The sequence below is a fragment of the Cellulophaga baltica genome, assembly GCF_900102165.1.
Taxonomy (GTDB): Bacteria; Bacteroidota; Bacteroidia; order Flavobacteriales; family Flavobacteriaceae; genus Cellulophaga; species Cellulophaga baltica.
Genome location: NZ_FNBD01000001.1, coordinates 459,368 through 574,710, shown reverse-complemented (window position 1 = coordinate 574,710; position 115,343 = coordinate 459,368). Strand labels below are relative to the sequence as shown.

Genomic DNA, 115,343 nt, shown 5'->3' with positions numbered 1-115,343 from the left:
AGAGGTTAAGGCTTTTGTGGTATATATCCGTTTAGGGATTACCGTGGTAGAATCTTGCGCATGCACAAACAGTTGAGCGCTAACGATTAGAAAAATACTGGTGATGGTGGCTTTCATGATTGATGATTATGTATGAAAGACTTATCGTATTTTTAATCGTTACAGCAATGTATTTATTTTAAGACATCTTTAACATTTAGATTGTTACTTATTTTGAAGATTCTTCTTTTGCCGTATACGTCTTTATGGCTTGGTTGGGTTCTATAATGTTGTAGCCTTTCCAAAACTCAGGGTCATAACGTGTTAAATATGTAGGCGTAATCTTATTGTCAAAATTTTTATTTTCAAAGGTGCTACTGCTAATTTCTTCAGTGTCGTAAATTACAATTTCATAGCTATTTATATTCGTAGCGGCAAAATCAAAATCTAGGGATAGTTCGTTTTGTCTATTCTTTCCTTTAACTACTTTGTTGAATTCAATTATTTTTAGAGGTCTTTTTGCACCGCCCATTCCGCCGTGTTCTTTTTCAATGTATCTTAAGTTATATTTATCGTTTGGCCCTTTATAAAAAATCATTTTGCCTTTATCTAGATAGTCATTCATAAATACCCCTAGTAGTTTAAATGATTTTAAAGATTTTACGTTTTCATAATCCACTCGTACTATAGCAAAATCATCGGCATTTACGTAGAGTGTTCCTTTATAATCTGCATTTCCGCTAGGAACAAAATCTAAAATATAGACAATATCTTGACCTAGATATGTGAGTTCACGAATGGAGAAATCATACTTGCGAGATTTTGACAAAAAATTAAGCTTAGAATCATCCATAAAAAACAGATCTTCATAAAGGGTCGATATTTTATTCGCTCTACCTGCCGCAAAATGTAACTTCTGTTCTTCTTTACGTTTTTTTTCTTCCTCTAATTTTTTATTTAATGCGGCTATGTCAGAAGAGTCTACTTGTGTTCTAAAAAGTTCTTCATTGTCAATTTTTGTTCCGAATATGCCTGATTTAATTTTCAAATAGGAGTCTGGCTTTACATTCTCTTTTAGAATTTTCTCCATGCGCTCTTCTAGCTGATCAAGGTTTATCTCGCTGTTTTTATCATACATTTTAGATGCCTTAATAACATCAATCTTCTGTTTTTCACTGTTATAATTGCCATATAGATCGCAAAGTACTTCTACATAATAATCATCACTACGGGGTATAGAGCTTATGATTTCATCAACAAAATTCTTATTGAAAGCATCAATGGTAGATTCAAAATTTGAATAATTAGTTCTGTTCAAATATTGGTGGTAGTGCTCTCTAAAAAAGAGTCTTTTTTTGCTAAATGATTTTGTGTAGTTTTTATCTACGTTATCTTTTATAAAATCAACAATCTCGTCTGCAGAATAGTTCTTATTAGAGACCACCACGTTCTTTAATTCAATATTCTGAGGACTTAGTGTTAGTATAGAATCTTTAAATTCTCCTAAGGTAGTTTTGTAGGTTTTGTAGCCCATACTAGAAACAAATAAAGAATCTGTTACCTTATTTTTAGTATTTAGAAGAATAGTAAAAGTGCCTTCCCCATTGGTGATTACGCCCATATCATCAGCAAATTGTATAGTTGCAAATGGTATTGGTTCTTGGGTAACAGAATCTATAACTTTAGCGCTAATAGTTTGCGCAAAGTTGTAGTTTACGGAAAGTAATAAAATAAAAAATAATCTAAGTGTAGTAGTTTTGATCATAGTGTTGTTTTAAGTGAGCCAAAACAAAACAAGGAATAGAAAAGCATTAAAGAAGCAACTTTTTGATTTTCTTGTGAGCTATTTAATACTTATTTAACTGTTTTATAGGCTAATGAAATGATCCTCGTATTTATGAGATCACCTTCTCTAAAACAATAGACGCAACTACGTTTAAAATAGTTGCCTAAAAGACTATTTATTTTTTAATTAGGATGTTAGTGGCAACCACAGTCGCTTGATCCGCAGCTTTTTGTAGCTTGTTTTTTAGAGGAAAATAATCTTTTAGGTAAGAAATATTTTTTCACAATATACCCTACTGCGATAAGTAAGGTTGCATACATTAATATGTTTTGTAATAGGTTCATACTACTTTAATATTTGATAAGCGATTAAGGAAACTATATAGGCAAACACACTCATGAAAATTAATTGTGCCATTGGCCATTTCCAAGTATTTGTTTCTTTTTTTACTACTGCTAAAGTACTTGCGCACTGCATAGCAAAGGCGTAGAATAACAATAATGAAATCCCAGAGGCTAGGTTAAACAAGGGCATTTGTGTTGCAGGATTTATCTCTGCAGCCATACGGTTTGTAATAGTTTCTTCTTCATCACTACCAACGCTGTAAATAGTTGCTAATGTTCCTACAAATACCTCACGTGCAGCAAATGAAGTTAATATGGCAATACCAATCTTCCAATCATAACCTAGAGGTTCTACAATAGGTGTAATGGCCTTACCCATATACCCCATATAGGAGTTTTCTAATTTAAAGCTAGATATTTCTTGCCTCTTAGCGTGCTCAAATAAATTTGCAGACTTGGCAGTAATAGAATCTGCTATGGCAAGTTGGTCAATGGTGTATACTTTTTCAATGATGCTATCATTTAAAGCTCTTTCGTAGCTAGCTAATTCTGAGGCAATAGCATGTTGGTTAAAGTCAGATAACCCAGAAATGTTTATTTTGTTTGTAACAATCTCTTCTGCATTCTTAAATTCATTAGAGATACCGTTTGATCCTAAAAACCATAGGATAATAGATATCGCTAGTATAATTTTACCGGCACCAAATACAAAACTTTTTGTCTTTTCCAAAACCGTATAAGCTACATTTTTTAGAAGCGGTAGCTTGTAGTTAGGCATTTCAATAACAAAAAACGATTTGCTTTTAATCTTCAATATTTTATTCAAGATCATGGCAGAAATAATGGCAGTAAAAAAACCTAATAGGTAAAGTAGCATTAGGGTTAATGCTTGATAACTGAGTCCAAAAAATCTGCCATCAGGAATTACGAGGGTAATTATAATAAGGTAAACAGGTAGTCTGGCAGAACAGGTGGTAAAGGGAGTTACTAATATGGTTATCAGGCGCTCTTTCCAGTTCTCAATGGTTCTAGTTGCCATAATTGCAGGTATGGCACATGCCGTTCCAGAGATAAGAGGTACAATACTCTTGCCGCTTAATCCAAATGGGCGCATCAGCCTATCCATTAGAAATACAACTCTACTCATGTAGCCAGTTTCTTCTAACAATGATATAAATAAAAACAGAAATGCAATTTGTGGTATGAATATTACAATACCACCAATGCCGGCTAAAATTCCCTCGGCAAGTAAATCTGTAAATACGCCCGGTGGTAGTGAGTTTTCTACCCATTCTGTAGCACTTGCAAAAGAATTTTCTATAAATTCCATCGGGTACGCACTCCAAACGTATATGGCTTGGAAAATGGTAAGTAAGATTAAGAAGAAAATAAGATACCCAAAAACTTTATGAGTAAGTAACTTATCTAGGCTAGCTCTAAGGCCTTTTGCAGCATTTAAGTCTACTTTATGCGCTTGTTTAAGAATACCATTTATAAATTGATATCTTAAAATAGTCTCTTTTTGTTGTAAGCGTTTTAGCTCAGGTTTAGATTTTGTGGCGAAAGAAGCTGCGTTTTGATAAAGTGTCTTTTCAATAGGCATAAAGTTAACGTCTTGCGTAATTACAAGCCATAACTTATAAATGTCTTCTTTAGGAAACGCACTGCGTAAGCGATCAAAATATTCTGGAGAAATAACTGTAGCATCTATATTTGGTTCTATAGATAGCGATTTGTAATCGGTTATAAGTTCGCGAAGTTTCTCAATTCCAATTTTCTTTCGGGTACTTACTAAAGCTATTTTGGTGTTTAATTTTTCTTCTAATAAGGGAATATCTATTGTAATTCCTTTCCTAGACATTCTATCAGCCATATTAATTACTAATATGGTCGGAATTTTTAAATCTTTTATTTGTGTGAAAAGAAGAAGGTTTCTTTTTAAGTTTTCAACGTCGGCTACTACCACAGCAACATCAGGAAAGTCTTTGTCGTTCTTGTTTAAAAGAAGTTCTACGGCAACACTCTCATCTAATGATGTTGTATTAAGGCTGTACGTTCCGGGTAAATCTATAATGTGTGCTTTAACACCACGAGGTAACTTACAAACCCCTTCTTTTTTTTCTACTGTAATTCCTGGGTAATTCCCTACTTTTTGGTTTAAGCCTGTTAATTGATTAAAAACAGAGGTTTTTCCTGTATTCGGGTTTCCAATTAATGCTACCTTAATTTGCTTACTCATTATAAAAAGGTAGTATTATCTATGATTTCTAAATCGATGAGTTCTGCCATTGCTCTGCGTATGGCTATGTGCGATCCGTTTACATTGATGTAGATAGGATCTTTTAGAGGGGCAACTTGCAATAGTTCAACTTCATTGCCTGGCAGGCAGCCAAGTTCAAGTAACTTGATAGGCAAGATGTCATCTGCAAATTCTTTGATGATGCCTCGTTCTCCGCGCTTTAATTGTGCTACCGTTTTGATCAATGTTTATTTAGATTGATTTTAATTAAGAACAAAAATAGGGAAAATCAATAAAATAGAGACCTTTGTAGTCATAAAAGAGTATTAATTTCATTTAGAAGCTTCTTTGTCTCTATACGAATCTTTTAAAACCTTTAAATCTTTCAGAAGTTTCTTTATTTCCTCAGGATTGGTACCGTCATAAGTGCCTCTTATTCTGCGTTCTTTATCAATCAACATGAAGTTTTCTGTATGAATCATGTCAAAAGGCCCCCCATCACCATCAGTCTTGACGGCCATATACGATTTTCTGGCTAGGTCGTAAATTTGTTTTTTATCGCCAGTAACTAAGTTCCATTTTCTATCGACAACACCTTTTTTAATAGCGTAAGCTTTTAGTTGTGCAACAGAATCAATTTCTGGAGTTACGGAATGAGAAAGCAACATCACCTCGTCGTCGTCTAAAATTTCTTGTTGTATCGTCCCCATATTGTCTGTCATAATTGGACAAATAGTAGGGCAGGTGGTAAAAAAGAAATCGGCTATATAAATTTTGTCTTTGTAGGCGTCATTAGTGATCAATGCTCCGTTTTGATTGGTCAGAGAAAAATCGGCTATAGTGTGGTATTTTTTTACGTGGAGTAATGACGTGTCTACCAATTCTGGATTAAAATCTGCAGGTTGGTAAATGGGAAGTATTTTTTTTGGTTGCAGGGCGTTATAAAACAAATACATGATTACGGCAGACAAGCAGAGAAAAACGATTCCGAATAACTTATATTTTGCAAAAAAAGAACGCATATTTTTTATGCAAAGATACTAACGTGGTCTTAACCATTCAAGACATTCCTTAGTTTTGCTGCTAAATATTTCTTAAAACATTTGAGCGGAATATACTTTACTTTTTTTAGACCTTCTAAAAGCTTACTTTTGGCGCACAAAAAAGTTAAAATTAGCACTAAATGGGCGTAGTTACACAGATACTTACCTTTATATTAATAATATCAATACTGGTTATTTTACACGAGTTGGGGCATTTTCTTCCCGCAAAATATTTTAAAGTTAAAGTTGAAAAATTCTACTTATTCTTTGATGTCAAGTTCTCTTTATTTAAAAAGAAAATAGGAGATACGGAATATGGTATTGGATGGTTGCCATTAGGAGGTTACGTAAAAATGGCGGGCATGATCGATGAAAGCATGGACACGGAACAAATGGAGAAAGAACCGCAACCATGGGAATTTCGTTCTAAACCAGCTTGGCAACGTTTAATCATAATGTTGGGCGGGGTAACCGTTAACTTTTTTCTAGCTTGGATTATTTATACCATGCTTATAGTGACCAATGGAGATAGTTACATTCCTGCAGATAATTTAAAATACGGAATTTTAGTAGATTCTATAGGAGAAGGTATTGGATTAAAAACGGGAGATAAAATCTTATCTATTGATGGTGTAAAATCTAAGAAGTTCACAGATGCTACTTTAGATATCTTATTAGGAGATGAGATTACCGTAGAGAGAGATGGGCAAAAAGTTACCTTTCCGGTTCCTGATGAAGGAATTAAGCAAGTATTATCTACACAAGGAAAAAACTTTTTAAGGTACAGACAAAAATCACTTATAGATAGTGTAGTGCCTAATTCCATAGCTGCTAAAGCAGGTATTGTTTCAGGAGACCAAATTATATCTATCAATAATACCCCTAGTGAATATTGGAACGATTTTACAACAGCAATTAGAAGTTCAAAAGGAAAATCTATTGCTTTAGCAGTTAATAGAGATGATCGTATAGAGAACTTAAACTTAGTAGTGCCAGAAGAAGGTATAATTGGTGTGTATTTAAATGCAGATGATTTAATAGTGACAGATGAGTATAGTTTTCTTGCAGCAATACCAGCAGGGTTTAATGAAACTATAAACGTGCTTACAAAGCAGATCAAACAATTTAAAATTATATTCAAACCTAAAACTGAAGCGTATAAATCTGTTAAAGGGCCTATTGGAATCGTAGAAATGATGCCTCCACAATGGAACTGGATGTTCTTCTGGAATTTTATGGCTATGTTCTCTGTTTGGTTGGCATTCGTAAATTTATTACCGATTCCTGCTTTAGATGGCGGACACGTAATGTTTTTACTTTATGAGATGATTTCTGGACGAGCTCCGAGTGAAAAAACATTAGAGCGTGGGCAAATAATTGGTTTTGTGATTATTATGGGCTTAATGGCAGTTATTTTTGGAAACGATATTTGGAATATTATCAAGCGTTTTTTCTAATGTTTTAGAGCAATTAAAAAAAAAATTAAAATTTCTATTTTTTTTGTTTGGCTAGTTTGAAAAAACAATTATATTTGCAGCCGCTAACGCGATAGAGTACACTCCTCCTTAGCTCAGCTGGTTAGAGCATCTGACTGTTAATCAGAGGGTCCTTGGTTCGAGCCCAAGAGGGGGAGCAGAGCGACAGAAAGCCTTTACAGAAATGTAGAGGCTTTTTTGGTTTTAGATATTGATCCTTTTTAGTCTCATTTCTGGCCCTTCTTATCTAGGGAGTAAAACGTTTTCATTGCTTAAATAAGCACCATTCTTATCAAAAGTAGCTATACCCTTAATCAATCGTTATAGTAGATTTATTCTGGTATTATTCTTAGAATACCGTCATGTTCTCTTGATAATAAATTATCTTAGTTTATACACTAAAAAATAAACTCAAAATTTAAATCATGAAAAAAGTAGCAATCTATACGGTTTTAGTATCGTTGACCGTATTTTTCACTTCTTGTAAGGAAGAAAAAAAAGTAGAAACTCCAGAAAGTACTCCGGAAGTTGTAGTCGAAAGTAATTTTGGCGGCCTAGCACTTTATACGGTTAGAGATGATATGGGAGTAGATGCCAAAGCTACCTTGAAAGCAGTTTCAGATGCAGGGTATAAAAATATTGAGGCAGCCGGATATAGCCAAGGTAAATTTTACAACATGTCTCCAATAGATTTTAAAGCATTATTAGATAGCTTAGAACTTGTTCCTATAAGTACGCACCATAGCGATGTAACATTAGAAAATGCTGATGCTATGATGGCTGATGTAAAAGCCGCAGGTTTTGAATATTTTGTGGTGCCAATTCCTCCAATGGGATTATTTCATTATGATGATGCCACAAGTACTATGAGTATGACGGGTGGAGCAGAAAGTTTAACAAAAATTATAAATACCTTGGGCGAAAAGGCCCATGCAGCGGGTCTTAAGCTGTTATACCATAATCACGATTTTGAATTTAAGAAAGATGCGGCCGGGATTGTGCCTATTGAATATATGTTGGAACATACAGATTCTAAATTTGTAAATTTTCAAATGGACCTTTTTTGGGTGACAAAGGCAGGAGCAGATCCATTAGCTTATTTTGAAAAATATCCAGGACGATTCAAAATCTGGCATGTAAAAGATATGGATGAGCAAGGCAGGTTTGCACCTGTCGGCACAGGGACAATAGATTTTGCTAAAATATTAGCAAAGAAAGACCTTTCGGGGATGGAATATTATATGGTAGAGCAAGATATGACATATGACGGAATGAAGCCATTAGAAGTTATTAAAACTAGTCATGAGGGCATCAAGAACTTCGGATTTAACTAACGAATAAGAAGTATTCAGATGTAAAGGCGCTAATTAACTTAAGCGTCTTTTTTCGTTTATAGATTTAGTATTTTTGCAATCTAAGGTGTTATCAATACCTATTTCCATTTTTAGAGCTACCATTAAATAATTTAATTGCAAAATGAAGGGTTATTACGGCATTATTTTATTCTTTTTATCATTTTCCAATGCACTTTTTGGACAAAAAGTATTGCCTCCAATTTACAATTATAAAATATTTGACTATCAAGCGGCTAGTCAGAATTGGGATGTAGCAGTAGATGATTCTGGTGCTCTTTATGCCGCAAATAATAAAGGCTTGCTTTATTACAATGGTGAAGAATGGATACTTAATAAATTACCCAATAATACCATTATTAGGTCTGTTAGTGTTTTGGATGATAAAATTTTCACGGGTTCTTATGAGGAATTTGGGTATTGGCAGAAGAATGAATTTGGACTTTTAGATTATACTTCATTAACCCACTTAATTAAAAATTACACCTTCACCAATGAGGAATTTTGGCAAATAATTTCATTTGATGATGCCATCTTTTTTAGATCTTTTTCTACTGTTTATAAGTATAAAGATGATAAGATCGAGGTGATTGATGTGGATGGAGTTGTTACAGATATGGCCGCATATAATAACCAACTCTATATTGCGGGCGGAGGAACAGGTATTTATAAATTTCATGAAAATAAGTTTATTTCTATCCCAAATCTAGAAGCACTTTTGGGTAAGACCATTATAGCCGTGGCGAGTATTGACCATAAGCTTTTTATCGGTACAAAACTTAATGGATGCTTTGTATTTGAAAATGGGATTCTACAAGAATGGGATCATCCTATAAATAGAGAGTTAAAAAAGCACCAACTTAATGATATTGTACCTTACCCAGAAAACAAGATAGCTTTTGGAACCATAAAGAAAGGAGTGTTTCTTTATGATAAAATACAAGACTCATACATCAATTTAGATAGAGAAACGGGATTGCAAAACAATACGGTATTGTCTATTTTTCATTTTGATAACCAATTATGGTTGGGCTTGGATAATGGTATAGATCGGATAAGAACAAATGCGCCAATTACCTATTATACAGATTTTTCGGGTGCTGTAGGTACTACCTATGATATTGCTTACGTAGATGATGTTTTGTACCTAGGGAGCAATACTGGAATTTATTTTTTTAAAGACGATGTGCTGCAATTCGTAGAAAATTCTCAAGGTCATGTATGGGATTTAAAGGTAATTGATAGCGAATTATTTGCAGGGCATAATACCGGAACCTTTAAGGTGTCTAAAAATACGCTAGAATTGGTTTCTTCGGTTTCCGGAGGGTATCAAATTGTAAAAGTTCCTGAAGAAGAGAACAGTTATCTACAAGGTACATATATAGGGATTTCTAAATTCTCCAAAAATACGGAAGGTACTTGGGAGGTTCAGCCTATTAATGGCGTACAATTTCCGGTAAAACAATTGTGTTTTGAGTCTAAAAATGTTGTTTGGGCAGCGCACCCTTATAAAGGTTTTTTTAGGCTGCGGCTCAATGATGCCTTAGATAGCGTAGAGGAAGTTCAAGAGTTTTCTCATGATGCCATCCCAAATAATTATAATGTTAAGGTATACAATGTGAAAAATCAGATTGTGTTATATGCAGATGGCATCTGGTATACCTATAATGCTATTCTAAATAAAATTGAAGTATTTGAAGACTTCACAAAGTATAAGGGCAATGAACTTATGTATAATGATGGCGATTACTTTTGGTTTATAGATAATGAGAATAGTAAAGAAATTTTTTATACAAACTTAAGAGAGGATAATCTTTCTATTGCGGAGAATGCATTAAAAAAACGTTTGGTACCTGATGCAGAGAATGTGGTGAGATTAAACGACTCTATTTTTATGCTTACCCTTAGTGATGGATTTGCTAAAATAAACTTGACCAAATTAAACAGTTACCTTAAAAATCTTGATGTTCCTAAACCGCAACTTAGTTATTTTAAAGACCAAAAGCATCGTTTTGCGCTAACGCAAGAAAATTTTGAGATTGATTACAAGAATTCTCAGCATATAAGCTTTCAAGTAGCTTCTCCTAACTTAACAAAGCCTAGATATTTTTATGAATTATCAGGGGCTAAGGAGCAAATTAATTATGTGGATACTGGTACGCTTCAATTTGAAAATTTACCAAACGGAGCTTATATGGTTAAGATTTCTACGGTGAGTATTGATGGTAAAATTTCAGAACCAAGGGTTATTTCTTTTACGATAGCTCCTCCATGGTATTTATCGGTAGTGAGTAAAGTGGTGTATGTATTCATTTTTCTGATGATAATTTTTCTAGTTAGACGCTACAATAGAAAGAAATTAGAACGTAAACAGAAGAACTTTGAAGAAAAAATGGACCGCAAGCAAGAGGAGCATTTAGCTACTATAGAAAAAGAAAAACTGGCCAAAGAAATAAAACTAAAGCAGCAAGAGTTAACAAGTACTACGTTAAATATTGCTAAAAAGAATGAAGTCATTTTAGAGTTAAAAAATATGGTAGTCATGAATAAGGATAAATTTCCAAGTTCATCACGTTACGGAGCATTTATAAAAAAGTTAGACAAATCGGTGAACGATTCTGAGGATTGGAAACGCTTTGAAGTCAACTTTAAAGAACTACATGAAGATTTCTTTGAGCGGTTACTTAAAGAGTTCCCCAAGCTAACACCTAAAGATCTAAAACTTTGTGCGTATCTTAAAATGAACTTGTCATCTAAGGAGATTGCGCCTTTGATGGGAATATCACTCCGTGGAGTAGAAATTCATAGGTATCGATTGCGAAAAAAACTACAAATAGATACATCAGAATACCTTTCTAGTTTTTTAATCACTTTTTAAAGATTGGGAGCCAAATACGAAATATAGGAGCTTTATATTAGCAATACCTCAATTATTATGGTGTAATAATTTATAAATAGCATATTTAAGCTTTAAATATGGCTTATTTGCATTTTTAAAGTTACATCATTACTACATCACTGTGTTAAAATTTTAACTTCAACAGTGCATCACGATACAGCAACTACCTAGTAAACACTGCATCTAACGCTGTAAATTAGTTTGATGTAGTTATTATGTATCTAGAAACAAACACTACAACAAGGCTTGTTTTATACTTTAGCATCATTCTAACTCAATTTAATATAGAACTATGAAAATAAGCAATGTAATATTGACGATTTCGTTTTTGCTGTTTCAATCGCTCTTATACAGTCAGGCTTCTGCTGTATCAGGAACAGTAACAGATAGTGATAATATACCCTTGCCAGGAGCATCGGTAGTATTAAAAGGTACCGCTACCGGAACTCAAACAGATTTTGATGGTAATTTTACTTTAGATAATGTTTCTGCTGATGGTGTTTTGGTCATTAGCTTTATCGGGTATACGTCGAAAGAGGTTGCTGTAAACAACCAGACTACGCTGACTATTTCATTGCAAGAAGATGCGCAAGCATTAGATGAAATTGTTGTGGTCGGGTATGGAACTCAAAAAAAATCAGATTTAACAGGATCTATCACTACGGTAAGCTCTGAAGATATTGCTAGGACACCATCTGGAGCTCCAATGCAATCGTTGCAAGGTAAAGTTGCGGGTTTACAAGTAGTAAGTAACGGTGCGCCTGGAAGTGCACCAACAATTAGAGTCCGTGGTCTAGGTTCCTACACTGGTGATGGGGCTTCTAATCCTTTATATGTTGTAGATGGTACTTTTTATGATGATATTGGTTTTTTAAATAACGAGGACATTGAAACAATTTCGGTTCTTAAAGATGCATCAGCTTCGGCAATATACGGAGTAAGGGCTGCTAATGGGGTAGTTCTAATCGAAACAAAATCAGGTAAAGTAAATCAGAAAGCACAAATCACCTATAGTGGTTACCAAGGAGTTCAAATAGCGCAAAATTTGGTCAAACTTTCAAATGCTGAGCAGTTTTCTACACTGGCTAGAGAATCTGGTTCTGCTGCAGAAGCTAGCTATATAGACAATGCAATGCAACGTTATGGCCGTAGCAGAATAAATCCTAATGTACCAGATGTCAATACAGATTGGTATGATTTAATATTGAGACATGCATTGATACAAAATCACAGTCTAGGAGTTACTGGGGGTACTGAAAGTGTTACATATTCTTTAGGAATTAGCCAGTTTGAGCAAGAGGGCATATTAAAAATGAAAAACGATTATGAACGTTTTAATATTCGCGCGAAGGTTGGTGTAGATATAAGTGATCGATTGAAGGCTGGTGTTTCTACTATTTTCAGCAATTCTACAACGTATCGTCCTGAAAATGCAGCATTTAGTTCGGCATATTTTGCTGTGCCAATAATGCCAGTTTTAGATGAATCAAAAACAGAGGCGTATCCAAGACCATATGCAAATGCTCAGGATTTAGGATATAGACAACCACAGAATCCTTTTCCTTTACTAGAAAATTCAGAATACAGAGATAAAATTAGAAACAACTTAGTAAATTTTAATTTAGAATATCAATTAATTCCAGATAAGCTGAACTTAAGAACAGCCTATTCTCACAATTTTGAGGCTAAAGAAATTAGAGAGGTTAGGCTTCCATATTTTTATGGTATTGGAGATGCTTTTAGGGAGAATGCAGAGTTAGTGAAGAAAAATGAAACTTTTTCTGAACAAACATGGGATAATACATTGACCTATAATGATGATTTTGGAAAGCATAATTTGACGGTATTAGCAGGTACTTCTTTCAGAAATAGATCTTTTGAGCAATTAGAAGTGAAAGGATTAAATTTTCCGAATGGTACAGGAATTGGTGATGAATCATATTATTTAGATTTAGCGAAGAGTATTGATTTGGATGGTGTTGGTGACGATGGAGTAAGTCAATACTTCTTCTCTTATTTTAGCCGTGTAGCGTATAATTTTGATAATAAATACCTTTTGTATGGTACTTTTCGTGCAGATGGTACGAGCAAGTATCAAGAGAAATGGGGTTACTTTCCAACTATAGGTGCAGGTTGGGTAATCTCAGAAGAGTCTTTTATGAAATCTAACGGTGTTTTTGATTTCTTAAAATTAAGAGCTAGCTGGGGTGAATTAGGAAATGCTAATGTAAACGCTAGTACAGGTGGTATAACATCTACAGAGGTAAATGGTGTTTTTGGAGACACGAGGTATCCTGGTTTAGTTACTAGTAGTGATTTTGAAGCCTTAAAGTGGGAGGTTACTGCAGAAACAAACGTGGGTTTAACGGCAAGGTTATTTGATAATAATTTATCAATTGAAACAGATTATTTTACAAGAGAAACTAGAGATGCTATTATTCCGGTATCAAGACTTTTAGTACCTGGAGAAACTAGGCAGAATGTTGGAGTTATTAAAAACTCAGGTATAGAGGTGGCCGTAAATTGGAGTAAGCAAGTTTCAGATGATTTTAGTTATTCTATTGGAGGTAATTTTTCAACCTTAAATAATGAAATTTTAGATTTAGCAGGGCAGGAGAATTTAACTTCTGGTGGTGATATCGAACAACGTTCTGTTGTTGGAGGAGCTATAAACTCATTTTTTGGATTAGATGTTGCAGGGGTTTATCAAACAGCTGAAGAAATAGCGGCAGATCCTGCGGCACAAGCGGCAATTGCAAGTTCTGGTATTCCTGATTACATACAACCAGGAGATTTCAAATTTGTTGATCATAATGGTGATATGGTGATAGATGCACAAGATAGAGTAGATCTTGGTTCTTATTTACCAACCTATAATTTTGGTTTCAATCTAGGTCTAAACTATAAAGCTTGGGACTTTTCATTAAATGTTATTGGTCAGGGGGGTAATGTTATTGCTAACTCAAAACGATTTGCAATACGTCAAACGCCGGATGCTAATATTGATAGCGATTTTGCAATAAATAGGTGGCATGGTGAGGGTACTACCAATAGCTATCCATCTGCAAGAGGTATACGTAATCCATGGAGCAATCAGTTTCTGAATAGCTTTTTTGTTGAAGACGGAGATTTTATTCGATTACAGAATATAACTGTAGGTTACACATTGCCAAGTTTAAAAGGAAAATTTAATCCTAATATTAGGTTTTACATGACAGCAGAAAGGCCATTGACATTCTTTAAATATAATGGCTTTACCCCAGAGGTGTCAAACGGTGTAGATGCCCAAACCTATCCTATTCCTGGAGTATATACATTAGGAGTTAATATTAAAATTTAAAAAAATCAGCTATGATGCATATAAAAACAAACAAAATACTTGGACTTTTTGCCCTATTAGCTATGGTGATTTCAAGTTGTTCAGATGAATTAGATCAACCACAACTTAATAATAATTTTGCTGGTGGAACAGATTTTTCTAAAACGGACGATATGATATTTTCCCTTATTGGAGTTTATCAATCCGTTGGAGACAGAGGTTGGGAACAACCGCTAGTAGTTTCTACAAGAGGTGATGATGTAAATGCTGCCGGAGATCAACAAGGCCTAAAAAACCAGGATCGTTACTCTTATGACAATTCATTCTTTGGTTCTAGGACTTTATGGGAAACCTACTATGGTGATATCATTGCAGCACATACAGGGATGGAGCAAATAGCAAGATATCAAGAATTTGCAGATGAAGATGGGGTAGATTTGGCGAACCAGTATATTGCTGAAGCCAAAGTTTTGCGTGCCATTTTACTTTTTCAATTATCGCAAGTATACGGATCTGTTTTTATTCCAGAGTCTTCTAATTTAAATGATTTTGCAGATGTCACGTCTGTACCTTCTAAAGACGAAGTGATGCAACATTTATCGGATCAGATGGATGAGGCTATTCCGTTCTTATTAAACCTTAGACCTAATGAAAGAACAGATTTGCCAGGTGGTGTAACTAAATATACAGCATTACAAATCAAAGCATTGGCAAATCAAGAATTGAAGAATTATCAAGTAGTAGCAGAGGCTACAGGTGAAATTATAAGTTCAGGAAAGTTTAATCTTATGGATGACTATTATGAGCTGTTTAAAACCCCTGGAAAATTAAGTAATGAAACCTTATATGAATTTCAATATTCAGATTTCAATAGCGGTACTGGCGAAAGAGTAGGTCATTTGTATGCTCCTTATGGTCCAAACGGTTGGACACCTAGCGTAGCTGGTGCGAGTGCTGGATGGGGCTTTTTTGAACCTAGTATGAAATATGTAAAATTTATGTTAGACAGAGGAGAAACAAACCGTTTAGAAACCACAGTTTTGTTTACTCAAAAAGGAATTGATAGTATTATTTCTACATCTACCTATACAGAAGCTACATTACCTTCATTTGTTTCATCTACTACAAGAGATGGTGATAATTTGACAGATAATGCGAGAGCTATTTTTGCGAGTGGAAAACACTACTTGCCAACAAATCAATTAATTCCTGGTCGTGTTGAGTACGGTAGTAATAAAAACTATATCGTTTATCGCTATGCAGAAACACTACTAATGTATGCTGAAGCTATAACGCAGGGAGCAAATCAAACTTCAATTTCTGCAGATGAAGCGTTTAATTTAGTACGTGCTCGTGCTAGTATGCCTCCATTGTCTGGTGTTACTCTTGATCAAATTGTAGATGAAAAGTATGCAGAATTGGCTATGGAATGGGGAAAGCGATTTTTTGACATGGTAAGGTTAGGTAGAAATGATGAATTGAGTTATGAAGGAAGAACTTTTACACCAGATAAGGCATTTGTCACATACCATCAAAATCAGATCGATGAATTTCCAATACTAGGTAACATATCCAACTAAAAACAAAAACCATGAAAAAATTAAGATACAGTCTATTGGCTTTGGTTGCAGTACTTTTTATCTATTCTTGTGATCAGGGTATAGACGGAATAACGCAAGTAGATCCCGGAGTAGATGCTACAGCTCCAGCTATAAAAATAAATTACCCAAAAGAGGGTATTGAAGTTAACGTATTAGCAACGTTGGCAGATATTACAATAGATTTTGAAGTTACAGATGATATTGAGGTAAAAGATATTACGGTTCTTTTAGACGATGTAGTAGTGGGTACGTTTACTTCTTTTAAAGATTATCGTCGGGTTTTAATTGATAATTTGGTGTATAGTGGATTAGAAGATGGGACTCACGTATTGACAATTTCTGCTACAGATATAGAAGGAAAAAATGCGACAAGTTCTGTGAGCTTCGAAAAAGTACCTGCTTACGTTAAAAAGTATGACGGAGAGGTATTCTATATGCCTTTTGATGGGGATTATGTAGATCTAATTAGCTTTCAAAAAGCAACAATAGTAGGTACACCGAGTTTCACTGACGATGCGTTAAATGGAACCAGTGCCTATGCAGGAGCAACAGATTCATATTTGACTTTTCCAGCAGAGGATTTAAAAGCACAAGAATTTAGTGCTGTCTTTTGGACAAAATTAAATGCTGTTCCAGATAGAGCAGGTTTGTTGGTTATGAGTCCGCCATTAGATGCTTCAGGAGGAAACGTATTAACTTCAGGATATCGTTTTTTCAGAGAGAATGCTGATGGTCTACAGCGATTTAAATTAAATGCAGGATCAGGAGCAGATAATACGTGGGTAGATGGTGGTGCGGCAGCAGACGTAGATCCTTCTGCTGGTAAATGGGTGAACATGGCATTTACCGTGTCAGGCACCGAGGCTAGTGCTTATATTGATGGGCAATTGGTGCAGCAAGTACCTTTCAACGGTATAGATTGGACCGATGTAGATGTGCTATCTATTATGTCTGGAGCTCCTAATTTTAGTGGTTGGGATCATAAATCAGATTTAGGTTTTATGGATGAACTTAGGATCTTTAATAAATCGCTTTCTCAAGCAGAAATTGAAACTATTATTCAAGATGATTCTGGTATAAGTCCAGATACATACACCGGTACTTTTGATGGGGAAATGTTTTACATGCCATTTGATGGTGATCATATAGATTTATTTAGTACTAATGAAGCTACAATAGTTGGTAACGCAGGTTTTGCAGGCGAGGCTAAAGTTGGTGACAACGCCTATGCGGGAGCAACAGATTCGTATTTGACAGTGCCAACAACAGGGCTTACTACTTCAGAATTTAGTGCCGCAATGTGGTATAAAGTAAATGATACTTTAGATAGAGCAGGTATTCTAACCGTAGGACCTCCGGATACAGAAAATGCCGGTTTTCCAGAGATTCAAAACTTGCGTACAAGCGGGTTTAGATTGTTAAGGGAGAATGCAGACGGCCTACAACGTATTAAACTTAATGTTGGAAATGGTGATGGAGAGGAATGGGCAGACGGAGGTACAGCAGCAGATATTGATCCAGCGGCGGGTGAATGGGTGCATTTAGCATTTACAATCTCCGAGACGACCACCGTGGTATATATTAACGGTGTAGCCGTTGCTAACGCAGAAACAGGAATTAGTTGGGCAAATTGTGATTTGGTATCCATAGGTTCTGGTGCACCAAGATTTACAGAGTGGGGTCATGGTGCAGATCTAAGCTATATGGATGAATTACGATTTTTTGATAAAGCCTTGACGCCAGAACAGGTAACCGCAGTGATGAATGCGAATTAAAATAAGTACCCTATAAAAGTAAGTTTAGAACGCTTTTGTTAAAGCGATAATAATATACGTTGATAGTACATATGAAGAATTTAGTAAAGTTGATAGTGAGTTTAGTGTTAGTGGCTATTGTATCTGTAGTTGAGGGATGCAATGGCCGCAAGACTAAAAATGAAAAAGAAATAAATACTTCAGAAAAAGAACAAGTTGTAATTTCTGATAATGAATTGCTAGACAAAATACAGCGACAAACTTTTGACTATTTCTGGGAAGGCGCAGAACCAACCTCTGGTTTGGCAAGAGAGCGTATTCATTTAGATAGTATTTATCCGTCTCATGATAGAAATATTATTACTATTGGAGGATCTGGTTTTGGCTTAATGGCTATTCTTGTGGGGGTAGAAAGAGGTTTTATAACTAGAGAACAAGCTATAGCGCGTTATGAAAAAATGCTAAGCTTTTTAGAGAAAGCAGATCGTTTTCATGGGGCTTGGCCTCATTGGTTGCAACCTTCAGGAAAAACAGCGCCTTTTAGTAATAAAGATGATGGAGGAGATTTGGTAGAAACGGCTTTCTTGATTCAGGGATTGCTGACGGCTAAAGAATATTTTAATTCATCTAATGATAAGGAATTAGCCATTAGAGAACGTATTCAAAAACTTTGGGAAGAAGTAGAGTTTGATTGGTATACTAAAGGTGAAAATGTATTGTACTGGCATTGGTCTCCAAACCATGGTTGGGATATGAATTTTCCGGTAGGTGGGTATAATGAAGCTTTAATCATGTATATTTTAGGGGCAGCATCACCCACACATCCTATCAAAAAAGAAGTGTACGATCAAGGTTGGGCTTTAAATGGGAATATAGCCAAGGATACAACCTATTATGGTTTAGAAACAGAATTAAATCATTATGAACATGACAAGTCTCCAGTAGGGCCTTTATTTTGGGCACACTATTCATATTTAGGTCTTAACCCAAAAGGATTATCAGATAAGTATGGAAATTATTGGAAACTGAATCAAAACCATGCTTTGATTCATTATAAGCATGCTGTTGCTAACCCAAATAAATTTAAAGGTTACGGTGAAAAAGCGTGGGGCTTTACCTCTAGTTATTCTATGAAAGGTTATGCGGGCCATCGACCAGATAATGATTTAGGGGTTATTTCGCCAACAGCAGCCTTATCTTCTATGCCATATACTCCAAAAGAGAGTTTAGCATTCTTAAGATATTTATACACAGAACAAGATAGTCTTATAGGTAAATATGGCCCTTATGATGCGTATAGCTTAACAGATAATTGGAGCTTACCTAGATATCTAGCCATAGACCAAGGACCAATTCCAGTGATGATAGAAAATTATAGAAGTGGCATGTTATGGTATTATTTCATGAAAAACCAAGATGTACATAGAGGCTTAAATGCGTTGGAGTTTACTTATGTAATGCCCAAAGAATAAGTATTAAATTTATAAGGTGCTCCAATGCTAACTATTATTTTTTTCTAAGACTTTTATTCCATCCAGATGAATAACATAAAGTATACCCTCTTATTTTCTTTTTTATTCCTTGTTTTCTCTTGTTCTAAAAGTGATTCTCAAGGCCCTACGGGGGTATCAGAATTACCGGAAACTCCAATAACTCCAGAAGAACCTGTTATTTCAATTACAGATGAAGAGTTATTAGATGTTACACAGGAGACTACGTTTAAATATTTTTGGGATTATGCACATCCAAGTTCTGGAGCCGCTAAAGAAAGATACCATCCTAGCAATCCAGATAATGATGCCAATACGGTAACTATTAGCGGTACTGGTTTTGGTTTAATGGCAATTTTAGTGGGTATTGAACGAAACTATGTATCAAGAGAAGAGGCGTTAAATCGCTTAACTAAAATTGTTACTTTTCTAGATACAGCAGATCGTTTTCATGGTGCTTGGCCGCATTGGGTAGATGGAAATACAGGAAAAGTAAAGCCATTTAGCGCCTTAGATGACGGTGGAGATTTAGTAGAAACGGCTTTCTTGGTACAAGGACTTATCTGTGTAAAAGAATACTTTAAAGATGGCTCTGAAGCAGAAAAAGCATTAGCGAATAAAGCAGAAGAACTTTGGAAAGGGGTAGAATGGAACTGGTACACACAAGGAGAAGATGCTTTGTTTTGGCATTGGAGTCCCGCGAACGGATTTGCCATTAACTTAGCTTTAAAAGGGTATAACGAAACCTTAATAACCTATGTATTAGCCGCAGCCTCTCCTGATTACAGCATATCAAAATCTGTGTATGATGGCGGATGGGCTTCCAACGGCACGTTTATATCTTCCAATAGTGCTTACGGATTCCCTTTATTGTTGAATCATGCTGGGGCGGAACAGTTCGGTGGTCCACTTTTTTTCTCACACTATTCCTTTTTAGGCTTAAACCCAAATGGCCTCGCAGATGCCTATGTGAATTATGGAGAGCTAAGTATAAACCATAGTAAAATTAATTATAATTATGCCATTGCCAATCCTAAGAATTATAAAGACTACGGTGAAGATTGTTGGGGTTTAACGGCGAGCTATTCTAGAAATACAGATGCTAGTTTAGGATATGCAGCTCATGCCCCTAATAATGATTTAGGCGTTATTTCTCCTACGGCTGCAATTAGTTCAATAGTGTATACCCCTGAGGAATCTTTACAAGCATTACATTACTTCTACGGAAAAAAAGAGGAGCTCTTAGGAACTGCTGGTTTTTATGATGCTTTTAGTCCGCAATACAATTGGGTAGCAGATGCCTATTTAGCGATAGATCAAGGGCCACAAATTATCATGATAGAAAATTATAGAACCGGTTTACTTTGGCAGTTATTCATGCAGAATGATGAGGTACAAGTCGGCTTAACTAAATTAGGATTCACATATGGAAATTAAAAAATTAGCTTGCGCGGTACTTTTTTTGTTTGTTGCTTTTTATGCACAAGCACAAAAGGAGAACTATCAAAAAGAAAGTTTTATTCAAGATGGAGATACTTTAAAGTATCGCATTATGTACCCCAAAGATTTCATAGATACCAATCAATACCCTATCGTGTTTTTTTTACATGGAGCAGGAGAGCGTGGTGCAGATAATGAAACGCAATTAGCACATGGTAGTGCATTGTTCGCTAGTGAAGAAAGTTTAGAAAACTACCCTGCAATTGTTGTTTTTCCACAATGCCCAAAAGAAGATTATTGGTCAAACGCTAAAGTGAATAGAAAATCAAGACCTGTTTCTTTAAAATTTAAATATCATAGAAAACCAACACAGGCCATGCATATGGTGATGGAATTGGTAGATGAGTTGGTAGGAAAACCTTTTGTGAAAGAAGATCAAATATATGTCATGGGCTTATCTATGGGCGGAATGGGTACCTATGAAATTTTGCATAGAAAGCCAGATACATTTGCGGCAGCAATTGCCATTTGTGGTGGTGGTGATGAGAAAGGTTCTGAAGAATTTGCAAAGAAAGTGCCTTTATGGATTTTCCATGGGGCTAAAGATGATGTCGTAGATCCGCAATTATCCCTAGAAATGGCTTCGAAAATCATAGCCTATGGAGGGCATCCTAATGTTACCATCTATAGTGAGGCTAATCATAATAGCTGGGATTCAACATTCGCAGAGCCAGAATTACTCCCTTGGTTATTTGCACAAAAAAAATAAGTCAGTTACAATTTTAAATAGCATAGTAAAAATGAAATTAAAAGTCTTACATATTTTAGCGCTAACGGCATTTTTTGCAGTTCCTTCAATACAAGCACAGCGTACAATTCCAGAGGTAGAAGCATTATTAAAAAAGATGACCATAGAGGAGAAAATTGGGCAGCTCAACCTCGTTACTCCAGGTGGGGGTATTGCTACAGGTTCTGTAGTGAGTTCTAATGTAGAGGAAAAAATTAAAGCCGGCCAAGTTGGAGGTTTATTCGGAATTTCTGGACCTGAGAAAATTAAGACAGCACAAGATTTTGCGGTAAAAAAAACACGTTTAGGAATCCCTCTTTTGTTTGGATCTGATATTATTCACGGCTATAAAACCACCTTTCCCATTCCTTTAGGATTAGCATCTTCTTGGGATATGGAACTAATGAAAAGAACAGCACAGATTGCGGCATTGGAAGCTACTGCTGACGGGATTAACTGGAATTTTTCTCCAATGGTTGATATTTCTCGCGATCCTCGTTGGGGAAGAATTTCTGAAGGCGCTGGGGAAGATCCTTACTTGGGTTCTCAGATTGCCAAAGCAATGGTGACGGGGTATCAAGGGGATGATCTTATGGCTAAGAATACCATGTTGGCTACGGTAAAACATTTTGCCCTTTATGGGGCTGCAGAAGCAGGTAGGGATTACAATTCTGTAGATATGAGTCGACTTAAAATGTTTAATGAGTACCTACCGCCATACAAAGCAGCTATAGATACGGGAGTAGGTAGTGTTATGAGTTCTTTTAATGATATTGACGGTATTCCTGCCTCTGGAAACAAATGGTTGTTAACAGATTTGCTGAGAGATGATTGGGAGTTCAACGGTTTTGTGGTTTCAGATTATACTTCGGTAAATGAAATGATTGCACATGGTTTGGGAGACTTACAAGCCGTCTCTGCTTTATCATTAAAAGCTGGTTTAGATATGGATATGGTGGGTGAAGGTTTTTTGACCACCTTAAAAAAATCCTTAGAAGAAGGAAAAGTTACAGAGGAAGAAATTACCACTGCTTGCCGAAGAATTTTAGAGGCTAAATTTAATTTAGGACTGTTTGATGATCCTTATAAATACATAGATAAAAAACGACCTGCTAAAGATATTCTGAAAGATGAAAATAGAGCTCTAGCAAGAGAGGCTGCAAAAAAATCATTCGTATTATTGAAAAACGGGCCTAAAAATTTACCACTTCAAAAAAATGCTACAATTGCATTGATAGGCGATTTAGCAAATAGTAAAGATAATATGTTAGGTACATGGGCGCCTACCGGAGACCCTCAACTCTCTGTTTCTATTCTTCAAGGATTTAAAAATGTAGCTCCTAATGCAATAATTTCTCATGCCAAGGGGGCTAATATCACGGATGATCCTGCACTTGCCAAGAAAATTAATGTATTTGGTGAACGCGTAACTATAGATAAGCGCAGTGCAGAAGTTATGCTTGCTGAGGCAGTAGCCTTGGCAAAAGAAGCAGATGTGGTGGTAGCTGTTGTGGGTGAGGCCACCGAGTTTACGGGAGAATCTTCTAGTAGAGCAGATATTTCTATTCCTCAAAGTCAGAAAAAATTAATACGAGCTTTAGCAGCTACAGGCAAACCTTTGGTGCTTGTTTTAATGAGTGGTAGGCCTTTGGTTTTAGAAGAAGAGCTTGCTTTACCAGCTAGTATTCTTCAAGTGTGGTTTCCTGGTGTAGAGGCAGGGAATGCCATTGCAGATGTGGTGTTTGGAGATTACAATCCGTCTGGTAAATTAACTGCTACTTGGCCTCGAAATGTTGGGCAGATTCCTATCTATCATAGTATAAAGAATACAGGTAGACCACAACCTACGGCCGAATTTGAAAAGTTTAAATCTAACTATTTAGACGCTCCGAATACTCCTTTATTGCCTTTTGGTTACGGACTAAGTTATACCGAATTTGAATATAGTAATTTGAAAGTTACTACTGCTCAAATAAACCAAAATGAGCCCCTGACCGTTACCGTAAGTGTTAAAAATACGGGCGATTTTGATGGGGAAGAAGTGGTGCAATTGTACCTCAAAGATGTAGTAAGAAGCATTACGCAACCGGTAAAACAGTTGAAGGGGTTTAAAAAAGTAATGCTTAAAAAAGGAGAAACCAAACAGGTAACCCTCACGCTAACTCCCGAAGATTTGAAATTCTATAATTCCAATTTAGAATTTGTTGCAGAGCCTGGAGATTTTGAGATCTATGTAGGAACAAATTCAGAGGCTACTTTAACCGCTAAGTTTAGCTTGAACTAAAAGTATTTTAATGAAATATCTGGTCTTTTCTTTTCTAGTTGTATGGTTGGCATCTTGTGCTGATATGGAAAAAATTAAAGAGAAGAAAAGGCCAAATATTATATTTATCATGGCAGATGATCATGCTATGCAGGCCATTAGCGCTTATGGTCATCCCATAGGTAAAATAGCACCCACTCCTAATATTGATAGGATTGCGGAGAATGGCGCGCTTTTCAAGCATAGTTATGTCACCAATTCTATTTGCGGCCCCAGTAGGGCAGTAATATTAACGGGGAAGCATAGTCATATGAACGGTTTCAGGCAAAACGGAGATCATTTTGATGGTAGTCAGCCTACCCTGCCAAAGATGATGCAACAAGCAGGGTATAAAACTGCTTTATTTGGTAAGTGGCACTTGCATGGATATCCAGAAGGTTTTGATGATTGGAAAATAATTGTGGATCAAGGCAACTACTACAATCCAGATTTTATTCAGAAAGGCGATACGACCCGTATTGAAGGATATGCCACAGATATAATTACCAATGATGCGTTACATTGGTTAAAGAACAGAGAACAGGACACCACACCATTTTTTATGATGGTACAGCATAAGGCTCCTCATAGGAATTGGATGCCTGCGCTTCGTCATGCCAATAAAAATGATAGTGTGCATTTTCCGCTACCTCATACGTATTTTCCAACTTTTGAGGATCAATTAGCAGGAGCGGCACAATGGCAAACCATTTATAAAGATATGTATGAGGGCCATGATTTAAAAATGACACAAGAATATGGGAATGCTTCTTTGGCGCACAACCCATGGCCAACAGATTTTGATCGGATGACTTTGTCGCAAAGAGAAGCTTGGGATGCGGCCTATCGCTCTAAAAATAATGCATTCCATACGGCAAACTTGCATGGAGAAGCTTTGGCACGATGGAAAGGACAGCGGTATCTCCAAGATTATATGGGGACGATTGCGGCTGTAGATGAAGGCGTAGGGCAGTTATTAGACTATCTAAAAGAAAATAAGCTAGAAGAGAATACTATAGTAGTTTATACCTCTGATCAAGGGTTTTATTTAGGAGAAAAAGGTTGGTTTGATAAACGGTTTATGTACGAAGAATCTTTTGGAACTCCATTGTTAATTCAGTATCCAGGAACGATAAAAGGCAATACCACTATTAACGCTATGGTACAGAATTTAGATTTTGCGCCAACATTTCTAGATTTTGCAGGGATATCAAAATACGCGTCAGAGATGCAAGGAGAATCATTTAGAGGTTTGCTAGACGGGAGTTTGAACGAAAATGATTTTAGACAGGTGGTTTACTATCACTATTATGATTATCCGGCCTTTCATATGGTGAAAAAGCATTACGGTGTCAGAACTCAAAAATACAAACTCATTCATTTTTTTGATGATATTGATGCATGGGAGCTCTATGACCTTGAAAATGACCCGAAAGAACTTCATAATTTAATTAATGATTTTAATTATAGGTATGTTCGTGCTATGATGCACAAAAAGTTAGATAGTGTTCAGAAAGTATATAAGGTCACAGATAGAGAATTTGAGAAAGCCTCACAAGAACAAATAGAGGAAGCTTATAAGCAATTTAAGCGTTTAAGAGGAACGCCCTTAGAGTAGTACGCACATTTATTGGTTGTTTGTAGTAATTGTTAACGCTAACTCTTTGCTTATGCGTTCATTATACATGTATTAGAGCACATTTTTTATTCGCTTCGGTTGTAATTTTACGTGGTATACTCGCAAGAGTAGTATGTAAAAAACTAATGAATTAAAAAATATATCTATGAAACTACAAGACAAAAAAGTAGCTATTCTAGCTACAGACGGATTCGAAAAATCTGAATTATTTGAGCCCCTAAATGCTTTAAAGAATGAAGGAGCATCTGTCGATATAATTTCAATCAAAGAGGGTGAAATAAAAAGTTGGGAAGATAAGAACTGGGGTGAAGCCATTTCAGTTACTAAACTTGTAAAAGATGCTAAAGAAGCAGATTACAATGCGTTAGTATTACCAGGTGGTGTTGCTAATCCAGATACCTTAAGAACAGATGAAAATTCTTTAGAATTTATTAGAAGTTTTTTTAAGAGTCACAAACCAGTAGCAGCTATTTGCCATGCTCCTTGGTTGTTAATTAGCGCAGGAGTTATAGAAAATAGAGAGGTAACTTCTTTTAAAAGCATTAAGGATGATGTTTTAAATGCAGGAGCAACTTGGTTGGATAAAGAGGTTGTGGTAGACAGCGGACTTGTAACCAGCAGAAATCCGGACGATTTACCAGCTTTTATCAGCAAAGTAATTGAAGAAATTGGAGAGGGCAAGCATGATAAGCAAGTTGCTAATGCTTAGGTATTAGATACTAACATATCGTACGTATTTAAGGATCGGTCTGGGAATTTTCTTGACCGATTTTTTTCTAACCAACATTATAAAAAAAAACAGCATGGCAATTTTAGGAGCAGTAATAAAAGGGATTATAGATTTAAAAGATATACTAACATCAGAGTCTAACCCAATAGAAGAACAAGAACAAGTATTGAAAGATTTGCTTGATACAGCAAAGGATACAGCGTTTGGAATTCATTATAAATTTGATGAGCTTTTAGCTTCTGAAAATACATCTAAGCAGTTTTCAGAAACTATTCCTTTCTTTGATTATAACAAAATGAATGCAGAATGGTGGCATAAACTTCATGAAGGTGGTGAAAATATTACGTGGCCAGGAAGACCAGATTATTATGCATTGAGTTCTGGTACTACGGGGAAATCTAGCAAGAAAATACCGGTAACAGATGACATGATTGCTGCTATAAAAAGTACAGGTATTGATCAAGTATCTGCGTTAGCGAATTTTGATTTGCCGGCAGAATTTTTTGAAAAAGGAATTTTAATGTTGGGGAGTTCTACAGATTTAACCGAAAAAGACACACATCTGGAAGGCGAAATAAGTGGAATAAGTGCAAGTAATATTCCGTTTTGGTTTAGAGATTACTATAAACCAGGGGAAGAAATTGCACAAATAGAGGATTGGGATGAGCGGGTTCAGAAAATATCTGATAATGCCAAAAATTGGGATATTGGTGCTTTAAGCGGTATACCTTCATGGATAGAATTAATGTTGGAAAAGGTCATAGCAGATCATAACTTAAAAAACATACATGAAATTTGGCCAAATTTACAAGTGTATACTTCTGGTGGAGTAGCTTTTGGGCCATACGAAAAAAGTTTTATGGCTTTAATGGGGAAACCTATGACGGTTATAGATACCTATTTGGCCTCAGAAGGTTTTATAGCTTTCCAATCTAGACCAGAAACCGATGCAATGAAATTAGCAACGAACAACGGAATCTATTTTGAGTTTGTGCCCTTTAAACCAGAATACATTAATCAAGACGGTTCCTTGACGAGTGATGCTCCTACCTTAAGATTATCGGAAGTAGCGAAAGATCAAGACTATGCTTTAATTATAAGTACCGTTTCGGGTACGTGGCGTTATCTTATTGGGGATACTATTGAATTTACGGACGTAGCGCGTGCAGAAATTAAAATTACGGGAAGAACTAAATTCTTTTTAAATACTGTTGGTTCTCAGTTGTCCGTAAATAAATTAGATGACGCTGTTAATCATATAGAAGAAGTGTTTAACGTAAAAATACCTGAATATACCTTGTGTGCTAAACGTTTTGAGGACGATTTTTACCATAGTTGGTATCTGGGGTGTGAAAGCAATTTGGTTACGGAAGAGGTTGTTGCAGCTTTAGATGAACATTTAAAAGAAGCTAATAAGAACTATAGGGTGGCCCGTTCTAAGGCATTAAAAGGAGTAAAAGTGGCCGTAGTGTCTCCTTCCGTTTTTCATGAGTGGAGTGGAGCCAAGAAGAAGAAAGGTGGGCAAGTAAAAATGGAGCGGGTAATGAATGAAGAGAAGTTTAAAACTTGGGAAGAATTTGTTGCAAAACAGTAGTTATACGTAACTATTGTTTTGCTTTGTCACGTTCTTCTACAAGAATCATAATCTCATCTGGAGATAAATAATATTTTCTAATTCGAGCTTTATAGATTTCTGATAAATTAGTGTTGTTTAATATAAAGTTTTTAGTGTCAAGAATATATCCGTCTAAATTTTTAGCAACTGCATGAGAATCTGCAGCTCTTTCTGCTTCTTTGATTGATGCGTCTATAAAGTAATACTTTATGCCAAACCAAATTAGATTTAAACTACTACGGTTTCTATAGTCCATGACGTGTCCTAGCTCGTGTCCTAACCATCCTATCATAACGTTTTCAGGAATATCTTTAGTAGCAAATTTCTGTCCTTCTATTTCAAAGTTTTCACTTATAAAAATATAGTAGCTTCGTTTCTTTTTAGGCCGTAATAAGCTTAGAAAAGAGGGTTGCGCTTGCATGATTGATTTTTTAATATCCTTTTTAAATTTAAATTCAATTCGGGTATTTTTTAATTCCGGATAATGAGATAAGGCAAACTCCGCTTCCTTACGAATTGTATCTGGGATAATATGTTCTGAATTTTTTTCTATCATATTTTCGTAGATTATAAGTGTGGCTAGTGCTAAAAGTAAAAAAGTGGCAAATTGCCACTTTTTATTTTTTATTCTCTTTTTCATGTATTTAAAATTGATATCTGATCCCTAAGGCGATATCTAAATCTAAATCATCAGAATAATTGTCATTGAATCCTAGTTCAGGACGCATATCTAAGGATAGTATCAAAGGGAAATCAAAATTATACTCGATACCTATATCACCTGCAATTAAAGCAAAAGTACCATCGTTTTCGCCAGCATCAAAAGATCCAATACCTGCACCAGCACCTACGAACCAATTAAAGTTTCCTTCAATAGGCATTACCCATTGGTATAAACCAACTAGTTTAAACGCGTCTACATTGTTAGAATCTCTCCATCCTAAATCAAACTCTAAACGGTTGTTTTCCTTTAAATATCTTTGGTATGATATCTCACCGCCAAATCCGTCATTGTCTCCTAATCTAAGACCTAAAGCATTTTTAGAGATACTTTGTGCCTGTGCAGAAATGCTGGCAAGTAGAATGATTGCAAATACACCTAATATTTTTTTCATTGTTGTTTGTTTAAAAATTATTCGAGACAAATATATAGGAAACTTGCATAGGCTATTGCTCAGTTCAACGAATATATTAACTCTTATGCATTTTTTACATTTAGAGTAGCGGACTGAAAAATTTAGCGATTCCTTCTATAAAACGCTGATAAAATGGACGGTTTTTAAAGGTTTCGTAATCTAAGCTTTTATTAATTTCACAATATTCTGTAAATTCTTTACAAATAGCCTCGGTAATCTTTTTATCATAAATAACGGCATTGGCTTCAAAATTATGTTCGAAGCTGCGATAGTCAAAATTCCCAGATCCTACAGACGCAACTTCATTATCAATCAGTATAACTTTACTGTGCGAGAAGTCTTCTCGTAAATAGATGTTTACGCCAATAGCGAGGAGCTCTTCAAACCTGGAAAACATAGAGTGTTTTGCCATTAGCGAATCTGATTTATTAGGAATTAAGAGACTTACTTCAATTCCACTTAGGGCAGCAATTTTGATAGCTTGTAATACAGTGGTACCGGGAATAAAATAAGGATTGGCAATATAGATTGATGATGTAGCGCTATTAATCATAGAAATATACTGTTGCATTACGGCAGGCTGTCTGGAGTCTGGCCCACTAGCCACTATTTGTACCGTACTTTCCCCTATAGGCTTAAGATTAGGCAAGTATTTTTCATTGATAAGCATCTCTTTACTGCTCGCAAAGTGATAATCTTTGATAAAAACACGGTGCAAGCTGTTAACTACAGGGCCTTCTAATCGTACATGTAAATCTTTCCAGATGCCAAGAGGGGAACTTTTTTTTATGTACTTGTCAGATACATTTACACCTCCCGTAAACCCTATACAACCATCGATAATCAGAATTTTTCTATGGTTTCTATAATTTAAGGTAAAGAGCAAGCTACCAAAACGAAGGGGCATCATAGGGTAAGCTTGTACTCCAATATCTTTAAAGCGTTTTATTGTTTTGCCTCTAAAGGAAAAACTTCCAACAGAATCATAAATTAAACGTACTTCTACCCCTTCTTTAATTTTCGCTTTAAACAATTCATAAAATCGTTCTGTTAATTCGCCTTCTTCAAAAATATAATATTGTAGGTGTACAAAAGATTTTGCATTTTTTATGGCTTCAAAAATGGCATCAAAGGTTTCTTCTCCATCATTAAGAATTGTGACATTATTGCCTTTGTAAGAAGGGAAGAATGTGTTTTTCTTATTTAAATTAGATAGCTTTTCGTATTTGTTTTCATGAACATGAATGTCGTCTTCTGTGGTTGATAGGCTTTTGTAGGTCTCATCATATAAACGCCTTCTCTCCGTTTGTCTAAGTCTAAAAAAACGAAATTTTCTTCTATTGACGCCAAAGAGATAATAGAGTATGGGGCCACCAAAAGGTATGGCTATAATGGTTAATAACCAACTTAACGATTTAGTAGGTCTTGAACCGTGAAGAACAATGCTTCCAAATGCCCACAATGTCAATATAAGGTAACCAATTAAAAGTATTGTTTTGATCATGTAGTGGTTGGAGTTTTAAATTCTAAATCAAAGTACTTAATTTCATAGGACATTTAGCGCTATTGCTGTTATTACAGTTAATTATTAAATGGATTGGGATGCGGATTAACTTATAAATTAAAGAAGTTTACATCCTTAAACAAAACTAAATTTCCATTGAAACCAATTTTACGTAAGAATCATATTTTCTGGACACTTGGTACAATAACACTATTTGTAGTACTCTATAGCGCGGTACATTTTTACGTAAAAAGCAAAATTGCTCAAGCGTTAAAAATAGAACTTGCGTCTACGCTGCACGTGGAGTATGAAGAACTGAGTTTAAATTTACTTTCTAGTCGCCTTAGTCTAGAGAACATCACCTTAGCGCATCAATCGTTGTTGAACACTGCAAAAATTAGCAATCTAAGCCTAGACGGTTTTGGATATGTAGCGTATTTCAGGCATGGTACTATTTCCATCGACCATATAAAACTAGACGGAGTAACTGCGGCATTTCAAACAAAGGACACCACCACTACTGAGAAACCTACGCCATCAAATTTTAAAGAAAAAATAGCAATTCAGAATTTTCAATTAGTACATGCAGACTTGAAGTTGGTAGATAGAAAAACCGATAGTTTGCTGTTTTCTGCGGAAGCGATAGCTATTGGTGTGAACGATATTAAGCTATCTTCTAATACCCTACAGGACAAAATTCCTTTTACATATTCTTCTTATACTTTAGCGGCAACTGCAATTAAAACAGCTTTAGGGCCGTATGAAAATTTGCATATTGATACTCTTAAATCTGATGGTGCAATAGTGCTTAATGGGGTAGAGTTAAAGACAAAGTATACCAAAGTGGCGTTGCAAAAGCATATTGCAAAAGAGCGCGATTGGATCTGTCTGAAAATACCCGAGGTGACTCTTTCTAAGTTCGATTTTAAGATAGAACAAGACTCTCTTGATGTGAAAATACCCTCTGTTGTAATTAAAGGATTGGCCTTAGAAATGTATAGGAATAAGCTAATGCCAGATGACTATACTCTAACAGATATGTTTGGAAAAACAATCAGAAACTTGCCTTTCGGTTTAACTATTCCTTGTTTGTTGGTAGAAAACGGAAGCGTATCTTATTCAGAGTTAGTTTCGCCAACTACCAAACCAGGAGAATTAATTTTTACAGAGGTGACCTCTGTGATGAAAAATATTTCTAGTGTGGGCTCAAAACCACTTACGATTAAGAATAAGGCCAAAATTATGGGAGCAGCCCCTATTGAATTAGATTGGTCTTTCTATGAGGAAAATGGCAAGCATCTATTTAAAGCTTCTGGGGTTATTTCTAATTTTAACACCGAAGAATTAGATGCATTCTTAAGACCTAACTTAAGAGCAGAGGCAAAGGGCACTATAGATGCTTTATATTTTACCATTAGCGGAGATGAATATGTATCTTCTGGAGATATAAAAATGAATTACTCTGATTTTAGTTTTGTTGTCTTGAAAAAAGACCGTCTAGGGGTGAATAAATTTTTAACCACAGTGGTAAACATCTTTACAAATGATGGCTCTAATACGGATGAACATGGATTTAGACATGGGCAAATAGAAGTGGAAAGAGATCCCACAAAATCGTTCTTCAATTATTTATGGATTAATGTAAAGGATGGAATCTTGCATACCATGGTAGGAAACGGTAAAAAAGAATAGATGTAATCGGATTAATAATAAAATGAAATAAGATACTACTGGTCAGGGTTCTAAGATATCTTTACTCAAAATACTAGACATGGAAGATATGGGAGTCATTTCAACAAATAAAAATAAAATCACGCTGTTTTACAATTCAGAAAATAGTATAGGAAAACAATGTTATGGCTATGTACAAGCTTCTGATAAAGAAGTTTTAGGAATAGATATTTCTAAAACAAATATTACAGGAACGCAGTGGGCAGAGCTGGCCGAGAAACTAGAAATCCCTGTAAAGCAACTCATAGATACAGAGCATCCAGACTTTGTAAAATTATATGGTGATAAAGCTATTGATATGGAAGCTCATGATTGGATTAAAATTTTAGATAAGAATCCAAAATTGGTGCAATTTCCTGTATTAGTATTTGGTGAGAACTACTATCAGCTTACCTCTGGTGCTGAATTTAAAAAATACCTTGAAGCGAATAGTGCAGGAATAGAAAAAAAGTAAACAACTTATTTTGAATCAGAAAAAACACAGGAAAGTATATAAAAAGAAAAGGTATATAGTACCAATAGTTATAATCGCCATATTGATTATTGCTAGGTTACTTCTGCCAGTTTTCGTAAAGAAATATGTAAATAATGTTCTTGCTGATATCCCCGGATATTACGGGCATGTAGAGGGAATAGATATTTCCTTGATTCGAGGAGCCTACGTAATTCATGATCTTTATTTGAATAAAGTAAATGCAGGATCAGAGGTGCCTTTTTTAAACTTCGAAAAAACAGATATCTCTATAGAATGGAAATCGCTTTTAAAAGGTAAAGTGGTGAGTGAAATTACGATGACGCGCCCTGAGGTTATTTATGTTTTTGAAGACCAAAAAGAAGGAGCTTCAGAAGATCCAGATATTGATGACTGGACAAAGGCTTTGACAGATTTAGTGCCTATTGATATTAATAATTTAGAGATTGTAGGAGGAAAGGTAGCCTTTGTTGAGGTTACTGCAGAACCAACAATAGACCTGCATATGAACGAGGTAAACCTCCAAGCAACTAATCTCAGAAATATTGTACAAGAAGACAGAACGCTACCCTCAGATTTGCATGCCACAGCAGTCTCCATAGGAAACGGAAAATTTACCCTTAATGGAAAGATGAATTTAGTAAAGCCTATCCCAGATGTGGATATCGGTTTTTCATTAGAAGATGCTTCTATTACGGCATTAAATGATTTTACGAACCATTATGCAGGAATAGATTTTGCTTCTGGGAATTTCAATATTTTTAGTGAAATTGCTATTGCAGATGGTTACTTAAAAGGATATGTAAAACCATTATTAAAGGATTCAAAGCTAATTAGTAAAGAACAAGATAAATTTTTTGACACCCTTTGGGAGGGCTTTGTAGGTTTCTTCAAGTTTGTGTTAAAGAATAAAGGAAATAATACTTTGGCAACAAAAGTGCCTATGGAGGGCGATTTAAATAGTGTGAAGTCTAAAGTATGGCCCACGTTCACCAATATTATAAAAAATGGTTGGATCAAAGCATTTAAAGGTACTGTAGATGATGAGATTACTTTTGAAGATGCAGAGCAAGAGGCCGATAAAAGCTCTAAGAAAGAGAAGAAGAAAGATAAAAATTAAAAAATATAATTGTTAGCTGTTTGGAAAAGGGAGAAATTACACGTGTAATTCTCCCTTTTTTTTAGATTATCCATTAGAAGAAAAGCCTGGGTAACAGGTCATTCCACCGTCTACAAAAATAGTAGTACCATTTACGTATTCAGATTCATCTGATGCCAACCAGCTGGCTACGCTACCAATATCTTCTGGAAGTCCCATGCGGTCATAGGGGATAAGTTTTAAGATGTTTTCTAAGCCTTCCCTAGTTTCCCAAACTTCTTTATTAATGTCTGTTTTTATAGCTCCTGGTGCAATAGAATTGCAACGTACTTTTTTGGGAGCATACTCTTGACAGATGCTTTCCATTAACATTTTTAAGCCTCCTTTGGTGGTGGCGTAATTGGCATGACCTGCCCATGGAATAATTTCATGTACAGAACTTATGTGGATGATTTTACCAAGAGAATTAGAAACATCTGGGCGCATACCGCGTCTCATAAATTCATTAAGTGCTTCTTTCGCGCATAAAAATTGTCCGGTTAAATTGGTGTCTATAACTTGTTGCCAAGCGCTTAAGGGCATTTCATGCAGAGCATAATCTTGTTGAATTCCAGAATTGGCTACGCATATATCTACCGTACCAAATTTTGAGATAGCTTGCTTGAATAAGTTTTTTACATCAGCTTCCTTTCCTACATCGCATTGAACAACGATGGCGTTTCCACAATTAGAGTTTTCCTCAATCCAATGAGCCACCTCTTCGGCTTCTTCCTTACTACTGTGATAGTTGACTACCATATTGGCACCTTCCATTGCAATTGATTTGGCTATAGCCGCACCAATTCCAGAACTAGATCCGGATACAATACAGGTTTGATTTTCAAGTCTATTATTAGGTTTTTGCATGTCTTCGTTTTTTATCCCTCAAAATACAATTAAAAGCAGATTATCAAGTGTTTATACTTTTTTTGAGCCAATTATTTTAGCTTTTGAAGTAATTCTGGCAATAGGTAGGAATGGTTCTGCTTTTGGAGTAATTATTCATTGATTACCATTAATGAAAGTTGGGGTAAACCCTTAATTTAGTGGTAGATAATAATTAAAACATATATATAATGAAATCAGAAACAGCAGAAATCGGAATTAAAAAATCAAACAGAAAAGCAGTAGTTGAAATGTTAGAGCAACTATTAGCAGATGAATTTTTAATGTATACAAAATATAGAAATGCACATTGGAATGTTGAAGGGCATGACTTTCACACCAAGCACGTGTATTTTGAAGAGGAGTATGGCAAATTAGAAACTATTTTAGATGCCGTAGCAGAACGTATCCGTATGTTAGGATTCTACTCTCCAGGATCAATGAAGCGTTTTATTGAGTTATCTCAATTAGACGAAAATGGCCCAGAGCAAAATGATAGTATCAGTTTTATGGAAATATTATTGGAAGACCATCAAAAAGTAATTGCTTTTATCAGAAAAAGTATTGGTGAAAATGCAGAAGAGCATAATGACGAAGGTACCGCAGATTTTATCACTGGAATCATGCAACAACATGAGGAAATGGCTTGGATGTTAAGAGCATCAGTGAAGAAGTTCTAAGAGCTTAAAAAAAATAGTAAAAAGCGTTAAGATGATAGTCTTAACGCTTTTTTTGTGACCACAATGTTTCTTCTCGCCAATTTGAAGTATAATCCATTGCTTTTAGATCAATATTGGGATACTTATCAAATAATTCATCTAAGTTCTCTTTAAAATTATTCTTCGGATTTATAATATTTAGTAGGTACTGTACAATGCATATGGTAAAATAAGTTTTATTTTTTATGCTATTTTTAGAATGATTCCTACTATCTGTTATCTCTGTATTAACAATCCAATTTCCTTTAAAATTTTTTGGTATTTCTGGTTTAATTGCAAGTTTTTTATTCCACAACCTACTGTGGTGAGCGCAAATATTTCTTATGTAAACTAAGGAATGCAACCAAGTCTCAAATACTTTCTCATTTAAACCGTATTTTCTCGAAATTTCTCTTTTTGTCTTACCTGGTTTAATTATACGATATACCCATGATAAGCTACCTATGGAACATACTTCCAAAGTAATCCAACTTGGCGGAAGCTTTTCTAAATATTTTTTGTCATACTCTTGTAAAAATAATTCTTTGCTCCTGTCAATTTCCTTCGATATCTTTAATATTGTATTCTTGTGTTCACTATCGTTTTTAAAATTATTTTTATCAGATAACCAAAAAGCACCCCAACTATGTGAGCATTCATATGCTATAGTTGCACGTACAGAAACTTCAATTTTTTCTATTTGATTTAGAATTAATTGTCTTAATTCTCTATCAAAACAATAAAGATCAAAAGCTTGATCGAATGTAGCATCTATCTTAAATCGATGATTTTTCTTAGGATGGTCAAGTAGAGTATACCAGTAACCTGATAGTCTATAGTAGCTCAAGTGCTGAAGTAGGTGAAGAGCTTTAGGTGTATTATTTATAATTAATCCCCTACTTTTTAATTTGATTATTTGTTCTGTATAAAGGAGTGCGGGTTTAGTATACGATTTCTTACTCATGTTTAATTAACTTTTAAGCAAAAAAAAACTTACCCTGAGCGCGCTGATCCAACGAGAAGCGGGGTAAGTATGTTGCCGTGAAGATACAAGAAATAAAGAATTTATCAATATTATCTAAATGTTTATTTCTATTTTAAAATAAAAGCCAGCTTATAAGCTGGCTTTTACTATTCTATGTGTGTTAGATTATGCAGTAACACCTAATCTATGTTGATTGTCTTGGTAGTATTTTGGACTACAGTCATACTTTTCTTTGAAAATTTTAGAGAAGTAACTTCTACTAGTTAATCCTACAGTGTAAACAATCTCCGAAATATTCAAATCTGTGGTTTTGATTAAGTTTTCAGCAGTTTCTACACGTACGTTTCTAATAAAATCAGTCACCGTTCTATCATGTAATAATTTAAAACCTTCTTGTAATTTTGAAGGAGATAAACCAGACTTTTTGCTTAAGTATTTTAAGCTATATTGAATCTCTGGGTAGTTTTTAATGAAGCTAGAGATTTCCTTAATATCTTCCATTTCACTTCTGGTTAATGAACCGAAGTTATTTTTAAGATTCTTTAAGTCTTCTTTATGTTGTTGAATTTCTAAAGCTAAAATTACGTGTACGGTACCGTTTATTAATAAATTACGTACTATACCTTTTTGGCTAATTGCATCTATTTGTTGAATTTTCTCAGCAATTTTTAAGTTGTAAGAACCAACATACGTATACATTTCTTCACCATTTTTAGGCATGAAGTTTTTTATCAACTGATTTTTTAATAAATCAATACTTTCATCATCAGACACCTGTAATGCATCAACTTTTATGTTGGTAAATTTCACAGCTTGGTCTTTTCTGAAGAATAAAATAGAATCTCTATTTGGGTCGCTTGAGAAAATACCTGTTTGAAACTGATTTAATGATTTTTTTATAGAAGTTTCACTAAACCCGTATGATAATTGTCCGTTAGAACAATACATAAAGTTAATTGGGTTAGTAGCGCTTGTTGTGCTTTTTATGATGGTATCTTGCTTAAAAGTAACATCATATTTCATAAATGTAATATCGTTCTTAAAAGTGATCCCTGAGATAGAACCGATAGCTAAATCGCTATTCAATTCTAATTTAAATTCTTGACTTGTTTTATTTAATTTCCCACCTAATTCATTCTGTAGGTCATTAAACATTTGAGATATTGTATTTGTTTTTAGTTGTATCGTTTTCATAATGCTGTTTTTACGTTAATAATTGTTCTCTTTTAAAACACTAATAATAAGAAGCACTGCTGCCATTATTAATACTAGATGAATTAATAGGCCGAAATCAAAAAAGAAAAACCCTATGGCCCACAGCGCTAATAATATTGCTGCTAGAATTTTAAAGTATCTGAGCATGCTAATCTGTTTGTTCTATATTCTTGTCTACAACACTATTTCCAATGTTGTTAGAGATGTAGTCGTTTAAAGATTCAATAGTAGTTCCTATGGCACTTCTTATATTTCCAACTCTGGAATTTGTCTGATATTTATAGTTATTCTGATTCATAGTAGTTGTTTTTCTGATTGAGTTAACAATTGTGGTACATGGTTGTTTTGTACATGACAAATTTCGGAAAACAGGGAGCCTTGTTTGTTACACAATTATTTGATAGTGTTATATAATTATTGGAAAGCGCTATTTTCTAAATAGAAAAACCCCTGTTTATAGCTATAAACAGGGGTTTTTGAAATAATGTACTATTTACATCATTATAGGATTGTTATTTCTCTCAGCACTTTAGGCAGGTAAAAAAACGCAAAAAGTAGAACCTTTTCCTAGTGCGCTTTCGGCTAATATATGTCCGCCATGGTTTTGAGCAATCTTTTTACAGATGGCTAAACCGATACCGGTGCCAGAATATTCTGTTTTTTGATGAAGACGTTGAAAAAGTTCAAAAATCTTATCAGCATGTTCTTGTTCAAAACCAATACCATTATCTATAATAGATATGCGGTAATAGGATTTGTGTTTTTTTATAAAATTATTAGGAATCTCATTCCGTTTTAATTTTTTACAATCAATGATGATTTTAGGGTCTTCTTTGCCACCGTATTTAATAGCGTTAGAAATAATATTATTAAATAATTGTTCCATCTGAAAGGGAACCGCATTAAGGGTAGGTAGGTTATCTACGATAATCTCTACGCCCGACTCCTTTATACGTGCTTCTAAATCTTCCTGTACTTTATCTATGATCTCTACTAGACTAACAGAAGTAAACTCGCTTTTTGTTTTGTTTATACGAGAATAAGACAATAGGTATTTGATAAGCATTCTCATACGTTCAGAAGAGGAACTAATCTTGGTAAAAAACTCTTTCCCTTTCTCTGACAAATTCTCATAATCACTATCTTCTATTCTAGAGATAAACATTTGAATTTTCCGTATAGGCTCTTGTAAGTCATGGCTGGCAACGCGGTTAAAGGATTCTAACTCCTCGTTAGATCTTTTGAGCTCCTGATTTTTCTCTTTTAATTTGAGTGCATCTTTTATTTGAGTAGAAATATCTTGTATTACCCCAATTAAGGCATTGTCTTGAAAGTGACCTGTAGTTCTAAAGTGTTTTATTTTTCTTGACTTATTAATAATGCGATAAGAAAAATCTACAGACTTCTTTTTATCAATAGCCTCCTTAAGATTTTTCTTGTACCCCGCAAGGTCTTCTGGATGTATAAATTTCTTATAATTTTCATGCGTCGGTAAAAATTCTTGAGGCTCGCAGTCTAAGAGACTGTATAGGTTATCTGATATTTCAGAATTATCTTCATCATCACTTAAAATATCCCAGCGGTAGCTCCCTATTTTTGCCAATGTTTTAGCATCTCTTAGAATAGCATTTTGTATTTTCAGCTGGTCGTTCACCTCTAAAATTTTCTGCTCATCTTGCTTCTGTTTCGAAATGTTCTTAGACGTAACACAGACCCCATCACCAGTTTTAATGGCATAGGTGTCAAACCACATATGAACGCCATTAAAGATGTAATCTCTTTCAAATTCCACAGGTTTACCAGTTAAAATCGCCTCTACAAAGAATTCAAAAACCCCATTTTCCATTAGAAATGGGTAGGCTTCCGAGATCTTCTTTTGTACTAATTCATCGGGAGATTGACCCGTTGTATTTTTAATTTCTTCATTGGTGTATAGGATAGAGAAATCTATAATAGTACCTTCCTTATCTAGTATTGGTTCAAAGTAACTAATAACATTATTGGTACTTCTAATGACATTTTGTAAGAACTCATCAGTTTCTTTTATCTCTTCATATTGCTCCTGCAGTTCTAAATTTAAGGTGTTAAGTTTTGCAACAGACTCTTTTTCATGAGTGGTGTTCTTAGCAATAACCAACAAACCATCATTCAAAGGCCTAATTAAAGATTCTAACCATATTTTTTTCCCATTTAAAAGTACTTGCCGACTTAGAATACCTTCTTTTTTATCTATAAAAGATTGCGCTAAAACGTCATATTCCCCATTCAGAACAGTAAATGGGAATATTTTTGAAATCGGTTGGCCAACAATAACTTCAGGATCTAGACCAAAATCAATTTTATTACGTTCATTGGCGTAGACTAATTTAAAATCAATTACCTCCCCATCTTCGTTTAAGATAGGTTCGTAAAAGTTTACAATATTTTCGGTTTTAGCCATTACATTAGCAAGGAATGCTTCTGCTCTAGACCTGCTTTTACGTTCGTTATTTATTTTTATAAAGGATAGAACAAATACAAACATGGCAAATGCTCCAAGGACTAAAATCATGAAAGGCGATAGGAAAGCATAAGAATTAAACTCTTCTTTACGTTCTTTTAAAAGTTTTTCTTCTTTAATTAACATAAAATTTTTACGTTGATTAAGCTCTGCCATAATGTGAGAGACTTCGTCTAGTTTGTTGCGTTCATTTGCAGAATATTTTAGTCGTACTTTAGGAGAAATGGCAATTGCTTTTAACGCGGTTACCAAGTTATTTTGTAATTCTCCAACGCGTGTTAAATGAGTGTGTTGTATGGGTTTGTCTAGGACTAACTCATTCAACCTGTTAAAGGTTCCCTTAGACTCATCAATATACTTTTGAAAAGAAATGGAAGTAACCAAAGTATCTTTCCGCAACAAATTGGTCAACTGTGCAGATTCCATTTGCGAATAAATAGCAAAAAGATTATTTATTTCTGTCTCTACTTCAAGGGTGTGTGTTACAGAATTGGCAGCTTGTTTAAACTCCGATATTTGTTTGTAGCTTATACTACCAATAAAGGTGAGTAAAGCCGCTGCAATAATTAGTAATACTACATAGAGTTTTGGGGATAATATTAGCTTTTTAGCCACGATGTTGTTCTTAAATTCTTAATAAAAAATTCTCTCTATTTAAGGCAGATGTTTGGTATTGCCAATTAAGCTGTAAAACTTTATCAATCACAGTTTTTAGTTCTCCAAAGCTATTAGGCTTATTGATATAGACATTAGCACCATTAATAAAGGTGTCTTCTATATCTCCCTCCGAAGAGGATGTGGAGTATATAGCAACTGATAAGTCACTGAGCTTAGGATTTTCTCTAATCTCTTTTAGGCATTGCATCCCATTTTTAATAGGCATATTTAAATCCAAAAAAATAACTTCTGGTAGTATTACATTGGGCAATACTAGGTAATCCATAAGTTCTTTACCATTGGTAAATAATGATAATTTTGTCTTTATTTTTATTTCTTCGATAGCATCTTTAAACAAAAGTCTATCGTCTTCATCATCATCTGCTAATGCAATGTTCAGTGTTTGGAATGCCATGGATAATTTATTAGTCTCTATCTATTGCCTTTTCTTTTCTCTTTTTGATAATTTTTTGAAAAGAAGAAGGAGTTAGTCCAGTTGTTTTTTTAAACTGTGTTGATAAATGAGCAACACTACTGTAATTTAACTTATACGCAATTTCAGTAAGGGTTAGATTATTCTCAATAATTAAAGTTTTGGCTACATCAATCTTTTTCAAAATAACAAAATTCTCAATGGAAGTATGAGTTATTTCAGAAAATAGATTTGAAAGATAGGCATAGGAATAGTCTAGCTTTTCTGACAAATAAGTAGATACATTATATTTTTGAGCTTCTTCATCGCCATTGACAACAAGAGTAACAGCATCTTTTATGCGCTGTACTAATGCTGTTTGTTGGTTGCTGATGATTTCTATACCGTATGCTGAAAGTTTTTCTGATAGAACTAACATTTGAGCACTACTAGGAGTTTGCTTAAAATCTATTTCTCCAGTACCTAGTAAAGTATAGGTGAACCCCATAGCGTCTAATTGCTCACAGAGCACTTTTCTGCATAAGGTGTTATATTCAAACTTTACATTTATTGTCATAAAAGCAACTTTACTAAGGCCAAAGGTGAGTTTTACAAATATCGTATATTTTTGAATGTACCCTTTCTTTGTTTAAGTTTTATTTAACCACTAAAAATGAGTTTGCTAATTAGTTATGCTCAAAATTGGATTTAGGAATTTCCTTAAAAAATTCTGCCATGACCGTATCACTAGACGGACTATAATTTGCTAGAACGGTTCCTTTAGCACCATCATTGGTTTCAATGATATATAAGATAGACATATCTGATGGATTGCTCATCCCTTCAAAACGAAATTCTTTTTTAATAAAAATGTCTTTTGGGGTATAGTTCTTTTTAGTTTCAAGATTTATGAGTGAGTTGTCTTGAGCTCTAAAATTGTGTGTGTACCCTTGTTCCTGATATTCTTTGATGTATTCTTTTTCACTTTTTGCATATTCCATAATGTAGCTTTTTAAACGTTTAAAAAAAGGACAAAATCAATAAATTGAGTTCTGTCCTTTTTAAATAATTAGTGTTTCAGATGCTCGTCATTAATTGTCATCTGTATGATCGTCAATTTCATCTCCTACTTCTTCAACGCCTTCTTCAATATCGTCTCCAACTTGTTCAATCTTGTCTTCTGTAGTTTTTTCCTCATCTCTACAACTTGAAACGGTTAAAAAAGAAGCTCCAAGAAATAAAATTAATAGGGTATGTATTACTGGCTTTTTCATTGTTTTAATTTTAAGTTAATACTTGTATTTAGTGCTTAGACTTTTTTTCTTCCAGTTAATAGGGAGATAATAAAAAGTACTAAGAATATAAAGAAAAGAATTTTAGCGATGCTTGCTGCACCTGCTGCGATTCCTCCGAAGCCGAATACTGCGGCTATTATTGCTAATATTATAAATGTGATTGTCCAACGTAACATAGTGTTTGTTTTTAGGTTAAATAGAAGTTAGCTCCTTGCCAACTCTCTGATACAAAGATGCAACCGTTTTAGAGTTTTGATTAACGTAATCGGTTAATTTGTTGCTCCATAAACAATTGATATTCTTTAGGATATAGCGCATAAAAAAAGGAATACTTTAAGGTATTCCTTTTTAGGTAAAATTTTGATGCTTAAAGAATTAGCTGATGTTCTCCATCACTTTTTCTTTTGCTAGATCTAATTCAATTTGATTCATTTGCTGTGTAAGCAACGTAACGGTACTAGACGGTAAGTTAGTTTCCGATAGTACATCTTTGTATTCATCAATGGCAGCCTTTTCACCTCTAATTGCTTCTTCTAGCATAGACTCTGCACTGTTAGAAGATACAAATGCTTTTACATCCATCCAAGTTCTGTGTGCCGCTGCAGCTATACTTCCGCCTTTATCAATGTTTTGTCCAAAACTATTGATTTCTGTTTTTAGATTGTGGCCAAAATCGTAGCGTTGCTGGCTTTTTCTAGTGAAGAAAGATTTTAAAACCACATTATCTGTGTTCTCTGCTGCTTTCTTATATCCTTTTTCTGCATCATAAGTTTTCTCTAGTAATGCATTTAATTTATTTCCTACTTCATCTGTATATGTACTCATAGTTATTGTATTAATGTGATGGGGTTATGTAATGCTACCCCTTTAGCATATCTCAAAGTTACTTTCATAACTTCATTGTGATTAATGCATTAGAAGTTTAGATTGCCGCTAAAAGATTTGTTTCGTTAAAAAAATGTTAGGCTTCATTTTGCTCCTTGGTGAACTTAAAATTTTCTGGAAAATCTAAAGTTCTAATAGGGAATGGGATATTTATATTATTTTCGTCAAATGCTTTTTTAATATAAATCATGGCTTCTGTCTTTGCTTTTGCTACCTCTAGAGCTGATGTAGAATCTATCCAAAATCTAGTTTCAAAATTAATAGAGCTGTCTCCAAATTCGGAATACAAAAAGATAACATCATCTTTATTTTCTACAGGATCAAAATTGGAGCTAATGGTTTCTTTAACTAAATCTCTTACAAATTCTAAATCTGATGAGTAACCAACGCCGCATGTTAAGATAACTCTAGACTGTGCAGTTGATGAGAAGTTTTTTATTGGATTTTCTAATACTAATTTATTAGGTAAATACACCAAGTTATTATCAGGCTGCCGTATGGTTACGGCGCGTAAATCTATATCTACCACTTCACCTTCAAAATCATTGCTTTCTATCCAATCTCCGAATTTTATCTGCTTAATATAGGATAATACAATTCCGGAAAATGTATTTGATAATGCTCCTTGCAAGGCTAAACCAACTGCTAATCCGGCAACTCCGGCTCCTGCCAAGATGGTATTTAGTGTTTTACTTAAATCTAAGATTCCTAAGACCAAGAATAAACCGGCTAGAATTACTAAAACAGAAATCAATTTTGCAATTACATTCTTCATTGATTTTTGAAGGCTGCTTTTGCTAAGAAGTTTTAAGGTTAATCTACTGATGTATTTTGAAAGAAAAATAACAATGGTGAATACTATTATGGCAATTATGATATTGGGTAAATTAATAATGATATTATTTAACCATGATTCTAATCTACTGGCCATCTTGTTCCAGGCATCTGCTAATTCAATTTTCATATATTTTTCTTTGAATGCACTAATTAGTGGTGCATTTTATGTGAAACTACTTAGTTTAGTTTGGTTGATGTGAAACGGAGAAAAAGAAAAACATGGCTTCAACTTTTAGGATCATTGAAACCATGCTTCATCAACCAACATTATAAAATGTACTCAAAGATACTTTGGTAATATGGTATGCACGTGCTATATCCATCGTATCATTAACGGTTATGAAATTTCACGATAGTGCTAATAATAAATGTATTGCGTATCTTAAAAGTTTAGAGAAAAGGGGAGCTTTGCATACTTAAAATTTTGAACGATGATAAAATCTATAATAAAAAAATTAAGAGCTTGGTATTATAAAGTTCTTTACAGTATTGCATTTTACCCTGTTTTATTAAGTGTATTGTTTTTAATTGTGGCGGCAATCACCAACCGTGTAGAGAGTTTAGATTTCATCATAAAGATTAAAGAGAAGGTACCGTATCTCTTCATATCGGACTATGATACTTCTAGAGCAATTTTAAATACATTGGTTGCCGGAATTTTATCGTTAACCGTGTTTAGTTTTTCCATGGTGATGGTGGTACTCAACCAAGCCTCTTCTAACTTTTCTCCTAGAGTATTACCTAGTTTAATATCTAATAAAAAACACCAATTAATTTTGGGCTTTTATATTGGAACTTTATTGTATTGTATTTTCTCTTTAATTACATTAGGCGCAAAAGGTGTAGACTCTAATGCTATAGGTTTTTCTACGATGCTTGCAGCGGTATTTAGTGTAGTTTGTATTGTGCTTTTTGTTGATTTTATTCACAACATATCAACCTCTATTCAAATAAATACTATTGTAGAACGTATTTATACTTCCAGTTCAAAATCTTTACAAAAGGCGTATGATGAACAGCACCAAAAAACAACATTGAGTGTTTTAGAGACCGATGATTTTAAACCTTTAATGGTTAAGGAGACGGGTTATTATTTAAGTTTTGATGTTTCGTTATTATCAGATTCTTATAAAGATGAAGAGTTACAGATAAATGTACTGCCTTATTTAAATCAACATTTGTGGGAAGGAGATGTGATAGCTACGGTCTCAAAGAATTTATCCGATCAACAGGTAGATGATTTATTATTCGGTTTTAGTTTATCTACTAACAGACATTCTGGAGACGAAGGTGTTGGAGGTATGATAAAACTAATGGAAATAGCGGTAAAAGCAATGTCTCCGGGGATTAATGATCCTGGTACTGCCATTGAAGCCATAACAAAATTAGGTAAGCTTTTGTATCAAGCTGTAGCATTTGCCAATGCAACCTCAGAAAATATAGCAGATACCAAATGGATTGTGGTATCCCATAATATAGCCATTGAAGAATTGATGCGTATTGTGGTACAGCCAATTCGCTTCTATGCAAAAGAAGATTGTACGGTGTTGTATCAATTAATAAAAGCTTTAAAATACTGTTTAACAAATCCAAATATCTCTGAAGACAATAAGGAAAGTATCGTTTCAGAACTCATGCTTATCAAAACTACTGTGGCTAAGCATATAGATAGCGCAGCGGATAAGGAAGTGTTATTAAAGTTGTTCTGATGCCAAAAAAAAGCCACAACATTAATTGTTGTGGCTTTTAGAGGAGAATTAATTCTCTTTATTTAAATAACTTTTTCACCAGCAGTAAGGTACTAAACTTACTAGCCATTTTAAATCCGGTTTGCACCCAATTTAATGGTGATAAATCTTCCTGAACTTTGTGCTTTAGACCTTTTAACTCCTCAATAGCAATTTTTCGTTCTAAGCTCAAAAGCTTCAAGTCAAGCTCAATTTCTTCGAATGAAGTATAATTTTTATTTCTCATGAGTCAAAATACGTTTTAGATAATTTCTGAATAATGATTCTATCAATGCGTTTTCTAACTAAATAGATAAGCAATACCAATAGAAAGAAGATTCCTCCAACAATTAAGTACCCTAAAGCCATACTGTCAAAATAGGCTCCAAGAGCGGCGGCTCCTGCAACAGCTATAAAAATTAGACCTAAAACGCATAAGCTTCCAAAAAGAACAATTTTCAACAAGTATGAAGACAATGTAGTCAACTGTTGAAATACTTTTAATTCAAAGTATTTCTTAGTAGATTTTACATATGCTTCCCCTGCTTCGGCTGCGCTGTTTGTAGTATCGTCTAAAGACTTTAAAATGCTCATGTTATGATTTCTGTAATTTCTTATTCTTTGCTTTTAACTCAGATAGCTTGCTTTCTAATGTATTGATTACATCTTCTGTTTTATGACTAACATCAGAAACTATGTGCTCTATTTGTGTATCTAAAGATTCTCTTTTAGAAGCAACTGAATGTGCTGCTCTATCTCTTAAATCTAAAGCCGTTTCCGCAAGTGTGTCTCTAGTAGACGCTGCTTGATCTGCTATTTTTTGTCTTGTATTTGCGCCTCTATCTGGTGCAAATAAAATTCCTAAGGTCGCTCCTATTGCGGTACCTGCTAATATCCCTAATAATGTATTACTGTTATTATTCATTTTACATGTTTTTAAATTAATAAGACAATTGTATCTCAATCATCTATATCAAAGTTAGGTAATAAGTATGATTAAAGTTGTCTTAATTACGTATTTGATTGACTGTAATGCTATGTTTTTAAAAGCGTTAAGAATAGAATGGATTGCAGCAAGTAGCGCTTAATTTTGAGCGTATATTGTGGGTAATAACAACTAAAAAAATATAAAATGGATATCAAGGAAAATGACGCAAAGACAAAATTTATAAAAGAATCTGACGAGGATACGGAACACTACGTACTTCAGAAAAATAAAAAGACAAAATTAGGCACAGGAATCATCATCGCATTTTTGCTTGTGCTAATCGTAGGAATTGTAGTTTCTGGAATTTTATTCGATTCCTAAAATAGATGTAAGCTTATACTATTAAAAAAGGGTCGCAAATTGCGACCCTTTTTTATAGATTAATTTTCATCATGTCTTATGTTTTTCCAACGATCCATAAACGCAAACTGACTTTGATCGATTCGTTGTCGTTCTTTTAATTCTGCCTCTTGCAGTTCAGGAGATAATTTATCTAATTCCCCGCCATAGTATCCAAGGGCTATTGCAGAAGTAATATGATAGTCTTCTGGCACTTCAAATAATTTTTCCGCTTTCTCATGATCTACACCGGCCATTTGGTGCATGGCTATTCCCATGTATTGTGCCTGTGTGGTCATGCTACCAACAGCAAGACCTAAATCATGCAAGGCGTGGAAATTATCTTTATCATCTTGAGTCTTTTTGTAATACGCTGTAAGCATCAGTAGTGGTGCATTGGTAGCCCATTCTTTGTTAAAATCGCTTAAACAAGATAGTATATCTTGATATGCATCAGAATTACGTTCTGCATAGATAAATCTCCAAGGTTGTATGTTGTTACTACTAGGAGACCATCGCACAGCTTCAAATAGCTGATTTAAATGTTGTTTTTTAACTCTTACATCTTTAAATGTTCTAGGGCTATAGCGTTGCTTTAAAAGTGCAAATATTTCATAATCACTGTCTGCAATATTTTCTAACTGTATTTGTTCCGGTGATGTCATAACTTTCTTTTTTTAACTTTCTTTTTCACTATCAAAATTACAAAAACAGCCATTTTTCTCTTGACGCTAATCCGTAATACATTGATTCTTTTGAAAATCAAGATGTTAAAAAAAGCGACTATAATTGCTCTTTATTGTGTACTTCTTGTCCGTACTCTTCTTTATAAATACGAAGTACAATTAGGAAGAGGCTAATTAGTAGCGGGCCAAAAATTAAACCTATAAATCCAAAGAGAGGAACTCCTACTATGACTCCGAGAAGAGTGATTAATGGGTGTACGTTATCTATTTTTTTTAAAATAAATAAACGCAGTAAGTTATCTGTAGACCCTATAATTACAATACCATAAATTAAGATTCCCCAAGCCTGGAAATCATTTCCTGAAGATAGGGTAAGAATAAACACGGGTAAAGTTCCTATAAAAGTTCCTACAAACGGAATCATAGACCCAATAAATACAACAATAGACCAAAAGAAAGGTTGTTCTATATTAAAAATTAGGAAACCAATTAAGGCTACAATTCCTTGCGCCAAGGCAACCAATGGGATGCCTAATGCGTTTGATCGCACCATAGTTTGTACATCTTTACCAATGACCTTCAAATTATCATTTCCTATTGGGATATACTCATAAAGAGATTCTCTTAATTGCCTACGGTTGGTAAGCATGTAGTATAACATAAAATACATTAAGCCTAAGGCAATTAGAATATTAAAAGTGCCACCGGCAAATGACTGTAGGTTTTCTGACAACCAATTAGAAAAAGCAGAAGCATCAATTTTAGAGGTTATATCATATCCTATTTTATCTTCCCAGGTTCCTAATTGTTCTTTACTCGCTTTAATAGCTTCTTCAGAATGGGCAACTGTATTTTCTATTTTGCTAGCTAACATCATCGCGATTCCTCCGACGGGAATGAGAATACCTATCACTGAGGCAATCAATAATAAACTCACGGCTAAATCTGGATTCCAACCGCGTTTCACTAATTTACTCATAGGCTTGCGCAGCAATACATAAAAAGTAATGGCTCCCAGAACGCCAGATAAATAGGGCAGCATTTCTTTAAAGATTAAGGATGACATTAATAAGATGAGCAGGATAATAAATAACTGCCTAATTACTTTGGGGTTTATAGCATTCATGGTATTAAGGTTTAGATTGTTGTTCAGAATTTGTGTCGTTGTTGTCTAATGCGAAGTAGCTTGGGGTAATCTTGTGACCGTATCTTTTAGCATAGATATAAGTAAACTCTGCCCCGAAAAATAAGATGAGACAGGAGTAAGAAACCCATAAAAGAATTAAGACTATTGTGCCTGCTGCGCCATAGGTAGATCCAGGATTGGCCTCGCCAAAGTAAAATCCTAAAAGCGATTTACCGATGACGAATAAGACGGCCGTAATGAGTGCGCCTATCCAAACAGTTTTCCATCTGATCTTAGCGTCTGGCATATACCGAAACATAAGAGCAAATAAGACAGTAATTATACTTACGGATACCGTAAAATCTAAGAAGTACGCAATGTAGATTAGGATATCCGGTAAAACTCTACGTATGTATTCATTTAAGGCAGAAATCCCTGCGGTAACTATAAAACTTACCAGTAATAAAAAGCCTATAACTAAAATGAACGCAAAACTTCTGGCCCTATCGGTAACCAATTTCCAAAAATTGGCATCCGGATTTGGTTTAATCTGCCAAATCTCATTTAAGGATAATTTTAATTGATAAAATACTCCAGTGGCTCCAAAAAGAAGAGTTCCTATGCCGACAATCGTAGAAATTAAGTTTTCCTCCTTGTTTTGAGTTCCAGCGATGATGGTTTCTATAGATTCTGCAGCATTACTGCCCAAAGCCGTAGAAATTTCAGAGGTTAGTCGGCCTTGAACAATATCCGTGCCCCAAATAGAGCCTACTATATTTATGATAATAATAAGCAAAGCGGGGAGCGACAATACAGCGTAATAGGCCACAACAGCACTTAGGCGCCATGGGTTTGCTTTGTCCCAAGCCTTATAAGTATCTACGATTAAAGACGGTAAATCTTTAAGTTTAAATTTTCTCTCGTTATTTTCTGCCATAGGTACTGAGCATTAGTAATTGTGGCGAAATGTACTCTTGAAATTTTAATAAGCTTAACTGTATCAAATAATATATTTCTTCAATAAATGAGGGACTGTTCTTAAAAGGTGATAATGGTCATTGATGGTTTATCCCGGGAAGTGTATTTTTGTAAGGCCATCCTTAAATACGGATGCTTTTTTAAAGCGTAAGAAATATGAAAAAAATACTCCTGTTTGTAGTTTTGCTTGCACTGGCTAGTTGTAAAACTACGAAGTTAGTAGATGAATATAAGAATCCTGAAAATGTAGTTTTTACAGCATATAAAGTTCTTTTGGTAGGAATGACGCCAAATGAGGAAAGTAGAGTTGCCTTTGAAAATCGATTAAAAGAAGAGTTTGATAAACGCAAAATAGAATCTATGCGTAGTATAGATCTTTTTGATGTGAATTTTACAGCTTCCGCTAAAACAGAAGAGGAGTTAAAAGCAGTAGAAAGACAATTGCTAGACAAAGATTTTGATGCCGTTTTATTTGCTAAGGTTCTGGGGTCCGAAAGTAAGCAAACACTTCGTAAAAAGATTTCTGATTGGGGGAACTATACAGGTAGATTCAGAGATGACTATTTTCAGCACCAAGATATTTATAATAATGACTGGAGTTATGATCAATTTAAAGTGTATCATACAGAGACCACTTTGTATTGTATTTGCGAAGGTAAAGAGCAATCTATGGTTTGGCGCGGCAGTATAGATTTAACAGACCCTAAAAATATAGATAAGTCTATAGACGAATATGTGAATCTTGTGGTAGCCGCTATGGAAGCACAAGATGTTTTATTTCATAAATAAGTGCTAAAGGCATCGCTTACCTGCAGAGTACAAGTCCAGCGAAGTAACTACATACCACTACTATAATAAAGAATAAAATAGTTACAACTATACTAATTCCTAATCTTTTAAGGTCTACTGATCCGTGTTTTTGTGTGTTCATATCTTTTTTCATTAGTACTTGTTCAAGGTTCTGATTGTAAAGGTATTCTTACGCTGTAAAATATTTTGTAGTCCTTAGGTGAAAAGACATTTACTGTCGACGAAAATCATATTTAAGTAGACTAGCTATATCAAAAAAATGGGATGCATGCACTTCAAGGTTTAAATTTTTCAGCACCTACATATTATAAAATGACGCTTTCTTTTTCTTGTTTATTTAAACTCCGTTTAAATAGCGCTTTCCTTATAAATTGATGTCAAATTAATTTAAGGTTAAATTAATTTTAAAGCGTTGTATTTCAAATAGTTGTTGTGTATTTTTGATTGCTAATTTTTTAACGTTCAATTTTTAAATTATTTCTTGTTTTTTCATTTTTTTTGTTTTCATTTGTCATCTCAAACCAATATAAAATAAGCGGTTTGGCAACTAAGCTTTTAGCTACATATAATGCGTATTAATTTTATGTTCGAGGTATTGGAAAATGGGAAGGCGAATCCAATGCCAGTTTTGAAAAAAGGCAATCGAATACTACTAGTTTCTTCCTTAGTACCTAGAATCGTGAGAAGTCAGCACGATTACTTTTTTATTCCAACTACCCAACGTCAAATCATTATCTAGGGATTGTGTCAATTTATTTGGTGAAAACAGCAATGTTTTTAATTCAGTTTATTAGTTTTAACAGATACAATCCATTTTAATGAATACAAAATATATCAATTTAATAGATCAAACGTATTATTTCCCTCAAGAAGAATTTACTTTGGAGGGAGAGAACCTTAACTTTCACGGCATTCCTTTAATGGATTTGGTCGAGAAGTATGGCAGTCCAATGAAATTTACGTACCTACCAAAAATCTCTGAAAACATAAACAGAGCAAAAGATTGGTTTAAGATCGCCATGGAAAAAAATAACTATAAGGGTAAATACCATTATTGTTACTGTACAAAAAGCTCACATTTTCAACCCGTTTTAAATGAGGTATTAAATAATGATGTGCATATTGAAACCTCTTCAGCATATGATATCAATATTGTAGAAAAACTTAAGAAGAAGGGTAAGATTAAAGACGATACTTATGTTATTTGTAATGGTTTCAAAAGAGACGAATACATAGATAATATTGGTAGATTAATAAATGAAGGACACCGCAATTGTATTCCTATAATTGACAACTACGAAGAAATAGATTTGTTATCGGAAGTTATTGATGATACGTTTAAAGTAGGTATTCGTATCGCTTCAGAAGAAGAGCCTAAATTTGAATTTTACACGTCTAGATTAGGAATAGGATATAAGAATATTGTTCCTTTTTATGAGAATCAAATAAAAGATAACGAAAAAGTAGAGCTTAAAATGCTTCACTTTTTTATCAATACAGGTATTCGTGATAATGCTTACTATTGGAATGAGTTGGTCAAGTGTTTAAAGGTATACATCAGACTTAAAAAAATGTGTCCGTCTTTAGATAGTTTAAACATTGGTGGTGGTTTCCCTATAAAAAACTCTTTAGCCTTTGAGTATGATTATCAATATATGATTGATGAGATTATCAATCAAATCAATATTGCATGTCAAGAAGCTGAAGTACCAGTGCCTCATATTTTTACCGAGTTTGGTAGCTTTACTGTAGGGGAGAGTGGTGGAGCTATTTATGAAATATTGTACCAAAAACAACAAAACGACCGTGAGAAATGGAACATGATAGATTCATCTTTCATTACCACTTTGCCAGATACTTGGGCAATTAACAAGCGTTTTGTGATGTTGCCAATTAACCGTTGGCAAGATGAGTATGAGCGTGTTCTTTTAGGAGGTTTAACATGCGATAGTGATGATTATTACAATAGCGAACAAAATATGAACGCTATTTATTTGCCAAAATATAGAAGAGATAAACCCTTGTTTATCGGCTTTTTTAATACGGGAGCTTATCAAGAATCTATAGGAGGTTACGGAGGTTTGCAGCATTGTTTGATACCGCAGCCAAAGCATATTCTTATAGACAGAGATGAAAACGGAACAATAACAACTAAACTATTTAACGAACAACAAAAAGCAGCAGACCTGCTAAAAATTTTAGGCTATGATGACAACTAACAATTACGCGGGAATACCTGATAAGTATGCGCAATTGGAAACGGCAAAGGTGGTTTTAATACCTGTGCCATATGACGGAACAAGTACATGGGGAAAAGGGGCAGATAAAGGGCCAGAAGCCTTTTTGAAAGCCTCTGAAAACATGGAGCTTTACGACATTGAAACAGCTACTGAAGTATATCAACAAGGTGTGTATTTGGCAGATGCTGTAACAGAAAATGCTTCTCCAGAAAGTATGGTAGATGCAGTTCATGCAGTAACTAAAGACTACATCAAGAGAAATAAATTTGTAACTCTTTTTGGTGGAGAGCACTCTATTTCTATAGGTACTATTAGAGCGTTCAATGAGTGTTTTAATAACCTAACGGTATTACATATAGATGCGCATGCAGATTTACGTGAGTCTTACGATGGAACTACGTGTAACCACGCATGTGCTGTTCATGAAGCTAGCCAAACTACTAATCTTATTCAAGTAGGAATCCGTAGTATGGATGCTATTGAAAAAACCTTCATGGATGAGGAGAAAACATTTTTTGCTCACGATATGGTTAATGATGAATATTGGATGGATAATGTTATTGAATTGATGACAGACAATGTATTAATCACATTTGATTTAGATGCATTAGATCCAAGTATATTATCATCAACAGGTACGCCAGAGCCAGGAGGTTTATTTTGGTATGAGACTTTAGAATTTTTAAAGAGAGTTTTTGCTGAGAAGAACGTTGTTGGTTTTGATATTGTTGAACTTTGTCCTAATGAGGTTGATAAATCATCAGATTTCTTAGCGGCCAAGTTGTATTATAAAATGTTAAGCTATAAATTTATGGGTGAAGCTGCGGATGATGCATACGATAATACGTATGATGTAGATTTCAAAGCTGGCTCCACTAATAATTCAAAATTCGAAGATGACGAAGACTAAAGGACCAATTTCTAATTTTATTGAAAAGTATTACTTACACTTTAACTCAGCCGCTTTGGTTGATGCAGCTAAAGGGTATGAAGACCAATTAAACAACGGTGCCAAAATGTTGGTTTCTCTTGCAGGAGCCATGAGTACCGCAGAAATTGGTAAAATATTTGCTGAGGTTATTCGTCAAGATAAGGTTCAGATTATTTCTTGTACTGGCGCAAACCTTGAAGAAGATATCATGAATTTGGTGGCGCACTCTCATTACAAGCGTGTACCTAACTATCGTGATTTAACTCCGCAAGATGAGTGGGATTTATTAGAAAAAGGATTAAACCGTGTAACAGATACTTGTATTCCTGAGGAAGAAGCTTTTAGAAGATTGCAAGAGCATATTTTCAAAATTTGGAAAGATGCAGAAGAGGCTGGAGAGCGTTATTTGCCGCATGAATATATGTACAAAATGTTGCTTTCAGGGGTTCTTGAGGAGTACTATGAAATAGACTTGAAAGATTCTTGGATGTATGCAGCAGCAGAGAAAAATTTACCTATTATCTGCCCAGGCTGGGAAGATAGCACTATGGGTAACATCTTTGCATCTTATGTATTGAAAGGTGAGTTGAAAGCGAGTACCATGAAATCTGGTATAGAGTACATGACCTTTTTAGCAGATTGGTATACAGAAAATTCTGAAAACGGAATTGGTTTCTTTCAAATAGGCGGAGGTATCGCAGGAGATTTCCCAATTTGTGTGGTACCAATGTTATACCAAGATATGGAACGTACAGGTACTCCGTTTTGGAGCTACTTCTGCCAAATTAGTGATTCTACAACAAGTTATGGTTCGTATTCTGGTGCTGTACCAAATGAGAAAATAACTTGGGGAAAACTAGATATAAATACCCCAAAATTTATAATTGAGAGTGATGCTACAATTGTGGCGCCATTAATTTTCGCATACCTATTAGACCAGTAATTATATGGACAATTTAAAAAGAGTTATCGTTGATTTTAAAAAGCTTACGCCAGAAGTATTAAAGCTTTTGGTAGAGAAGTATCCTGATGGTTATGATGATTTAAACATTATTACGTTTAAGAATGCACAAGGAGAACGTATTGAAGCTGTAGAAGTGACTACAGAAGATACGAAATATTTGGTAAAAATTAGTGCCAAATTAGAAACTACCATGGCTAATTACGATGAGGATGATTATGAAGACTTTGAAGATGACGATCCAGATGCAGTAGTAGATCCAGATATTATTCCGGAAGAAGGAGATTTGGATGATGAGGATTAAGAATAATTCTTTTAGATAATAACAGGACCAATCTGTAAAAGATTGGTCTTTGTATTGAATGTAGATTTAATTGGAAATAATATTAATTTGGAAGATTTAAAAATAGTTGGTAGTGAAGAGTGGTGTGTTTTTGAAGGTCTAGGGATACCCGCCATTAAAGCTAGAGTAGATTCTGGCGCCAAAACCTCGTCTATACAAGCTACGAACATGAAAGTGTTTATTAGAGGAGCTCAGGAATGGGTGAAATTTGAAGTAAACCCAATTCAAGATAACAGAAGTATCACGATAGAGTGTGAGGCAAAGTTAATAGACCGAAGAACTGTAAAGAGTTCTTCAGGAATATCAGAAGAGCGCTTCGTGATTAAAACACCCATGACACTTGGTGAAGATTCTTTTGAAGTAGAATTAACTCTAGCTAGTAGAGATACGATGGAGTTTAGAATGCTTTTAGGAAGAGAAGCTCTAAACAATAGGTATGTGGTAAACCCTGCGAAGAATTTTATTATTCAAGAATTTACAACAGCAGAAGTTACCAGCAAATATTCTAATTATTTCAAGGAAAAAACAGGTCTAAAAATTGCTATTTTAGCTAGTAATCCAGAACTGTATAGCAATAAAAGATTAGTAGAAGCAGGAGAAGCACGTGGTCATGAAATGGTATTCTTAAATGTGGAACATGCGTATATGAAACTAGATGCCCATTCTCCGCAAATTCGCTACCGTGGTGGAAATATTTTGAATGAATTTGATGCTATTATTCCTAGAATAAAACCAGCAGTTACCTTTTATGCCTGTGCACTTATTCGCCAGTTTGACAATTTGGGAGTCTACTGTTTAAACTCAGCAGAGGCTATTACGCAATCGCGCGATAAACTTTTTGCTTCTCAATTATTTTCTAAGAACGATATTCATATTCCAATTACCGGATTTGCAAAATCGCCTATGGACACAAAAGATCTAATCAAAATGGTTAATGGGGCGCCTTTAATCATTAAATTATTAGAGAGTACACAAGGTAAGGGTGTTGTGCTAGCAGAAACCAACAAAGCAGCAGAGAGTGTTATTAATGCGTTTAAGAGCGTTCAAACAAACATTTTGGTACAAGAGTTTATTAAAGAAGCAAACGGTCAGGATATCCGCTGTTTCGTAGTTAATGGCAAAGTTATTGCCTCTATGCAGCGCCAAGCAGAAAAAGGAGAATTTAGAGCTAACATTCATCAGGGTGGTAAGGCATCTATTATAAAAATTACGCAAGAAGAGAAAAAACTAGCAATTAAAGCGGCTAAAGTGATGAACTTAGCAGTTGCAGGGGTTGATATTATCCGTTCTAATAAAGGGCCACTTTTACTTGAAGTTAATTCTTCCCCAGGATTAGAAGGTATTGAAAATGCAACAGGAAAAGATATTGCGAATAGTATGATTATGGCTATAGAATCTAAGCTGAAAGTTACTATTAAATAGGTGATAACCTCCGTTAATACTAAAGCCCTTAACAATTTTGTTAAGGGCTTTTTACATACATTTATTTTAAATTTTTCAACATTTCGTGTGTTGTTTTTTCTAAATCAAAGGCTGGTTTCCAACCCCAATCTTCTTGGGCTTTGGTATCATTAATGCTAGAAGGCCAAGAATCTGCAATTTGTTGTCTAAAGTCTGGCGCGTAGCTTATTTTAAATTCAGGAATATGCTGTTGAATACTTTTCGCAATTTCTGAAGGATTAAAGCTCATTGCTGCTAAATTATAGCTAGATCTTATTTTGATTTTTTCGGCAGGGGTTTCCATAATATCTATGGTTGCTCTAATGGCATCGTCCATAAACATCATTGGTAATAAAGTATTTTCCTTCAAGAAACAAGAATATTGTTTTTCTTCTAAAGCTTTATGATAAATTTCTACCGCATAATCAGTGGTGCCGCCACCCGGTAATGTTTTCCAACTTATTAAGCCTGGGTAACGCACGCTACGTACATCTACACCAAATTTGTTAAAGTAATATTCACACCAACGTTCTCCAGATTGCTTACTGATCCCGTATACGGTACTAGGCTCCATAATCGTATTTTGCGCCGTATTGTCTTTTGGCGTATTAGGACCAAAAACAGCAATAGAAGAGGGCCAAAATAATTTACTAATTTTTTTCTCTTTAGCTAAGTTTAAAACATTGAAAAGCGAATTCATATTCAAATTCCAAGCGCGCATCGGAAATTTTTCAGCGGTAGCGCTAAGCATAGCTGCCATAAGATATACTTCTTCAATTTCGTAATGCATCACCACATTTTCAATGGCTTCATAATTAGTAGCATCTAAAATTTCGAAAGGTCCTGAAGCCATTAAATCGGCATTGCCTTCACGTATATCACTGGCAATTACATTTTCATTTCCATGTTTTTCCCGTAGTGCAAAGGTAAGCTCTGTTCCTATTTGCCCACACGCACCAATAATTAAAATAGACTTCTGCATTTAATACATCTTAAAAGTTATAGTTTGCCTAATTCTATACAGAAAATAGGTCTGCAAAAATCGTTAGAAATTTTAATATTTATGCAGCTCTATTAAATTATTTTTAATCCAATAGGCATTTTTTTAAAGGAATCATAAATCGGATTAAAAAATCGCCATCTCTTTTGAATGATTCTTAGTTTATAGTAAAACGGACTTATCATTTCTCATAGTTATATAGCTTCAATCTAGCGGCTAAATAAATGGATTTTATTTGGCTTGTAGAAAAGTAGCCTTTTTCCTTTAGAATAAAAATAGAATCGTTGTAAATACCTAAAATTTGTACCTTAGCTTTATGAACAAATCATTTTTAATTGTCCTTGTTTTTTTGGGATGTATTGCTTGTGGAGAAAAAAAGACAGAGGATGTCAAAGAAGATCCTGCTGCGGGACTGGTAGCACTTAAAAAGCTTCCAAAGAAAGTGAATGCAAGTTTTGGTGCTACTGAAATTTTAAAAGACTGGACCGAGTACAATGCATTGAATGCTGCGGTCAATGCAGTTTATACTATAGATACCAAAGAGGATTTAATTGTAGTACTAGAAGATTTAGTAGAAAAGCAAAAATTGCTAGAAGCATCTGCCTACCCTGAAGTATTTGATAGGGCAGATATAAAAAGTAGACAGAAAGTATTTAAGACCAAAGTGCTACAGGTTAAGTTTGATTTGGAGTATGATAAAGATCCAAGAAAAACGGTGATTGAATTAGTCAAAGCTTACAATGCTTTTAATAATCAATTTTCGGTAGTGATAAAGAGTACGTTAAAACCTGAAATTTTATTTGATGAATAAGTTACTTTTCCTTTTCATATTCGTATTCTCCTTTAGTTTTGGACAGCAAATTGATGCAAAGAAAGAGGTGAATAAAGTAATGGACGCATGGCATAAAGCTGCGGCTGAAGCAGACTTTGATGCTTACTTTAATTTGATGACAACCGATGGAGTTTTCATTGGTACAGATGCTACTGAAAATTGGCAAAACGATGCTTTTAAGGAATTTTCAAAACCTTATTTTGACAAAGGGAAAGCTTGGAGCTTTTCGGCTTTAGAACGTAATGTATATGTGAACAGTACGGAAGATTTTGCTTGGTTTGATGAGTTGCTAGATACGCAAATGAAAATTTGCCGGGGTTCTGGGGTCCTAAAGAAGATTAATGGCGAATGGAAAATAGCGCATTATGTATTGTCTATAGCCGTGCCTAATGATAAGGTAGATGCCTTGATTGCCTTAAAAAAGGAATCGGACAGTCTACTTACTAAAAAGTTGAAAGCGCACTAAATTAGAATGATATAAAAAAAGCGAGCCTGGACTCGCTTTTTTTATGCAATAGCCGTAAATACTACTGTTTATTCTTTTTGCCTTTCTTTTCAGAAACTACTGGAGCAGGTTCTGCTACTGGAGGATTTTTCTTATTCTCCAAAGCTTGTTTGCTTAAGCTAGCTAAATTAAAGTTAGGGTCTAATTGTAATGCCTCGTTAATAAAAACTAAAGCCCCGTCCACGTCTTCTCTGTTTAAATTGAAAGTTACTAAACCTTTTAAATGTAAGAAAGCAGCTTTTAAAGGTACTTCGTAAGGCTGTTGGCGCTCATAAAAAGCATATTTCATTTCGTCTTTTGCATTGGCAATACCATATTCAATATTTCCCATGGCGCCATTAGGGTCTCCAATTTGTATTTTTAAATCGGCTAATTCATACGCTAAAAACGGATTAGGATTTCTTTTAAATAGAACTTCAAATTGCTCAATAGCACGTTTTGGCTGGTTTAAAGCTTTTAAAGAAATTGCCTTTACTTGAACAGCTAAATCAGAATCAGCATCATTCTTTTCAATACCAATAGTATTTAAAGCTTGCATATGCTTATTGTCATTAGCATAAATATATGCTAGGGTGTCATTTCTTTGTTGTGAAGGATTAAGAACGTTTAAATGAGTTAAAGCATTAATGATGCCCTCAACATCTCCTTGCAAACGCATCTGCTTATAGAATGCCTCATAATGTTTTTGTAATTCAGATTTGGTTTGTGCAGTTCCTGCGAAGCAAAAACCAATTAATAAAGCAACTAATATTTTTTTCATTTTTCTCTTTCTCTTAAATTTTAGGAACGCTAATCTATAAAAATTATTCATAGCGTGCTGTTAAGGAAAGCTTTAAAACAGAAAAGATACCTATTAGGCATCTTTTCTGTTTTTGTTTAAGTAGTTTTAAACGACCAATAATTCTCTTTCTTCTTTAGAGAACATTCGGAGTAGGCTTGCATAAAAGGCAAGACTTCTTACATCTTGTTCTAGGCATTTTTTTAAAAAATATTTTAAACTGATAAAGTGTATATCTGCGCGGAATGTGGGCAAATATGTGTTTACTATATTAGGATTATAAGCAGTGTCGTCAATAACAATATTTAAGGTTATCCTTCTTCGGAAATAGTCAATAGAAACATCATAAGCATTGTAGTACCTTTTTAATAGTGCAACGTGTAGGTCTTTTTGTTTTTTTTGAATTTTTTGATTTGGGCAACTTTGAGTAATAAGGCTTTCCAATTCGGAAATAATCCTCATTTTTAAACTTGAATTTACCATGTTAACCGATTTAAGATTATATCGTAAATGTATAGTTTAAATGATAAAATCGACAGGTTATTAACAGTTTGCCTTATTTTTTGTTGTCAAAACACTTAAAGTTGTTGTAAGTTATTTCTTTATTGAGGTAAGAAATTTGAAATTTTTAACATTTAAGAGATAATCAGCGGTAATAATCTTCCCTTTTTTTGTTTTATCACCCTCATAATCAGGTACATTTAATCCTCTTTGTAGTGCTGCGTCAGTATAAAATTCTTTTTTGGTAGGATGTTCAGGGTATACTCCATTAATAATTACAGCACCCCAATTCTCATCTATAACTCTTTCAATAATACGGATGCAATCATCTCTGTGGATTAAATTAACAGGCATTTCCCCATTCTTTAGACCTTCCTTTTTCACCAGCATTGTAACGGGGTGCCGATCTTCGCTGAGTAATCCTCCAAAACGAATAATGATAGTTTTGAACGAAGAATAGTTTTTAAAGATATTTTCGGAAGCCAAAAGCTGAATGCCCGATTCTGTAGCAGGTGCTGGTAAAGTCTGTTCAGTAACTATACCATCAACTTCGCCATATACGGCTGTGCTACTGACAAAAATAATATGCTGAACAGCAGAGGCTTCAATTTTCTGTACCAAATGTTCCATTTTTGCTACGTAATTTTCTTTAGTTGTTCCACGTAATTTTGGAGGCACATTTATAATAAGTGTTTCAATATTTTCTAAAAAACCTTCTATAGGACCTGTTATTCCTTTTTCAGCTAAGACAATTTGAGAAGCCTCAATACCAAGCTCAGCTAAGCGCTTTAATTTAGCCTCAGAAGTGGTCGTTCCTTTTACAGGGTAGTTGTTTGCTATAAGTGATTTAGCTAAGGGTAGGCCAAGCCAGCCACATCCTAGAATTCCAATTGTCTTATTCAATATGTATCGTTTTTGTTACCAATATAGCATCATTAAGAACAAAGGGTTTCGGAATCGCAGTTTTTGGTCGTGCGGGTATCGTAAAAAGAGCATTATTTAGTAAATCGTTGGACGCTTCATAAATTTCGAATTCAAATTTTTCTCCTACCGGCAGCGTTAAACTTAACTCTGTATAGGTATTGTTACTTATATAATGGGTAACTAATTTACCTGCAGTTCTTTCTTTTAGAAAATAGTCTGATAAGGGAACTGAATTTACACTGGCTTTTATAATATTGGTTTGTGGTGTAAAGATATCCAACCTATTTACATTTCGTTGGGGGGTGATGCAAATTTTAACCAAGCGTTTATTCCCAACAATAGTATCTCTAGTCTTTTCAATTTTAGGGCCTAAGATGTTTTTTGTAGGAGCTTTTGCAACATAAGAAAAGGCTGTTCTGTACTTGCTGCTAATAGTATTTTTATCTAGCGTGGAAGCATCTTCTTTGTCTGCTCCTATAAATTGTGCTGTCCAATCAGATAAAACATAATCGTATGTGGCCCACTGTGCTGTTTTTTTGTCACTGTTATAGACATAGACCAAGCTTGTAGGGTTTGCATTTTCTTCTGAAAAACCAGAATTAATATGAGCAGAAACCATGGCTATAATAAACAGTAAACTCATAACGAGCGCTATTCTGTTTTTATGCTTGTAGAAAGAAAATAAGGGTAAACCTAATGCAAAAACTAATGTAGTTAAGAGTGTAGAGGCCACCATCATTTTTAATCCAAGACCTACAGGAAACATTTTAATAAAGGGAGTGAAAATCCACAAAGCCGGAATAATTAAGAAGACTAATAATAAAGCATTGGGTTTTTCTTGATGTATGATGATAAGATATGCTGCTAGGAGTGCGTACACCGGAATAATGAAAAAATTAGCTCCAGGTAAGTATGCTGTTAAGCCTGCACATAAGGCAAGCCAAAATACTAATGGACCAACCAAAATAGCCGCGGTATTAATTTTTCTAAATTTATGGTATACAAAAAAGCATACGGCTAATGAGAAAAGAACAAATGCCGTAATGTAAGTGTACCCGTTGTAAGTAAACCCGTGTAGTATATCTTGATATTGAGGGTAGATGCTTTTTAGAACCGTCCAACTAAAATACCCGACGATACCATTTATGAGTATAGTAATTAATAAAGGAACAAAACTTAAGAAACTATTTTTTAGGTCTAGAGATTTTTTCTTAAAACCATAAATAGTTAAGACTATAAATAATAATAATGCGACAAAGAAAAGCGGCCAAACCCAATCAAAAGGGTAGGATACGAGTTTAAAAAACGGAACATTAAAATAATTGTAATCGCTTAGACTTTTTAAGTTAGTCAAGTTGGCTTCACTAAAATGATGCAACAACGGCATTAGGTAACTTCCTTGGTGGGCTAGTGTTTTTTTATCTAAGCGTTCGTAAGTGTCCTTCGCAGTATGGTAATCATAATGATCATCTATAAATGCAAAATTTAAACCTTCAATATCACCATCTTCTCTAAAAATAGTTAAATCTGTATCATTCGGGAGCATCTTATAAATACTATATACTAAAGAGTTTGCAACAGGGTAATCCGGATTTGCTTTGGTAAATTCTTTGATTAAAGTGCTATTCCCTCTATTGGTTTCTATCAGCATATAGGATGGGCCACCACTACCTCTGGCTTCAAAATTTAAAACTAACCCTACATCTTTGCTCCATGGGTGGTTGTTTACAAATAAATCGGCGCCATTTAGTCCTAATTCCTCTGCATCAGATAGTAAAATTATGATGTCATTTTTTGGTTTTTTATTTTCGGATAAAAAGGCACGTACACCTTCTAAGATTGTAGCCACACCACTACCAGCATCACTTGCGCCAAAGGAAGAATGTGGGTTACTGTCATAATGTGATAAAAGTAATAATGCTTTGCCTTTTTCAGTACCCTCTATTTTGGCTACAATATTTTCTGCCTTACTTAGGTTTGCCCAATCTCCTGTCGTGTAGCCCTCTTGTAAGCTTGTTTTTAAACCTAATTTTTTTAATTCTCTACGGATGTAATTTTGAACTTCTTTATGAGCTGGAAAACCAACAGCATGTGGTTTGCTCGCCATTTTTTCTACATGACCCAAAGCGCGTTCTGTATCAAATTGGTTCGTATTTACTGCTTCAGAGATAGCATCACTTGGCATGGAGGATTTAAATCCAAAATATATTATGAAGCCTATTAAAATAAGAGTTAGGGTAGAAGTGCTTGTTTTCATTCGGTAGTAATTGTGTTGCTATCTTATGGATTTTGTAAATGTATAAAAATATAGTGGGATGTTCAGAACGACGGTCGCTAAGGTTTAGAATCCTAATTTGGCAAGCTATTTCTTAAAATTATGATTATTTAATCGATTATATGTCAAGTAGTTATTGTTTTATTAAGAATAAGTGTTATATTTAAGATCAACCTAAAAATACTACATATGGGAATCAAAAGTTTTCAAGGCATTCGTAAAGTCATTAAAAAAGAATTTGATGCACCCATTTTGGTCGAAGATTACATGACCAGAAAGCTAGTCTCTTTTTCCCCAGAACAATCTATTTTAGAAGTAATGGAATTATTTACTAAGCATAATATTTCAGGTGGGCCTGTTCTAGATTCTAATGGGTTTCTGGTTGGGATTATCTCTGAAGCTGATTGTATGAAAACCATTTCTGAAAGTCGCTACTTTAATCAACCTATATTAGATAAAAGAGTAGATAATTACATGACTAAAAATGTTGAAACCATCAGTAATGATATCAGTATTTTTGATGCGGCAGGAATCTTTCATAAGAATAATAGACGTAGGTTGCCTGTACTCAAAAATGGGTTGTTAGTAGGTCAAATTAGTAGAAAAGATATCGTTATAGCTGCACTTAAATTAAGTGGACAAAATTGGTAATTAAAAAATGTAGTAACCATTAGCAATAACCTCACGCTTCTTGTGAGGTTTTTTTATTCCCTTTTTACAATCATATAGTAATCATTGTCTAAAGGCAAATAGCCTAGGTCATAAATAAAATAGTATATCGTTCCTTTTTTTGTAGTGTAGATACTCGTGAAAATTTCAAAGTCAAAACCTTTGTCTAAGAGCTTGTAGCGCGTGGTTTTTGTTTTGCCGTCTTTTAATGAAAAACTTTCTAGGATACGATGGTTTTTTCGCAATCTATTATTAATGTTGCGTATCAGGTTTTTAGAATCTTTGTTCAACTTATTGTTAAAAGAGTTTCGGCAATAGTCAGAGCAGAATTTTTTATCTACCCGACCAATGATTTTTTCTCCACATTCAGGACAAAGCTTCTCCAAATTATTGTTTTTTAAACGTAAATTTTAGTTCCTGTGTGCTGCCATCTTCTTCCTCTGTAAGTACATAAGCTATCATTTCCTGGTCGCTAATTCTTTCATAGGTAAGACCATCAAAATACAGTTTGTTTTTTTCCTTTTTTACTAAAGGAAAATCTTGAAATTCATCTTTGGCTTCCCAGCCATCAAGATCTCCTGAAAAATGCTTTAATTGTAAATGAATGGTTTCTCCTTCTTCAATAATATGGCCCAGTTCGTAAAAATCTACTTTGCCTTCAATAACTAAGCGAAATGAGAACATCATAGAATCTCCTTCTGCTTTGGTCCAGATTTCTTCACTAATACCTCCAAAGGCTTCACCCACCCAGTGGCCCGTCATAAAGCTAGCATCTTCAAGCGTAGCTTTTAGTGCCGTTTCGTCTTCTCCTAAAGAAAATGTGTTTTGTGCCGTACAGAAACTTGTAACGAGTAATAGAAGGTAGAATGGTTTCATAAGTGTGTTATTTACAAAGATCTAATATACAATTTATTTGACATGTTGAATATCAATGAATTGAAATACGGTATTTTGTGAGTAAGCCCGCAAGATTATCTTTGGAGAACATTGCATTTTTTAGAACATTAGCTTCGGGGTCTGTAGAAAAATTGAGGGCAGAAGAAAAATCTGCTTTTTGTAAATTGGTATTGCTGAAGATAGCAGCACTCAAATCGCATTGATCAAAAATGGCTTCACTAGCTTCTGAATTTGTAAAATCTACCTGACTCATCTTACAGTTAGTAAACCGTGTTTTTCTAATTTTTAAGCTGTAAAAAGATGCGAAGTCTAAGTTGCAATTTTCAAAGCTGAAGGATAAAATAAAGGTATTGCAGTATTGAAAGTTGACACCCAATAATTTACAGTCTTTAAAAAGCGTCTCTTTTAAAGTTACTTCCGCAAGAGTAGCATTGCTAATATCACAGTCTATAAATTCACATTCAGAAAAGGTGCTATTACTTAAGTTTGCCTTGGAGAAATTGCAATTTTCAAAGATACAATTCTCATATTCTGCTTTGGGCAATCTAGTAATGCTGTAGTTTTCTCCTTTAAAAGTAGTATCAAGAACTAAATCTGTCATGGTTGTATCGTGAGGATGCTATTGTTTAAACAATACTACAAAAAATAGTTAGTAACTACAGATTAGGCTTTATTTTTCTTTACAGTTATAGTGTGATGTATGGTAAATTTTATAATGTCGCGGTTATAGAAATCTACGCCAGATTTCTGCTGTTGAAATAGATTAAAATAGCCTATTTCAAAACCTAGATGATCAAGAGGCATAAACTGGATACTAGTACCTATCCTATTTTGATCAAATATATTGTTTACAATAGAACTACCTGCGTTTATAAAGAGTTCATCAAAGGCTTTTAGGCTCACTTTTTTTAGGGGTATATATTTTAATTCAAGTTTATAGCGTAATCTAGCGTTTGCATAGGTATAAGAGTCAGGTTCTGTTTCTAAAAATCGAAATTCTGACCAAAATCGATGATGCACTAGAAACTTTTCAGATAGTATTTGTTTGTAGGCAAGTTCTATCTGTGGTCTGATTTCTTTTTGAGTGTAATAATCCTTCACTTCAGGGTTGTTGGGTAGTGCTTGCAGTACACCTGTGATACCAACGGCGGTTGTCCAGCCGTTACCTAATTGATATTCTAGATTTGTTCTAGAAAGCACTTGTTGTTGGCGCCAAGGATTATGATAGTTTCGCTGGTCTAATTCTTGCCTAATTTGATAGTTGTCATTCAACTTAAGTTTTAAAGAATAGCTAGTCCATAGTGCATCTTGATTAATAATATGCTTCTGTCCTAATGCACAAGAGGTATTGAGATAGCTGAATAGCACGATGGGTAGTGCACGTACTCCTATTTTCATCGATTTTAAATATAGGAACAAATGTATAAAAAATAGTATTCCTATAGTTTAAGTAGAATAAAATAATTAGCGTCTAATTAAAGGAGTGTTGAAACATGTAACCGTGTTACTTTTTTGATTTTAGGGGGCAACTTGAAAAGCCTAATAAAGGGTATAAAGGGCAAAAACTAACCAGACTTGTGATGACAAAAACACCGGCAAGAACTAGTAGGATGATGCCAAGTGTACCAGTAATTACATTGGTAATATAGAGTACAGCAATTAAAGCTGCAAGAAGTACTCTGATTGTTTTGTCTGTAGTTCCCATATTTTTTTTCATGATATATTATTTAGTAGATTGCATTACTATCAAAGATCATGAATGAATATGTTTTATAAAGTGACTAAAGTCACATAAGGCTATAAAGATGTCTTTTTATTTTACTAAATTAAAGAAGCCGCAATTTTTACAAGCCTTGCCACCAGTTTGAGGTTGTATTGATGCTATCCTTTACCTTAATTTCGGCTCCTAATTCCGGGGTAAGTATAGGTAAGTTTAATTTGTCTGCGGCAACTTTCAGACGCGTTACAGGGTCTGTCCAGTCATGTAAAGCCAGTTTAAATCCTGCCCAATGTATAGGCATTATTTTTCTAGCTTTTATATCTATTCCTGCTTGTGCCGTTTCTTCAGGCATCATATGTATATCTGGCCACATTTTGTCGTATTGTCCGCATTCCATTAATGCAATATCAAAAGGGCCATATTTTTCACCTATTTCTTTAAAATGTGAAGCATAACCACTATCGCCACTAAAATAAATATTTTCATCTTCTGATTGTATCACCCAAGAACTCCAAAGCGTACTCTGGGTAGTATTAAATTTACGTCCAGAAAAATGTTGCGCTGGCGTGCAGACAAGAGTCAGTTCTTCCAAGTGGGTTTCTTGCCACCAATCTAATTCGGTTATGCGATCTTTTGAAACGCCCCATGCTTCTAAATGCACTCCTAAACCTAGGGGAACATAGAACTGTTTGGTTTTATCTTTTATCTTTAAAATAGTTTCATAATCTAAATGATCATAATGATCGTGTGAAAAAAGAACCGCATCAATAGTTCCTAATTTTTCTACGGCTAACGGAAAATCTTTATTAAACCGATCTTCTCCTAATAATGGGTGAGGGGCTGCAACTTTACCTAGCATAGGATCTAAAAGAATAGTTTTTCCTTGTAGTTGTAATAGGAATGAGGAGTGCCCGTACCACACTAAACGCGCCTCTTTCGCATAATCAGCAACTGCTGCCGGATCTAGTTTGTGAACTTTTAAATCTTTCTTAGGTCTGCCGTTAGGCACTTTTGTAGTTAAAAACGTATAGCTAAGCTTCAGTGTTTCAGAAAAATTTAAATCTTTAGGAACTGCTTTATGATTATTAAATATTCCTTTTTTAAATTGGGGTGACTTTTGATAGACCAGTTTACGCGCCTTAGAAACTTCACCGCCAAAACTTGGGTAAAAGTTCGTGAATAAAAAATAGAATACGATTGCGAAGCCGATGATGGCTAGAACGATGATGATTATTTTTTTTAAAATTTGTTTCACCATGGGATGTATAAGACTAAGGTCTTATTGTTTTATTGAAAACTGAAATTCTGAAGCAGTTTAGAGGTGCTAAATGATTATTTAGCGATTTAAGCGCTCTTTTTTTTCTTTAAAATAGGCTTTGTCAGCAATGTAAATTGTCTTCGCCACTTCACAAAAAGTGATCGTATTTTCTTTGTCCGTCAAGGCGGTATGTTTCACAATTTCTATTTCGTTATTAGCTTTAACTCGCTTTTTAATTTCTGCTACTTCGGCTAAAGTATAATTGAAGTCCGCATATAAATTTTCTTTTGCTGGTTTTTTAAATTTTATTTCTGCGGCTTTATCCCAAACTACATAATCATCTCCAATTAAGTTCATTAATTGAACCATAGGAATAGGGTCTACAGCAGCAAACATACTCCCGCCAAAGATAGAACTTACATAGTTTTTGTTCTTGTAACTAATTGGGAGTTTGATACGGATATGCAGCAAGTCTTTAGAAATTAAAACAATTCTCGCCGTAGTTCTTCGGTACATAGGAGAGAAATTAAAGCCATATTTAAATAGAGTGGCGGTTTCTATGTACTTACTACCTATGTCAGCGATCTTTTTATAAATAGACATGCAAAAAAATGATATTACTAAATTAATGCCAAAGTTAGGTAAAATAGCTCCTCACTTATTTTTAAAAGAGCCCTAAAAACTTCTTTTTAACAATAGTATTTGGCCGGTTAATTTGAAGTACATCGGTAAGTCCAAATTTGTCAAAACCATCAAAAAGTGCGTCTACTCCTTTGGCCATTTTTAAGGCAACTTCCTCATCATACAAAGGGATAAGAGTATAAAAAATGATTGTTTTATTTTCCAGTTCAAGGATAGGGAACTTATCGCCAAACAGTATGGACGGCAATAAAATCATAGTATTTAGCTTTGTGTTTTCGGCAAAGGCTTCGGGTGGGTTTCCATTAGGTATGGTATGCCCGTAACTAAGCCATGTGTTGTATTCGTGCGGAAACCTAGCAAGATATTTTAAAAACCTAATGGGCCAATAATTGTTCTCATCTTTAAAATCTTCTTCTGATATTTTCCACTCTTCTGGCAAGCAAATACTCAATTCTGCATAATCGCATCCTTCTACACCTTCGGGGGTATTCATTGGTTTATCACTCATTCCAGAAGTAATTAAAGTATGAAAAGGGTGTTCTTTTGTAGGTTTAACCCAGTGCACATCTATATGTACTTGTTCTGATACTATTTCATGAAATACCATATGTATTTCACCTATATGAGCTTCAATATGATCAGATATTTCTTCCATTGAAGAATCGCCACCGGCTCCTTTAAATTCGTTTTTATCTTCGTTTGTATACCTATAGATAGGAGATCCAGATTCAGATTTTTCCATGGTAATTTATGTTTTTAGTTACGTTTTCTTTTTAATTGTACCCAGATATAATCATCGAGAATTACACCGTTTTTGATTACAGCGTCTTTTTTAATGGATTCAAGGTAAAAACCATTTTTTTCTAGTACTCGCATTGATGCTTTGTTAAATGAAAATACTCCGGCTTCGATTCTTATAATTTCAAAGGTTTTAAAACTATAATCAACCATCAATTTTATTGCTTCAGAAGCAATACCATGGCCCCAAAAAGGCGCTGCAATAAAATAGCCCATTTCAGCACTTAATCTAAATACATCCGTATTGATCGTTATCCCAATTTCACCTACAAATTGATCTTTCCAATAAATTAATTTCCGTTCGGGTATCGCTTTATCAGTTTGTAGGTTTATAAAATCTTCAGCGTCTTTTAAGGTAAACGGATTAGGTACTTTATCATACCCATTATCAAAAATGATTTTGTTATTTCTATAAGAGGCGTAAGCTTCTACAACGTCTAAAGTGTATTCTCGTAATGCTACCATAATTTGAGTGTCTTAATTCTTTCACTACGAACCCATCAAGTTTTCATAGGCAATTATAGAAACTGTAAAAATGGACATTGATGTTTGCTTTACATCACTTTACTAGCCAAGTATTTCTGTACTTCATAAACATCAATACTCTTATTAAATTTTTTACTTACAGACGGAATGTCTTCACTAGAAATCCAAATTTTTAATTCGGCATCTAAATCAAAAGTTCCTGCAGTCTCTAAAGAGAATCTAGATATACTTTTATAAGGATAAGATTGATACTGTACTTTACTACCCGTTAATCCTTGTACGTCTATGAGAATTAAACGTTTGTTAGTAAACATGAACGTATCACGGAAGAGTTTAAACCCTAATTCTACCGCTTCATTGTCTAATAGTAGTCGACCATATTTTTCTTGAAGTTTGTCTATCGAAACTTCGCTTGCATTACCTAATATTTTATTGAGTAGTCCCATGTGTTATTTTATTGAGTTTGTTCTAATTATTTATTTCGGCATAAACCTGTTAGGGTCTTCTTTGGTTTTTTGAACTTCAGAATTTAAATAAGACTCTTTTACTGGTTCAGATAATTCTGCGGCATTAATAAGGGATTCTTTTTTAGAAAAAGTACGGATTAGAATATAGGGTGTAATTACTAGAAAAATCATTAAAGCAACGATTAATCCAAGTGTTGAAGAAATTAAAGCTCTAAAACTGAAACTACTTTTAAAAAACATAGGCCAATAGTTACTAACAGAATTTTGTTCTAAACAATATGAGACTATTTTAAATATATTGTTTGAGCTAATTGCGAAGTTTATCACTAAGGCTAAGATAATTCCTCCTAGTATTAAGTAAGCTGCTATGTTCATAGTTATGGTTTTTAATAGTTTTTGTTTACACTCTAAAGTATAAAAAGTTCCTTACTTCCAGAACTCCCACCATTTTTTTTCGGTTGCTGGTGTCTTTATAGGATTGGGGGCTTGCTTTTTTGTTTTTATTGATCCTTGGTCACTTTCACTTTCATAAGTGATTTTCCCGTCTTTTGGAACTGTTATTTCTGATTTCGTAGATTTTGCTTCTTTTTTTAATTGGGGTTTTGAAATGCTAAAAATGTATCGGGTGGCTTTAGCATCGGGTGCAATATCCCAAAAAGGTTTGCCGAGTACTACTCCCATTTGGTTCCAAATTATTTCTGAAGGATCTTCAGAGGTAGATTCTACAGCTAATTTCTCTCCTTCATCATGCATTCTATGATCTTCAACCTGCATGATAGATCTTTTTTCGATGCAGTTCTCCGTGTAAATAATATTAAATGCCATGGAAGTTTCAGAGAGCGCAAAGGTTAATACATTCTGGTTTTCAATAGAAAAAGATCCCGTACATCGATCCATACTAATGAATAATAAAGTACCCTGTTCAGAAAAATACACATCACAGATTCCTTCATCTTTCCAATTGGAAGATGCAATTTCAAAGTCAATTTCAGATTGTTTTTCTAGATTCCATCCAAGTTTTTCTTGTAGGTAATCAAAATCAGCCTCAAAATTTTTATTAATTGCAATACCAGATAAGTTGAATCCCATTTTAAAAAGTCTATTTATATATTACTTAAACATAGAACAAATCCTTTATTATTTTATTGCATATCGTGGATCAGTGAGAGATAAAAAGTAGGGTTTTTTGCATTTCAATTGTTTTAGAAGCAGAACAGGAAATTTAAACCATTTCTTAATTTAAATAACTAAAGCATGAAAAAAATACACCTACTACCTTTTTTAGCGGTATTCGCAACTTTAGGGTTACAAGCACAAACAGAAGAAAAAATAGCTGCTAAAACTTATTATAAGCAACGGGCATTGGAAGATGCTAAATACGAACAAGAGTTTACGGCAGACGATAAAATTACTGAAGAAGAATTTTGGGATGAGCAACAAGCTTATGAGAAAGATTTAAAGAAGCGTGATAGAAAGGCATACCGCGCCTATATGAAAGGCAAACGTGATGCGTATGCAGAACATTATAACCATTGTGATGATCATTGCCATCATAGCACACATTATTACAGCCATGCTACCTATTACTATTATGGCTACAATCGAAATTATTACCGTCCTTCGAATAGGACAACCATAAGAACTAGCGTACGAGTGCCATCTGTACGTGTAGGAGTTGGAATTTTATAATTAATTTCAGGAATGAAAAAGCGGTCTATTAAGACCGCTTTTTTTATATCCAATAGTTATTCAATTTTGCCACCATCGCGTTCTGGAGAACGTGGTTCTGGCCAAGTGCGTTGCTCTCCCGATCTTGGGTTTATAGGTAAAACCGATTTCTCGCGGGAAGTTTTTTCAGGATCTTCACTTGCCTTGTACGCCATTATTGCAGTTAATATGGCATTATTTCGTACATCATCAAAAACAATTTTATCATAGGTGTCTAAATTGGTGTGCCATGTGTAATTCCAATAGCTCCAGCTTAAAGAGCTCAAAGAAAAAGCAGGGACACCCGCAGAAACAAAAGAGGCATAATCGGAGCCACCAGTACTAGGAACGCCAGGAAAAGTAGTCTCAATTTGTTTCGTGATATCTTTTGGAGCAGCTTCTAACCATTTTCCAATATAATCGTAGGCATGCAAGAAACCTTGTCCAGAAATTTTCACCACTCTCCCTGTTCCGTTATCTTGATTAAATACTGCTTGTACATTTGCAATAATTTCTGGATGATCTTCTACAAAAGCACGAGAGCCGTTTAAACCTTGCTCTTCACTTCCCCAAAGTCCGATTAAGATAGTTCTTTTTGGGTTTGGATAGAATTTTTTTAGCAAGCGAGCGGCTTCCATCATCGTGATGGTTCCTGTACCATTATCAGTGGCTCCAGTAGCACCATCCCAAGAGTCAAAATGCGCAGACAAAATCACATATTCCTCAGGAAATTCTGTTCCCTTTATTTCTGCTAGTGTATTAAAAGTAGGGACAGTTCCTAGTTCTTTAGATTCGGCAACAACTTTTAATTTTGGTTGATCTCCATTTTCAGTCATTCTATAAATTAGCCCATAATCTTCAAGGGACAAATCTACAACTGGGATTTTTTTGGTATTGGCACTGAAAATTTTGTTTGCACCAAATCCGTTAGACCATCTGGACTGAATGATACCTAGAGCTCCAGCTTTTTCTAATTCTTGATTGATGGTTCTAGACGTAAATCCTGTTTTACGCATACGCTCACGCCAAGAATCTTCTAATGCGTCGCGATCTTTTTTCATTTTATCAAAAGATTCCGGAGTTGCAAATTCTTCCCAGTTGTAATCAGGTCTACCAGTAGGTTGGTTCATGGATACCAAAACAATTTTACCTTTTACATTCGGTAACCACTTCTGAAAGGCAATAGAATCTGCTACTTCTGGTATCGTAATTAAATTCGCCGTAATTCCTTTCTTTCCGGTACTAGGACTCCAGGCTAATTGCATACCGCTTAAGCTTACCACGCGAGGAGCAATTAAATCTACATGTGTAATACCACGTTCCCAACCGCGCCATTTGCCGTATTCTTCCATACGGGCATCTATACCCCATTTTTTGTAAGTGGCAATAGCCCAGTCACTTGCTTTTTTCATTTGTGGGGTTCCTACCAGTCGTGGACCCACTACATCCATAAGTTCATGGGCCAATACCTCTAATTGAGAATTGTCATTGGCTTCCGTAACCATTTTTTCTACAATTGCATCTGTAGTTTGTGCCGTACTCGCTGTAAAAGAAAAGAGTAACAGGAGTACGGTAAATAAGTTGTTTGTTTTCATAATGTTCCCGTTAATTAGTTCGGAAACTAAGATACTTCTTTTGATTGCGTGCGGGAGCTTTTGAAATCTAAAGAGAATGTTAAAAAAAGATGCGTTGTGCCATTCTAAACGTATTAGCATGTGCTTCAATTATGATTTTTATATCTGGAGAATAGCCACCACCCATGCTACATTGAACAGGAATTTTGTGATCAAAACAGGCTTGGAGTACAATTTCATCCCGTTTTTTGCAGGCCTCTAAACTCAAAGCTAAAGTGCCTAATTTATCACTGGCTAACACGTCTACTCCAGATAAGTAAAAAATGAAATTAGGTTGTACTTTTTCAATAAGTTCTGGCAAGGTTTTTTTTAAGAGGGCTAAATAGGTTTCATCTTGAGTGCCTGTTTCTAATGCAATGTCTAAATCAGAGACCTCTTTTTTAAAAGGGTAATTACTCTTGCCATGCATGGAAAATGTAAACACAGAAGTATCGTTTTGAAAAATTTCTGCGGTACCATTACCTTGATGCACATCTAAATCAACAATCAATATTTGCATAGCTAATTTTTTTGCCTGTAAATATCTGGCGCCAATGGCTTGATCATTCAGCATGCAAAAAGCTTCCCCATGATCAGAATAGGCATGGTGAGTGCCGCCCGCTATATTCATAGCAACTCCATTTATTAATGCATAATCGCATGCTTTCATAGTGCCATCTGCAATAATTCGTTCACGCTCCACCAAATCTTCGGAAAGCGGAAAACCAATTTTTCGTGCCGCTTTAGGATCTATTTTAATATTCAATAAATCATAATAATACTCCGCATCATGAACGGCTAGAATATACTTATCATTGGGGATTTCTGGTTCAAAGAAATTTTCTTTTTGGCAAGTACCTTCATACAGTAATTGTTGTGGCAACAAATCATACTTCGCCATGGGGAACCGGTGTCCGTCTGGCAAATGATGTTTGTATATCGGGTGACAAGCAATTTTAAGCATGTACTGTTATTTCTGTAGGGCTAGCTGAATGCGTTTACGAGCCACATCAACCTCCATCACTTTTACAATTATTTGTTGTTGTAAGCTTACATGTTCATTTACATCTTTTACAAAAGTATCAGATAGGTTTGAAATATGAATAAGACCACTTTCCTTTATTCCGATATCTACGAAACACCCGAAATTGGTGATATTGTTTACAATACCAGGAAGTACAAGTCCTTCATGTAAATCGGTAATCGATTTTATTTGTTGATCAAAAGTGAATACTTTAGCTTTTTCGCGGGTATCTAAACCTGGCTTCTCCAATTCTTTTATAATATCTTTTAACGTAGGTAAACCAATATCTTCGCTACAATAGGCATTGAGATTTATGCTTTCTAAGACACTTTTATTTCCTATAATTTCTTTGATAGAAATACCCTTGTCTTTTGCCATGCTTTTAATCAAATCATAACGTTCTGGGTGTACGGCAGAATCATCTAACGGATTTTTGGCATCTTTAATTCTTAAAAATGCAGCCCCTTGTTCAAAAGCTTTTCCGCCTAGGCGTGGTACTTTTTTAATTGCTGTTCTGCTGGTAAAAGCCCCATTTTCATTTCTATAGGCAACAATATTTTCTGCAAGTTTTGGCCCAATTCCTGAAACATAACTCAGCAAAGGCACGCTTGCTGTATTAATATTTACACCAACGGCATTTACGCAACTTTCTACAACGGTGTCCAAAGATGTTTTTAGTTTAGACTGATCTACATCATGCTGGTATTGACCAACCCCAATAGATTTTGGATCTATTTTTACCAATTCTGCCAATGGGTCTGCTAGTCTTCTTCCGATAGAAACAGATCCGCGGACGGTAACATCATAATTAGGAAACTCATCACGTGCTATTTTAGAGGCCGAGTAGATAGAGGCTCCTGCTTCACTAACCACATAAACTTCTATTGGGTTTTTAAAAATGATGCGTTTCACCAATTGTTCGGTCTCTCTAGATGCGGTGCCATTCCCAATAGCAATAGCTTCAATTTTATAAGCATCTACTAAACTACTTATTTTCTTTATAGCGCCTGTACTATCATTTTGTGGGGCATGCGGATAGATATTCTCATTATGAACTAAATCGCCTTGAGAGCTTAGGCAAACTACTTTACAACCACTTCTAAAGCCTGGATCTATAGCGAGAATACGTTTTTCTCCCAAAGGAGCGCCTAATAAGAGTTGTTTTAAGTTTTTAGAAAAGACTTCTATAGCCTCTGCGTCTGCTTTTTCTTTAGCCAGTTTTAAGGTTTCATTAGATAGGGAAGGGTATAAAAGACGTTTGTAGGCATCCTCTATAGCTGCTTTTATATACGTAGTACTAGAACTTCGATTTTTTATAATTCGGTCTTCTATTTTTTCTATCGTACGTTCGTCTTCAATTACAACTTTTACACGAATAAATTTTTCATTCTCTGCCCGTAAAATAGCAAGTAATCTATGGGAAGGACAGCGATTTAAAGACTCGCTCCAATCAAAATAATCACGGAATTTCTGAGCTTTTTCATCGTCTTTTTTGGTACCAACAACCTTCGTAGTAATCTGCGCAAATTTTTCTAATTGATGACGAATTTGATTTCTAACATCGGTGCGCTCATTAATCCATTCTGCAATAATATGCTGGGCACCTTCAATAGCATCATCTTCATTGACTACGGCATCATTCAAATACTGCGATGCGATGTAATCAATATCATCATTTTTCTGTGCCATGATGATTTTAGCCAAAGGTTCTAAGCCATTTTTAATGGCTACCTCAGATTTTGTATTTCTCTTTTTCTTAAAAGGTAAATACAAATCTTCTAAGCTGGTTAAATCAGCCGCATCTTCAAATTTCTTTTTTAGTTCTGGGGTAAGAGCTTCTTGTTCATCAACAGCTTTAATGATTGCCAATTTTCGCTTTTCTAAAGCTTCATATAATTCTTTGTACTTTACGATTTCACCAATTTGAACCTCATCCAAGTCGCCAGTTTTTTCTTTTCGGTATCTAGAAATAAAAGGTACGGTACAGTCCTGATCTAGAAGTTCTACCGTATTGGCTATATTTTTCTCTAAGAGTTGGGTATGCTTTAATAAGTAGGGAATAAGTTGCATAAAGTCTATAAATTAAAAAACCTATGCAAGATAGAAAACTGCATAGGTTTTAAGTGAATTTTATAAATAGATTAAGCAACTTTTTTCATCAAATCAAAACAAGGGCATTTTTTACAACGCTTGCTTTCTGACTTTTTATATTTAGAACAGCACTTACTTTTAACTTTATCGGTTTTGACCTTAGTCATTTTCGATAATTTCTTCAATGCCTTTTCTTCTTTCTTTTTCTGCTTTTTTTTGCCCACAACAAACGTGATAAGTATTGCGGGACAAAGCTAACTTATTTTTACTTAATCTAAATAAGATTAAATGTTAAATTATTGAGGTGTATCTGTTGAGGCAGAGGTAATTGTAAGTTGTTGTATATCTCTGTCAAATAAATAAAGTCCGCCTTTATCATCACCAATTAGATTTATTTTGTCTAAAATAGTCCGGGCCATCGCCTCTTCTTCTATTTGTTCTGCAACGTACCACTGTAAAAAGTTGTGCGTAGCATAGTCTTTTTCTTGAAGGCTAATATGTACTAATTCATTGATGCTTCCTGAAACGAAAACTTCATGTTCAAATAATTTTTCGAACATTTCTTTAAAGGAATTGAAAGTTACATTTGGGGCGCTCAATTCTGATATTTGTGCATGACCACCACGTTCGTTAACAAACTTTACCAGTTTTAGCATATGGTCTCTTTCTTCTTGAGATTGATCATACATAAAACCAGCAACACCTTCAAGACCTTTAACCTCAGCCCAACAAGCCATAGCTAAATATATCTGAGAAGATTCTGCCTCTATTTTTATTTGATGATTTAATGCGTTCTCTATAGTTTTTGATAACATGTTTTTCTTTTTTTTAAAGTTACTAATTAATTTATGGTTTCTCCATTACCAACACCTTCAGTATCAGGATTAACAAAAACTAATTTACCATCTGCATTTTCGGTCATTAAAATCATTCCTTCACTATCTACACCACGTAAGGCTCTTGGCGCAAGGTTAACCAATACGGTAACTTTTTTACCTATAATCTCTTCTGCGGTGAAGCTTTCTGCAATCCCGGAAACGATGGTACGTACATCAATACCTGTGTCTACTTTTAAAACTAATAGTTTTTTTGCTTTTGGCATTTTCTCCGCTTCAATAATGGTACCTACACGCATGTCTAATTTTGAAAAATCTTCAAAAGTGATGGTTTCTTTTTGTGGCATAACTTCTTTGTTTGCGTTTTCGTTCGCTTTTTTCGTCGCTTCTAGTTTGTCTAACTGTGCTTGTATGGCGTCATCTTCTACTTTAGAGAATAATAATTCTGCTTGTCCTATTTGATGTCCTGCAGGAATTAAGACCTCTTTTGTAGTTACATCATTCCAAGTAGTACCATTTACGGCATCGCCAGAACTCGTATTTAATATATTTTTTAATTTGGTAGAGGTGAAAGGTAAGAATGGCTCACTTAATACAGCTAATGCAGAAGCAATTTGTAGGGCTACAAACATGATGGTTTTTACGCGCTCTTCATCTTGCTTGATAACTTTCCATGGCTCTTCATCAGCTAAATATTTATTCCCTAAACGCGCTAAAGTCATTAGTTCTTGGCCAGCTTCTCTAAAACGATACCGTTCTATAGAGCTAGCTATAATCTCTGGATATTTTTTTACTTCCGCTAAAGTTTCTAAATCAATTTTAGAAAATGCTCCAGGGGCAGGGATAACCCCTTGGTAGTATTTATTGCTTAAGACCACTACGCGGTTTATAAAATTACCAAAGATAGCCACCAACTCATTGTTGTTTCTAGCTTGAAAATCTTTCCAGGTAAAGTCATTATCTTTTGTTTCCGGAGCGTTAGCGGTTAACGTATAACGTAGCACATCTTGCATGTTTGGAAAATCTTCCAAATATTCATGCAGCCATACGGCCCAATTTTTAGAAGTAGACAATTTGTTGCCTTCTAAATTTAAAAACTCGTTAGCAGGCACATTATCTGGTAAGATATATCCCCCATGTGCTTTTAAAATGCTAGGGAAAATAATACAGTGAAAAACAATATTGTCTTTACCTATAAAATGAACCAATTTGGTATTTTCATCTTTCCAATATGGTTCCCAATCTTTTCCTTCTCTGGCTGCCCATTCTTTGGTAGAAGAAATGTATCCAATTGGTGCATCAAACCATACATATAATACTTTGCCTTCGCCACCGGGAACAGGAACAGGAATTCCCCAATCTAAATCACGGGTCACTGCTCTTGGTTTAAGTCCGTCATCAATCCAAGATTTACATTGGCCATAAACATTAGGCTTCCAATCATTTTTATGTCCGTCTAAAATCCATTCTTTTAAAAATGCCTCGTGACGATCTAGAGGTAAAAACCAGTGTTTGGTTTCTTTAACCGTAGGAACAGCACCAGAAATAGTAGATTTTGGATTGATTAGATCGGTAGCATTCAACGTAGAACCACAATTCTCACATTGATCTCCATAGGCTTCTTCATTGCCACACTTAGGGCAAGTACCTACAACAAAACGGTCTGCTAAAAATTGTTTTGCTTCTGGATCGTATAATTGTTCGGTTGTTTCTTCAATAAAATCTCCTTGATCATACATTGTTTTGAAAAACTCAGAAGCAGTTTCATGATGTATTTCTGCAGATGTTCTAGAGTAATTATCAAAAGTGATTCCGAAATCAGCGAAAGACTTTTTGATGATTGCATTGTATTTATCAATCACCTCTTTAGGGGAAATACCTTCTTTTTTTGCCTTCATAGAAATAGCAACACCATGCTCATCACTACCAGATATAAAAGCGACATCTTTACCAATAAGGCGTAAATATCTACTATAAATATCTGCAGGGACGTACACCCCTGCTAAATGACCTATGTGTATTGGACCATTTGTATAAGGTAAAGCTGCGGTAATCGTATATCTAGAAGGGTTTTTCTGATTCTCGGACATTATTTCTGTAATTAGCTCACAAAAATAAAGATTTTTAATGGAGAGGTATGCTTTGTTTTTAAAAACTACAAGAGTTTATAGCTACAAATGTACGTATCATCACAATTATAGGTTTTTTCTTACGTTACTTTACTAAAGACAATCTTATGAGTAATCAAAAACCTTTCAAGAAAATGACCTTAGACACTTCTAATGCTCAAAAGCCAGAAGAAACCACAAAAGAAGAAGTTACGCGGGTTTATAAAGATCAAAACTATGAAACCAAAAAGGCTTTGGCGTTCAAAACTGATGCAGATAAGCCTAAACTTGCTTAATTAAAATAAAAAACCATTTCATCTGTTAAAAACGGATGAAATGGATGCCATAGTAAGTAGGTGTTAATGGGGTGTGTAATATGGCATTAAGCAACCATTACGGATTTGCTCATTTTTTTATTTTGCACTCTAATTCTGTATATATATTTTCCAGAGGCGATGAAATTACTCATGCGCTCCCGTATGTTTATTTCTAAAGAACCCTCGGTCATTATTTCATTGTAAACCGTACCCACATTTTGTCCCATAATATTGTATAATTGAATATCTACATGGGCCGTAAATGGCATCTCTAAATAGATATGTGGGGTTTTATCTGTTGGGTAATAAGGTTTATGAATAATAGCCTCTAATAATTCTGGAGTAGGAATTTCTGCTACAGGATCTTCGGGTCTTGGGTCTAGTGGTGTTGGTGGAGTAGGTTCTCCATCACTGTAAACAATTTCATCAAAAACTTCACCACTACAATTAAAACCAAGATTAACAGCTTTGTAAGGGTGTCCTAATAAATGTTGTTCAACCAAAGTTCTATCTACACACAACCATTCTGCCAGAACAGTTCCGTAAAGATCTCTAAAGTCCATAGTATACTCTAAGTTACCACGCTCATTAGGATCTTCTAATGAAGGGTGTTCACCAACAAAAGCACTACCATTTAAACCAGAACCAAAGAATAATGTTGGAGCCGCCTTACCATGATCTGTACCGTTAGAACCGTTTTCAAATATACGTCTACCAAATTCTGAATAGGTCATACTTAAAACCTTATCATCTTGATTGGTACACTTTAAATCTTCGTAAAAATCATTAATAGCAATAGATAAATTAGACATTAGGCGTTCGTGCACTAAAGGCTGATTTCCGTGAGTGTCAAAACCACCCATGGAGATCATGTATACTTTCGTACCTAAATTTCCTTTGATTAAGCGAGCTAATATTTCTAATTGTTTGGCAAAACTATTGTCTTGGTATTCTACACATTGTAAATCTTTTCCACGTTCGTGTGCTTCGTGGATGGTGCCTGAATATTCATATGTGGTATTGGCAACACCTCGTAAAAAACGCAATTGATCTCCATACATACAATCACCAAATATGGTATTTGTAGGATCTGAAATTGCATATTGTTCTCCTGTTTCTGCAATTTTTTCTAACTGATCTATATTACTAGTTACGAATGCATAGTTGGTCTCGTTTCCTTGAAAAACCAAACTTCCATATTGTCCTATTTGGATGGCAGCAGGAGATGCAGGCGGACTTATTAAATAATCTTCATAAATATCTTCAAAATGTCTTCCCATCCAACCGGTACGTTCTCCTGAAAATCCAGAAGTCGTTAGATCTGTATTTGAAAAAATATCATCACCGGTAAAGTGAGATAAACTTTGGTTTCCGTACCCTACGCCATGTACCGCTTTGAACTGGCCTTCACCCCACATGGATTCTAAAGATTTCATGTAAGTAGGAACGCCAAAATCATCGGTTAGACGTAATATTTTGCTTTCAGGAATATATATGTTAGGTCTTGCATTGGCATACAAATCATATTGCTCTATAGGAATAACAGTACTTAAACCATCATTACCACCAGCCAATCGTATTAAAATTACAATTTTATCAGTCTCCGTGTCTGCTATAGCATTGGCTAAGGGCGAAGGAGCTGAAGCACTTACAAGATTACTTCCTAGTAAAATAGAACCAGAACCAGCTAATCCCATAGCTTGTAAAAAGGAACGTCTGCTCCAAGCTTTATGCTCTAGATCATGACCTTCATGCTCTAGTCCTTTATGGGGAGTTTTATTATGAGTATCACACATAGTGGTAGGTTTTTATTTTAATTGAAATTCTGGTTGTCTAATGATATGGAGTAGTAAAAAGTACAGTTGTTGTTTTGCTGAATCTGCATAATTATAAACAGACCAACTACCATCGCCATCTGGCGCATAATACTGTTCTAGTGATGCATCTCTAAATACATCTAAGGCGTTTTGTAACTGATCTTCTGCAATACCTTTTGGAAATAATTTTGCTAAAAGCGCATTGGTGATATCATCTGGATTATTTACAGACACTGCGTTTGGAACCAGCGAAACAGCCAAATTAAAAAATTGCTCTGAATCAGCGGTATAGAACAATTCTAAAAACATTTCACAAGATAACCAACGGCCAATCATAAAATTATTATTAATCCACTGTCTGTTTCTGTACCAACCTTCTACACCAGGTTGGTTAAAAACCTCTTGCCCTAGTAGTTCACTTGTGCTATACATATTAGCGATAATACTATCAGTATAGCTAAAACTTGTTTCATTAATTAAACTCAAGAATAAATCAAAAGGACTTTTGATGATTACGCCTATAGCTTCGTCATCAAAAAAGTGTTGACTTTTAAATAATTGTGATAGTACCGGAGCAATTTCAAAATCATTTGCTCGAAAGGTAGCAGCCAGCCCATCTATAATAGCCTGAGCATTTCCTGCTTGGTCTGTAGAATCTGGATGCACAAAAAACTCATATAATTTTTTACAGATAAAGTAGCTTATTTCATTTGGTCTTTGCGTAAACAAATTATCTATGACGCCATCGTAATCAAAGTTAGCCGTCTGTCCAAAGATCGTTTTTGGCGTATCATCAAATTTTGTTGGGTCAAAATTTACCGGAGACCAAGCTATATCTGGTCGGTCTACGTAACCCGTAAGTGCACGTGCCGTTTCTATAATGTCTTCTTCTGTATAGTTGTTTCCTTCTCCTAGGGTAAATAACTCGTAAAGCTCACGACCATAATTTTCATTAGGGTTGTTTCCATTATTATAAACACCGTCTAAATAATACAGCATGGCGTTGTCAAGACCAATCTCACTTGTGAATGTTCTAAAATTCCCTAGAGCATTACGCTGTAGACAATTTGTATAATGGTATAAATAGGTAGGAGCATCGTATTTTCTTAATTCGGTAACAAAATGATTGCTCCAAAAAAAGCTTAATCGATCTCTTAAATTATTAGATAAAATTGCCCTAGTATATGTTTGTCGCCATTCCTCATATTGCGCGTTTACAATAGGGTTACGTGTTTCACTGTCTTCAGGATAATCTGCTCGTGTCCAATCTGCCCATATGGGAGCGGCACTTTCTGGCATAGAAGTAGCTTCATTAATAATCGCATTTACTAAAGACTCTGCTGTTTGGCCTACTGCACTTTCAATAGTAGCTACTGAGGCACTAAGTCCTATTCTTCGGTAAAAATGTTCTGCTCTTTGCTTGTCCAATGGCGTTGTGTAGGGACTAAGCGGAGCGGTATTACAATTTATAAAGTATTCCATACTGAAGTTCTAAAATTGGTTATTTTGGGGGAATTCATATATGTAAAATGTTATGTATATTACATATAACTCAACAATAGCAATAAAATTACGTAGCACTAGGTGTTTTGGACGTCTAAGTACCTATATTTTCGATGAAGTGCGTAATTATTGAAATAAAGTGATAAAATTTATGGCAATTCATAACGATTTTGGCAAATTAGGGGAAGAACAAGCGGTAAAACACCTTGAGAAAAATGGATATACGGTATTGGAAAAAAATTATCGCTACCTAAAAGCTGAAGTTGATATTATTGCGAGAAGTAAAGATATTTTGGTGATTGTAGAAGTGAAATCTAGAAATACCGGCTTTATTGCCGACCTATCTGATTTAATACATCAAAAAAAAATAAACCTGCTTATTGCTGCAGCACATCAATATGTCACTTTCCATGATTTAGATGTAGAGGTACGCTTTGATATTATTACCGTTGTACAACAAAAAGGAGGCTTGGAAATCAATCACATAGAAGATGCTTTTTATCATTTCTAAATATTTGTTTTATTTATAACAATTTGTTATATTTGCATCTCACAACCGGAATCATGAAAACAATATCTTCTGTCGTAGAACATTACATTAAGAAAAAACCCTTTTTACAAAGTGCATTAGCACAAGGAATTATTAACCTTACCTCATTATCTAGGATTGTTAAGCCAGAGATTGAAGCCGAATTGGGGAAAGACATTCGGAATGGCGCCATTGTAATGGCGTTAAAAAGGTTATCGGATGACTTAGAGTTTAGGGCAACTCACAAAATTATCAAAGTACTTAAAAATATTGGTGAGATTACAGTACGTTCTTCCTTAACTGATTTTACTTTTTTATTATCGGATAGTCTTTTAGAAAATCAGCGCTTGTTGCTGAAAGAAGTAAATAAAGACAAGGATGTTTTTTATACTTCTTCAAGGGGTGTAAATGAATTGAACATTGTAGTGAGCAATAGTTTAGATAAAACTGTTGAAGCATTATTTGAAGGAGAGCGCTGTACTCAAAAAGCAGAAAACTTGTCTTCGATTACAGTGAAGTTACCCTCGGAAAACGTTACAGTTCCTGGAATTTACTATTTTATTTTCCAGCGCTTGGCATGGGAAGGGATTGTACTTTATGAAGTAATCTCTACTACCAATGAGTTCACCATCTTAGTAGATGATGAACATGTAGATATTGCTTTTAAAACCATTAAAGATTTAAAAACATTATAATACGGTAATGCCGTATAGCTATTAAAAGCAGTTAGTAGATTTTCTTTAGAAATTCTACGGCTGCTTTATCATCTTCAGGCTTGGCGATAATTCTTTTTTCGCTGTCCAATATGTAATAGGTTGGTGTAGCATGTACATCGTACAATTCAGCATATTCACTGTCCCATTTTCCTAAAGAAATGGCATGTTTGAAATTAGGCAATTTTGCAGCTTCAATTTCCCAATTTTCCACTTCATCTTCTAATCCTACGGCTAAAACGGTAAGATCTGTTTTGTTTTTAAACTCTTTATGCAGTGCAGGCAATTCTTTTAAACAATGCCCACAGGTACTACTCCAGAAAATTAAAACGTAGTTTTTTGCAGGAGCTAAACCGCTAAGTTTATTAAGCTCTTTTCCTGTCTTCCAAGTAATTTCTGGTGCTACTTCTCCAATTCGGAGCCTATTATGTGCTTCAATAGTATTCTTTGCCTCTACGTTTTCTGTGGCAATAGCTAAGTCTTTTAAGTAATTAGTATAGATATAGTCTGATACAGTATTATAATCATAGGCTACTGCCGTATTCCATAATTCATAATATGTATAAAACTTAAAATCATCCGTTAAGCTCCCTAAAGGAGTAGAAATATTATCTACATTTTTGATTACCTCCTGCTCTAATTCATCCGTACCGCTAAGGGTAAGTGGTAATGCTGTAAAAACATAATTCGTTAATTTATCGGTCAAGAAAACAGAACTTTGTAAGACAGGGTTACTGAAATCTATTGCCTTGAAATAATTTTCTTTCTTACCAGCAACATAGGCCTCAGCAGTACTATAAGCCTCAGGAATATAAGGAGCGTTAGCTGTAATAAAATGATTGGCTATTAAACCTTCAGATTTAGTTTCGTAGTTTTTTTGAATACTAGTAAGAGATTTTAGAAGCGAATTAAATTCCTTTTTATTGGTTTTTTGCTTGCTATAAAAGGTAATAATATCCTGCTCCACAGCGCTAATTTCTGCTAGATAGTCACTTAAGGTACTATTCTCTATAGAGTTGGTGTAAGCTGCACCATCATCTGAATTAAAGGTAAAGACAATATCTTCTTTTCCGTTATAGATGACATCAAAGTTATATTCCTCCTGTGGTACGGCATATACTAATCGATACATGCCCGGTTCTGCATTTTCTGGCATATCTAAAGTAGCTTTTCCAAATTGGATGGCTGTATCTGCGGTATATGCTTGTGTTCCAGGTTTTATGCGGTATGCAATAAGCCATGTATAATCTTCAGCAGGCGTAAATGTCCCGGATATGGTATGTTGTGCGTTTGCGCTTAAAGCAACGAACGCTGATAATAGTAAAAGAATCTTTTTCATATTTTGTATTTTACAAAAATCACTCCAATAATTAATTTGAAGCTAATTTATTTTCTTTTTCAAAAGGTTGCATGGCTAAATATGCTTTGTCTATAGATCTTATGTTTTCAAAAACTAATAGCAATCGGAGTCCGTTTCTAGTTTGCTTTTCTTTAATCTTACATAATTTAGGATGCGCTTGTACAAATTGTAAAACGCTAGTAAAATTAGCGCTTTGATAGAATGCAGATTGTTGGTCAGCAATAAAATAGCCTATCATTTTTCCTTGCTTCATGACAATTTTTTCCAAACCAATAGCATTGGCTATCCATTTTATACGAACAGAATTTAATAAGTCCTCTGCTTCAATTGGCAACTCGCCAAAACGGTCTATTAAGTCCAATTCAAATTTCTTTAAGCCTTCTTCATCGGTAATTTGATTTAGTGCGGTATATAAATTTAAACGCTCTGTAATATTATTGATATAGTCATCAGGGAATAGCAATTCAAAATCAGCATCAATCTGAGTTTCTTTTACGAAGACCTTTTCATGTTCGTGCCCATCAATTTCCTCATATAGATCTTTGAACTCATTTTCTTTTAGTTCATCAACAGCTTCTGCTAATATTTTTTGATAGGCATCAAAACCAATATCATTTATAAATCCGCTTTGTTCGCCACCAAGAATATCTCCTGCACCGCGAATTTCTAGATCTTTCATGGCGATATTAAATCCGCTACCTAATTCTGTAAATTGCTCTAAGGCTTCAATACGTTTGCGGGCATCAGAGGTCATGACCTCATAAGGCGGAGTGATAAAGTAACAGAACGCCTTTTTGTTACTACGCCCAACTCTACCACGCATTTGATGCAAATCGCTCAATCCAAAATTATTGGCATTATTTATAAAAATGGTATTGGCATTAGAAACATCTAATCCGCTTTCTATAATGGTTGTAGACACTAAGACATCAAACTCTCCATTGATAAAAGCAAGCATTAGGCTCTCTAACTTTTTACCATCCATTTGGCCGTGACCAATACCAATTTTGGCATCAGGCACTAAACGCTGTAATAAACCAGCAACTTCCTTGATGTTTTCTACACGGTTATGGATGAAAAATACTTGTCCTCCACGTTGAATTTCATAACTAACCGCATCCCGAATGGTTTCTTCAGAAAAGCGAATAACATCACTCTGAATAGGATATCTGTTTGGTGGTGCTGTATTTATAACCGATAAATCACGAGCGGCCATTAAACTAAATTGTAACGTTCTCGGGATAGGAGTGGCCGTTAAGGTTAAGACATCTACATTCTCCTTAATAGACTTTAGTTTATCTTTTACGGCAACGCCAAACTTCTGCTCTTCATCAACAATTAATAAGCCTAAGTCTTTAAATCTCACGTTTTTATTCACCAGTTGGTGGGTACCTATAATGATATCAACTTTACCGTCAGCTAATTTTTCAAGTGTTTCTTTTTTCTCTTTAGCAGTTCTAAATCTGTTTAAATAATCTACCGTTACTGGCATATCTTTTAACCGTTCACTAAATGTTCTGCTATGCTGAAATGCAAGAATAGTGGTGGGTACTAAAACGGCTACCTGTTTGCCATTTGCTACCGCTTTAAAGGCAGCTCTAATAGCCACCTCTGTTTTTCCAAAACCTACATCCCCACAAATTAAACGATCCATTGGTCGTTCACTTTCCATATCGCGCTTAATGTCTTCAGTAGCTTTACTCTGGTCTGGCGTGTCTTCGTAGATGAAAGAAGCTTCTAATTCATGTTGTAAGTAGCCATCGGGAGCATATTGAAATCCTTTTTCTGACCTACGTTTGGCATAGACTTGAATTAAATCAAAAGCAATTTTCTTAACTCTAGACTTCGCTTTTTCTTTTACTTTTTTCCAAGCACCAGAACCAAGTTTGTATATTTTGGGAGGCGTACCATCTTTACCAGCGAACTTAGATATTTTATGCAGCGAATGAATGCTGACATACAAAATATCACGCTCGCCATACACTAATTTTATGGCCTCTTGCTTTTTACCTTCGACATCTATTTTTTGTAAGCCTCCAAATTTTCCAACACCATGATCCATGTGGGTTACATAGTCGCCAATATCTAAACGAGTAAGTTCTTTAAGCGTAATGGCTTGTTTCTTAGAGTAGCCATTTTTCACATGAAATTTATGGTAGCGCTCAAAAATTTGATGATCTGTAAAACAGGTTATTTTTAAATCGACATCTATAAAACCTTGAAAAAGAGAATAGACTACTGTTTTGTAATGTACTTTTTTTCCAACTTCATCAAAAATATCATGAAAGCGTTGCGCTTGTTGCTCTGTGGAACAAAAAATATAATTAGTAAACCCAGCTTTTTCTTGTTCGTTTAAACTATCAATAAGTAAATCGAACTTTTTATTGAAAGAAGGCTGAGGTCTTGTGTTGAATTGAATTTCTTCTTCGATACTTTTTTGCGAAGGGTTGCCGCCAATAATTAAACTAAAAGCCTCTAATTCTTTTTTAAATAAGGTAGAATCTACAAAAAGGGCGTTAGGTTCTGCATGTTTAATTTCTGTTGAGAGCTTGCTGAAAGCTTCCGTGGCTTTCTCGAAAAAAGAATCTAAGCGGTCTAGTAAAATATCAATATCACTGTTAAAAATTAAAGTGTTTGATGCGATATATTGAAGAAAACTCTCTCTAGATTCATCTAAAAATTTGTTTTCTACATTGGGAATAATGGTAATCTTGTTTAATTTTTCAAGCGAAAGTTGTGTTTCTACATCAAAGGTTCTGATGCTTTCTACTTCATCACCAAAAAATTCTAAACGATAGGGTTCATCATTAGAAAAAGAGAATACATCTACGATACCCCCACGAACAGAAAATTCTCCTGGCTCTGTGACAAAATCTACTCGTTTAAATTTATATTCGAAGAGCACTTCGTTTAAAAAATCGAGCGATAAAGAATCTTCAATTTTTATTTTTAACGTGTTTTTATCTAACTCTTTTCTGGTGACTACTTTTTCAAAGAGAGCATCTGGATACGTGACAATAACTGCGGGTTTCTTACGCGAATTAATTCGGTTTAAAACTTCGGCCCGTAGTAAAACATTTGCATTGTCTGTTTCTTCAATTTGATAGGGTCTACGGTAGCTTCCTGGATAGAATAGCACATCTTTTTCGCCTATCATCTGTTCCAGATCGTTCAAATGATACGCCGCTTCTTCTTTGTCATTAAAAATTAAAAGAAAAGGCTGCTTTGCGGTCTTAAAAGCATCGGTTAACACAAACGATAAGGAAGATCCTATGAGACCTTTTATGTTGATAGTACCTTTTGTATGTTCAAAATTGGAAATAGCAGTGCGCAGTTTCTGCAATTGCGGAGACTGTTCGTAGAGTTGTTGAATGATTTTTTGGCTCAACTTAAAACTTTTGTGCAAATATAAACATACCTCGTAAATGCATTGCGTTCATTTTTAATCAATATGAATCACTTTTTGTTTCAAAAAGTGCAGAACTTGGTAGTTCTATAAAATTAAGAAGATGGCAAACAAGAAATTTGATGTATTTGTAATAGGAGGTGGTAGTGCAGGGCAAGCTGTAGCAAAGTCATGTGCGGAAGCAGGAATGAGTGTGGCAATCACAGAACGCCGTGATTATGGCGGTACTTGCCCATTGCGTGGTTGTGATCCCAAAAAAGCACTTTTAGCATCGACAGAAGTTTTAGAATTTGCTAGACATATGAATGGAAATGGGATTGTAAAATTACCCAAACTACTTTGGAGTGATATGCAAAAATTTAAAAAGATCTTTACCAAACCCATTCCAAAGGCTTCAAAAGACAGCTTAAAAGAGTTGGGCATTACAGTTTTTTCTGGTGCAGCTTCTTTTTTATCAGAAACAACAATTGCGGTAGGCGACGAAATTATTGAGGCCGATAAATTTGTTATAGCTACAGGTCTGAAGCCTATTGAATTACCAATTGAAGGCGCTGCCTTACTGAAGACCAGTGAAGACTTTCTTAATTTAAAAAAGCTTCCAGAACATTTAGTATTTGTGGGTGGGGGGTATATAGGAATGGAATTTGCTCATATGGCGGCAAGGGCAGGAGCAAAGGTGACTGTTATTCACTCTCATGAAAGACCATTGCAAGGTTTTGATCCTGACTTAGTAGATACCTTGGTTGCTTATTCTAAAAAAATAGGGGTTAAATTTTTATTTAATGCGAAAGTGAATAAAGTAAAAGAGGGAAAAAATAAGTTAAAAGTGTATTATGAGCATGAGGATACAACCAAACACATTAAGGCGAATATTGTGTTTAATACCGCTGGGCGTGTACCAGCAATTGACCAACTTGATTTAGAAAAGGCAAAGGTTTCTTTTAGCGAAAATGGAATTGCTGTAAATGAATACCTTCAAAACGCTGGAAATATGAATATCTACGCGTGCGGGGATGTTACAGACCATGGATTACCATTAACTTCTATGACGGGGCCAGAAGCAAATACCGTTTCGGCAAATATTATTAAAGGAAACAAAGTAAAGGTACATACCCCCGTGATTCCTTCGGTAGTCTATACCTTACCTAATCTAGCTAGTGTGGGTTTGAGTGAAGAAGAAGCAAAGAAAAGATATAAAAACGTACTCGTAAATCATGAGTCTGCCGCAGATTGGTTTAACGCAAGGCGAATAAACGCACCGATATATGCTTATAAAATTTTAATCAACGAACGTACAAAAGCAATTGTCGGTGCGCATATTATTGGACCGCATGCAGGAGAAACTATTAACTTATTTTCATTGGCCATCCGGAAAGAGATGACCGTAGATGATATGAAGGCTATCGTATTTACGTATCCTTCTTGGGGTTATGATGCAAATAGAATGTTATAAAATTAACTATGTAAACGTTCCTTCAATTTGATAGCAGGGCCAGTGGCCCTGTTTTTGTAGGCGTGATAAAAAGTAGATGCGAATAGTATAACACTGGCCACTACGGCTGTATATGCTATTTCAGGATAGTCTTCAATTTGACGAACGTAGATAGCGATAAATGCCCAAACAGCCACAAGTGCAAATTCTCTCATGTTTCGTTTATAGGTCATCAAAAGATTTATCACTGTAGCAATACCAATCATAAGTATGGCCCAAGTAGCTTCTGATAAAAACCCACCAGACCAGCCAAGTTTCGCTAGATAGGCGGTGATATTTGCAATGGTCGCCACTGTAATCCAACCGCTATATAAACAAATAGGCCACCATACAAAGGCAATAATTTCTATCGGAGCATCCCAACGTTCCATATTGGTATTTAGGATGATCTTTATTAAAGAAAACAAGATCCCAAACATAATTAAAACAGATAGCCCTGTATAATCATATACGAAGGCAAAGACCCATAACCCATTCAGAAAATTAGTGATAGCAAACCAATATCCCGTTTGTAAGATAAAATCGGTTTTCTTGACACTAAAAAAAGCTCTTCGCACTTGAAAAATAGCATATCCTATTAAAGACAAAAAAATTAGGCCCCAAATGGCAAATGCATAACCTGCTGGCGTAAACAAATTGTCGTATTGTTTACTTATTTGGCCTATAGTGGTATTGTTAAATTTTAATGCTTGTGATACATAGTTAACGATAATCACGAAGAGTACAGAGGCCGAGTTTACTAGTGCTAATTTCTTTTCCATAGGATAAAATTAAGTGCCTTGAAATTTAATTGTTGATGGTATCCAATTTAAAAAGAACTTAGATAACGGAAGAAGCAATATCTATTTTAAATATTTCGTCTTTTGTAATAACAAACACCTCGTGTTCTCTAGTAGGTTGTAATAAAAATGTTCCTGTAAATTCGCCAAACGCAGGCAATATCATTTGGTGGTCTGATTTATAAAAGCAGGCTAATTTTAATATCTGTCTCCCGCTACCTTTTAATTTTATAGCGGGGTGAATATGTCCTGCGAAATTAAATAATCCTTTACGTTCTTCAGGGTGATGTGTAAATAGAAACCCTTGCGTTACAATTTCTTGAATCACTTCAATATTTAAAGCTTCATATTTTAAGGGCGATATAATATCGTGATTTCCGGCAACTAAAACTAGTTTTGCAGTTGTTTTCGCTACCCAATCTTCAAACAAATTCCATTCTGTATTCATAGAGGAATGAAATAAATCACCCAAAAAACAAATACTTTTAGGTTTAAATTGAGTAACAATAGCCTCTAAAAGCATAAAATTTTTCTGTATGGCTTTTTGCGGAACGGCAGCACCGTGTTTTCTAAAATGCGATATTTTTCCAAAGTGAATATCGCTAACAATAAGTGTGCTTTTTTCTTCCCAAAAAAGCGCACCCGAACAATGCATGGTAAATGTCTGATTGTTTACTTGTATAGATTCTGTCATTCATGACAAAAATAAGAAAAAGCGAAGTGCTTTTTACTTTTGGGTAAGAATAGCGGTCATACGTTTGATACGGTCTGCTAATTTTTCACTAGATAATTTTTCTCGTAATCTATCTGTAATTATAGGGAATGAAAATGGTGTTGGTTTCTGGCATGCTTTCCAGACAATTTCTTGTTGTGAAATACGCTCTAGTGCCAGTCGTAAACGCCCTTCTTCTAATTGATGTTCAAATGTTTCCGTAAAGGCTTGTTGAAAAAGTAAATTGTCAGCTTCATAGTCTCTAAAGACATCAAAAAGGAGTTGTGAGCTGCTTTGTAAATGCTTCATTTTTACGCCCTTATTTGGATATCCTGTAAACACCATTCCACTGATTACGGCAATGTCACGAAATTTTCTACGCGCCATCTCCGTGGCATTTAAACTCTTCTGTAAGTCACTCAGCATAAAGTCTGTGGAAAATAAATCATTATCTAGAACCTGTTGTATGTCTATCTCTTGATCTGAGAGCAATTCAAATCCGTAGTCATTAAACGCCAGCGAAAAAGTTATCGGTGAAAGCAAACTTATGCGGTAGCCTAAAAGGCTTCCCATGGCTTCATGCACAAACCTACCTTCAAAGGGATAAAAAATATGGTGGTAACCATCGCGAGTTTTAAATGTTTCAATTAAGAATTCATTGGGTTTTGGAACAATACTTTCGTTACGTTGTTGGGTAAATACAGGCTCTAGTGCGATTAGCTCTGGGCCTATTTCTTTTTTGGTTAAATGGTTTGCCGATGCTTTGTATAATTCTTCACGTAGCAATTCAGACATTTGAGCAGAAAAAGTGAGACGCCCACCCATCCAACTTGGTATTTTGTTTGTTTTTTTAGTAGAATTCCGCACATGTACTTGCATGTCTTTTATCCGAATAAACTCTAGATTTCTTCCAGCAAATGTAAAGATATCTCCAGGAGATAATTTGGAAACGAAGAACTCTTCAATAGATCCAATAAAACCTCCTTTTTGATAGCGTACCGTTAAATTTGCATCGCTAACAATAGTTCCTATCTGAAAGCGATGCCGCATGGCAATACCTTTATTATTGACTTTAAATTTACCATCTTCCTCAAGGTCTACTTTTTTGTATTCATCATAGGTCTGCAAGCTTTGGCTTCCTAAGACTAAAAAGTTGAGTAGCCATTGCCATTGCTCTTTGGAGAGTGCTTGGTAGCAGAAGGTTTTAATTACTTCTTGGTAAATTTCATCCGGATAAAAGCCATCGGAAATAGCGAGCGTGGTGAGGTATTGCAGTAGCACATCATAACTATTCAAATACGGAATCCGGTCTTCTACTACGGTATGTTTTACCGCTTCTTGCAAAGCTGAAGCTTCAATAAGTTCTATAGCGTGAGTGGGTAAAAAATAAATGACGCTCTCTTTTCCTGGTCGGTGGCCACTGCGACCAGCACGTTGTAAAAAACGTGCCACCCCTTTGGGACCTCCAATTTGTATTACCGTTTCTACGGGAGCAAAATCTACGCCTAAATCTAAACTAGACGTGCAAACAACGGCCTTTAAGTTTGCATTACGGATGGCTTGTTCTACCCAAAGTCGGGTTTCTTTATTAATACTTCCATGGTGCATGGCAATTTCGCCAGCATACTCAGGATGTTTTTCTAAAATTTTTTGAAACCAGATTTCGCACTGACTTCTGGTATTGGTAAATAGTAAGGTGGTTTTACTATTGTTAATTATAGGGATAATCTCTTCTAATAAATGCAAGCCTAAATGTCCGCGCCACGGAAAGGTCTCCATTTTTTTAGGGATGATGCTTTTTACCGTTATTTTCTTATTCAGTTTAGCTTTTAGTAGAACTGAATTTTCAAGTGCCTTAGAATCGGTGCCCAATAGCACTTCTCGGGCCTGGTCTAGGTTGCCTATCGTTGCAGAGATTCCCCATATTCGAAGTTCTTTAGAAACTGTTTTTAGACGAGAAAGAGCCAGTTCCATTTGTACCCCTCTTTTGGTGCCTAACAGTTCATGCCATTCATCTACGACGATGGCGGTACACCCTTTAAACAGTTTGTCGTAGCCTTTAGAAGCCAAGAGTAACTGTAAACTTTCGGGAGTGGTGATTAATAAGTCGGGCATTTGCTTTTTCTGAGCAGTCCGCTCTTTTGTGCTGGTGTCTCCAGTCCTAATCCCTACCGTCATCTGTGTGCCTAAATCAGCAGCAACTCTTTCTGCAGATTGTCTAATCTCGTCAGATAAAGCACGCAGGGGAGTAATCCAAACAGCTTTCAAACCTTTTTTATGGTTGGTTTTATACGCCGGATTAGATTTTATGTAATTTAGAATTATAGGAAACCAAAGGGCGTAAGTTTTTCCGCTTCCTGTGGGAGCGTTTAACAATCCGTTTTTACCCTGTAAAAAAGCTTTCCAAGTATCTTTTTGGAATTTAAATGGTTTCCAATTGTTTTCTTGAAACCAATTCTCTGCAATAGTATATAGTTCGTCTCTATTCATAGTACGGTTAGGGTACTGTAATTATTCGGTAGTCGTAATACTTGTACTTGAGATTAAGCTTTTTAAATCTTCAATAGTATTGGCGTCTTCTATTTTTTTATCATGTCGCCAGCGTATAATTCTAGGGAATCGCGTAGCAATACCGCTTTTATGCCTTTTTGATAAAGCGATTCCTTCAAAAGCAATTTCAAATACATGATGTGGGGTAACACTTCTTACGGGGCCAAAACGTTCAAGTGTATTCTTTTTAATCCAAGCATCTACTTTACGGAACTCTGCATCTGTAAGTCCGGAATAGGCTTTTGCAAAAGTGACCAGCTCTTTTTGGCCCTCTTCATTTGTAGTCCAGAGGGCAAAAGTATAATCGGTAAATAAATTACTTCTTCTTCCGTGTCCGCGCATAGCATAGGTTAATACGGCATCAATCGTTAGCGGGTCTACTTTCCATTTCCACCAATCGCCCTTTTTTCTACCTACCAAGTAGTGAGAATCTTTTCTTTTGAGCATTAAACCTTCACTATGCATTTCTCGTGCCCGTTCCCTTTCTTTCGCAACCTCTTCCCAAGAATTAAAGTGAATTGTTTCTGAAATTTGGAAAGGCAAATTCTCTATAACTGAAATAGTTTGAAATAATTTTTCTAATAGCTCCCTTCGTTCTATAAAAGGAAGATGCCGAATATCATTTCCTTCCCATTCTAAAATATCATAGGCTTTAAGGATTACGGGTGTTTTTTTTAGCAGTGCTTTAGAAACCGTTTTTCTTCCAATCCTAGTTTGCAAATCATTGAAAGTGCCGATGATGTTATTGGCGTAGGGTAAAATTTCCGCATCAATGACGGTCCCGTTTGGAATAATACCAACAAGTTTTTCTAATTCAGGATACTTATCGGTTACTAATTCTTCTCCGCGACTCCATACAAATAATTCGTCATTCCTAAATATGGTTTGTGAGCGTATACCATCCCATTTATGTTCTGCAGACCATTCTTGCACATCACCCAGATCATGTACTTCATTTTCAATAGCATAAGCTAAATAAAAAGGATATGGTTTTGATAGGTAGTCATTTTCATTTTCCTCTAATATCAGTTCTTGAAAAGTAATTGTTTTAGGATCCCAATTCCCCATCAATTTATAGGCTAATATATCCTCATTTATTTCTGTAGCCTTAGATAAGGCCTTTGTCATTAATTTTTGACTTACACCAATTCGGAAACCTCCGGTAATTAATTTGGTAAAAACAAAACGTTCATAATAATCTAATGCTTTCCAGTTGTTGTAGAGGTATTCTTTTTTCTCTTCTTCGGGTTTCTTTTTTAAATGAATCATTTCTTCTAAAAATTCCGTGAGCGATTTGTCCGTTTGTAAAGGATTGGATGGAATTACTAGGGCTATAGTTTCTGCTAAATCACCCACAATATGATAACTCTCTTCAAAAAGCCATGAAGGGATATTGGATAATTCTGAAGCCCATTGTCTCAACAAGGTGGTATTTACCGGTCTTGGAGGTCTTCGATGTGATAAGATAGCGATGGTCCACACCTTATCTGTATCACTCGCTTTTGCAAAATACTCAGCTAGAGCAGTAACCTTTGTATTTGTTTTGGTTGTGCTGTCTAAGGTTTTAATAAGTGATGCAAAATTCTTCATGCGGTAAAATTCAAGCTAAGGTGTTCTAAGCAATTATTTTTTCTTCTATTTCTGTGGTTTCTTCTTCTCCGTATTGTGTTTCTTCGGTTCTGGCATCATACCCTTGTTCTCGCAAGTATCTTGAAAAGATATCTGAATAGCCATGTGTACAAATTACCTTTTCGGCACCAGTAGCTTTTATACTTTCTAATAAACCTGTCCAATCACAATGATCGCTGAGGACAAATCCTTTGTCTATTGCTCTTCTGCGTCTTGCACCTCTAAAGGTCATCCAGCCACTGGCAGATCCTGTAACGTAAGGCACCATTTTTTTTATCCACGTACTGCCGTGTGCACTGGGAGGGGCTAGTACCATGTTGCCCAGCAAATCTTGTTTTTTGGTTTCTTTAGTGATTAGTGTTGTTGCCGGGAAATCTACCAGTGGCCGTAATACTTCGGTCATGTTTTCTATGGCACCGTGGGTGTATATTTTGCCTATATCGGGATTCAAATATTTTAATAGACGTTGCGCTTTACCTAGGCTGTATCCAAAAAGTATCGATGTTTTTCCTTCTGCTTGGTTTTCTAGCCACCAATTGTTAATAGAATCCATCACTTCCTCTTGTGGTGTCCATTTAAAGGCAGGTAATCCAAAAGTGCATTCTGTAATGAACGAATCACATTTTACGACTTCATAGGGTGTAGATATTCCGTCGTTTTCAGTTTTATAATCACCTGTAAACACCCACACTTCTCCTTTATGTTCTACGCGTATTTGTGAAGAACCAATAATATGTCCTGCTGGGTGTAGGCTAAATTTCACATTATTTATAGTAAAGGTTTGTCCCCATGCTACTCCAGATACATTTATTTCCCCCAGTCTGTGCCTTATAATTGGTACATTTCTATGATGTGTAATGTAGCTTTTGTGTCCATAGCGGCTGTGATCTGCATGACCATGAGTGATAATAGCTTTATCAACGGGTTTCCAAGGATCTAGATATACTTTGGCGACACTGCAATAAATACCTTTATCGGTAAATTGTAGTAATGGATTTTTCATAGCCTTGTGAAATTACAAAATTATTTCTTTGATGATTATTTAGATAATTGACTTAAAGTCTATTGGTAGTAAATAGTTGAGGAAACCACCGTACAACTTACTAAGAGCCAAAATAATCGGTTTTATTGTAAAAAATGACTCCTAAAAAATTATATTTGTGCTCAAATAAAAAATAGATTATGTCTTTTGTAGATTTATATAGCAGTGGCGAGCATAGAAGAAATTTAGCTCATTTTTCATCAATTGCATCTTTAGCAGCTGTAGATGGTGAAGTTAATCCTCAGGAAAAAGTTTTATTAGATCGGTTTGCTAGAAAATTAGATATTACGGATGCAGAATATGCTGAGGTTTTAAAGTCTGATAATAAATACCCTATTAATCCTCCTTCTACATCAGAAGAACGTTTAGAGCGTTTGTATGATTTGTTTCGAATTGTTTTTGCAGATCACGAGATAGATGAAGAAGAAATGACCTTGGTGAATAAGTATGCTATTGGCTTAGGATACTCTTCGGAAGCGGCAACCAAATTAATTAAGCGCTCAGTGCAGATTTTTGGTGGTCGATTAGATTTTGAAGATTACCTTTATTTAGTTAAGAAATAAGATAATATAGGAATAAAAAAAGGGGGCTTTTAGCCCCTTTTTTAGTTTCAACTTATTAAATTATGCATTTGCATTTTTCATAAATTCTTCTGCTTTTTCCACCATGTTTCGGCTACCGCAAAAGAAAGGAACACGTTGGTGTAGTTCTGTTGGTTTTACCTCCATAATCCTATTTTTTCCATCACTAGCTAATCCATTAGCTTGTTCTGCAATAAAAGCCATAGGGTTACATTCATATAATAATCTAAGTTTTCCTTCAGAAGCAACACTACTTTTAGGGTACATGTAAATACCTCCTTTGATCATGTTTCTGTGAAAATCGGAAACTAAAGATCCAATGTAACGAGATGTATAAGGTCTGTCATCCTCCTCTTTTTGGCAATATTTAATATAATCTTTTACACCTTGTGGAAAATGTACATAATTACCTTCATTTACAGAATATATGTTACCATTCTCAGGGAAACTCATGTTAGGATGCGATAGATAAAACGTACCTAATGCAGGGTTTAATGTAAATCCGTTTACGCCATCACCAGTAGTATAGACCAACATAGTAGAAGTACCATAGATAATATAGCCTGCTGCAATTTGGTTTACACCTGGTTGAAGAAAGTCTTCAATAGTTACAGGAGTACCTACGGGAGTAACACGTCTATAAATCGAAAATATAGTTCCAACAGAGACATTAACATCAATATTTGAAGAGCCGTCTAGCGGGTCTATAAGTACTACGTATTTGTTTTGATGTTGATTATCAAAACTATTGATGCTTATAAAATCATCTTCTTCTTCAGAAGCAATTCCACAAACAATTTCTCTCTTTTTTAAAGTTTGTATAAACTTTTCATTAGCGAGAACGTCTAATTTTTGTTGGTTTTCTCCTTGAATGTTTTGATCTCCGGCTTCTCCAAGAATATCTACTAATCCGGCTTTATTAACTTCATGATTTACAACTTTAGCTGCTAATCGTAATCCGTTTAATAATCTAGATAGTTCACCAGATGAGTATTTAAAAGAGTCTTGATTTTCAATAATAAACTCTCCAAGAGTTTTGTATTGTTTAGTCATGATTGTAGTGTTTATTTACCTACAAATATCGTCTTTTTTGTGATACTACAACGTTTTCGTTCAATTTATGTTTTTTAAATTTGTAACTTCATGTTATATTTGTAACAATAAAAAAGAGGTTGGGCGCTATATTGAGAATAGAGAAATAAATCTAGCCTATGATTATTAAAATCTAAAAAAAAGAGTGATGAAATTTTCAATAAGAGAAGCAAAAAAAGAAGACATGGATCAAGTTTTATCCTTGATTAACGAGCTTGCTGTGTTTGAAAAGGAAGAAAATGCCGTTGAGGTTACTTTAGACGACTTAATTAGAGATGGTTTTGGTGCTAATCCACTATTCCACTGTTTTGTGGGTGAAGTAGGTAATGAAATTAAAGGAATGGCATTGGTCTATAATAGGTACTCTACTTGGAAAGGACCTATTATTCATTTAGAGGATTTAATAGTAACAGAGTCTATGCGTGGAACTGGTATGGGAACTGCATTGTTAAATGAGGTGGTTACATACGGTCATGGCTTAGGTGTAAAAAGAATAAACTGGGAAGTTATAGATTGGAATGAACCCGCTATTAAATTTTACGAAAGTAAAGGCGCAAATGTAATGCGCGATTGGGACGTGGTTCAATTAGATGAAAATGGTATTAAAAATTATATAGCCAATATATGAGAATTTTTAAATTTGGAGGTGCATCTGTAAAAGATGCTGATGGGGTAAAAAATTTAGTGAGTGTTTTAGAGCAAGTAGGTTATGAGCATACACTAATAGTAGTTTCTGCAATGGGTAAAACAACCAATGCTATGGAAACGGTTGTTACGAGTTATTTTAGAGATAAATCTGAAGTTGCTGCTGCAATCCAAGATGTTCTTAAATACCACAATGATATTTTAATGGATTTGTTTGAAAATGACAAACATCCTATATTTAAAAAAATAAAGGAACTTTTTGATGAAGTTCAAGGGTTTCTTGCGTGGAATAAATCGCCAAAGCACAGCTTTGTCTATGACCAAGTTATAGGGTATGGAGAATTGGTTTCTACCACTATTTTAAGTGCGTATTTAAATGAAGTAGGTATTAATAATACATGGTTAGATGTTCGTGATTATATTAAAACGGATGATAATTATAGAGATGCTGCTATCAATTGGGAAAAAACGCAGGAAAATATTTCAAAAGGAATTGATAAAAGTAAATTTTATATAACTCAAGGATTTATTGGCAGCGATGACAATAACTTTACCACTACTTTAGGTAGAGAAGGGTCCGATTATTCTGCGGCTATTTTAGCCTATTGTTTGAACGCCACTGCGGTTACCATTTGGAAAGATGTACCTGGAGTGTTGAATGCAGACCCTAGATATTTTGATAATGCTCAATTATTAAATCAAATCTCTTATAGGGAAGCTATTGAATTAGCTTTTTATGGTGCATCAGTAATTCACCCTAAAACTTTACAGCCCTTACAACGAAAAGAAATTCCTTTACTTGTAAAGTCTTTTTTAGAACCTAAAAATGCGGGAACTACGGTAGGGAAAGGTCCTGGCATAGAGCCAAAAGTACCATGTTTTATCGTGAAAAAGAATCAAGTTTTAATGAAGTTATCTTCTTTAGATTTCTCATTCATTGTAGAAGATAGTATCAGTGAGCTGTTTAAATTATTTCATGACCATAAAATGAAAGTAGATCTTATTCAGAATTCTGCGATCAGTTTTTCTGTGTGTGTCGATAATAAATTTGGGCGCTTAAATGATTTACTAGAGATTTTAAAAAGAAAATTTAAAGTAAACCATCAAGAAGAAGTTTCTTTATATACGATTCGTCACTTTGATACTGAGGCTATTACCTCCTTGCAAAATGGTAAGGAAATTTTATTAGAACAGCGCGGTAAAGAAACGGTGCAATTAGTTGTGAAGTAACCTTTTGACTATCAATAGTAAACATGTAAAAAGTATTCTTTTTTCAAAAAAGAAATTAAAACTTAATTGCCAAGTAACGATTTTCCTATATTAGCATTCAGGAAAATGGGTAAGATAATATGGGTTTAGTAACCGCAAAGGAAGTTGCAAAAGCAATAAATATAGATAAATATGGCTTTCTAGGCACTTTTATAGGATGGGTTCTTATGAAAGTGACTAGAATTTCTAGTATTAATAAGTTTTATGATACAATCAGCCATTTAGAGGGGCAAGCTTATCCAGATGCTATTTTAAAGCATTTTGATATTGATTTTCAGATTCCCGAAGAGGATTTCAAAAGATTACCAAAAGATGGTGCTTTTATCACTATCTCTAATCATCCGTTAGGAGCTATTGATGGTATTATCTTAATAAAATTAATGATGGAATACCGTCCTGATTTTAAAATCATGACCAATTTCTTACTGCAACGTATGGAGCCTTTAGTGCCTTATATTGTTCCTGTAAATCCGTTCGAGTCTCATAAAAAAGCAAAAAGTAGTTTGTCAGGATTTAAAACTGCGCTTCAGCATTTAAGAGACGGCCATCCCTTAAGTATATTTCCTGCAGGAGAAGTTTCTACCTTAAAAGATGGAAAACTTCTTGTAGATAGACCTTGGGAAGAAGCTGCTTTAAAATTGATAAAAAAAGCAGAAGTCCCTGTTGTGCCTATTTATTTTCACGCTAAGAACAGTAGACTTTTCTATCGTTTGGCAAAATTGAATGATGTTTTTAGAACCGCCAAAATACCATCAGAGGTATTCACACAAAAGAATAGACCTATAAAGGTACGAATAGGGCAACCTATCGCGGTCAAAGTACAGAAAGAACAACAGAGCTTAGAAGAGTATACGGAGTTGCTTCGTAGAAAAACCTATATGCTTTCTAATGCCTACGAAAAGGAAGGCTTAACCGATAGAATAAGAGAGCAAATACCCACCTCTTTAAAATTGCCTAAGGCACCTCGAAAAATTGCTTCGGCCATTAGTCCAGAACTGATGGAAGAAGAAATTATTAAATTAAGAGACAAAGGATGTAGGCTATTGCAGAGCAAAAACTATGAAGTTTTCTTAGCGGTAGAGCATGATATGCCTAACATTTTACAAGAAATAGGTAGACAGAGAGAAGTTACTTTTAGAGCTATAGGGGAGGGAACTAATAATTCTATTGATCTTGATCAGTTTGATGCCTATTACCATCATTTATTTCTTTGGGACGAGCAAGAGAAAGCTATTGTAGGAGCATATAGAATGGGCTTAGGCGCAGAAATATTCAAAGCGTATGGCATTGATGGGTTTTACTTGCAAGATTTGTTTAGAGTAGAGCCAGAGCTGTATGCGATGATGAGCGAGTCTATAGAAATGGGACGTGCCTATATCGTTAAAGAATACCAACAGAAACCCATGCCGCTATTCTTGCTTTGGAAAGGAATTGTACATACTACACTACGTTTTCCAGAATATAAGTATTTAATTGGTGGGGTAAGTATCAGTAATCAGTTTTCTAATTTTTCTAAATCTCTTATGATTGAGTTTATGAAATCTAACTACTGGGATCCGTATGTGGCACAGTACATTAGACCTAAAAAGGAGTTTAAGGTAAAGCTTAAAGATGCTGATAAGGAATTTGTGTTTGATGAAACTCAGGCTGATTTAAACAAGTTTGATAAATTAATTGACGAAGTAGAACCAGGAAGTTTACGTTTGCCTGTATTGATAAAAAAGTACATAAAACAGAATGCTAAAGTGGTTGCTTTTAATGTAGATCCGCTATTTAATAATTCTGTAGACGGATTGATGTATATCAAGATAGCCGATTTACCAGAAGACACGGTTAGACCAGTAATGGAAGAGTTTCAAGCAGAGCTAGAACGAAAAATGGCGGCAGGTCAAGATTTAACTACTAATGATCCTGAAAATTAAGATCTTTTGGATAGTACAAAAAAAAGCCAAATCTTGCGATTTGGCTTTTTTATTTTGAGCTGTTGTGGTGCTACTAGAACCAAGGCTTTCTTCCTACTTGGTATGTATTGTAAAATTCTTCATCAGATTTTGTTAAATAGATGATTCCTTCAATAAGACCAATAATGCCTCCGAAACCACAAGTTACTACGGATACAATAAGTTGTATAATACCTTCTTTTTGGTATCCTAATATAAATTTATGTACGCCAAAACTTCCTAAAAATATTGCTAATAATCCAGCAAGTACTTTCTTGTTTTCGTCTCCTGCAGCTGCTCCTGAAAAAGCTTCTTTTGCACCTGCTGCAAATTCATTAGCGGTTTTGTTGGCTTCATCTGCAAACTCGTTTGCATTTTTTTCTGATTTGTTTTGTTCTTCTGACATTGGTTGAATTGTTATTTGTTGTTAAACTGTGCTAAATGTAATAATAATTTCTAACTCACAGAAATTCAGCGTCTATTGGCTCCCAAAGTTCTATTTTATTGCCGTCAGGATCAAGAATCCATCCGAACTTTCCATAGTCAAACTCTTGAATTTCATCTACAATAGTAACTCCTTCCTCTTTTAAAATTGCCAACAACTCCACTAAATTTTCTACCCTGAAGTTCATCATAAATGATGATTTGCTAGGTTCATAGTAATCGGTGTCTTGATTCATTGGGCTCCATTGCGTACTGCAATCATTACCTTCTTTATCTTTCCACCAAAAAGTGCAGCCGTACTGATCTGTATTTAATCCTAAATGGTTGTTGTACCATTTTTTAATAGCATCTGGGTCTTTCGTCTTGAAAAAGAATCCACCTAAACCTGTAACTCTATTTTTCATTATTAATTGTTATTAGATCGTCACTTTAAGATGTTTTTGTAATACTACGCTATATGGGAGTTTAGAAAGGTCTTCCTTAGCACTAGCTAAGCGCTGAACTTAGCTTTGACTTTGTCTACTACAGTTTGTGCTAGTTTTATTTTAGACTCCACGGTCCATCCGCCCACATGCGGAGATAGTATCACATTTTGAGCTTTTATTAAATAGCTGAACGCCTCGGGCAGCTCATTCTCTGAAAACATGTTTTCAAATGATGCTTTTTCATATTCTAATACATCTAATCCTGCTCCTAACACTTTTCCGCTTTTTAAGGCTTCTACTAAATCTTGCGTTACAATACACTTACCTCGAGCGGTATTCAAAATCCAAATGTCTTTACTAAAACCATCGATAAATTCTTTGTTTATCATATTTATGGTACTTGGTGTTTGCGGTACATGAAGACTAATGATATCACATTTCTGTTTGATTTCCATAATCCCCACTTGGCGTGCATTATCATCATCAACACCGCCTTTAATATCATAGCATAGTACTTCTACATCAAACCCTCTGAGTTTTTTGGCAAAAGCCTTCCCCATATTTCCGTATCCAATAATACCAACGGTTTTACCATCTAATTCTATTCCACGGTTTCCTTCTCGGTCCCATTTACCGTGTCTTACCTCTTGGTCTGCTTTATTTAAATGGTTGAAAAGAGATAAAAGCATGCCTAAAGTATGTTCTCCTACGGCATTTCTATTTCCTTCAGGAGCTGCGGCTAAGAATATATTTTTATCCTTTGCATATGCTGTGTCTATATTTTCTAAGCCGGCGCCTAGTCTTCCTATGAACTTTAGCTGGGTAGCTTTTTCTAAGAAAGTGTGGTCAAGACTAAACCTGCTGCGGATGATAATACCATCGTATAAATGTATTTTTGCTTCTACTTCTTCTTTGCTTGAGGTGTAATCTTCCTCGTTTATAAACCCTAATTCATTAAATTGTTCGATAATTAAAGGGTGATTCACATCTAAATGTAATACGCGCATTCTTGTATTTGGTTATATTTTTAGTACTAAGTTCCGTGAAAAAAGAATCTAAATATAATCAACAATTGCTGATTTGGGTAAGGTCAAGCTGTTTTTCAACCTTAAAATACGTAATTGAGATTCGATACTTCTTTTAATAACGATAGACTAATACATTTTATTTGGATTCTCTGAAGTTTTGGGTATTTGCTGAATAGCATCCCAGTGTTCACAAATTTTACCCTGAGGATCAAATCTAAAAAAATCCATCGTAACATATTGGTCGTTATCTGGCCATACTTGATGGGTGTGGAGGGCTACTAAATCATCCTGAGCGATCACTCGAACAAATTCAATAGATTTTTCTGGATACGCTAATTGCATTTTTTCAAAATAGGCGATAAAGCCTTGAGTGCCATTGGCAACTGCAGGGTTGTGTTGAATGTATTCTTTTCCAACATATTTTTCAACAGCTATTTTTGGATTGCCTTCGTATGCTGTTTTATAGAAAGCTACTGCATTTTTTTGTTCTGTTCTATAGATGTCATAATCTCTAAATATAAAGCAAGTGGGATAAGAATATACGATAATTTTAGCGCTATGAAAAATGAAATTTGTAATACAAGAGAAAAAAGTAATAGCCGATTTAAATCTGTTTGAATCAGATCTAAATCCACTATCGTTGTTGGTCCACTATAGGGTGTGGCTATTAATGCGCAATAATAGCGCTAAATTAAATCATAGCATCTACGACGGTTTTACTATCTACAATCTGTTCAAAACTTACAATTTTACTATTTTTAAGTTTCCAGATATGTGTTACTCGTGCAGAGAATGCCTTGTTAGTTTGTTTATACACTCCTGAGTAAGTGCCAATAGCGACAACAGTATTGTCTGTTGCCACATATTCTTCTGGGGTAAATTTATAGGCATCCCACTCAGACCCTAATCTTGAAAATACATTTTTGGTGATATCTTTTATTCCAACATAGGTACCCGCGTATGGGAAGCCTTTGGCTTCTGTCCAACGAATATCACTGGCAACAAATTTTTCTAAATTAGCTCCATTTTCTTCTGATGTTTTACCCTCGTAAGTACTTCTAATTATTTCTAAGTTTGTCATCTTTTTAGATTTTAAAGTACAACTTGACAATGCGAATAAAAGCATTGTCAAGATGCCTATTGTTAGAAACCTTACCATTTCATTTCTCCAGTATTTACTTTTGCTCCAATTTGTAATGCCGTTTCAAAAGTAGCTTTTGGGTAGTGTTCTTTTAATATGGAAATTAAATCTGTGGAAGTAGGTTTTGTTTTGAGTGCTTCTTCATAAAATTGAATGTACTCCTTAGTGTGTTTTACGGAAGATAAGTTAAGTGTTGTTTTAGAATTTCCATGTGCTGGAATCACTATTGTTGGTTTTAAGGTATCAATTTGTTCTAAAATTGATATCCATGAATTGCGAGCTTCTGTGGTTTGCGCGTCTGCCATCCATAGATGAAAATTGTCTGAAAATACATTGATGCCACCAAGAACAGCTTTGCTAGATGGAATATAAATAAAAGTTTTTGCAGGGAAATTATCTAAGCCAATTATTTCTAGTTTTTCGCCTTCTAATTCTAAAGAACTTCCTTTTAATACTTGAGGTAAAATTACATTTGTAGTGATTGCGCTACCTAATTTAGCTCCCCAAACATCCAATTTTTTTTTGGGCGGTAGCCTTAATGTTGTCTACAGTAGCAGGTGTTGCATATACAGTAATTTCTGGATAGTATTTTTTAAATACTTGCAGGCCAAAATAGAAATCTGGGTCACTGTGTGATATGAAAATTGTTTTTAGATTTTTACCTGAATCTTTAATAGATTTTGCAACGTTTTCTGCATCTGCCAATGTAAATTGAGCATCTATTAAAATTGCGTCTTTTTTGCCAGAAACAAGTATAGAGGCAACGCCAAAGCTATTTTCCGATGCATTGTAAATCTGTAGTGTAAAATTATTCGTGGCAATTGTTTGTGTTTCTTGTGCTTCCATGTTACATAAAATTAAAGTAGTTAATACTATTGTTGAAATAAGATTTTTCATTGTATGCTGTTTTAATTTGATGCTACAAAATTGCATAGATGAACAAAAGAAAACATTGAACAAGTTCAATAAATGAAAAAACAAAAATTATTTGGAAACAGTTTTACTTCTAATTTTACTCAAAAATTCATGCGATATTCCTAGATATGAGGCTAATTGAAGATTGGTTAATTTTTGGGCTATTTGGGGGTATTTGGTAATAAAATTTAAGTAGCGATCATCTGCTGTTTGACTTAAGTTACTAATCATCCTACGCTGTAATGACACTAAAGTTTTTTGTGTCATGATTCTGAAAAGTTTTTCAATGGAAGGTATTTGCTGATAAAGCTGCTCTTTATTTTCGTGAGTTATCAATAAAGCTTCACTATCCTCTATGGCCTGTATGGATAATATAGATTTGTTTTGATTAGTGAAACTATCAATATCTGTAATCCACCAATCTTTAATAGCGAAATATAATACATGTTCTTTACCTTGAGAGTCAAGGGTGAAGACTCTGAAACAACCTTTAGTGACAAAGCCTTCAAACTTACATATCTCCCCTTGTTTTAATAAAAATTGCTTTTTAGCGATAGTTTTGGGATAAAATGCATTAGAAAATGTCTCAAGATCTGAATCATTGAGTTGAACGTTTTTTGTGATATTTTGCTTTAAAAGATCTAGAGACATTCCTTAAATATAATGCTTGTATTTTGGTTATTGCGGTATAGGAGGATGTATAAATTTAATGAAAAAAATATTATTTTAATTGTTGGATTGTATGGTAAAAGTATGGCGCAATGTTCAGGGAGCTTATAAGAGCGATTTTTTCATACAATATTGGCTATGTGGCTAGTAAAGGTGCATAAAAAAAGCATCAACTGTAGTATGTTGATGCTTTCTATAGTGCGGTGTTTTAATTTATTTTTTTCTTAATTCAAATAAATCTTTTCTGCGATCTCTCAAATTTTTTACACTGCCAAATTGATTTAATTCTCTAAGTAAATCTATATCTACATCACAGATTAATATCATTTCGGTATTTGGTGTAGCCTCTGCCTTTATTCCGTTTGCAGGAAAAGAAAAATCACACGGAGTAAAGACCATGGACTGTGCGTATTGAATGTCCATGTTATTTACTCTAGGTAAATTACCCACGCTACCAGCGATGGCTACATAACATTCATTTTCAATAGCTCTTGCTTGTGCGCAATGACGTACTCTTGAGTATCCATTTTGAGTATCGGTTAAAAATGGAACAAATAAAATATCCATACCATCATCTGCAAGAAGTCTACTTAGTTCCGGGAACTCAGCATCGTAACAGATCAAAATTCCAATTTTACCACAATCAGTATCAAACGTGCGGAGCTCAGAGCCGCCTTGCATGCCCCAAACTTTGGCTTCATCTGGAGTAACATGTAATTTTTCATAACGCTCTGTAGTGCCGTCTCTCTTGCATAAATAACCTGCATTGTACAAACGGTCATCAATAATTTCAGGCATACTTCCTGTAATAATATTAATGTTATAAGTTATAGCTAGTTCTGAGAATTTTTTAACTATTTCTGAGGTGTGCTTTGCCAACTCTCTAATGGCATCAGATTCTTTTAGGTGGTTATTCTCTGCCATTAATGGAGCATTAAAAAACTCTGGGAATAAAGCAAAATCTGAACGGTATCCAGATACAGAATCGATAAAGAATTCTGCTTGTTGCATTAAATCTTCAAGATTTTTATAGCTACGCATCTGCCATTGAATTAGTCCAAGGCGAATAACTTTTTTATTGGTAGCTGCTTTGGTATTTGTTTTTTGGTAATAGATATTGTCCCATTCTAAAAGAACGGCATATTCATTAGATTGTGCATCGCCTTCTAAGTACCCTTTCATAATTTTTGAAGGGTGAAAGTCGTTGGAAATCTGAAAGTTTAAAACAGGGTCATGAATTTCTTTGCGTCTAACACTTTCAATATATTGTTTAGGCGAAAGCTCGTTGGAGTATTTGTGATAATTAGGAATTCTGCCGCCAAAAATAATACCTCTTAAGTTTTCTCTCTCACAAAGTTCTTTACGGTAGTCATATAAACGTCTTCCAAGGCGCAAGCCTCTAAATTCAGATTTTATGAATACTTCAATCCCATACAACACATCCCCATCTTTTTTTAAGGTGTTGAAGGTATAATTTCCCGTAACCTCTCTGTAGGTATGTGGTCTGTCAAATTGTGCGTAATCAACTCTTAAAGATAGCGCGCAGCCTGCTAAATTTCCATTCACTTTTATGACCACTTGCCCCTGAGGAAAATCATTTATTAACTTCTGAATTAAATTTTCTTTCCAATAGGAGTTTTCCATATTGGGGTAGGTTTCAATCATTGCAGATTTCAAAGCTTGATAATCGTCAATGGTTAAGAATTCTAATTCTATATTTTCAATATTTCGTATCATAAGGCAAGCAATTATTGCGCAAAGATTACAACTTTTTTCAATAGTATTTATTAAAGATTTAATAAATAATGCTATTTATATAAATTTACTATAAAATGCGCTGATTGCTTGACGCTTAAAGAGTTGTTGGCTTTTAAAACCCTAGAATAACCTTGGCGATAGAAAAATAAATAAGAATTCCTAAAACATCATTACTGGTGGTAATAAAAGGACCGGTTGCAATAGCAGGATCAATGCCTCTTTTGTTTAAGAAAATAGGAATAAAGGTACCAATTACTGCGGCATTTACAACAACAGTAACAAGGGCTATGCCTACAGCAATAGATTCTAAATACGTGGTTTTAAATCCAAAATGGCTAATGATTAGAAAAACAAAGGCTAAAGCTAAACCATTTACTAAACCTAACAGAAGTTCTTTTCCTAGTCGGCCCCAAATAGCACCTTTAATAGTGTCATTGGCTAAACCTTGAACTACAATTGCAGAAGATTGTACCCCCACATTACCAGCAGTTGCTTGCATTAAGGGGATAAATATTAATAACACAGGAAATTTCGTGAGTGCTTCTTGAAAACCACTAATAATACTAGCCGCTCCCAATCCGCCCATCATTCCAATAAGTAACCAAGGCCAACGTGCTTTGGTTAATTCCCAAATACTATCATCGGCTTCTACATCTTGAGAAATACCCGCAGCCATTTGATAATCTTTTTCTGCCTCTTCCCGGATAACATCTACAATATCATCAATAGTAATACGGCCTACCAAACGACCAATTTCATCAATAACTGGAATAGCTTCCAAATCATATTTAGACATGATCCGAGCTACTTCTTCTGGTTTTTCATTTACATTCACATAATCTACTTTTGCGATGTAAACGTCTTTAATGTGTGTTTTTGTAGACGTAGTCAATAAATCTTTTAAAGAGAGTCTTCCTTTTAATTTACCTTCATCATCTACAACATAGATAGAGTGTACTCGTGTCACATTTTCTGCTTGTACCCGCATTTCTTTAACACAGGTAAGTACATTCCAGTTTTCGTTTACTTTTACTAATTCTTTTGCCATTAAACCCCCAGCAGAATTTTCATCAAAACGTAAAAGGTCTACAATATCTTTTGCATGCTCTCTGTCTTCTATTTCAGAAATAACTCTCTGAACCATTTCCTTTGGAAGCTCACCAACAATATCGGCAGCATCATCCGTATCTAGTTCATCTAATTCTTCTGCAATTTCTTTCGCAGATAAATTTCCTAAAATACTTTCACGCACATCATCATCTAATTCTGTAAGAATATCAGATGTTTTATCGCTCTCTAGAAGCTTGATAATGTAAGTGGCTTCGTCTTCATTTAACTCATTGATAATCTCAGCAATATCTGCATAGTGAATATCTTCTAAAAGCGATAGCAAAGCACTATTGTTTTTAGTTTCGATAAAGTTCTCTATGTCAGTGATGAGCTCTTCAGTGAGTTTAAACGGTATCATTGTCAATCTTGTTTGTAAGTGAAATAAAGTCAGTAACAGATAGCTGTTCTGGTCTCTTGTCAAAGATAGTATCTTCTCTAAGACTATCAGAAAGGTTGAATGTTTTTAAACTGTTACGAATTGTTTTTCTACGTTGCCCAAATGCAGCTTTAACCACTCTGTAGAGCGATTTTTCATTGCATGCCAATGTTTGGTTTTCTTTTCGTGTTAAACGCAATACACCAGATTCTACTTTTGGTGGTGGGTCAAAAACGGTTGGTGGTACGGTAAATAAATATTCGGCATCAAAAAATGCTTGCACAAGCACGGATAGGATGCCATATGCTTTACTGCCCTCTTTTTCGCAAATACGTTGCGCCACTTCTTTTTGGAACATTCCAGAGAATTCTGGTACTAGATGCCGTATTTCTAGTAATTTAAATACAATTTGTGTAGAAATATTATAAGGAAAATTTCCTGTTATGGCAAACTGCTCATCACCAAATAAAGTGGTAACATCATACTTTAAAAAATCGGCCTCTATAACCTTAAATTCTTGCTTTCTACCAATAAATTCAGGATGCTCTAGAAAGAAACTATTGTTTAGGTATACTATAGATTCTGAATCTAAGTCCATAGCTACCAAGTTTACGTCTTCCTTTAATAAATATTTAGTTAGCACTCCTGTTCCAGGGCCTATTTCAATAGCGTTTTTATAGCCTTTTATAGTTAGCGTTTCTGCAATTTGCCTGGCAATATCTTCATCTTTTAGAAAGTGTTGGCCTAAATGTTTTTTGGCTTTTACAGGGCTGCTTGGTTTAGTGCCTTTTTTAGCATTAAACATCGCTTTGTTTTTTTTGAAATCTTTCTTAGCCATAATTTTAGACTTTTATTGGGGCTTTACATAGCACCAAGCTTTTTTGCCCGATGTAAGTGTTATCGCTATTCTGTGGTACTCATGACCTTCATAATCATCTGATACTACTAATTCTTTAGCGCTAATTTGAAAAACTAGCCCATTCACTGAACTGTTTTCTTCGGTTGCTTTTATAAGTATAGGATATAAAGCAGCAACTTTTTCATCAGAAATCTGATATCCTTGCAAGCTATCTTTGACCCCTATTAGTTTTCTCCCATATAATTTAAGTTGAACTTCAATTTCTTGAAGACTTCCGTAGGAGAATAAATAGGTGTTAATGCTCACTAATAATTTCTAATTCTGTTCTGAAAGCTAGTATTTTATCAGCAAAAAGTTTCATCGCTTCTTGCCTTAATCTCGGTGCATCTTCTTTGTAATATTTTTCAAGTTCATCTTTTGACGTTGTGGTATATTGAACAGAGTAGGTAACGCCTCCCATTTCTTCTTCGATTAAAACACGACATAATTTGGCAGCACTAAATTTTCCTGTAGCAATCATGTCCGGAATATGTGTTTCTTTCATCCATCCTAACCACTGATCATGGATGGATTCATCTATGTTTGAAGTAACGTTGTATATGTACATTGAGATTTTTGTATTAAGGTAAAGTATTGATGGCAAAGGTAGAAGTTAAAAAGTACACGAACAAACGCAAGTATAGGCGATGCTTATTTTAAACCTATTTTTAAATGAGTTTAAAAAAGCTTTCGTATTTCAGCGGATTATCTAGTGATTTTGGCGGTCTTGAACTAATTTACAAACCTCACTCAATGGCATCACCACGCAAACGCCTGTAGTTTTTTCTAGCTTGTGGAAAATAATAGCTGTCCTGATAGTTGTATATGATTTTTTCGTAGCTTTCTTTGGCCTTCTCCATATCATTAAAGTTATTTTCATACAATTGTGCGATAGCAAAATAAGCATCGTCAGCTAAGATATCTGTAGCATAAAATTCAATGATTTTTTGATAGTTGAATTTTGCAGTATCAAAATCGTTCATTTGTTCTAGAAGTTGTCCTTGCTTTAACAAAGCTTCATCTTCAATTTTTTCTCCTTTATGATCTTTAAGTATAAGGTCTAGCGTAGCAATGGCCTCTTTATTTTTTTTCTGATAGGCTAATAAATCTGCTTTTGCATAAATTTTTAAGGCCGTTTGCGTAGAATCTTCTAAAGAGTTGTCTGATATTAATAAGCTAAGTTGCATGGCATCATTAGCAATAAGTTGTGAGGTAGAACTCCTGAGCACTTTTAATTGCGTTAGGGCCCATTCAAAATCTCCTTTGTAAAAACTTGTTTGTGCTACTTTAAAACGGGCGTTCTGTGCTAGGACATCATTTTTTAAATCTTGCTGTATCTGAGAAAAATAGATCAATGCTTGGTTAAACTTTTGATCATACACTAAAATATCTCCTAAGGCCATTTTTAAATACGCTTTACCGTATGTATTTAAAGGAAGCTCTAAACTTTCCTTAAGAATACTGATGGCTTTTTCAGGATTGTTTTTTTGGAAGGTTAGAAAATTAGCATATGCAATTTGTAATTGTAGTGTATTGCTTTTAAATCCATATTCTGCTATCATTTTTTCAAATAATGTTTCTAGTTCATCTAGTTTTTTATCATCAGTTTCTAGAAGTTGAATAGCTATTCTATTTAATTGGGCATCTAATTTATACTCACTATTGCTAGTATTGGATATGATAAAGTCAAAAATGGCATCTGCAGTTTCATAATCTTTATGTGTTAAAGCAAGTTTCCCTAAATCTTGAATCCTTGACAAAGAACTGTCTTCAGACCTTGTGTAGATTGCCTTTTCTTGGGTGAAAGCACTTCTGTATTGTAGTTGGCGAACAAATAGCCAACTTAATAATTGATTCCAAAGTATATCGGGATCTCTTTGTGCATTTTTTAAAAGTAATTTTTTAAAAAGGATATTGTTTTCGGCTTGCGCGTCTTCTGTAACAAAGTCATCTATATTTCTCAAAACGCTAGACATAGAAGTGCTACCGTTTTTTAGAAGGTTGATAAAGGCCAAATACATTTCTTCAATTTTACCTTGTTCTCCGTAAATTTTAGCCAATGGGAAATTGAAATCTAATTCCGGACTCGCTTCCATTCCGCTTAAAAAAGCTTTCTCGGAATAGTCTAATAACGTATATTTTTGGAACCTTGAACCAATACTATAGGCGAAATTGGGGTTTTTAGGAATCACTGCTAATGCTTGTTCATACATTTCTGTAGCCTTACTGTCTTCTTTTTGTAAGGTGTAATTGTAACCTAGATCTACAATTAAAACTGGGTGTGATTTTTTGCTTTCTAATCTGCTGATAAGAACTCTTTCTGCATCGGCATATTGCTCTAATTGCTGATAACACGTAATTAGATCTTCGGAATAATCGCTTCTGTAGGGGTTTTGTTTGACAAGCTTTTCAAAATATACTACTGCTTTATCAAAATCTCCATCAATTAAATACTGTTTGGCTAAAACATAGTTTTCTTGTGCAGACGACCATTGTATACATAGAAAAATAAATAAAGATAGGAAAAGTTTCAAGGGCGCTTTTTACTCAAAGATACGCAGAAACTTATTTATTTTTAAGTGAAGTAATTTTTAGAGTGATGGTATAAAAAAAGCGCTATAGTTTCCTATAGCGCTTGTAATTTTTTTAATCGATTTTATCAAATCCACAATAAGGGACTAATACTTCTGGAATTATAATTCCGTCTGGTGTTTGATAGTTTTCTAATATCCCTGCCAATACACGTGGCAAGGCTAAAGCACTTCCGTTCAAGGTATGTGCTAATTGGCTTTTGCCATCTTCATCTTTAAAACGAAGCTTTAATCTGTTTGCTTGGTACGTTTCAAAATTAGAAACAGAGCTTATCTCTAGCCAACGGTCTTGAGCGGTAGAGAACACTTCAAAGTCAAAGGTTAAGGCAGAGGTAAACCCTAAATCGCCAGCGCAAAGACGTAAAATTCTATACGGCAATTTTAGTTCCCGTAAAATATCTTTTACATGTTCTACCATACCATCTAAAGCCTCATAAGATTTGCTGGGATGTTCTACGCGCACTATTTCAACCTTATCAAATTGATGTAGTCTATTTAAACCACGAACGTGAGCGCCGTAACTACCTGCTTCTCTTCTAAAACAAGGGGTGTAAGCGGTATGTGTAATTGGAAAATCTTTCTCATTAAGAATTACATCTCGGAACACATTCGTAACAGGGATTTCTGCAGTAGGAATTAGGTATAAATCATCTGCAGGCATATAATACATTTGCCCTTCTTTGTCTGGCAATTGCCCTGTTCCGTAACCAGATGCCTCATTGACTACATGAGGTACTTGAATTTCATTGTATCCGGCTGCTGTGTTTT

At 34.8% G+C, this 115,343-nt stretch carries 111 protein-coding genes and 1 tRNA gene (2 of these 112 running past the window's edge); 38 read left to right on the top strand and 74 right to left on the bottom strand.

From position 1 onward, the window contains the following. The 5 genes from BLQ19_RS02540 to BLQ19_RS02520 form a co-directional block, all read right to left on the bottom strand. Window positions 1-117, bottom strand: the beginning of a protein-coding gene (locus BLQ19_RS02540; protein ID WP_074537283.1) for a DUF5916 domain-containing protein. Its footprint begins 2,535 nt before the window's first position; only the first 117 of its 2,652 coding nucleotides appear in the window; the start codon lies at window positions 115-117; its stop codon lies off the left edge, out of view. Between the two features lie 91 nt (window positions 118-208). Beyond that, window positions 209-1,744: a carboxypeptidase-like regulatory domain-containing protein gene (locus tag BLQ19_RS02535; protein ID WP_074537282.1), complete on the bottom strand. Its 1,536-nt coding sequence runs from the start codon at window positions 1,742-1,744 to the stop codon at window positions 209-211. A 366-nt stretch (window positions 1,745-2,110) separates the two neighbouring features. Further along, complete coding sequence (gene feoB / locus BLQ19_RS02530; RefSeq protein WP_025616108.1) at window positions 2,111-4,348, bottom strand: ferrous iron transport protein B; 2,238 nt, start codon at window positions 4,346-4,348, stop codon at window positions 2,111-2,113. Then, a complete protein-coding gene (locus BLQ19_RS02525; RefSeq protein WP_024482112.1) occupies window positions 4,348-4,593 on the bottom strand; it encodes a FeoA family protein in 246 nt (81 codons plus the stop codon). The genes feoB and BLQ19_RS02525 overlap by 1 nt, the downstream gene beginning before the upstream one ends. 87 nt (window positions 4,594-4,680) lie before the next feature. Further along, a complete protein-coding gene (locus tag BLQ19_RS02520; RefSeq protein WP_074537281.1) occupies window positions 4,681-5,370 on the bottom strand; it encodes an SCO family protein in 690 nt (229 codons plus the stop codon). A 161-nt stretch (window positions 5,371-5,531) separates the two neighbouring features. Between BLQ19_RS02520 and rseP the strand changes: the two genes are divergently transcribed. The 14 genes from rseP (at window position 5,532) to BLQ19_RS02450 (ending at window position 27,773) form a co-directional block, all read left to right on the top strand. Further along, window positions 5,532-6,848 (top strand): RIP metalloprotease RseP, encoded by a 1,317-nt coding sequence (gene rseP / locus BLQ19_RS02515; RefSeq protein WP_024482110.1) that lies wholly within the window; start codon window positions 5,532-5,534, stop codon window positions 6,846-6,848. A 102-nt stretch (window positions 6,849-6,950) separates the two neighbouring features. Continuing rightward, window positions 6,951-7,024 (top strand) — tRNA-Asn (locus tag BLQ19_RS02510). A 267-nt stretch (window positions 7,025-7,291) separates the two neighbouring features. Continuing rightward, the gene (locus BLQ19_RS02505) at window positions 7,292-8,200 is read left to right on the top strand and encodes a sugar phosphate isomerase/epimerase family protein (protein ID WP_074537280.1); all 909 of its coding nucleotides are present in this window, start codon (window positions 7,292-7,294) and stop codon (window positions 8,198-8,200) included. Between the two features lie 142 nt (window positions 8,201-8,342). Further along, a complete protein-coding gene (locus BLQ19_RS02500) occupies window positions 8,343-11,096 on the top strand; it encodes a helix-turn-helix and ligand-binding sensor domain-containing protein (RefSeq protein WP_074537279.1) in 2,754 nt (917 codons plus the stop codon). A gap of 313 nt (window positions 11,097-11,409) precedes the next feature. Beyond that, complete coding sequence (locus BLQ19_RS02495) at window positions 11,410-14,457, top strand: SusC/RagA family TonB-linked outer membrane protein (protein WP_074537278.1); 3,048 nt, start codon at window positions 11,410-11,412, stop codon at window positions 14,455-14,457. A gap of 11 nt (window positions 14,458-14,468) precedes the next feature. Beyond that, window positions 14,469-16,016, top strand: a complete 1,548-nt coding sequence (locus BLQ19_RS02490; RefSeq protein WP_074537277.1) for a RagB/SusD family nutrient uptake outer membrane protein — start codon at window positions 14,469-14,471, stop codon at window positions 16,014-16,016. Window positions 16,017-16,027: 11 nt separating this feature from the next. Beyond that, the gene (locus BLQ19_RS02485) at window positions 16,028-17,812 is read left to right on the top strand and encodes a LamG-like jellyroll fold domain-containing protein (protein ID WP_074537276.1); all 1,785 of its coding nucleotides are present in this window, start codon (window positions 16,028-16,030) and stop codon (window positions 17,810-17,812) included. Between the two features lie 71 nt (window positions 17,813-17,883). Beyond that, the gene (locus BLQ19_RS02480; protein WP_074537275.1) at window positions 17,884-19,263 is read left to right on the top strand and encodes a glucoamylase family protein; all 1,380 of its coding nucleotides are present in this window, start codon (window positions 17,884-17,886) and stop codon (window positions 19,261-19,263) included. Between the two features lie 66 nt (window positions 19,264-19,329). Continuing rightward, window positions 19,330-20,718, top strand: a complete 1,389-nt coding sequence (locus BLQ19_RS02475; protein ID WP_074537274.1) for a glucoamylase family protein — start codon at window positions 19,330-19,332, stop codon at window positions 20,716-20,718. Then, window positions 20,708-21,490 carry a carboxylesterase family protein gene (locus BLQ19_RS02470; protein ID WP_024482102.1) on the top strand — a complete coding sequence of 261 codons (783 nt, stop codon included), beginning with the start codon at window positions 20,708-20,710 and terminating at the stop codon, window positions 21,488-21,490. The genes BLQ19_RS02475 and BLQ19_RS02470 overlap by 11 nt, the downstream gene beginning before the upstream one ends. 31 nt (window positions 21,491-21,521) lie before the next feature. Next, window positions 21,522-23,792, top strand: a complete 2,271-nt coding sequence (gene bglX / locus BLQ19_RS02465; protein ID WP_074537370.1) for a beta-glucosidase BglX — start codon at window positions 21,522-21,524, stop codon at window positions 23,790-23,792. 10 nt (window positions 23,793-23,802) lie between these two features. Continuing rightward, on the top strand, window positions 23,803-25,428 hold the full coding sequence (locus tag BLQ19_RS02460; protein WP_074537273.1) for a sulfatase family protein: 1,626 nt from the start codon (window positions 23,803-23,805) through the stop codon (window positions 25,426-25,428). Window positions 25,429-25,594: 166 nt separating this feature from the next. Further along, on the top strand, window positions 25,595-26,158 hold the full coding sequence (locus BLQ19_RS02455) for a type 1 glutamine amidotransferase domain-containing protein (RefSeq protein WP_025616097.1): 564 nt from the start codon (window positions 25,595-25,597) through the stop codon (window positions 26,156-26,158). Window positions 26,159-26,252: 94 nt separating this feature from the next. Then, the gene (locus tag BLQ19_RS02450) at window positions 26,253-27,773 is read left to right on the top strand and encodes a GH3 family acyl-acid amido synthetase (protein WP_074537272.1); all 1,521 of its coding nucleotides are present in this window, start codon (window positions 26,253-26,255) and stop codon (window positions 27,771-27,773) included. Window positions 27,774-27,783: 10 nt separating this feature from the next. Here BLQ19_RS02450 and BLQ19_RS02445 read toward each other — a convergent pair whose 3' ends face one another. The 3 genes from BLQ19_RS02445 to cls form a co-directional block, all read right to left on the bottom strand. Beyond that, window positions 27,784-28,434, bottom strand: coding sequence for a hypothetical protein (locus BLQ19_RS02445; RefSeq protein ID WP_083332163.1), 651 nt, complete (start codon window positions 28,432-28,434; stop codon window positions 27,784-27,786). A gap of 4 nt (window positions 28,435-28,438) precedes the next feature. After that, entirely contained in the window at window positions 28,439-28,909 is a 471-nt protein-coding gene (locus BLQ19_RS02440; protein WP_025616094.1) for a hypothetical protein, read from the bottom strand. A gap of 100 nt (window positions 28,910-29,009) precedes the next feature. Next, the gene (gene cls, locus BLQ19_RS02435) at window positions 29,010-30,434 is read right to left on the bottom strand and encodes a cardiolipin synthase (protein WP_074537271.1); all 1,425 of its coding nucleotides are present in this window, start codon (window positions 30,432-30,434) and stop codon (window positions 29,010-29,012) included. A 156-nt stretch (window positions 30,435-30,590) separates the two neighbouring features. Between cls and BLQ19_RS02430 the strand changes: the two genes are divergently transcribed. From BLQ19_RS02430 to BLQ19_RS02420, 3 genes are all read left to right on the top strand, one after another. Next, a complete protein-coding gene (locus BLQ19_RS02430; RefSeq protein ID WP_139150185.1) occupies window positions 30,591-32,126 on the top strand; it encodes a hypothetical protein in 1,536 nt (511 codons plus the stop codon). A gap of 79 nt (window positions 32,127-32,205) precedes the next feature. Next, a complete protein-coding gene (locus tag BLQ19_RS02425) occupies window positions 32,206-32,619 on the top strand; it encodes an arsenate reductase family protein (RefSeq protein ID WP_235698017.1) in 414 nt (137 codons plus the stop codon). A 10-nt stretch (window positions 32,620-32,629) separates the two neighbouring features. Continuing rightward, window positions 32,630-33,757, top strand: a complete 1,128-nt coding sequence (locus BLQ19_RS02420) for a DUF748 domain-containing protein (protein WP_074537269.1) — start codon at window positions 32,630-32,632, stop codon at window positions 33,755-33,757. A gap of 66 nt (window positions 33,758-33,823) precedes the next feature. Here the strand turns inward: BLQ19_RS02420 and BLQ19_RS02415 are convergent, their stop codons facing one another. Next, window positions 33,824-34,642 carry a glucose 1-dehydrogenase gene (locus BLQ19_RS02415; RefSeq protein ID WP_074537268.1) on the bottom strand — a complete coding sequence of 273 codons (819 nt, stop codon included), beginning with the start codon at window positions 34,640-34,642 and terminating at the stop codon, window positions 33,824-33,826. A gap of 209 nt (window positions 34,643-34,851) precedes the next feature. Between BLQ19_RS02415 and BLQ19_RS02410 the strand changes: the two genes are divergently transcribed. Continuing rightward, the gene (locus BLQ19_RS02410) at window positions 34,852-35,340 is read left to right on the top strand and encodes a Dps family protein (protein ID WP_024482090.1); all 489 of its coding nucleotides are present in this window, start codon (window positions 34,852-34,854) and stop codon (window positions 35,338-35,340) included. 40 nt (window positions 35,341-35,380) lie between these two features. Here the strand turns inward: BLQ19_RS02410 and BLQ19_RS02405 are convergent, their stop codons facing one another. From BLQ19_RS02405 to BLQ19_RS02360, 12 genes are all read right to left on the bottom strand, one after another. Continuing rightward, window positions 35,381-36,322 (bottom strand): Abi family protein, encoded by a 942-nt coding sequence (locus BLQ19_RS02405; protein ID WP_074537267.1) that lies wholly within the window; start codon window positions 36,320-36,322, stop codon window positions 35,381-35,383. 186 nt (window positions 36,323-36,508) lie between these two features. Next, on the bottom strand, window positions 36,509-37,537 hold the full coding sequence (locus tag BLQ19_RS02400; protein WP_024482089.1) for an AraC family transcriptional regulator: 1,029 nt from the start codon (window positions 37,535-37,537) through the stop codon (window positions 36,509-36,511). Window positions 37,538-37,552: 15 nt separating this feature from the next. Further along, complete coding sequence (locus tag BLQ19_RS20985; protein ID WP_139150184.1) at window positions 37,553-37,705, bottom strand: lmo0937 family membrane protein; 153 nt, start codon at window positions 37,703-37,705, stop codon at window positions 37,553-37,555. 1 nt (window position 37,706) lies between these two features. Beyond that, window positions 37,707-37,856 carry a hypothetical protein gene (locus tag BLQ19_RS21165; RefSeq protein WP_155854742.1) on the bottom strand — a complete coding sequence of 50 codons (150 nt, stop codon included), beginning with the start codon at window positions 37,854-37,856 and terminating at the stop codon, window positions 37,707-37,709. A gap of 231 nt (window positions 37,857-38,087) precedes the next feature. Further along, window positions 38,088-40,673 carry an ATP-binding protein gene (locus tag BLQ19_RS02395; RefSeq protein ID WP_083332162.1) on the bottom strand — a complete coding sequence of 862 codons (2,586 nt, stop codon included), beginning with the start codon at window positions 40,671-40,673 and terminating at the stop codon, window positions 38,088-38,090. 10 nt (window positions 40,674-40,683) lie between these two features. Further along, entirely contained in the window at window positions 40,684-41,130 is a 447-nt protein-coding gene (locus BLQ19_RS02390; protein WP_024482087.1) for a response regulator, read from the bottom strand. Window positions 41,131-41,140: 10 nt separating this feature from the next. Next, entirely contained in the window at window positions 41,141-41,704 is a 564-nt protein-coding gene (locus tag BLQ19_RS02385; RefSeq protein ID WP_024482086.1) for a helix-turn-helix domain-containing protein, read from the bottom strand. Between the two features lie 109 nt (window positions 41,705-41,813). Further along, complete coding sequence (locus tag BLQ19_RS02380) at window positions 41,814-42,128, bottom strand: hypothetical protein (protein ID WP_074537265.1); 315 nt, start codon at window positions 42,126-42,128, stop codon at window positions 41,814-41,816. A gap of 90 nt (window positions 42,129-42,218) precedes the next feature. Continuing rightward, entirely contained in the window at window positions 42,219-42,401 is a 183-nt protein-coding gene (locus BLQ19_RS02375; protein WP_025616086.1) for a hypothetical protein, read from the bottom strand. Window positions 42,402-42,436: 35 nt separating this feature from the next. Then, entirely contained in the window at window positions 42,437-42,598 is a 162-nt protein-coding gene (locus BLQ19_RS02370; protein WP_024482083.1) for a DUF1328 domain-containing protein, read from the bottom strand. Window positions 42,599-42,797: 199 nt separating this feature from the next. Further along, the gene (locus BLQ19_RS02365; RefSeq protein WP_025616085.1) at window positions 42,798-43,247 is read right to left on the bottom strand and encodes a ferritin-like domain-containing protein; all 450 of its coding nucleotides are present in this window, start codon (window positions 43,245-43,247) and stop codon (window positions 42,798-42,800) included. 136 nt (window positions 43,248-43,383) lie between these two features. Further along, on the bottom strand, window positions 43,384-44,271 hold the full coding sequence (locus BLQ19_RS02360) for a mechanosensitive ion channel family protein (RefSeq protein ID WP_024482081.1): 888 nt from the start codon (window positions 44,269-44,271) through the stop codon (window positions 43,384-43,386). 304 nt (window positions 44,272-44,575) lie between these two features. Here BLQ19_RS02360 and BLQ19_RS02355 point away from each other — a divergent pair, with 304 nt between their 5' ends. After that, complete coding sequence (locus BLQ19_RS02355) at window positions 44,576-45,853, top strand: DUF2254 domain-containing protein (RefSeq protein ID WP_074537264.1); 1,278 nt, start codon at window positions 44,576-44,578, stop codon at window positions 45,851-45,853. Between the two features lie 58 nt (window positions 45,854-45,911). Here the strand turns inward: BLQ19_RS02355 and BLQ19_RS02350 are convergent, their stop codons facing one another. Genes BLQ19_RS02350 through BLQ19_RS02340 form a run of 3 tightly spaced genes read right to left on the bottom strand, consistent with a single transcriptional unit; the run spans window position 45,912 to window position 46,796 of the window. Then, entirely contained in the window at window positions 45,912-46,118 is a 207-nt protein-coding gene (locus tag BLQ19_RS02350) for a DUF6327 family protein (protein ID WP_024482079.1), read from the bottom strand. Further along, on the bottom strand, window positions 46,115-46,465 hold the full coding sequence (locus tag BLQ19_RS02345; RefSeq protein WP_024482078.1) for a hypothetical protein: 351 nt from the start codon (window positions 46,463-46,465) through the stop codon (window positions 46,115-46,117). The genes BLQ19_RS02350 and BLQ19_RS02345 overlap by 4 nt, the downstream gene beginning before the upstream one ends. 1 nt (window position 46,466) lies before the next feature. Continuing rightward, on the bottom strand, window positions 46,467-46,796 hold the full coding sequence (locus BLQ19_RS02340; protein WP_024482077.1) for a YtxH domain-containing protein: 330 nt from the start codon (window positions 46,794-46,796) through the stop codon (window positions 46,467-46,469). 207 nt (window positions 46,797-47,003) lie between these two features. On the opposite strand from BLQ19_RS02340, the gene BLQ19_RS21160 reads away from it, so the two are divergent. Then, window positions 47,004-47,180 carry a hypothetical protein gene (locus BLQ19_RS21160; RefSeq protein WP_173399773.1) on the top strand — a complete coding sequence of 59 codons (177 nt, stop codon included), beginning with the start codon at window positions 47,004-47,006 and terminating at the stop codon, window positions 47,178-47,180. Window positions 47,181-47,239: 59 nt separating this feature from the next. Here the strand turns inward: BLQ19_RS21160 and BLQ19_RS02335 are convergent, their stop codons facing one another. The 3 genes from BLQ19_RS02335 to BLQ19_RS02325 all read right to left on the bottom strand — a co-directional run bounded on the left by BLQ19_RS02335 (window position 47,240) and on the right by BLQ19_RS02325 (window position 49,947). Beyond that, window positions 47,240-47,863, bottom strand: a complete 624-nt coding sequence (locus BLQ19_RS02335) for a nitroreductase family protein (RefSeq protein ID WP_024482076.1) — start codon at window positions 47,861-47,863, stop codon at window positions 47,240-47,242. Between the two features lie 118 nt (window positions 47,864-47,981). Continuing rightward, on the bottom strand, window positions 47,982-49,010 hold the full coding sequence (locus BLQ19_RS02330) for an AI-2E family transporter (RefSeq protein ID WP_024482075.1): 1,029 nt from the start codon (window positions 49,008-49,010) through the stop codon (window positions 47,982-47,984). 4 nt (window positions 49,011-49,014) lie between these two features. Then, window positions 49,015-49,947, bottom strand: coding sequence for a YihY/virulence factor BrkB family protein (locus BLQ19_RS02325; protein ID WP_025616083.1), 933 nt, complete (start codon window positions 49,945-49,947; stop codon window positions 49,015-49,017). Window positions 49,948-50,144: 197 nt separating this feature from the next. Here BLQ19_RS02325 and BLQ19_RS02320 point away from each other — a divergent pair, with 197 nt between their 5' ends. The 6 genes from BLQ19_RS02320 to rimK all read left to right on the top strand — a co-directional run bounded on the left by BLQ19_RS02320 (window position 50,145) and on the right by rimK (window position 56,695). Next, the gene (locus BLQ19_RS02320; protein WP_074537263.1) at window positions 50,145-50,777 is read left to right on the top strand and encodes a hypothetical protein; all 633 of its coding nucleotides are present in this window, start codon (window positions 50,145-50,147) and stop codon (window positions 50,775-50,777) included. 839 nt (window positions 50,778-51,616) lie between these two features. Further along, window positions 51,617-53,017 (top strand): type III PLP-dependent enzyme domain-containing protein, encoded by a 1,401-nt coding sequence (locus tag BLQ19_RS02315; protein WP_025616081.1) that lies wholly within the window; start codon window positions 51,617-51,619, stop codon window positions 53,015-53,017. Beyond that, window positions 53,004-53,948 (top strand): agmatinase, encoded by a 945-nt coding sequence (speB, locus tag BLQ19_RS02310; protein ID WP_024482071.1) that lies wholly within the window; start codon window positions 53,004-53,006, stop codon window positions 53,946-53,948. Before BLQ19_RS02315 ends, speB begins: the two co-directional genes overlap by 14 nt. After that, the gene (locus BLQ19_RS02305) at window positions 53,935-54,912 is read left to right on the top strand and encodes a deoxyhypusine synthase family protein (RefSeq protein WP_024482070.1); all 978 of its coding nucleotides are present in this window, start codon (window positions 53,935-53,937) and stop codon (window positions 54,910-54,912) included. Before speB ends, BLQ19_RS02305 begins: the two co-directional genes overlap by 14 nt. A gap of 4 nt (window positions 54,913-54,916) precedes the next feature. Then, window positions 54,917-55,234, top strand: coding sequence for a hypothetical protein (locus tag BLQ19_RS02300; protein WP_024482069.1), 318 nt, complete (start codon window positions 54,917-54,919; stop codon window positions 55,232-55,234). 87 nt (window positions 55,235-55,321) lie between these two features. Continuing rightward, complete coding sequence (rimK, locus tag BLQ19_RS02295; RefSeq protein ID WP_024482068.1) at window positions 55,322-56,695, top strand: 30S ribosomal protein S6--L-glutamate ligase; 1,374 nt, start codon at window positions 55,322-55,324, stop codon at window positions 56,693-56,695. A 61-nt stretch (window positions 56,696-56,756) separates the two neighbouring features. Here rimK and BLQ19_RS02290 read toward each other — a convergent pair whose 3' ends face one another. After that, window positions 56,757-57,695: an NAD-dependent epimerase/dehydratase family protein gene (locus tag BLQ19_RS02290; protein ID WP_024482067.1), complete on the bottom strand. Its 939-nt coding sequence runs from the start codon at window positions 57,693-57,695 to the stop codon at window positions 56,757-56,759. 334 nt (window positions 57,696-58,029) lie between these two features. On the opposite strand from BLQ19_RS02290, the gene BLQ19_RS02285 reads away from it, so the two are divergent. Beyond that, window positions 58,030-58,524 carry a hypothetical protein gene (locus tag BLQ19_RS02285; RefSeq protein WP_024482066.1) on the top strand — a complete coding sequence of 165 codons (495 nt, stop codon included), beginning with the start codon at window positions 58,030-58,032 and terminating at the stop codon, window positions 58,522-58,524. Next, window positions 58,517-59,011: a nuclear transport factor 2 family protein gene (locus BLQ19_RS02280; protein WP_025616078.1), complete on the top strand. Its 495-nt coding sequence runs from the start codon at window positions 58,517-58,519 to the stop codon at window positions 59,009-59,011. The genes BLQ19_RS02285 and BLQ19_RS02280 overlap by 8 nt, the downstream gene beginning before the upstream one ends. Window positions 59,012-59,072: 61 nt before the next feature. Here BLQ19_RS02280 and BLQ19_RS02275 read toward each other — a convergent pair whose 3' ends face one another. From BLQ19_RS02275 to BLQ19_RS02260, 4 genes are all read right to left on the bottom strand, one after another. After that, a complete protein-coding gene (locus tag BLQ19_RS02275) occupies window positions 59,073-59,810 on the bottom strand; it encodes a hypothetical protein (protein ID WP_074537368.1) in 738 nt (245 codons plus the stop codon). 126 nt (window positions 59,811-59,936) lie between these two features. Further along, window positions 59,937-60,290: a hypothetical protein gene (locus tag BLQ19_RS02270; protein ID WP_226990087.1), complete on the bottom strand. Its 354-nt coding sequence runs from the start codon at window positions 60,288-60,290 to the stop codon at window positions 59,937-59,939. A 132-nt stretch (window positions 60,291-60,422) separates the two neighbouring features. After that, window positions 60,423-61,232 (bottom strand): NAD(P)H-binding protein, encoded by an 810-nt coding sequence (locus BLQ19_RS02265; protein ID WP_074537262.1) that lies wholly within the window; start codon window positions 61,230-61,232, stop codon window positions 60,423-60,425. Further along, entirely contained in the window at window positions 61,225-63,510 is a 2,286-nt protein-coding gene (locus BLQ19_RS02260; protein WP_074537261.1) for a M28 family peptidase, read from the bottom strand. The genes BLQ19_RS02265 and BLQ19_RS02260 overlap by 8 nt, the downstream gene beginning before the upstream one ends. Before the next feature lie 207 nt (window positions 63,511-63,717). Here BLQ19_RS02260 and BLQ19_RS02255 point away from each other — a divergent pair, with 207 nt between their 5' ends. Beyond that, entirely contained in the window at window positions 63,718-64,179 is a 462-nt protein-coding gene (locus BLQ19_RS02255; protein ID WP_024482060.1) for a CBS domain-containing protein, read from the top strand. A gap of 53 nt (window positions 64,180-64,232) precedes the next feature. Here BLQ19_RS02255 and BLQ19_RS02250 read toward each other — a convergent pair whose 3' ends face one another. From BLQ19_RS02250 to BLQ19_RS02195, 12 genes are all read right to left on the bottom strand, one after another. Next, window positions 64,233-64,583: a hypothetical protein gene (locus BLQ19_RS02250; RefSeq protein WP_025616073.1), complete on the bottom strand. Its 351-nt coding sequence runs from the start codon at window positions 64,581-64,583 to the stop codon at window positions 64,233-64,235. A 1-nt stretch (window position 64,584) separates the two neighbouring features. Continuing rightward, window positions 64,585-65,073 (bottom strand): DUF6265 family protein, encoded by a 489-nt coding sequence (locus tag BLQ19_RS02245; RefSeq protein ID WP_074537260.1) that lies wholly within the window; start codon window positions 65,071-65,073, stop codon window positions 64,585-64,587. Between the two features lie 52 nt (window positions 65,074-65,125). Further along, a complete protein-coding gene (locus BLQ19_RS02240) occupies window positions 65,126-65,695 on the bottom strand; it encodes a pentapeptide repeat-containing protein (RefSeq protein ID WP_074537259.1) in 570 nt (189 codons plus the stop codon). 62 nt (window positions 65,696-65,757) lie between these two features. Beyond that, window positions 65,758-66,492 carry a DUF2490 domain-containing protein gene (locus tag BLQ19_RS02235; protein ID WP_074537258.1) on the bottom strand — a complete coding sequence of 245 codons (735 nt, stop codon included), beginning with the start codon at window positions 66,490-66,492 and terminating at the stop codon, window positions 65,758-65,760. A gap of 106 nt (window positions 66,493-66,598) precedes the next feature. After that, the gene (locus BLQ19_RS02230) at window positions 66,599-66,811 is read right to left on the bottom strand and encodes a YgaP family membrane protein (RefSeq protein WP_074537257.1); all 213 of its coding nucleotides are present in this window, start codon (window positions 66,809-66,811) and stop codon (window positions 66,599-66,601) included. A gap of 127 nt (window positions 66,812-66,938) precedes the next feature. Next, complete coding sequence (locus BLQ19_RS02225; RefSeq protein ID WP_074537256.1) at window positions 66,939-68,072, bottom strand: MBL fold metallo-hydrolase; 1,134 nt, start codon at window positions 68,070-68,072, stop codon at window positions 66,939-66,941. A 78-nt stretch (window positions 68,073-68,150) separates the two neighbouring features. Beyond that, window positions 68,151-68,675 carry a DUF4442 domain-containing protein gene (locus BLQ19_RS02220; RefSeq protein ID WP_074537255.1) on the bottom strand — a complete coding sequence of 175 codons (525 nt, stop codon included), beginning with the start codon at window positions 68,673-68,675 and terminating at the stop codon, window positions 68,151-68,153. 61 nt (window positions 68,676-68,736) lie between these two features. After that, window positions 68,737-69,456: a suppressor of fused domain protein gene (locus tag BLQ19_RS02215; RefSeq protein ID WP_074537254.1), complete on the bottom strand. Its 720-nt coding sequence runs from the start codon at window positions 69,454-69,456 to the stop codon at window positions 68,737-68,739. Between the two features lie 14 nt (window positions 69,457-69,470). Next, complete coding sequence (locus BLQ19_RS02210; RefSeq protein WP_024482052.1) at window positions 69,471-69,977, bottom strand: GNAT family N-acetyltransferase; 507 nt, start codon at window positions 69,975-69,977, stop codon at window positions 69,471-69,473. Between the two features lie 89 nt (window positions 69,978-70,066). Further along, the gene (locus BLQ19_RS02205; RefSeq protein ID WP_024482051.1) at window positions 70,067-70,444 is read right to left on the bottom strand and encodes a PH domain-containing protein; all 378 of its coding nucleotides are present in this window, start codon (window positions 70,442-70,444) and stop codon (window positions 70,067-70,069) included. Window positions 70,445-70,474: 30 nt separating this feature from the next. Beyond that, complete coding sequence (locus BLQ19_RS02200) at window positions 70,475-70,840, bottom strand: hypothetical protein (RefSeq protein WP_024482050.1); 366 nt, start codon at window positions 70,838-70,840, stop codon at window positions 70,475-70,477. Window positions 70,841-70,891: 51 nt separating this feature from the next. Continuing rightward, window positions 70,892-71,554, bottom strand: a complete 663-nt coding sequence (locus BLQ19_RS02195) for a hypothetical protein (RefSeq protein WP_074537253.1) — start codon at window positions 71,552-71,554, stop codon at window positions 70,892-70,894. 165 nt (window positions 71,555-71,719) lie between these two features. On the opposite strand from BLQ19_RS02195, the gene BLQ19_RS02190 reads away from it, so the two are divergent. Beyond that, entirely contained in the window at window positions 71,720-72,154 is a 435-nt protein-coding gene (locus tag BLQ19_RS02190; protein ID WP_025616063.1) for a hypothetical protein, read from the top strand. Window positions 72,155-72,210: 56 nt separating this feature from the next. Here the strand turns inward: BLQ19_RS02190 and BLQ19_RS02185 are convergent, their stop codons facing one another. The 5 genes from BLQ19_RS02185 to metG all read right to left on the bottom strand — a co-directional run bounded on the left by BLQ19_RS02185 (window position 72,211) and on the right by metG (window position 79,826). Next, window positions 72,211-73,767 carry a M20/M25/M40 family metallo-hydrolase gene (locus BLQ19_RS02185; RefSeq protein ID WP_074537367.1) on the bottom strand — a complete coding sequence of 519 codons (1,557 nt, stop codon included), beginning with the start codon at window positions 73,765-73,767 and terminating at the stop codon, window positions 72,211-72,213. A 79-nt stretch (window positions 73,768-73,846) separates the two neighbouring features. After that, entirely contained in the window at window positions 73,847-74,749 is a 903-nt protein-coding gene (locus BLQ19_RS02180) for a histone deacetylase family protein (protein ID WP_074537252.1), read from the bottom strand. Between the two features lie 6 nt (window positions 74,750-74,755). After that, window positions 74,756-76,879, bottom strand: coding sequence for a Tex family protein (locus BLQ19_RS02175; RefSeq protein WP_074537251.1), 2,124 nt, complete (start codon window positions 76,877-76,879; stop codon window positions 74,756-74,758). Window positions 76,880-77,196: 317 nt separating this feature from the next. Then, window positions 77,197-77,715, bottom strand: coding sequence for a ferritin (locus tag BLQ19_RS02170; protein ID WP_074537250.1), 519 nt, complete (start codon window positions 77,713-77,715; stop codon window positions 77,197-77,199). Window positions 77,716-77,741: 26 nt separating this feature from the next. Further along, the gene (gene metG / locus BLQ19_RS02165; RefSeq protein WP_025616061.1) at window positions 77,742-79,826 is read right to left on the bottom strand and encodes a methionine--tRNA ligase; all 2,085 of its coding nucleotides are present in this window, start codon (window positions 79,824-79,826) and stop codon (window positions 77,742-77,744) included. Window positions 79,827-79,972: 146 nt separating this feature from the next. Between metG and BLQ19_RS21155 the strand changes: the two genes are divergently transcribed. Beyond that, window positions 79,973-80,140, top strand: a complete 168-nt coding sequence (locus tag BLQ19_RS21155) for a hypothetical protein (RefSeq protein WP_155854741.1) — start codon at window positions 79,973-79,975, stop codon at window positions 80,138-80,140. 86 nt (window positions 80,141-80,226) lie between these two features. Here the strand turns inward: BLQ19_RS21155 and BLQ19_RS02160 are convergent, their stop codons facing one another. Further along, entirely contained in the window at window positions 80,227-81,957 is a 1,731-nt protein-coding gene (locus tag BLQ19_RS02160) for a DUF1501 domain-containing protein (protein ID WP_024482042.1), read from the bottom strand. Window positions 81,958-81,969: 12 nt separating this feature from the next. Further along, a complete protein-coding gene (locus BLQ19_RS02155; protein WP_074537249.1) occupies window positions 81,970-83,460 on the bottom strand; it encodes a DUF1800 domain-containing protein in 1,491 nt (496 codons plus the stop codon). Between the two features lie 172 nt (window positions 83,461-83,632). Between BLQ19_RS02155 and BLQ19_RS02150 the strand changes: the two genes are divergently transcribed. Both BLQ19_RS02150 and BLQ19_RS02145 read left to right on the top strand, forming a co-directional pair. Further along, window positions 83,633-83,992, top strand: a complete 360-nt coding sequence (locus BLQ19_RS02150; protein WP_034665081.1) for a YraN family protein — start codon at window positions 83,633-83,635, stop codon at window positions 83,990-83,992. 53 nt (window positions 83,993-84,045) lie between these two features. Beyond that, a complete protein-coding gene (locus BLQ19_RS02145; RefSeq protein WP_024482039.1) occupies window positions 84,046-84,705 on the top strand; it encodes an aspartate kinase in 660 nt (219 codons plus the stop codon). Between the two features lie 31 nt (window positions 84,706-84,736). Here the strand turns inward: BLQ19_RS02145 and BLQ19_RS02140 are convergent, their stop codons facing one another. Then, complete coding sequence (locus BLQ19_RS02140; RefSeq protein WP_025616058.1) at window positions 84,737-86,062, bottom strand: TlpA family protein disulfide reductase; 1,326 nt, start codon at window positions 86,060-86,062, stop codon at window positions 84,737-84,739. Between the two features lie 31 nt (window positions 86,063-86,093). Next, window positions 86,094-89,471: a transcription-repair coupling factor gene (gene mfd, locus BLQ19_RS02135; RefSeq protein WP_074537248.1), complete on the bottom strand. Its 3,378-nt coding sequence runs from the start codon at window positions 89,469-89,471 to the stop codon at window positions 86,094-86,096. 121 nt (window positions 89,472-89,592) lie between these two features. On the opposite strand from mfd, the gene BLQ19_RS02130 reads away from it, so the two are divergent. Beyond that, window positions 89,593-90,942: a dihydrolipoyl dehydrogenase family protein gene (locus BLQ19_RS02130; RefSeq protein WP_074537247.1), complete on the top strand. Its 1,350-nt coding sequence runs from the start codon at window positions 89,593-89,595 to the stop codon at window positions 90,940-90,942. Between the two features lie 2 nt (window positions 90,943-90,944). Here BLQ19_RS02130 and BLQ19_RS02125 read toward each other — a convergent pair whose 3' ends face one another. From BLQ19_RS02125 to BLQ19_RS02105, 5 genes are read right to left on the bottom strand one after another with little or no spacing between them, the layout of a single operon-like run. Continuing rightward, window positions 90,945-91,742 carry a TspO-related membrane protein gene (locus tag BLQ19_RS02125; RefSeq protein ID WP_074537246.1) on the bottom strand — a complete coding sequence of 266 codons (798 nt, stop codon included), beginning with the start codon at window positions 91,740-91,742 and terminating at the stop codon, window positions 90,945-90,947. 58 nt (window positions 91,743-91,800) lie between these two features. After that, complete coding sequence (pdeM, locus tag BLQ19_RS02120) at window positions 91,801-92,454, bottom strand: ligase-associated DNA damage response endonuclease PdeM (RefSeq protein WP_034665068.1); 654 nt, start codon at window positions 92,452-92,454, stop codon at window positions 91,801-91,803. Between the two features lie 33 nt (window positions 92,455-92,487). After that, window positions 92,488-94,962 carry a ligase-associated DNA damage response DEXH box helicase gene (locus BLQ19_RS02115; RefSeq protein ID WP_074537245.1) on the bottom strand — a complete coding sequence of 825 codons (2,475 nt, stop codon included), beginning with the start codon at window positions 94,960-94,962 and terminating at the stop codon, window positions 92,488-92,490. 21 nt (window positions 94,963-94,983) lie between these two features. Continuing rightward, window positions 94,984-96,612 carry an ATP-dependent DNA ligase gene (locus BLQ19_RS02110; protein WP_074537244.1) on the bottom strand — a complete coding sequence of 543 codons (1,629 nt, stop codon included), beginning with the start codon at window positions 96,610-96,612 and terminating at the stop codon, window positions 94,984-94,986. A gap of 25 nt (window positions 96,613-96,637) precedes the next feature. Beyond that, on the bottom strand, window positions 96,638-97,654 hold the full coding sequence (locus tag BLQ19_RS02105; RefSeq protein WP_029447250.1) for a ligase-associated DNA damage response exonuclease: 1,017 nt from the start codon (window positions 97,652-97,654) through the stop codon (window positions 96,638-96,640). Between the two features lie 179 nt (window positions 97,655-97,833). On the opposite strand from BLQ19_RS02105, the gene BLQ19_RS02100 reads away from it, so the two are divergent. Continuing rightward, window positions 97,834-98,256: a tellurite resistance TerB family protein gene (locus BLQ19_RS02100; RefSeq protein ID WP_024482030.1), complete on the top strand. Its 423-nt coding sequence runs from the start codon at window positions 97,834-97,836 to the stop codon at window positions 98,254-98,256. A 60-nt stretch (window positions 98,257-98,316) separates the two neighbouring features. Here BLQ19_RS02100 and fbp read toward each other — a convergent pair whose 3' ends face one another. Beyond that, window positions 98,317-99,327: a class 1 fructose-bisphosphatase gene (fbp, locus tag BLQ19_RS02095; RefSeq protein ID WP_024482029.1), complete on the bottom strand. Its 1,011-nt coding sequence runs from the start codon at window positions 99,325-99,327 to the stop codon at window positions 98,317-98,319. Between the two features lie 187 nt (window positions 99,328-99,514). On the opposite strand from fbp, the gene BLQ19_RS02090 reads away from it, so the two are divergent. From BLQ19_RS02090 to BLQ19_RS02080, 3 genes are all read left to right on the top strand, one after another. Beyond that, window positions 99,515-99,994 carry a GNAT family N-acetyltransferase gene (locus BLQ19_RS02090; RefSeq protein WP_024482028.1) on the top strand — a complete coding sequence of 160 codons (480 nt, stop codon included), beginning with the start codon at window positions 99,515-99,517 and terminating at the stop codon, window positions 99,992-99,994. Beyond that, complete coding sequence (locus BLQ19_RS02085) at window positions 99,991-101,241, top strand: aspartate kinase (protein WP_024482027.1); 1,251 nt, start codon at window positions 99,991-99,993, stop codon at window positions 101,239-101,241. Before BLQ19_RS02090 ends, BLQ19_RS02085 begins: the two co-directional genes overlap by 4 nt. A 119-nt stretch (window positions 101,242-101,360) precedes the next feature. Then, complete coding sequence (locus BLQ19_RS02080; protein WP_074537243.1) at window positions 101,361-103,202, top strand: GNAT family N-acyltransferase; 1,842 nt, start codon at window positions 101,361-101,363, stop codon at window positions 103,200-103,202. A gap of 73 nt (window positions 103,203-103,275) precedes the next feature. On the opposite strand, the gene BLQ19_RS02075 is transcribed toward BLQ19_RS02080, so the two are convergent. The 15 genes from BLQ19_RS02075 to serS form a co-directional block, all read right to left on the bottom strand. Next, on the bottom strand, window positions 103,276-103,626 hold the full coding sequence (locus BLQ19_RS02075; protein ID WP_024482025.1) for a TM2 domain-containing protein: 351 nt from the start codon (window positions 103,624-103,626) through the stop codon (window positions 103,276-103,278). Window positions 103,627-103,681: 55 nt separating this feature from the next. After that, window positions 103,682-104,068, bottom strand: a complete 387-nt coding sequence (locus BLQ19_RS02070) for a VOC family protein (protein ID WP_074537242.1) — start codon at window positions 104,066-104,068, stop codon at window positions 103,682-103,684. 86 nt (window positions 104,069-104,154) lie between these two features. Continuing rightward, window positions 104,155-105,096 (bottom strand): 2-hydroxyacid dehydrogenase, encoded by a 942-nt coding sequence (locus tag BLQ19_RS02065; protein WP_024482023.1) that lies wholly within the window; start codon window positions 105,094-105,096, stop codon window positions 104,155-104,157. Window positions 105,097-105,243: 147 nt separating this feature from the next. Then, complete coding sequence (locus BLQ19_RS02060) at window positions 105,244-105,552, bottom strand: nuclear transport factor 2 family protein (RefSeq protein WP_437438133.1); 309 nt, start codon at window positions 105,550-105,552, stop codon at window positions 105,244-105,246. A 256-nt stretch (window positions 105,553-105,808) separates the two neighbouring features. Beyond that, complete coding sequence (locus tag BLQ19_RS02055; RefSeq protein ID WP_024482021.1) at window positions 105,809-106,198, bottom strand: nuclear transport factor 2 family protein; 390 nt, start codon at window positions 106,196-106,198, stop codon at window positions 105,809-105,811. A gap of 71 nt (window positions 106,199-106,269) precedes the next feature. Then, window positions 106,270-106,773, bottom strand: coding sequence for an MBL fold metallo-hydrolase (locus tag BLQ19_RS21460; RefSeq protein WP_254788178.1), 504 nt, complete (start codon window positions 106,771-106,773; stop codon window positions 106,270-106,272). Then, window positions 106,754-107,155 carry an MBL fold metallo-hydrolase gene (locus tag BLQ19_RS21455; protein ID WP_254788176.1) on the bottom strand — a complete coding sequence of 134 codons (402 nt, stop codon included), beginning with the start codon at window positions 107,153-107,155 and terminating at the stop codon, window positions 106,754-106,756. The genes BLQ19_RS21460 and BLQ19_RS21455 overlap by 20 nt, the downstream gene beginning before the upstream one ends. Before the next feature lie 87 nt (window positions 107,156-107,242). Then, a complete protein-coding gene (locus BLQ19_RS02045; protein WP_024482019.1) occupies window positions 107,243-107,824 on the bottom strand; it encodes a Crp/Fnr family transcriptional regulator in 582 nt (193 codons plus the stop codon). Between the two features lie 231 nt (window positions 107,825-108,055). Further along, on the bottom strand, window positions 108,056-109,579 hold the full coding sequence (locus tag BLQ19_RS02040; protein WP_024482018.1) for a carbon-nitrogen hydrolase family protein: 1,524 nt from the start codon (window positions 109,577-109,579) through the stop codon (window positions 108,056-108,058). Between the two features lie 133 nt (window positions 109,580-109,712). After that, on the bottom strand, window positions 109,713-111,068 hold the full coding sequence (gene mgtE, locus BLQ19_RS02035) for a magnesium transporter (protein ID WP_025616046.1): 1,356 nt from the start codon (window positions 111,066-111,068) through the stop codon (window positions 109,713-109,715). Next, window positions 111,055-111,924 carry a 16S rRNA (adenine(1518)-N(6)/adenine(1519)-N(6))-dimethyltransferase RsmA gene (rsmA, locus tag BLQ19_RS02030; RefSeq protein ID WP_024482016.1) on the bottom strand — a complete coding sequence of 290 codons (870 nt, stop codon included), beginning with the start codon at window positions 111,922-111,924 and terminating at the stop codon, window positions 111,055-111,057. Before rsmA ends, mgtE begins: the two co-directional genes overlap by 14 nt. 12 nt (window positions 111,925-111,936) lie before the next feature. Then, window positions 111,937-112,251, bottom strand: coding sequence for a gamma-glutamylcyclotransferase family protein (locus tag BLQ19_RS02025; protein WP_024482015.1), 315 nt, complete (start codon window positions 112,249-112,251; stop codon window positions 111,937-111,939). Next, the gene (locus BLQ19_RS02020; RefSeq protein ID WP_024482014.1) at window positions 112,241-112,552 is read right to left on the bottom strand and encodes a DUF4286 family protein; all 312 of its coding nucleotides are present in this window, start codon (window positions 112,550-112,552) and stop codon (window positions 112,241-112,243) included. Before BLQ19_RS02020 ends, BLQ19_RS02025 begins: the two co-directional genes overlap by 11 nt. A 178-nt stretch (window positions 112,553-112,730) precedes the next feature. Next, window positions 112,731-114,518, bottom strand: coding sequence for a tetratricopeptide repeat protein (locus BLQ19_RS02015; protein WP_074537241.1), 1,788 nt, complete (start codon window positions 114,516-114,518; stop codon window positions 112,731-112,733). 112 nt (window positions 114,519-114,630) lie between these two features. Next, window positions 114,631-115,343, bottom strand: the 3' portion of a protein-coding gene (serS, locus tag BLQ19_RS02010) for a serine--tRNA ligase (protein WP_074537240.1). Its footprint extends 559 nt past the window's final position; 713 of the gene's 1,272 nt are visible here — the last part of the coding sequence; its start codon lies off the right edge, out of view — the gene reads right to left on this strand; its stop codon occupies window positions 114,631-114,633.

Excerpts from the sequence above, each read along its gene's own strand:
- BLQ19_RS02535 (WP_074537282.1), bottom strand. The coding sequence starts at position 1,744 with ATGATCAAAACTACTACACTTAGATTATTTTTTATTTTATTACTTTCC.
- feoB (WP_025616108.1), bottom strand. The coding sequence starts at position 4,348 with ATGAGTAAGCAAATTAAGGTAGCATTAATTGGAAACCCGAATACAGGA.
- BLQ19_RS02520 (WP_074537281.1), bottom strand. The coding sequence starts at position 5,370 with ATGCGTTCTTTTTTTGCAAAATATAAGTTATTCGGAATCGTTTTTCTC.
- rseP (WP_024482110.1), top strand. The coding sequence starts at position 5,532 with ATGGGCGTAGTTACACAGATACTTACCTTTATATTAATAATATCAATA.
- BLQ19_RS02505 (WP_074537280.1), top strand. The coding sequence starts at position 7,292 with ATGAAAAAAGTAGCAATCTATACGGTTTTAGTATCGTTGACCGTATTT.
- BLQ19_RS02500 (WP_074537279.1), top strand. The coding sequence starts at position 8,343 with ATGAAGGGTTATTACGGCATTATTTTATTCTTTTTATCATTTTCCAAT.
- BLQ19_RS02495 (WP_074537278.1), top strand. The coding sequence starts at position 11,410 with ATGAAAATAAGCAATGTAATATTGACGATTTCGTTTTTGCTGTTTCAA.
- BLQ19_RS02490 (WP_074537277.1), top strand. The coding sequence starts at position 14,469 with ATGATGCATATAAAAACAAACAAAATACTTGGACTTTTTGCCCTATTA.
- BLQ19_RS02485 (WP_074537276.1), top strand. The coding sequence starts at position 16,028 with ATGAAAAAATTAAGATACAGTCTATTGGCTTTGGTTGCAGTACTTTTT.
- BLQ19_RS02480 (WP_074537275.1), top strand. The coding sequence starts at position 17,884 with ATGAAGAATTTAGTAAAGTTGATAGTGAGTTTAGTGTTAGTGGCTATT.
- BLQ19_RS02475 (WP_074537274.1), top strand. The coding sequence starts at position 19,330 with ATGAATAACATAAAGTATACCCTCTTATTTTCTTTTTTATTCCTTGTT.
- BLQ19_RS02470 (WP_024482102.1), top strand. The coding sequence starts at position 20,708 with ATGGAAATTAAAAAATTAGCTTGCGCGGTACTTTTTTTGTTTGTTGCT.
- bglX (WP_074537370.1), top strand. The coding sequence starts at position 21,522 with ATGAAATTAAAAGTCTTACATATTTTAGCGCTAACGGCATTTTTTGCA.
- BLQ19_RS02460 (WP_074537273.1), top strand. The coding sequence starts at position 23,803 with ATGAAATATCTGGTCTTTTCTTTTCTAGTTGTATGGTTGGCATCTTGT.
- BLQ19_RS02455 (WP_025616097.1), top strand. The coding sequence starts at position 25,595 with ATGAAACTACAAGACAAAAAAGTAGCTATTCTAGCTACAGACGGATTC.
- BLQ19_RS02450 (WP_074537272.1), top strand. The coding sequence starts at position 26,253 with ATGGCAATTTTAGGAGCAGTAATAAAAGGGATTATAGATTTAAAAGAT.
- BLQ19_RS02445 (WP_083332163.1), bottom strand. The coding sequence starts at position 28,434 with ATGAAAAAGAGAATAAAAAATAAAAAGTGGCAATTTGCCACTTTTTTA.
- BLQ19_RS02440 (WP_025616094.1), bottom strand. The coding sequence starts at position 28,909 with ATGAAAAAAATATTAGGTGTATTTGCAATCATTCTACTTGCCAGCATT.
- cls (WP_074537271.1), bottom strand. The coding sequence starts at position 30,434 with ATGATCAAAACAATACTTTTAATTGGTTACCTTATATTGACATTGTGG.
- BLQ19_RS02425 (WP_235698017.1), top strand. The coding sequence starts at position 32,206 with ATGGAAGATATGGGAGTCATTTCAACAAATAAAAATAAAATCACGCTG.
- BLQ19_RS02415 (WP_074537268.1), bottom strand. The coding sequence starts at position 34,642 with ATGCAAAAACCTAATAATAGACTTGAAAATCAAACCTGTATTGTATCC.
- BLQ19_RS02410 (WP_024482090.1), top strand. The coding sequence starts at position 34,852 with ATGAAATCAGAAACAGCAGAAATCGGAATTAAAAAATCAAACAGAAAA.
- BLQ19_RS02405 (WP_074537267.1), bottom strand. The coding sequence starts at position 36,322 with ATGAGTAAGAAATCGTATACTAAACCCGCACTCCTTTATACAGAACAA.
- BLQ19_RS02400 (WP_024482089.1), bottom strand. The coding sequence starts at position 37,537 with ATGAAAACGATACAACTAAAAACAAATACAATATCTCAAATGTTTAAT.
- BLQ19_RS20985 (WP_139150184.1), bottom strand. The coding sequence starts at position 37,705 with ATGCTCAGATACTTTAAAATTCTAGCAGCAATATTATTAGCGCTGTGG.
- BLQ19_RS21165 (WP_155854742.1), bottom strand. The coding sequence starts at position 37,856 with ATGAATCAGAATAACTATAAATATCAGACAAATTCCAGAGTTGGAAAT.
- BLQ19_RS02390 (WP_024482087.1), bottom strand. The coding sequence starts at position 41,130 with ATGGCATTCCAAACACTGAACATTGCATTAGCAGATGATGATGAAGAC.
- BLQ19_RS02385 (WP_024482086.1), bottom strand. The coding sequence starts at position 41,704 with ATGACAATAAATGTAAAGTTTGAATATAACACCTTATGCAGAAAAGTG.
- BLQ19_RS02380 (WP_074537265.1), bottom strand. The coding sequence starts at position 42,128 with ATGGAATATGCAAAAAGTGAAAAAGAATACATCAAAGAATATCAGGAA.
- BLQ19_RS02375 (WP_025616086.1), bottom strand. The coding sequence starts at position 42,401 with ATGAAAAAGCCAGTAATACATACCCTATTAATTTTATTTCTTGGAGCT.
- BLQ19_RS02370 (WP_024482083.1), bottom strand. The coding sequence starts at position 42,598 with ATGTTACGTTGGACAATCACATTTATAATATTAGCAATAATAGCCGCA.
- BLQ19_RS02365 (WP_025616085.1), bottom strand. The coding sequence starts at position 43,247 with ATGAGTACATATACAGATGAAGTAGGAAATAAATTAAATGCATTACTA.
- BLQ19_RS02360 (WP_024482081.1), bottom strand. The coding sequence starts at position 44,271 with ATGAAAATTGAATTAGCAGATGCCTGGAACAAGATGGCCAGTAGATTA.
- BLQ19_RS02355 (WP_074537264.1), top strand. The coding sequence starts at position 44,576 with ATGATAAAATCTATAATAAAAAAATTAAGAGCTTGGTATTATAAAGTT.
- BLQ19_RS02350 (WP_024482079.1), bottom strand. The coding sequence starts at position 46,118 with ATGAGAAATAAAAATTATACTTCATTCGAAGAAATTGAGCTTGACTTG.
- BLQ19_RS02345 (WP_024482078.1), bottom strand. The coding sequence starts at position 46,465 with ATGAGCATTTTAAAGTCTTTAGACGATACTACAAACAGCGCAGCCGAA.
- BLQ19_RS02340 (WP_024482077.1), bottom strand. The coding sequence starts at position 46,796 with ATGAATAATAACAGTAATACATTATTAGGGATATTAGCAGGTACCGCA.
- BLQ19_RS21160 (WP_173399773.1), top strand. The coding sequence starts at position 47,004 with ATGGATATCAAGGAAAATGACGCAAAGACAAAATTTATAAAAGAATCT.
- BLQ19_RS02335 (WP_024482076.1), bottom strand. The coding sequence starts at position 47,863 with ATGACATCACCGGAACAAATACAGTTAGAAAATATTGCAGACAGTGAT.
- BLQ19_RS02330 (WP_024482075.1), bottom strand. The coding sequence starts at position 49,010 with ATGAATGCTATAAACCCCAAAGTAATTAGGCAGTTATTTATTATCCTG.
- BLQ19_RS02325 (WP_025616083.1), bottom strand. The coding sequence starts at position 49,947 with ATGGCAGAAAATAACGAGAGAAAATTTAAACTTAAAGATTTACCGTCT.
- BLQ19_RS02320 (WP_074537263.1), top strand. The coding sequence starts at position 50,145 with ATGAAAAAAATACTCCTGTTTGTAGTTTTGCTTGCACTGGCTAGTTGT.
- BLQ19_RS02315 (WP_025616081.1), top strand. The coding sequence starts at position 51,617 with ATGAATACAAAATATATCAATTTAATAGATCAAACGTATTATTTCCCT.
- speB (WP_024482071.1), top strand. The coding sequence starts at position 53,004 with ATGATGACAACTAACAATTACGCGGGAATACCTGATAAGTATGCGCAA.
- BLQ19_RS02305 (WP_024482070.1), top strand. The coding sequence starts at position 53,935 with ATGACGAAGACTAAAGGACCAATTTCTAATTTTATTGAAAAGTATTAC.
- BLQ19_RS02300 (WP_024482069.1), top strand. The coding sequence starts at position 54,917 with ATGGACAATTTAAAAAGAGTTATCGTTGATTTTAAAAAGCTTACGCCA.
- BLQ19_RS02290 (WP_024482067.1), bottom strand. The coding sequence starts at position 57,695 with ATGCAGAAGTCTATTTTAATTATTGGTGCGTGTGGGCAAATAGGAACA.
- BLQ19_RS02285 (WP_024482066.1), top strand. The coding sequence starts at position 58,030 with ATGAACAAATCATTTTTAATTGTCCTTGTTTTTTTGGGATGTATTGCT.
- BLQ19_RS02280 (WP_025616078.1), top strand. The coding sequence starts at position 58,517 with ATGAATAAGTTACTTTTCCTTTTCATATTCGTATTCTCCTTTAGTTTT.
- BLQ19_RS02275 (WP_074537368.1), bottom strand. The coding sequence starts at position 59,810 with ATGAAAAAAATATTAGTTGCTTTATTAATTGGTTTTTGCTTCGCAGGA.
- BLQ19_RS02270 (WP_226990087.1), bottom strand. The coding sequence starts at position 60,290 with ATGAGGATTATTTCCGAATTGGAAAGCCTTATTACTCAAAGTTGCCCA.
- BLQ19_RS02260 (WP_074537261.1), bottom strand. The coding sequence starts at position 63,510 with ATGAAAACAAGCACTTCTACCCTAACTCTTATTTTAATAGGCTTCATA.
- BLQ19_RS02255 (WP_024482060.1), top strand. The coding sequence starts at position 63,718 with ATGGGAATCAAAAGTTTTCAAGGCATTCGTAAAGTCATTAAAAAAGAA.
- BLQ19_RS02245 (WP_074537260.1), bottom strand. The coding sequence starts at position 65,073 with ATGAAACCATTCTACCTTCTATTACTCGTTACAAGTTTCTGTACGGCA.
- BLQ19_RS02240 (WP_074537259.1), bottom strand. The coding sequence starts at position 65,695 with ATGACAGATTTAGTTCTTGATACTACTTTTAAAGGAGAAAACTACAGC.
- BLQ19_RS02235 (WP_074537258.1), bottom strand. The coding sequence starts at position 66,492 with ATGAAAATAGGAGTACGTGCACTACCCATCGTGCTATTCAGCTATCTC.
- BLQ19_RS02230 (WP_074537257.1), bottom strand. The coding sequence starts at position 66,811 with ATGAAAAAAAATATGGGAACTACAGACAAAACAATCAGAGTACTTCTT.
- BLQ19_RS02225 (WP_074537256.1), bottom strand. The coding sequence starts at position 68,072 with ATGGTGAAACAAATTTTAAAAAAAATAATCATCATCGTTCTAGCCATC.
- BLQ19_RS02220 (WP_074537255.1), bottom strand. The coding sequence starts at position 68,675 with ATGTCTATTTATAAAAAGATCGCTGACATAGGTAGTAAGTACATAGAA.
- BLQ19_RS02215 (WP_074537254.1), bottom strand. The coding sequence starts at position 69,456 with ATGGAAAAATCTGAATCTGGATCTCCTATCTATAGGTATACAAACGAA.
- BLQ19_RS02210 (WP_024482052.1), bottom strand. The coding sequence starts at position 69,977 with ATGGTAGCATTACGAGAATACACTTTAGACGTTGTAGAAGCTTACGCC.
- BLQ19_RS02205 (WP_024482051.1), bottom strand. The coding sequence starts at position 70,444 with ATGGGACTACTCAATAAAATATTAGGTAATGCAAGCGAAGTTTCGATA.
- BLQ19_RS02200 (WP_024482050.1), bottom strand. The coding sequence starts at position 70,840 with ATGAACATAGCAGCTTACTTAATACTAGGAGGAATTATCTTAGCCTTA.
- BLQ19_RS02195 (WP_074537253.1), bottom strand. The coding sequence starts at position 71,554 with ATGGGATTCAACTTATCTGGTATTGCAATTAATAAAAATTTTGAGGCT.
- BLQ19_RS02190 (WP_025616063.1), top strand. The coding sequence starts at position 71,720 with ATGAAAAAAATACACCTACTACCTTTTTTAGCGGTATTCGCAACTTTA.
- BLQ19_RS02185 (WP_074537367.1), bottom strand. The coding sequence starts at position 73,767 with ATGAAAACAAACAACTTATTTACCGTACTCCTGTTACTCTTTTCTTTT.
- BLQ19_RS02180 (WP_074537252.1), bottom strand. The coding sequence starts at position 74,749 with ATGCTTAAAATTGCTTGTCACCCGATATACAAACATCATTTGCCAGAC.
- BLQ19_RS02175 (WP_074537251.1), bottom strand. The coding sequence starts at position 76,879 with ATGCAACTTATTCCCTACTTATTAAAGCATACCCAACTCTTAGAGAAA.
- BLQ19_RS02170 (WP_074537250.1), bottom strand. The coding sequence starts at position 77,715 with ATGTTATCAAAAACTATAGAGAACGCATTAAATCATCAAATAAAAATA.
- metG (WP_025616061.1), bottom strand. The coding sequence starts at position 79,826 with ATGTCCGAGAATCAGAAAAACCCTTCTAGATATACGATTACCGCAGCT.
- BLQ19_RS21155 (WP_155854741.1), top strand. The coding sequence starts at position 79,973 with ATGAGTAATCAAAAACCTTTCAAGAAAATGACCTTAGACACTTCTAAT.
- BLQ19_RS02160 (WP_024482042.1), bottom strand. The coding sequence starts at position 81,957 with ATGTGTGATACTCATAATAAAACTCCCCATAAAGGACTAGAGCATGAA.
- BLQ19_RS02155 (WP_074537249.1), bottom strand. The coding sequence starts at position 83,460 with ATGGAATACTTTATAAATTGTAATACCGCTCCGCTTAGTCCCTACACA.
- BLQ19_RS02150 (WP_034665081.1), top strand. The coding sequence starts at position 83,633 with ATGGCAATTCATAACGATTTTGGCAAATTAGGGGAAGAACAAGCGGTA.
- BLQ19_RS02145 (WP_024482039.1), top strand. The coding sequence starts at position 84,046 with ATGAAAACAATATCTTCTGTCGTAGAACATTACATTAAGAAAAAACCC.
- BLQ19_RS02140 (WP_025616058.1), bottom strand. The coding sequence starts at position 86,062 with ATGAAAAAGATTCTTTTACTATTATCAGCGTTCGTTGCTTTAAGCGCA.
- BLQ19_RS02130 (WP_074537247.1), top strand. The coding sequence starts at position 89,593 with ATGGCAAACAAGAAATTTGATGTATTTGTAATAGGAGGTGGTAGTGCA.
- BLQ19_RS02125 (WP_074537246.1), bottom strand. The coding sequence starts at position 91,742 with ATGGAAAAGAAATTAGCACTAGTAAACTCGGCCTCTGTACTCTTCGTG.
- pdeM (WP_034665068.1), bottom strand. The coding sequence starts at position 92,454 with ATGACAGAATCTATACAAGTAAACAATCAGACATTTACCATGCATTGT.
- BLQ19_RS02115 (WP_074537245.1), bottom strand. The coding sequence starts at position 94,962 with ATGAATAGAGACGAACTATATACTATTGCAGAGAATTGGTTTCAAGAA.
- BLQ19_RS02110 (WP_074537244.1), bottom strand. The coding sequence starts at position 96,612 with ATGAAGAATTTTGCATCACTTATTAAAACCTTAGACAGCACAACCAAA.
- BLQ19_RS02105 (WP_029447250.1), bottom strand. The coding sequence starts at position 97,654 with ATGAAAAATCCATTACTACAATTTACCGATAAAGGTATTTATTGCAGT.
- BLQ19_RS02100 (WP_024482030.1), top strand. The coding sequence starts at position 97,834 with ATGTCTTTTGTAGATTTATATAGCAGTGGCGAGCATAGAAGAAATTTA.
- fbp (WP_024482029.1), bottom strand. The coding sequence starts at position 99,327 with ATGACTAAACAATACAAAACTCTTGGAGAGTTTATTATTGAAAATCAA.
- BLQ19_RS02090 (WP_024482028.1), top strand. The coding sequence starts at position 99,515 with ATGAAATTTTCAATAAGAGAAGCAAAAAAAGAAGACATGGATCAAGTT.
- BLQ19_RS02085 (WP_024482027.1), top strand. The coding sequence starts at position 99,991 with ATGAGAATTTTTAAATTTGGAGGTGCATCTGTAAAAGATGCTGATGGG.
- BLQ19_RS02080 (WP_074537243.1), top strand. The coding sequence starts at position 101,361 with ATGGGTTTAGTAACCGCAAAGGAAGTTGCAAAAGCAATAAATATAGAT.
- BLQ19_RS02075 (WP_024482025.1), bottom strand. The coding sequence starts at position 103,626 with ATGTCAGAAGAACAAAACAAATCAGAAAAAAATGCAAACGAGTTTGCA.
- BLQ19_RS02070 (WP_074537242.1), bottom strand. The coding sequence starts at position 104,068 with ATGAAAAATAGAGTTACAGGTTTAGGTGGATTCTTTTTCAAGACGAAA.
- BLQ19_RS02065 (WP_024482023.1), bottom strand. The coding sequence starts at position 105,096 with ATGCGCGTATTACATTTAGATGTGAATCACCCTTTAATTATCGAACAA.
- BLQ19_RS02055 (WP_024482021.1), bottom strand. The coding sequence starts at position 106,198 with ATGACAAACTTAGAAATAATTAGAAGTACTTACGAGGGTAAAACATCA.
- BLQ19_RS21455 (WP_254788176.1), bottom strand. The coding sequence starts at position 107,155 with ATGAAAAATCTTATTTCAACAATAGTATTAACTACTTTAATTTTATGT.
- BLQ19_RS02045 (WP_024482019.1), bottom strand. The coding sequence starts at position 107,824 with ATGTCTCTAGATCTTTTAAAGCAAAATATCACAAAAAACGTTCAACTC.
- BLQ19_RS02040 (WP_024482018.1), bottom strand. The coding sequence starts at position 109,579 with ATGATACGAAATATTGAAAATATAGAATTAGAATTCTTAACCATTGAC.
- mgtE (WP_025616046.1), bottom strand. The coding sequence starts at position 111,068 with ATGATACCGTTTAAACTCACTGAAGAGCTCATCACTGACATAGAGAAC.
- rsmA (WP_024482016.1), bottom strand. The coding sequence starts at position 111,924 with ATGGCTAAGAAAGATTTCAAAAAAAACAAAGCGATGTTTAATGCTAAA.
- BLQ19_RS02020 (WP_024482014.1), bottom strand. The coding sequence starts at position 112,552 with ATGTACATATACAACGTTACTTCAAACATAGATGAATCCATCCATGAT.